We start from the raw sequence: 109,460 nt of genomic DNA on the forward strand, positions 1-109,460 counted from the left end.
TTTGCTGATACGCCGTCAGGTGTAACCGGGGTAAGTCTTCCTGAAATGATCATTCAGACCGCCACGACCGAAACTATCGAAGAAAACGGCTGGGCCACGGCCAAAACCCTGGCCGAAGCCCTGCCCTTTATCCAGATCTACGACCGCGAAATCGTCGTGGTTAAATACGGCGGCCACGCCATGGGTCAGGAAGAAACGGCGCGCATCTTCGCTTCGGACATAGTGCTGCTGAAACTGCTGGGCATCCATCCGATCGTCGTGCACGGCGGCGGGCCGCAGATTTCGGCCATGCTGGGGCGGGCGGGCGTCAAATCGACCTTTATCGACGGCCTGCGCGTCACCGACGAAGCGACCATGGAAATTGCCGAAATGGTGCTGTCTGGCGCCGTGAACAAGGAAATCGCCTCGTGGATCACGCGCGCGGGTCAGGAAGCCGATGTGCGCGGCGTCGGCCTGTCGGGCAAGGACGCCAGCCTGATCACCGTCGAAAAGGCGACGCGCCTGAAAAAAGACCCGGATTCGATGATCGAACAGGTGGTCGATCTCGGCTTTGTGGGCGAACCCAAGCGCGTGGACGATAAGCTGCTGCGCACCCTGATCAGTGATCTGGAGCACGACTACGTGCCGGTCATCGCCCCCATCGGCGTGGCCGAAGACGGCGCGACCTATAATATCAATGCCGACACCGTGGCTGGGGCCGTCGCGGGAAAGATGAACGCCAAGCGCATGTTGCTGCTAACCGATATTGCTGGCGTGCTGGATGGTGAGAAAAATCTGATCCGTCAAATGACGGTGTCGGAAGCGAAGAACCTAATTGAAACCGGCGTTGCTGTCGGCGGCATGATCCCGAAGCTCGAGACCGCCATTGCCGCCATCGACGCCGGCGTCGAGGCTGTCGTTATCCTTGATGGCCGCCGCCCGCACGCCATGCTGGTCGAACTGTTTACCGAACATGGCGCGGGCACGCTGATTACGCGGGATTAATAAACCCTCCTGCCTGTGCCGCAGGCGTGGGAAGGAGGAAAGAGCTTGAAACCCTGTCGAAAAACGCCGAAACAGACGGTATGAGCCCGCACGTCCAAAACCTCCCGCACGTTTCCACCTGGCTGTTCGATCTCGACAACACCCTCTATCCGCCCGAAGCCGAGGTGATGGCTCTGGTCGAAGGCCGCATGACGGATTTCGTCATGCGCCAGACAGGCCTGCCGCGCGAAGAGGCACGCACGCTTCAGAAAAAATACCTTTATGAGCACGGGACGACCCTCGCTGGCCTAATGGCCTATCACGACATCGACCCCTTTGCCTTCATGAACGAGGTGCACGATGTGTCGCTGGACGGCCTTGTGCCCGATGCAACCCTGAATGCCGCAATCACTGCCCTGCCCGGCCGCAAGCTGGTCTTCACCAATGGCGACGAGCAGCACGCCTATCGCATCCTTGACAAGCTGGAGATGACCCCCCTGTTCGAGGATGTGTTTCATCTGGGGCATGCCGACCTGATCCCCAAGCCGAACCTCATCACCTTTCACCGCATGATGCAAAAGCACGCGGTGACCGGTCCTGAAACCGCATTCTTCGAAGACAGCCCGAAGAACCTCAAACCGGCGCACGAGCTGGGGATGACCACCATTCTCGTCGGCCCGCACGCCGAAGCCAATGCCGATGCGTTCGTGCATATCCGGGCGGCGTCTCTTAAGGCTTTCCTTGAGGAATGAACGGCGTTCAGGATTTCGATTGACGCATTAACGCCCCTGAACTATGTTCAATTGAACGCCGTTCACAGGCGTGTCACGGAGATCATGGTCATGTTCAAACCGATTGCCCTCATCCTGTTCGCGTCTGCCTTCGCTCTGCCCGCCGCCGCGCAGGACAGCCTTGAAAACACCTCAAAAGCCGCAGCCAATTCCGTCGAAGCCACCGCTCAGCTATCGGGTGCGGGCGTGATGGTGGTTGCAGGCAGCGCCGCCTTGCCCTTTGTCGCTGTAGGGGCCTCCGCCGAAAGCACCGGCGCGGCCATCCGCGATTCAGGCGAAGCCGTCTGGGATCAAGCCAATAAGCCCTTGACGGTCAGCCCCGAAACCGTGGTGGCGCAGGACGCGCCGAACGCTTCCCACGAGGCGCAAAAGCCCCAAAAGAAGGCGCAGTAAAATGTGGCGGGCGGCCCTGCTAGCCGCATCCCTGCTCCTGCCAACCGGTGCATGGGCGGGCAATGAATCCGGCGACAGCGCGGCCAACGCCAAACCGCATTTCAGCGCACCCGAAGCCGCCGCCTTCGCTAAACAGATCGAGCAAAATCTGGCGGCCAAAGGCGCGCGGGTGGCCATTGTCTTTCGCACCAGCCGCCCGCATGACAAGCTACCGCCCGGCATCGCCTATACGCACGGGGCCTTCTGGGTTCATAGCGAGATCACCACCGCCGACGGACGTCATCTTCAGGGCTATGCGGTCTACAACCTCTATCACGGCGACGGAAAGACCCTGCCGGTCAGCCAGTCCTACCTGAAGCAGGACTTTCCGCTGAACTTCGCCAGCGTCTCGGCCGAAGACGATGTCGGGGTCATCCTCCCGACGCCTGAAATGCAGCGACGATTAAAGGTGCTGATCGGCACGCCAGCCTATACGCGCCTGCACATCACCGACTATTCGCTGGTGTCCAATCCGCTGAATGCGAGGTACCAGAACTGCGTGGAATTTATGCTGGATGTCGTTGCGGCAGCCGCATGGGAGACGGAGTCCTACCCGCAGATCAAGGCCAATTTGACGCGCTGGTTTGAACCGACCACGGTCAAGGCCGGCTTCCTGCAACGCACGCTGGGCCCCATGGCCGATACGCGTCTGCGCACCGACGACCATCCGGGCGCGATCCGCACCGCCACCTATGAGAGCCTGTCGGCGTTTATGCTCAAACACGAGCTGGCCACAGAGGCGTATGTGATCAAACGCTCTCAATAAACAGCGCCGGAGCGTGAGCGAAAAAGAAACCTTGATCCGAAGGATCATAGGTCTTAAGGCCCTGTCATTCCTTCTTTGACAGACCTTATGAGAGCCGCCATGTCCGACCTCGCCGCCTTCCACGACGATATCGAAGCCGCCTGGGAAATCCGCGACACCCTGTCGCCGTCCACCACCGGTCCGGTGCGCGATGCGGTGGAAAAGGCGCTGGGCTTGATCGACAATGGCCGCTTCCGCGTCTCTGAAAAGATCGACGGCGAATGGGTCACGCATCAGTGGCTAAAAAAGGCCGTGCTGCTCTCCTTCCGCCTCAATGGCAACCAGATCATGCAGGCCGGTCACACGGTCTTCGACAAGGCCGCGATCGGCCCCTTCTGGGACAAGGTGCCCAACAAGTTCGCCAAGTGGAAGGCCGAAGACTATCAGGACGCCGGCTTCCGCTCGGTGCCGGGCGCCATTGTGCGTCACGGCGCCTTTGTGGGCAAGAATGTCGTGCTGATGCCGTCGTTCGTGAATATCGGCGCCTATGTTGGCGAAGGCACCATGGTAGATACTTGGGCCACGGTCGGCTCCTGCGCCCAGATCGGCAAGCATGTGCACCTGTCGGGTGGTGTCGGTATCGGCGGCGTACTTGAACCGCTTCAGGCCAATCCGACGATTATAGAAGACAACTGCTTTATCGGCGCGCGCTCCGAAGTGGTCGAAGGCGTCATCGTGCGCGAAGGCTCCGTGCTGGGCATGGGCGTCTATCTGGGGCAATCGACGCGCATCGTTGATCGGGCCACTGGCGAAGTCTTCTACGGCGAAGTGCCGCCCTACTCGGTCGTCGTGGCCGGTTCCATGCCATCTTCGAATGATAAAAACCCCAATGCGCCGCACCTCTATTGCGCCGTCATCGTCAAGCGCGTCGATGCCCAGACGCGCTCAAAGACCGGGATCAACGAACTGCTACGGGATTAATTCGGTTGACGCTCCTCCCTTGGCCCACCACAGTGCCAGGCCAAGAATAAAGGGATGAGACGGATGAGACTGCGCGGATGGGCTGCGGCCCTGAGTCTGATGGCGTGGGCAAGCCCGCTGGCACAGGCCGCAGAGCCGGTCGCCAAAGCCACAACGGCCCCGGCAGAAAAGCCGCGCATCTTCGTCCTGACCGATATCGAGAACGAACCAGATGACGCTGAGTCTCTGGTGCGTTTTCTGACCTATGCCAATCAGTGGGATATCGAGGGCCTGGTCGCGACGACTTCCGTCCATATGCGCCACCACACAGCCCCGGAGCGCATCCGCCAAATCGTGCGCGCCTATGGGCAGGTGCAGCCCAACCTCAACCGCCACGAACCGGGCTATCCATCCGCCGAGCACCTTCTGTCTGTGGTCAGCGAAGGCCCGCAAGCCTATGGCATGACAGCGGTGGGCGACGGCCAAACCTCGCCGGGGGCTGAGCAACTCATCCGGGCGGTGGATCGCCAGGATAAGCGCCCTCTTTGGGTTTTGGTCTGGGGCGGACCCAATACGCTGGCTCAGGCCCTGCATAAGGTGCGCGCCACGCGGACCACGGCCGAACTGAAGCGTTTTATGTCAAAGCTGCGCGTCTACACCATCTCGGATCAGGACGATTCCGGCCCGTGGCTGCGTCAGACCTTTCCGGACCTTTTTTATATCGCCAGCCCCGGTATGCACGACGGCGGCGCCTATCACCACGCCACCTGGTCAGGCATCAGCGGAGACCGTTTCCACGGCCGTTTTGTCGGGGCAGATTTCAGTCTGGTCGATGTGCCGTGGTTGCAAACCCACATCATGAGCAAGGGGCCGTTAGGGGCCGAATACCCCAAACCTATCTACATGATGGAAGGTGATACCCCCAGCTTCCTGTACCTGATCAATAACGGTCTGGGCGCGCCCGAACACCCCAACTGGGGCAGTTGGGGCGGTCGCTATGAGTTCTACACCCCGCCACCCGCACGCTGGCACCTGATCCCGGAAACGCGGCCCTTGTGGACCAATGCCGACGACGAGGTACTTGGAGTCGATGGCAACTGGTACACGGACAATCACGCGACCATCTGGCGCTGGCGTCAGGCTTATCAGAACGATTTTGCCGCACGCATGGACTGGACGATCAAGTCCTATGCTGAGGCCAATCACCCGCCAGAGCCAAAGCTGTCGCATCCGGATCGTCTGTCAGCGCGCCTGGGAGACACGCTGGAACTCAGCGCCGAAGGCTCCACGGACCCCGATAAGGACGCGCTGAGCTTCGAGTGGTTTGTCTATGGTGAAGCCGGCGGCTTTACGACCTCAAATGGGCGAAATGGCCGCATGGTGACGATCGCCAATGCCGATCAACCCAAAATCAACCTGACCATCCCGAAAAACAGCGTCTTCCGCACTGGCACCCTTCACGTCATCGTGGCCGTAACGGACAAAGGCACCCCGGCCCTGACGCGCTATAAGCGGGTGATCCTCGACGTGAAGCCGTAGTGGCACATACCAAGCCATCTCTGAAACAATTTACCAACTCCGCCGAAGAATTGCGGCGAATTTTTAGATCGGATAATTAGAATAGACCCTCTTAAGATCTTGGTCGCGCGCGATGCTCACCGGCGTCACTAGCTCTCGTACCAGAACCTTAGACATGCAGGCTTTACGATCCAAACCACGACATTCGGGATCAACGATAGCACGCTTGGCAATCAGGTCCTTTGCGGGGCCCTCGAGTACACCCAAATCGCCAAGCCGCTGACGTTCCCCCAGTTCAATCCCCGCTGCATCAAAGGCTAGATAGGCCAGTTCGCTACAGTAGATGGCGCGATTTTCGAATGAAAAATAGACGTCATAAGGTCTTCCGTAGAGACGTTTGGCTTCTGAAAAAACTTGCGCCCTCTGGTGGCTCGTCAATACTTTTGGACGATAGACCGCAATGCGGGCAAATTTACCGCGCTCTTTCCACTCTCGTAAAGGCGTTTCCTTGACGGGCCCAACGGCTTCGACCACCATCCAGCCGGTTGGAGACTGTTTGACGATGCCCATGTGGGTATACAGGCTACGGCTGGCGATCAAAATGGCCTTGGACTGCTGGCTGCGCGAAGTCTGGAAAATCAGGTCGCCGTCACGCAGGTCCGGCAGGGGCCACAACCACCGGAACAGACCGACCATCAGAAGAATAAGCGCCGCCGAACCCGCCCATCCCCAGATTTTCATTTCTGCCCCCTGAACTTTGTTCAGAGTTTAGCAGAATCCGCCACCCCGTCCAGATAGCGCTTGGTCTGATCCAGCGCATTGTCTGCCAGCGCCGCGCGGCGGCGTTTGAGATCGACAGCGCCTGCGTCGTAATCCGCCATCAGGGCGCGGACAAAATCGCCCGACTGCACGTCCTTAAGCACAGCGTCCATCGCGGCTTTTGACGCTTCGCCGATAATGCGCGGGCCGGTCAGATAGGCTCCGTATTCGGCGGTATTAGAAATCTTCTCAAAACCGCCGGACATCCCGCGCTCCCAAAGCAAATCGACGACCAGCTTCAGCTCGTAGCAGGTTTCAAACCACGCCACTTCGCGCGGATAGCCCGCCGCCACCAGCGTCTCAAACGCCGTGGTGACCAGTTCGCGCGTACCGCCACACAGGACCACCTGCTCACCGAACAGGTCGCTTTCGCATTCGGCCTTCATGGTGGTCTCCAAAATCCCCTTGCGCCCGCAACCGAGCGCCGCCGCGAACGACAGGCCAATGGCCTTGGCGTATCCCGTCGCGTCCTGCTGCACCGCAAACAAGCAGAAAACCCCTTCGCCCGCCTCATAAATGTCGCGAATGCGCGGTCCGATCCCCTTGGGTGAGACCAGCAGCACATCAACATCCGCAGGGGGCGTGACCAGTCCGAAATTGACCGACAGCCCATGCGCAAAAATCAGCGCCTGACCCGCCCGCAGGTTTGGCCCTACCTGATCGCGGAGCAGAGCCTGATGCGCTTCATCAGACGTCAGGACGACGATCACCTCGGCCCAACGCACGCCGTCTTCGACCGTCACCACCTCAAACCCGTCGGCAGCGGCCTTGTTACGTGTGGCTGAGTCGGGCCTCAGCGCCACGCGGATGTCTCGCACCCCGGAATCACGGGCATTCAGCGCCTGCGTGCGGCCCTGCGAGCCATAACCGATGACCAGCAGGCGCTTGCCGCGGATCACAGCTAGGTCGCAGTCGCGATCATAATAGACGGGCAGAGTCATGACGGGCTATACTCCGGAATGAGAATCGTCCCCTCCCTATAGAGCAGCGTCCCATGTCCCGACACCCTGAATATCAGTATCTCGATCTGGTGCGTGACATCATGGCCAATGGCGTGACCCGCATGGACCGCACGGGCACGGGAACCAAGGGCGTGTTCGGCCGTCAGATCCGTTTCGACCTCGCGGAGGGTTTTCCGCTCCTAACCACCAAGAAGGTGCACTTCAAATCGGTAGCGGTCGAGCTTTTGTGGTTCCTGCGGGGCGATACCAATATCAAATATCTCAAGGATCACGGCGTCAGCATCTGGGACGAATGGGCCGACGAAAACGGCGACCTTGGCCCTGTCTATGGCAAGCAGTGGCGCTCATGGGCGGCACCGGACGGCCGGGTGATCGACCAGATGAGCCAACTAATCGAAAATCTGAAAACCAATCCCCACTCGCGTCGCCACGTCATTTCGGCGTGGAATCCCTCCGAAGTCGAGGACATGGCCCTGCCGCCGTGCCATTGCCTGTTTCAGTTCTTCGTCGCGGATGGCAAGCTGTCGTGTCAGCTTTATCAGCGGTCTGCCGATGTGTTTCTGGGCGTGCCCTTCAATATCGCTTCCTACGCGCTTCTGACTCACATGGTGGCGCAGGCCGTCGGTCTTGAGGTCGGTGACTTCGTGCACAGCTTCGGCGACGTGCACCTCTATCTCAACCATGTTGAGCAAGCGCAAACCCAGTTGTCGCGCGATCCGATGTCCTTCCCAACGCTGAAACTGGCCGCCAAGACCAACCTGTTCGCCTTTGACTATGCCGATATCGAACTGATCGGTTACCAATCGCACGGAGCGTTGAAAGCGCCGGTGGCGGTATAATCTCTTCATCTGCGTAGCGGGGGAGGTGGCGCGGCAATTGCGTAGCAAGGTCCGCGACGGAGGGGCATAACCCTCTCGTTTTGCCCCTCCGTCTCGACGCGCTTCGCTTGCTCGACACCTCCCCGTTCGCATCGCTCATAGGGGAGGAGGAAAAAATAATGCAGAAACCCAAACTCGCCCTTATCGTCGCCATGAGCGAGAACCGCGTCATCGGGCGCGACAACGCCCTTCCGTGGCATCTGAAATCCGACCTGAAGCTGTTCAAGGCCGCCACCCAGTTCAAACCCATTATCATGGGGTCGAACACCTGGGACTCCCTGCCGCGCAAACCGCTGCCGGGGCGGCTGAACCTTGTCTGCTCGCGTGATCTGAAGTTCGAGGCCGAGGGCGGCATCGTCTGTAATTCACTGTTTGAAGCGCTTGATATCGCCCGTGAACACGCCGCTGATGACGGAGCGGATGAGGTGGTCGTGATCGGCGGAGCCAACATCTATGAACAGACTCTGCCCAAAGCCGATCGCCTCTATGTGACCGAGGTGCACACAACGCTGGACGGCGATGCGCGTTTTCCGGAGATCGACCCGGCTCAATGGGTCGAGGTGAAGTCGGAATTTTGCCCCAAGGCGGAGGGCGACGATTACGACTTCACTGTGAAGGTCTATGAGCGCAAACGCATATAATTATACCTCCCCAGTTTACTGGAGAGGGGACCGCACGAGCGAACGTAGAGAGTGAGATGTGGTGGTGGGGACTTCAGGTCACTCGTCGGTTCAACTGAGCCGACGAGTGATGTAAGCTTTTGTGTTGTCGCTCACGTTACCCGAAAAGTGGCACCCACTTTGTCGGCTTGCGCTTTAGAAACGGCGCCTGCCCCCTCCGTCACGCCTTCGGCGCCCACTTCCCCCAGTAAACTGAGGGAGTAGAATGCCTTAAACCAGCGACGCCAGTGCTGAGCGGTCGAATGCCTTGACGTCCTCAAGCTGGCCGACGCGGACCTTGTTGAGCCACTGCGGATCGGCCAGCAGCGCACGACCAACGGCCACCAGATCGAACTCCCCGCGCTCCAGACGGCGCAGCAGTTCGTCGATCCCCTGCGGATTGGCTTGCGCCCCGCCGAAGAAGTTGATGAAGTCTTCGGCCAGACCGACACTGCCCACCGTGATCACCGGCGCCCCGGTCAGCTTCTTGATCCAGCCAGCAAAGTTGAGGTCAGACCCTTCGAATTCCGGCTCCCAGAAACGGCGTTGCGAGGCATGGATGATATCCACTCCGGCATCGAGCAGCGGCCGCACCCAGTCTTCCAGCTCCTGCGGCGTGTGGGTGACCTTCGCGTCATAGACCCCGCCCTTGAACTGCGAAATGCGGATAATCAGCGGATAGTCGGCCCCGACCTCAGCGCGCACGGCTTTGATGATCTCCGCCGCAAATCTGGTGCGCGCGCCGATCGTATCGCCGCCCCACTGATCGGTACGTTTGTTGGTGCGGTCCCAGAAAAATTCGTCGATCAGATAACCGTGCGCCCCGTGCAGTTCCACCGCATCGAAGCCCAGCTTTTTGGCATCGCCTGCCGCGCGCGCAAAGGCAGCGATGGTGTCAGCCACATCGGCGTCAGTCATCGGTTCCCACTTTTGCGACCCATCCAGCGCGATGCCCGACGGGCTCTGCTTCGGCTGAGGGTCATAATCGCCACGCGACGCGGCCGCGCCGGTATGCCAGATTTGCGGCGCAATCAGCCCGCCCCTGGCGTGCACCGCTTCGACCACCTTGCCCCAGGCCGGCAGCGCCTCACCGAAGAAGTTGGGGATGCCGGCCTCGTTCTTGGAGGCCGGACGCTCAATTACCGTGCCCTCGGTCAGGATCAGCCCGACCCCGCCTTCGGCGCGCCGCTGATAATAAGCGGCCACGTCAGCGGTCGGGACACCGCCTGGAGAAAACTCGCGCGTCATAGGGGCCATAACCACGCGGTTTTTCAGTTTCAGCGATTTCAGTTCATAGGGGGAGAACAGGGTATCGAGCGACATAGGGGGCTCCGCTTAAAAAAGTAACCGCACCGGATATGGTTACGTCTTCAACCGGTGCAAGCTCAGACCGTCTGAAAATAAACGTTTGCACACCGTAAAAGCTGGGTTAGCGTTACGTTAAATATGTCAACCTTACGGCGGGGGTAGGCCATGACAGAAACCGACGCATCCGTCGCTAGGCCGGTGAGCGCTTCCGGCCAGCGGCTGGCGACAATCGACATACTGCGCGGCCTGATCATCGTGATCATGGTATTGGACCATGTGCGCGATTACACCCACATCAGCGGTTTCAAGATCAATCCGCTCGATTTCCAGCAGACCAATGCCGTCCTGTATATGACGCGCTGGGTGACGCACCTTTGCGCCCCAACCTTTATCTTTCTAGCCGGCGTCTCGGCTTGGCTTCAGAATGTGCGCGGCAAGAGCGGCGCGGCCCTGTCGGTCTTTTTGCTGACGCGTGGCCTGTGGCTGATCGTTCTTGAAATCACGGTGGTCGGCTTCGGCTGGTCCTTCGCACTCCCCATGCCGCTATTTCTGGCCATCTTATGGGCGATTGGCTGGTCGATGATCGCGCTTTCGGCTCTGGTCTGGCTGCCCCGTCGGGCCGTGCTGGGGATCGGGATAGCGATTATTACGCTGCATAATCTGCTCGGAGGCATCAACGCTGATCAGCTGGGTCTGTTCGGCTGGCTGTGGCATTTCCTCTTTCAGGTCAATATTTTCAAATTCGCCGGTTTCGACATCCTACTGCTCTATCCGGTGCTGCCGTGGATAGGCGTGATCGCCTTCGGCTATGGCATGGGAGACGTCTTTCTTAAGCCCAACCGCAATCGCATCCTGATCCTGTGCGGGCTTGGACTGTTCATCGGTTTTGTCCTGCTGCGGCTCAGCAATCTGTATGGCGACCCGCGGCCCTGGGCCGTGCACACTGTGCCGGTGCACACTCTGATGGACTTTTTCAATGTGGCAAAATACCCGCCGTCCCTGCTCTACACAGCGGCAACAATGGGGATCGTCTTTCTGCTGACACCGGGGCTGGATCGCCTGCCCACAAGCCTTTCATCCATTCTGCGCACCTTTGGCTCGGTGCCGATGATGGCCTATCTGGGCCACCTCTATATCATGCACCTTGTGTCTATGGCCGCGCACCTGATCGCGGGGCAAAGCCTGGCGACGCAGTTCAACCCGCTGGCCATCGCCTTTTTCAACCCGGCCGCCGCTCACGACGACAGCTTTCTGCCCCTGTGGGTGACCTATCTGTGCTGGGTGATCACTCTGTGCCTCCTCTATCCGTTGTGCCGCTACTGGTCGGCGCTGAAACGACGTCGCAAGGACTGGTGGTTGTCCTACCTCTGAGGTGCGACCTGCAGGGCGGCTATTACGCCCACAGCCGTGAGGTATGCAGGACGCGCCAGATGGTGAGACTGTGGCCTTCAACGCTTTCAATCAGCAGATAAGGCAGCCCGTTCAGCACCCATTCGCGTGTACTCGGAGCACGTCCCGGTCTGCCACTGTCCGGAAAATCCGCCAGATGTTCCGCCGCGGCGTCTACCGCCTCATTCACCCTCGCGGCCGCGGTCACACTGTCATCGGCAATAAACTGAAACGTTTTAATACGGTCATCAAGCGCCGATGCCGACCACTGAATGATCATTGGCCCTTCGCATCGCGGCGCGCCAGAACCTGGGCCTTGATATCTGCCATGCGAGCGTGGGCGTCTGCATGGGAAACAGGCGGCCGCTGGTCCTCCATAGCTTCGCGGACCTTATCCCGAAGCCAGACGTCATAGGCTTGCGAATCGCCTGTCAGCCCAGCGGGCAAGGCCCCCTCATTGGTAAAGCGGGTCAACAGACTACGAACGACGTCGGACACCGTCAGCCCAATCTGGCTGAGCACAGCCCCGGCCCGCTCCTTGATCACGCCGTCAATGCGCGCCTGCACCACTTCACTTGCCCGCCATCGCACACCTGCCTTTCAAAAGCAGTGCACTTCATTTAAATGACAAAAGCCATATCAGACACGCGAAGTCAGATCGCTCCACAACGCCTTGGCCATCGCGGCAAACCGCTCTGCTATCGGACCATCGCGCAGCGGCGTGGCACGGTCGGCCGCCTGGCGTAAGGCCGGATCGAGCGGCACTTCGCCCAGAAACGGTCGCTCCAGCGTTTGCGCCATCTTTTGCGCACCCCCGCGGCCGAAAATCTCGATCGCCATACCGTCGGCGCCGACGAAATAGGCCATGTTCTCGATGATGCCCAGCACCGGTATCTGCGTCTTGTCGAACAACGTAACGGCCCGGCGCGCATCGATCAGCGCCATGTCCTGCGGCGTGGAGACCACCACCGCCCCGTCGATCAGCGTCTTTTGCGTCAGGGTCAGCTGCACATCACCCGTCCCTGGCGGCAGATCAACGATCAGCACATCAAGCGGCACTTCCGCCGTGCCCCATTGCGTCTGGGTCAGCAACTGCGTCAGAGCCTGGGACGCCATCGGCCCGCGCCAGATCATCGCCTGATCGGCATCGACTAAAAAGCCGACCGAATTGACCTTCAGACCAAAAGCGACCGGCGGCAGCATCTTCTTGTCAGCGCTGAACGACGGCGGCGTGTTGAGCCCCAGCATGACCGGACCCGACGGGCCGTAGATATCGGCATCCAGCCAACCGACATTCAGCCCCAGCGCCTTCAGCCCCAGCGCCAGATTGAGCGAGACGGTGGATTTGCCCACCCCACCCTTGCCGGAACCGACCACAACCACATGTCTGACATGGTCCGGACGCGCTGTGGCCACCGGGGCTTTGGGCTTGCCCTGATCGGCAGCCTGCGGCGACAGTTTAGCCTGCGGACCGGGACGCGGCGTGTGGGGCTCGGCCACTTCGGCGGTCAGGACGACCTGCGCCTTTTCGATGCCGGGCAGGGCCGCCAGCAAGGCTTCAGCGGCCTCGCGCACCGGCGCATAGCGTTCGACCTGCGCCGCCGGCACCTCCAGCATGAAGCCCGCGCGCGGCACCGACACCGTCAGACCACGTACTAGACCGGCCGTGACCAGCCCCTGCCCACTCACCGGGTCGATGACCGTATTGAGCGCGTCGAGTACCTGCTGTTTGTCAAGATCGGGCATATTTGTCTTTCCGTAGAATGTCCTGCGCCGTATAGGCGGAAATAGGAACGACACAACCCCTTTTGCAGACCCTGCCGATGCCAGACCCTCACATTCTGTTGCTGGGCGGCCCGACCGCTTCGGGCAAGACGGCGCGCGCGCTGGATTGGGCGTCCAAGACCGGCGGGGTGATCCTTAATGCCGATTCGATGCAGCTCTACGCCGATGTGCCGTTGCTGACGGCGCGGCCGGATGCGGCGGAAAGTGCGCAGGCCCGGCATGAACTCTATGGTTTTTTGCCCCCGGACCAACAGTGGTCCACCGGCGACTGGCTGCGCGCTGCCCTGCCCTTCATTACCGCTGCGCAAACCGGCGAGACGCCCCTGTGCATCGTCGGTGGCACAGGGCTCTATTTCCTCACTTTGGTCCGCGGACTGGCCGAAATCCCGGAGATAGAGCCTGAGGTGCGTGAGCGTGCTCGCGCCACCTACGACACGCACGGCGAGGTCTTTGTGCGAGACACCCTGCGCCAGCTCGACCCGGTAACGGAGGCTCGTCTGGCCCCCCATGATCGCCAGCGCCTGTGCCGCGCGCTGGAAGTGGTGTGGCAGACGGGACGCGCCTTGAGCGACTGGCAGACCGATACCCACCCCATCCTACCGCCGAATAGCTATCGCTTCGACATCCTCAGACCCGCCCGCGACGGTCTCTATGCCCGCTGTGACCAGCGGTTCGACCAGATGATCGCGCACGGCGCACTGGACGAGGTGCGCACCCTAATGGACGCCGGCCTGCAGGCCGGCTGGCCTATTCTGCGCGTTCTGGGCCTGCCGGAGTTGTGGGCGCATCTGAAGGGGGAAATGACGCTGGATGACGCCCGCAATCTGGCTAAACAAAAGACCCGCAACTACGCCAAGCGCCAGACGACCTTTTTCGGGAATCAGTTTGCTTAACGTCTTTACAAAGACGACACAGGCCACTGATATGTGGAACTGAAATATCCGGGGGATGAAACATGTCAGAAGTTAACCGCCGCACCGCCCTGCACACCGCCGTAGCGGCTTTAATCAGCACTATGGGCGTCACCACCGCCTGTGCGCAAGAGGCAGTGACCGACTCACCACGCCCTGAGCTTGAGGTTCTGGCCCGCGATCCCGCGATCATTTCGCTGGCCTTATCACCCGATGGCAAGAGAGTAGCGCTTTTGTCGCAACGTAATGGCGACAAAGTGTTGTTCGACTACGAACTGGCCACGAAGACATCCAAACAGACCAATCTCGGTCCTATCAAAGTGCGGGGTATCTTCTGGGCTTCGAACTCGCACATTACTGTCGTGCAAACCATGACCGGGTCATCGGACCAGTCGCGGGCACGTATGCGGGAATTTCTATTTGTACGCGTTCTTGATCTGCAAAGTGGCACTATGGTGACGCTTTTCGAGAACAAGAAAGCTTATTCCAGATGGTTTTACTCCATTCCCGAGCGGGTCAATATCAACGGTAAGCACCAGCTGGTAGGGGTTGGTTTGGCCAGCAATCTGGCACTCGTTATGATTGATCCTGCGACCGGCAGTATCACTCTTTTGGATCACTCCGCTCAGGCGCGCGACTGGGTTGTCAACGCGGAAGGCTATCCCTTGGCTCGCAGCGAGATAGACTATGGTGCCAAGACATGGTCCCTTCTGCTTAATCAGGCGGGCCAATGGAAGAAGGTCTTTACCGATACCTACCCCGCAGAGCGCTATCCTAATCTCATCTGCCCTTCAGCTGACGGTCAGGGAGTGGTTGTGCGCATTCCCTATCAGGAAGACGATGAGGAGGATGCCGGGTTTGTTCAATTTCGACCCGATGGCACACGATCTGAACCCATGCGCTTGCAAGGCCGTTCACCTTGGGTTTTGACTCATCCAGCAACTAAACGCTTCGCCGGATTCTCCTATCGGGACGATTGGATACGCTACGACTATACCGATGCCTTGCTGAAAAAGCTCAGCGAAAGTGCTGCAAAGGCCATGCCTGGCTACCGCATACGCTTAGTCGACATGGCCGAAGACCCGAAAAAAATGCTCCTTTACGTAGAGGGCGCAGACGATGCGGGAACCTATTTCTATATCGACTTTGGTAGTGGCAATTTTCAGGAGGTGGGCAAATGCTATCCAGGCCTGCCCGCAGACTGGATCAGCCAAAAGGAAAAGATCACTTACACAGCATCGGACGGTCTAAAAATAGAAGCTTTTCTGACCCTGCCACCCCATAAAGAGCCACGAAACTTGCCTTTGGTGGTCTTGCCGCACGGCGGCCCGCAGGCGCGCGATGATCTGAGCTTTGACTGGATGGCCGCCGCCTTGGCGACGCGCGGATATGCTGTGCTGCAACCCAACTTCCGTGGATCGGCCGGTTACGGTTACAGTTTCGTACAACGAGGCCACGGCGAATGGGGAAAGAAGATGCAAACTGACCTTTCAGACGGCATCCGATATCTTGCCGCTCAGGGTACGGTGAATGCTGGGCGCGCCGCTATTATGGGGGCTTCCTACGGGGGCTATGCGGCGCTGGCGGGGGTTACCTTCGAACCGGATATCTATCGCTGCGCCATATCGGTATCTGGCGTTTCCGATCTTAAGGGGATGCTGGTCACCACGGCCATCAAACAGGGCGGGCGCGACGCGGGGGCTTATCGCTACTGGAGCCAGTTCTTCGGTGCCGATGCCGATCTGAACGCCGTATCGCCTGCGTACAACGCGGCCAGGGTCAAAGCACCTGTGTTACTTATTCACGGCCTTGATGACACCGTGGTGCCCTTCTCGCAGTCGACGCGCATGGAAGACGCTCTGAAGGGGGCTGGAAAAAAAGTAGAACTGGTGCGGTTAAAAGGTGAGGATCACTGGATGTCGATCGAAACCGCACGCCTCGATATGATCAGAGCTGCCATCGGATTTCTGGAAGAGCATAATCCGGCCTGAGTTTGGTCTTTGACGCGTCATCTTTTGTTGCGCCTCCCTATTTTATCATATAATTAAAAAACCTCATTTACCTATTGTCTGACTAAAAGGCAGGGTTTAATCAGGCTGCTGTGGCATCCGGCGTGAACCGGCGCCAAATGACTATGGGAAACGCAAAACAGCTCCTTGATAGGAAAGGCCTGACGCCATGACTCTCCGCAATTCGTCTGCGCTCGCAGCGCTTGTTCTAACGCTGATGGGCGTTAATACCGCTCAAGCCGCCACCGCCACCAGCGAAACCTTCGGAAAGCTGTCCGACGGCACCGAGGTCAAGGCCGTGGTGCTGAAAAACGCCAAAGGTGTTTCGGCCAAGGTCATCACCTATGGCGCAACCCTGCAATCGCTGTGGGCTCCCGATCGTCAAGGCAAGGCCGCCGAAATCACCATCGGCTATGACGACCTGAAGGGCTATGTCGAAACCCCGCAATATCTGGGTGTGACCGTTGGTCGCTTCGCCAACCGCATCGCCAAGGGCAAGTTCACGCTGGATGGCAAGACCTATACACTGGCCACCAACAATAATGGCAACCACCTGCACGGTGGCCTGAAAGGCTTTGACAAGGTCAACTGGACCCTGGCTGCGGTCAAAAGCGGTGGCAAGACGGGCGAGGCTTCGGCCACCTTCACCTATACCTCACCGGATGGCGAGGAAGGCTATCCTGGCACCATGAAGATTGAGGTGACCTATAGCCTCACTGAAAACAACGACCTGACCATTCGCTATAAGGCGACGACGGACAAGCCGACCATCGTCAACCTGACCAACCACGCCCTGTTCAATTTGGCAGGCGTGGGGTCGGGCCGCTCGGCCCTCGAAGCCTCGCTGCAACTGGAATCCGACGGTTATCTGCCCACAAATGAAACCGCCATTCCATACGGCAATATCGCCCCGGTCAAGGGAACGCCGTTTGATTTCACCAAGCCGGCGGTGATCAATGAACGCGTGCGCGACGCCCGCGATCCGCAAATCCTGATTGGCCTCGGCATCGACCATAACTACGTCCTGCGCGGCGGCGTGACCAAGACGCCTAAACAGGCCGTCACCCTGATTGATGCTAAATCGGGCCGCGGCCTGAAGATCCTGACCACCGAGCCAGGCATTCAGATGTACACCGGCAACTTCCTCGACGGGAAGGTTCCGGGCCGCAACGGTCAGGTCACGCGCATGGGCGACGCCGTCGCCTTCGAAGCCCAGCACTTCCCCGATAGCCCTAACCAGCCGCAGTTTCCGACCACTCGTCTGAACCCCGGCGAAACCTATACCCAGACGACGGTTCACCACCTCTTCGTCGCTAAGTAATCCAAGAAGTAGAGAATCCCCACACCGATGTCCGACCGCAACCTCTCCCGTTCCAAGACCAAGCTCCGTTCGCGCGCCTGGTTCGACAATCCTGAAAACGCCGACATGACGGCGCTCTACCTTGAGCGTTACATGAATTTCGGCCTGTCGCTGGAGGAGTTGCAGTCGGACAAGCCGATCATCGGCATCGCCCAGACCGGTTCTGACCTCAGCCCGTGTAACCGCCATCACCTCGAGCTGGCTAAACGCATACGCGATGGCATTATCGAAGCGGGCGGTATTCCGCTCGAATTCCCAGTTCACCCGATTCAGGAAACCGGCAAGCGTCCGACGGCAGGGCTTGACCGCAACCTGGCATACATCGGCCTTGTCGAAGTTATCTATGGCTATCCTCTGGACGGCGTCGTGCTGACCATCGGCTGCGACAAGACGACCCCGGCCTGCCTGATGGCCGCCGCTACAGTCAACATCCCGGCCATCGCCTTGTCGGTCGGCCCCATGCTCAACGGCTGGTACAAGGGTGAGAGAACGGGTTCGGGCACCATAGTGTGGAAGGCCCGCGAACTGCTCGCCGCTGGCGAAATTGACTATCAAGGCTTCATTAAGCTCGTCGCCTCTTCGGCGCCTTCGACCGGCTACTGCAACACCATGGGCACTGCAACGACCATGAACAGCCTGGCCGAAGCGCTGGGGATGCAGCTCCCCTACTCGGCCGCTATCCCGGCCCCGCACCGCGACCGTCAGGAATGCGCCTACCGCACGGGCAAGCGAATTGTGGACATGGTACACGAGGACCTGAAGCCGTCGGATATCCTGACCAAGGAAGCCTTCATAAACGCCATCCGTGTCAATTCGGCCATCGGCGGTTCAACTAACGCGCCTATCCACCTCAATGCGCTGGCCCGCCATATAGGCGTGGACCTGAAGATCGAGGAATGGCAACAGTACGGTGAAGAGGTGCCGCTGCTGGTCAATCTGATGCCGGCCGGTGAATACTTGGGTGAAGACTATCACCATGCGGGTGGCGTACCCGCCGTAGTGGGTCAGCTGATCAAGCACGGCTTGATCCATGAAAACGCTCTCACGGCCAACGGCAAGACGATCGGCGAAAACTGCCGCGATGCGGTAATCGAAGACGAGCGTGTTATTCGCCCGTTCGAGCAACCCCTGAAGCTCGCAGCCGGGTTCCGTGTCCTGTCGGGCAATCTGTTCGATTCGGCAGTGATGAAAGTCTCGGTGATCAGCCCGGAATTCCGGGAGCGCTACCTGTCTGATCCGACTTCGCCTAACGCCTTTACCGGCCGCGCCATCGTCTTCGACGGCCCGGAAGACTATCACCACCGCATCGACGACGAATCCCTGAACATCGACGAGCACTGCATCCTGTTCATGCGCGGTGCCGGCCCCATCGGCTATCCGGGTGCCGCTGAAGTCGTCAATATGCGCGCCCCCAACTATTTGCTGAAGCGCGGCGTCACCTCCCTGGCCTGCATCGGCGATGGTCGTCAGTCGGGCACTTCGGGTTCGCCGTCGATTCTCAACGCCTCACCCGAAGCGGCGGCGGGCGGCAACCTTGCCATCCTGCAAACCGGCGATCAGGTACGCGTCGACCTGAACGATAACACGGTCAATGTCCTGATCTCCGACGCTGAAATCGAAAAGCGCCGCGCTGCGCTTGAGGCTGCCGGTGGCTTCCAGTACCCGGCGCACCAGACGCCGTGGCAGGAAATGCAGCGTGGCGTGGTCGGTCAGATGGGGTCGGGCATGGTACTTGAAAACGCAGTCAAGTATCAGCGCATCGCTCAGGTAGGTGCGGGCGTACCGCGCGACAACCACTGATCTTAATCAAAACGTCTGTAAATCATTTAAACCGCCAGACTAACCCACTGGCGGTTTTTCTGTAGTCAGTCCAGCATATGTCAATGTATTGCGGCACAGCAAATTGCCTCAAAACCTGCCACGTTCCCGCTTTATAACCAAATTTATTATCTTACCTCACCGAATTTTCATTTGGGATATCAAGCTGAAATATTTCCAGTAAACATGATTTTTACATTTCCGATGCTACAGATAGCGTAATCGCGTTATCAATTGTGAGTTTGGGAACCATGTCGATTCGGTTACGTTTGATGGCCCTGATTGCTTCGTTCGCCGTCATGTCGTTGCTCATTACGGGCCTCGCATTGATGTCTCTCGACCGCTACAAGGCGATGATGGGGGCATATGGTGCCGCCTATGACCACGCCTACGACATCGAACGCATCAACCACATGATCAGCAATGTTGTGATGGAATCGCGTGGCATTTACCTCTCCGAGGATGCCGCCGAAGCGAAGATTTTTGCGGGGAACCTTTCCCGCGGCCTCGATGAGGTTGAGCGAGTACTTCAAAGCTGGAAACAGTCAAACGATGCCGAAGAACGTGCCCGTTACACCGCAATTGAACCGACTGCACGTACATTCATAGCGGTCCGTCGTCAGGTGGCGGCTCTGGCGAACGAAGGGGCGATCGATAAAGCCACGGCGTTGGGCACATCCAGTCGGGAAGATCGTATCCAACTACAAAAAAGCCTAGACAAACTGGTGATTGAAGCGCGCAAGGACCTCACCAACACCCAGGCGGAAGCCGCCACTTTTTCAGCGCAGCGCAGTCAAACCTTTCTGCTGATGGCCCTCTTTTCGATAGCGGGAATCCTTTGTCTATCGGCTCTGGCGATCCTTCACTTCATTACACGCCCGCTGCGGCATGTGGCCGGAACAATCATCAGCCTGTCGGAAGGCAAGCTCGATACCCCGGTTCCAGACGACACCGACGACAAGGGCGAGGTGGCCGAACTCTGGCGCGCCATCGCTCGGCTCAAGGCCCACGCCATAGAAGCTGAAAAAATCGTCGCCGCTCAACGCGAAACCGAACGACTGCAAGCGCTGGAAGCCCGTCAGCTCATACTAGACTGACCCGATTTGCGGTAGATAGTCGAACGGTGGATACCCAGTGCCCGCGCGGCTGCGCTGACATTACCGCCATGCGCTTCTAGAGCGCGCCGGATGGCCGCCGTCTCGACATCGTCCAGCCGTGCCTCAGTAAGGTTCGTCACTGCCGGGGCCAACCCGTCCACTTCGCAGCGCGCGTGATAGAGCCGCCCTTCGTGGTCACGCAGGTGCAGCGAGCCGGGCCGTAAGACCCCGGCATCGAACAGGTCGTCAAAGCGCAGGCTGTCGAGATCGTCCCAGTTACGCCCAGTCAGCGACAGGCCGCGGCGGTTGGCGGCGACCACAACCCCGTCCCGGAAGACCAGTATACCTTCGCGTGCTGCCCCCAGCAGACTGGAATCGCTATGAAAACGCAAGGTCTGGCACGACTCGAAGCCTTCGCGGAATAGGCGGTGTTCAATCTGTTCCACCGCAAGCCGCATAAGGCCTAGCATGTGGCCACCCTGCATATTCGCCGGGGTGGAGAGGTCGAGCACTCCGAGCACCGCCCCGCGCGGGTCGATGATTGGCGTCGCGGCGCAGCTTAACACGCGATGCGCCTGAAAATAATGCTCGGCACCGTTGACAGCCACCGGGCGGCGCTCGGCGATGGCGGTGCCGATGGCATTCGTGCCGGTACCATCCTCGCTCCACAGGACGCCGGGGCGCAGCGCCACCTCCGCCGCCTTGCCCGCAAAGCCCGGATCACCGACGGCGTCGAGGATTTCACCGCGCGCATTGGTCAGAATGACAATACCCGAAAGTTCACGCGCCTCCGCGTGCAAGGCGTCCAGTTCCGGACGTGAAATGCGGCGCAGCGCCTCGTGCTTTTCGTGCAGCAAGCGCACATCGCTGGTCGACGGGGCTTCGGTGCGCGGATCAGCGGCAGCATTAAGCCCCATATCGGCGCAGCGTATCCACGACCGCAGTATGGCGTGCCCCACCTGATCGACGGGCAGGCTGTGCTTTTCGAAAAAGGCCTTACGCGCCGCCTCGACGCGGGCCGGATCGCTGATCATGGTTTCCTGCCGTTTTTTAGTTTGTTGCAGGCATTATGCGCCCGCTTTGGGTATCTGTCATCTGTCGCAAAATGCGACATGTTCGACAGCGGTGACGCAGCCTGCAACAGCCAGGATTAGCGGGGTTTCACAATGCGCGTGATGCTGCGGCGCGTCATGTCTGTCCGTGCTTGCAACGGGCTGTCGCGGGGGTGCAGGCTGGACACCTCAGGGGGCGTAGCCCAATCAATTCAGGACAACTCGCATGACCAAGCATGAACGCGATCTCACCGCCGCCACACCTTTCAAAACCCGCTACGGTAACTTTATCGGCGGTGACTGGGTCGAACCCGTCAATGGCCGCTATATGGACAATATCTCGCCAGTGAACGGTCAGAAGCTGTGCGAAGTGCCGCGCTCCGACGCACAGGACATCGAACGTGCGCTCGATGCCGCCCACAAGGTCAAATCGGCCTGGGGCCGCACCTCGGTGACCGAGCGCTCCAACATCCTTCTGAAGATCGCCGACCGGCTCGAAGCCAATCTCGGCCTCGTTGCCGAGGCCGAAACCTGGGACAATGGCAAGCCGTTGCGCGAAACCACCGCCGCCGACATCCCGCTGGCCATCGACCACTTCCGCTATTTCGCCGGCTGCATCCGCGCCCAAGAAGGCTCCATCGGCGAACTGGACCACGACACGGTCGCCTATCATTTCCACGAACCTCTGGGCGTTGTAGGTCAGATCATTCCGTGGAACTTCCCGATCCTGATGGCGGCGTGGAAGCTGGCCCCCGCGCTGGCCGCCGGTAACTGCGTCGTGCTGAAGCCCGCTGAACAAACCCCGGCCTCTATCCTTGTTGTCGCCGAACTGATCGCTGACCTGCTGCCACCGGGCGTTCTCAACATCGTCAACGGTACCGGCCTCGAGGCGGGAGCGCCGCTGGCCAAAAGCCCGCGCATCGCCAAGATCGCCTTCACCGGCTCAACCGGCGTCGGCAAGGAGATCATGCGCTCTGCCGCCGACAACCTGACCAACATCACGCTCGAGCTGGGCGGCAAGTCGCCCAACGTGTTCTTCGCCGATGTGATGGATGAAGACGACGCCTTTCTCGACAAGGCGCTGGAAGGCTTTGCCTTCTTCGCCCTCAATCAGGGCGAAGTTTGCACCTGTCCGTCGCGGGCTTTGGTCCACGAGTCGATCTATGACACATTTATGGAAAAGGCCATCAAACGCGTAGAAGCCATTACCCAGGGAGACCCGCTGAACATGGGCACGATGATCGGCGCTCAGGCCTCTCTGGAGCAGTACGAGAAGATCCAGAAATATCTCGATATCGGCAAAGCAGAAGGTGCCAAGGTGCTGACCGGTGGCGAAGCCAATCACCTGTCCGGTGATCTGAAGGACGGCTTCTATATCAAGCCGACCATCTTCGAAGGTCACAACAAGATGCGTGTCTTCCAGGAGGAAATCTTCGGTCCGGTCGTTTCAGTTACCACGTTTAAGACGGTGGAAGAGGCCATCGAAATCGCCAATGACACCATCTATGGCCTAGGCGCCGGTGTGTGGAGCCGCGACATGAACGCCGCCTATCGCGCCGGCCGCGGCATCGAAGCGGGTCGCGTGTGGACCAATTGCTACCACGCCTACCCGGCCCACGCCGCCTTCGGTGGTTACAAGCAGTCGGGTATCGGGCGCGAGACGCACAAGATGATGCTCGAGCACTACCAGCAGACGAAGAACATCCTCGTCTCCTACCAACCGGCCAAGCTCGGCTTCTTTTGATCAAAGATCGAACAGCGCGGAGGTTGTTGAAGCCCCGCGCTGTTTTACCCGCGCTCATCCGTCGCGTGGCGGCACGGCCTCCTTCGGCGCATTATGCCTCTCACATCCATCCGCAGGAGAAACGCAGAATGGCCAAAACCATGAAGGCGGCCGTCGTCCGTCAGTTCGGAAAACCCCTCACCATCGACGAGGTGCCGATGCCGGAACCGGGCGAAGGCTTGATTCAGGTGGCCATTCAGGCGTCTGGCGTCTGTCACACCGACCTTCACGCCGCCGAAGGCGACTGGCCGGTGAAGCCCAATCCCCCCTTCATCCCCGGTCACGAAGGCGTCGGTTACGTTTCGGCGGTGGGCAAGGGCGTGAAGCACGTCAAGGAAGGCGACCGCGTCGGCGTGCCATGGCTGTATACGGCCTGTGGCCATTGCCGTCACTGTCTGGGTGGATGGGAAACCCTATGCGAATCCCAGCTCAACACCGGCTACTCGGTCAATGGCGGCTTTGCCGAATATGTGGTGGCCGATCCGAACTTCGTCGGTCACCTGCCCAAAAACATCAGCTTTACGGAAATAGCACCGGTCCTGTGCGCAGGCGTGACCGTCTATAAGGGGCTGAAGGTCACCGACACCAAGCCCGGCGACTGGGTGGTCATTTCCGGCGTCGGTGGTCTGGGCCACATGGCCGTGCAATATGCCAAGGCCATGGGCCTGAACGTCGCCGCCGTCGATATTGACGACGCCAAGCTCGACCTCGCCCTCCGTCTGGGCGCGACCGTGACGGTCAATGCCAAAACGGAAGCCGACCCGGCGGCCTTTATTAAGAAGGCCACCGATGGCGGCGCTCAAGGCGTTCTCGTTACAGCGGTTTCGACCACCGCCTTCAAGCAGGCGCTCGGCATGGTGTCGCGCGGCGGCACGGTGTCCCTGAACGGTCTGCCACCGGGGGAATTCCCGCTCGACATCTTCGGTATGGTGCTCAATGGCGTGACTGTACGCGGCTCCATCGTCGGCACGCGCCTCGACCTTCAGGAATCGCTAGATTTTGCCAGCGACGGCAAGGTCAAGGCGACCATCGCCACCGAAAAGCTGGAAAACATCAATGACATCTTTGCGCGTATGCACAAGGGACAGATCGAAGGCCGCATCGTGCTCGACATGGCCGACTGATCTCCTGAGCGCCTGTGAGGCACAAGCCGACGCACTGCTCCCTCCCCGGCAGCGCGTTTTTGCGTGCCCGCGCCCCCCTCCATTGCCTTGAGATCGCTTTAGAAAGTAGCCCCACGTGCGATTAAATGGACGGGAGATGCCGTTCTATTCGGGGACAAAACCAGTCGCCGAGATGGGACTGAAGCTGGCGTGGTTCAAGCGTTTTATTCAGTAAATGGCTGTGCGACGGGGTCGCGGCGGCTGTTACAACCAGGAGCGCCGCAGCTGGAATCGGACCTTTTCGATCTGGCGCGATGGCATGCGCCTAAAGATCACTCCGTTCGAACGCCACACGGCCATCAGCGGCGAAATCAACGGCCCGCAGCCCCTGTAACTAAAAATCCCGCGCGCCCTCTTTCGCCGCGCGGCCGAAACGCCTATATTGAAATTGTTCCTCCGGGGACTATGGGGATAAACGCCCACGTAATAAGCGGACTGGACCCGGGTGCGATTCCCGGCGGCTCCACCATTTCCCTCCGTTTACGGAGTTTACATGGGGCCGATCAGCATCGACAGACGTGTAAAGGTGTAGCCTTCCCTCAGTTTGAGCCTCTGTGATCGGCTCAAAATTATAGTTGCGAACGATAACTTCGCTTCGGATCAAGCTCTTGCTGCGTAATGCGGCGGATCTAATCCACCTAAACTCCTAGGGTTTAAGCTCCCTAGGCGGGGCCCGCTGGACGCCTGGCAACAGAAGTCCAGCACTTCCCGAACATTTCCAGGGCCTGGCAACAGGACTTAGCCACCTACCCTCTCCAAAGCCATCACAAGTCGGGGAAATCTGGCTCCTGCGGGCATTTTGCTGTTTTGTTTCAGCCGCACCGTGTTAAGTCTGGAGCAGACTCATTCCCCCAATGCAGGTGCCCCGCCCGACATGACCGATACGCCGTCCGTCATTGACCACATGGATTATGCGACCCTGACCCAGAACGCGCTGCGCGGTGTGATCCGCGAAGCCCTGATCAAGGCGTCGCATCCGCACGGCCTGCCCGGAGACCACCATTTCTACGTCACCTTCCTGACGCGCGCCGAAGGCGTGACCATCCCTGACGACCTGCTGAAGCGCTATCCGCGTGACATTACAATTGTGCTGCAACACCAGTATCGCGAACTGAAGGTCGATGGTGACCGCATCAGCGTGACCCTCAGCTTTGGCGGCGTGCCCAAGGTGCTGCGCTTCCCACTGTCGGCCATCACCCGCTTCTATGACCCAAGCGTGCAGTTTATCCTCGAATTCGACGTCGAGGAGCCTCTGGAGGCAAATGACGATGAGGGCCTGATCGCGGAGCCCGCCGCGGCAACCGATGAGGGCAAACCGGCCGATCCCGACACGCCGCCCCCCGATACGGGCCCCAAGGTCGTCTCGCTCGATCAGTTTCGCAAAAAATAGCCTCCGCATTCGCAGGGTTTCGCCAAATGCGCCGACCGTCTGCCCGCTTGATAGCCCTGCTCAGCACCGGGTGCCTCGTTCTGGGGCTGAGCCTGCCGGCGATGGCGGCCACGCCGGTGCCGCCTGTTGAAGCCCCCCCCGTCGAAGCCGCGCCGCCGCAGGCAAGCTCTGCCCCGAACCCGATACCGCGACTTGCGCGGGCGGCCCCACGTCGTGCGGCGCCTGTAGCCGAAGTGACCGAACCCTCTCCCGTCAATCGTCCGGTCAGCCCGGAAGACATCGAATCATTTACCGACGCTACCGTCTCGGCCCTGATGCAGCGCGACCATGTGCTGGGGGTCACTGTCGCCGTAGTGCAGGGCGCCACGCCGCTGCTTATCAAGGGCTATGGCTATGACCGTCTGACTCCGCGTCGGCCAGTCGATGCCCGCACCAGCCTGTTCCGCATCGGCTCGATCACCAAGACCTTTACCTGGATCGCCGTACGGCAGGAGATTGAGGCCGGGCGTATCCAGCTCAATGGACCCGTCGCCGCCTATCTTCCCGAAGATATCTTTGCCAAGGACCGGCGGTTCAAGCCCATCCGCATGCGCGACCTGATGGCCCATACAGCGGGGTTTGAGGACACCTCTCTGGGCCACCTCTTCCGGCTAGAAGACGAGCGCATTGAATCGACCGACACCTATTTCCGCCGTCATGCGCCGCAGCGCCTGCGCGAACCGGGCAGCTTTGCGACCTATTCCAACTATGGGGCAGCGTTAGCCGCCCGCGCGGCCGCCCGCACAGCTGAGGCGAAGGATGTGCCCACCCTGATGGAGGCGCGGATTTTTCGGCCGCTGGGTCTCGCCTCGACCACCCTGCGCGAACCCTACGATCCGGCGCTGATCCACCCCAATGCCGCCGCCGAAGGCCTGCCTGCGCCTATGCCGGGGGGCCTTTCTGATCGCCTGTCGCAGGGCTTCATCTGGGATGGGGCCACCTTCCGGGCGCAGCCCTTCGACCACGCCCTGCCCATGGCCGGGGCGCTGGGGGCTTCGACTACGGCTGCGGACATGGCGCGTTATATGTCGCTGCTGCTGGGCAATGGCAGCTTCGACGGCGTGACCCTGTTCGGCCCAGCCTCGGCTCAGGCCTTCCGCTCGCCGCTCTTGACCATGCCCAAGGGCTATAATGGCTGGGCGTCCGGCATGCGTATCGGGGAGACGGCGCATGGGTTGAAGATCTATGGTCACACGGGCGCAACCTTGTGGTTCAACGCCAATATAATTTTGGTGCCCGAACGCAATTTGGGTATCTTCATCGCCGCCAACACCGAAACCGGCGACACGCTGACGCGCGCCTATCCCGAACTACTGATCCAGCACGTGGAAGGTAGCGTGACACCGGCCCCGCGTCAGCCGCCTCAGACTTATGCCGCCGATCGCGCCTATTTTGACTCCTTGCGCGGGGCATATGTTTCGACGCGGCGTGCCTATGGCGGGCTGGAAGGGGCGGTGACGCGACTGATAAACACAGTGGAAGTCGATGCCGATGCACAGGGCCGCCTGATCGTCTCCGCGCCCGACGGATCCTCGGCCTACGTCGCGGCGGCCGCGCGTGGCTTCTTCATCCCGCAGGAGGCGAACCCGCTGGGGCCACAGATTGGCAGTGACGGCCTGCATTTCCTGTTTAGACCGGAGGGCGGCCGCGCCACCGCCTTTGAAACCAGCGCCAATATGGCGCGTTATGAGCGCGTCGGCTGGGCACACCGACCTTCGACTTTATATAATCTGACGGCGCTCATGCTGGGTTCGTGTGTTCTCGTGCTGATGGGGCTCAGCCGCGTGGGTCAGCGCGATCACCCAACCGAGGCGCAGGTCGCCGCGACATGGATTTCCTACGCTACTGCGGCCGTGTGGATACTCGCCATCGCCCTGTTCAACACCTGGCGTCAAGGCCTGAGCGGCGATCCCAGCGCCTTGTTCACCCATTGGCCCAGCGGTCAGTTGCAGATGGCGTCGTGGCTGGCGGTTCTGGCCTCTTTGGCCACCCTGTTTCAGCTCGGCAGCCTCTACCGCGTCTATGAAGAGGCCCATTATCACGCCGACGGCTGGGCTATGTGGCAAAAAGCGGCGCATACGGCGCTCAATATCGGCTGGCTGTGCTATGCTATCCTGCTTATGAGTTGGGGAGCACTCACGCCGTGGGGCTAAACCCGCCCCCCTACGGCTTTAGTGCATAGACGCGGATATGGATTTGCTCGCGCTCGCCTTCGAAGCGTTCGACCAGCAGCCGCGCCACCTGACTGTCGTCGTGGAAGACAAACCCCTTGATGGCATCAAGCAGCGCCTTAGCGAGGTTATCAAGGTCCATCCACGGCGGATCACCAACGTGCTCCATGCGGATTTCCACCGCGTAGTCGCCCCAGGCCGGCCGCGCCCCCCGCCACTCCTTACGGAAAAACTCATAGACCAGCGGCTTGTAATATTTGGCCTGTGTGGTCAGCCCGTCAATGAAGAGTTCGATCCCCTCATCGGTTTCGCGCGCCCGCACCTTGCCGAAGGTGGTCCATGTCACGGCACAGTCCTCACCGGCACCGTAATATCGCAGACTGAAAAATCTGCACCTTTTTCAGCCCGTTTCGCCTTGACCAGCGCCGCAAAGGCCGCGCCGGTGATGTTCATGATCTCCAATTTCGGACGCTCAGCCGCGGGCATATCGGCCAGCAACCGCACATGATTCATCGCGTCGGGTTGAGCCGAGGGTTCGCCCACCTTCAGGGCCGCCAGAGCATCGAAGCCCGACACGACCCGGCCCACGACCGTATAGTCGCGGTCAAGTCGCGTGACCGTATCACGCATCAGATAAAGCTCGCTATTGGCCGAGTCAGTGGCTTCGCCTCGCCCCATGCCCAGCACGCCACGGCAGTGCGTCCCCCAGGCTCGCACAGCAAGGCTCCCATCGCTGGCGGGCGGTATATGCCGGTCGGTCATCGCCACATAGGGCACGGCACCCATAAAGCCGGTCGTTGCCCCGTCCGGTTGCGCCACCACTGTGTGCGGCACCGAGTCGCTCAGCCTGAACACTGCCTCCAACGGTAGGTCCGGCAGGGCGCTGCGACCACCGTCCTTGTTGTCAGGATTGCCGGTCTGAGCCACAAAATGATCGATCACGCGATGAAACAGCAGGCCGTTATAAAACCCCTGCCGCGTCAACTGTTTGATGCGCGCCACACCCTGCGGCGCCATTTGCGGGCTAAGGGCGATGATCACCCGCCCCTGCGTCGTCTCCAGGATCAGCGTATTGTCGGCATCAAGCGGCGTCCAGTCCTGCGCGACCGCTGTCGTCGCCAGCAACGCCAATACCGCAATGACTCCCGCCCCCCAAGCTTTCATCACGCCTTCTCCACGAAGCTGTCGATGACCTTCTTCTCACCCGAGATGTCGAAATTGACCACCAGCTTGTTGCCCTCGGTTTCGACCACATGGCCATAGCCGAACTTGCTGTGGAAGACGCGGGCGCCAACAGTAAGGCCCTTGGAGGGTTGCGGCTTGGCGACAGGTTGGCGGTGCGGTTGCGGTTTTTTCTCGAGCCGACTCATATCGACGCCGGACAGTCGCTCGCTGAAGCGGCCCTCGGCTTTCGCTTCGCTCTTCGTGTGGTTAGGCTGATAACCCGCACGGTCCCAGCGGCTTTCTTGCGACTGCCAGCCGGCCTGATTATAGCCGGTCTGCGATGTCGCCTCGACGTGGTCGATGGGCATTTCGTCGATAAAACGCGACGGAATCTGGCTGGTCCAGCGGCCAAAAACCTGGCGATTGGCGACAAAACTGACCCGAGCAATCTCACGCGCCCGCGTCAGCCCGACATAGGCCAGCCTCCGCTCCTCTTCCAGCCCTTTCAGGCCGTTTTCGTCCATCGAACGCTGCGACGGAAAAACGCCCTCTTCCCAACCCGGCAGGAAGACCACCGGGAACTCCAGCCCCTTGGCGGCGTGCAGGGTCGAGATACGCACGCTGTTTTCGCCATTGTCACGCTCCAGATCCATGACCAGCGACACATGCTCCAGATAGGCTTCGAGATTTTCGAAGTCCTGCATGGCGTTCATCATTTCCTTGAGGTTGTCGATGCGCGTCCCGCCCGACGTCTTGTCAGCGCGCTGCATGTCGTAATAACCGCTTTCAGTAAGTACCATATCCAGCAGGGCGTCGTGCGATGTGCTTTTCAGCGCCGCAACCCAGCGGTCGTAATCGCGCAGGAAGCCGATCAGCGGCGTTTTGGCCCGCGCAGGCAGTTCATCGGTCTGCACCAGATCGCGCACCGCGGCCATAACGCTTTGCCCGGCCAGCCGCGCCTGCATCAACAGCTTCTGCACCGTGGCGTCACCTATGCCGCGCTTGGGCACATTGACAATGCGCTCAAAGGCCAGATCATCGTCTTCCGACTGGATCAGGCGCAGATAGGCGATGGCGTCGCGGATTTCCGCCCGCTCAAAGAAGCGCGGGCCGCCCACCACGACATAGGGAATTTGCAGCATCAAAAAGCGTTCTTCAAAAGCTCGCATTTGGAACGAGGCGCGTACCAGAACAGCCATGTCCGAATAGGCACGGCCCTCCCTTTTTAGGCGCTCGATATCCTCAGCGACGCCCTGCGCCTCCGCGGCACCGTCCCACAGGCCCTGCACACGTACCTTTTCGCCCCCCTGCTGATCGGTGAACAGGGTCTTGCCCAGACGCGCGCTATTGGCGCGGATCAGGCCCGACGCAGCCGACAGGATATGCTGGGTCGAGCGGTAGTTGCGCTCCAGCCGGATCACCTTGGCGCCCGGATAGTCGCGTTCGAACTTGAGGATGTTATCGACCTCAGCCCCGCGCCAGCCGTATATAGACTGATCATCATCCCCCACGCAGCAGAGGTTACGATTGGCATTGGTGAGAATTCGCAGCCACAGATACTGCGCGATATTGGTGTCCTGATACTCGTCCACCAGCACGTACTTGAAGCGGCGGTGATAGTGTTCGAGGATGTCCGTATGCTCGCTGAAGATTTTCAGCGTGTGCAGCAAAAGGTCGCCAAAATCGCAGGCGTTCAATACCCGCAGGCGTTCCTGATATTCGGCGTAGAGTTCCGGCCCCTTGTTGAAGGCGAACTGTGCGCCTTCGTCGGCGGACATCTTCGCCACCTTGTCCGGCGTCAGCCCTTTGTTTTTCCATTGGTCAACAAAATGAGCCATCAGCTTGGGCGGGAACCGCTTTGTGTCGATGCGCCGCGCCTCCATGATCTGCTTGAGAAGGCGGGTCTGATCGTCGTCGTCAATGATGTTGAAGCTCGACTTCAGCCCCACCAGCTCGGCATGACGGCGCAGCATCTGCGCAGCAATCGAGTGGAAGGTGCCGAGATTAGACAAACCTTCCGCCGATGGCCCCACCAGCCGCGTCGTGCGCTCGCGCATCTCGCGTGCCGCCTTGTTAGTGAAGGTAACGCATAGGATTTCCCACGGCCTGGCCAGCCCCTGCGCCAGTATGTGAGCGATGCGCGTGGTCAAAACGCGCGTCTTGCCCGTACCTGCTCCGGCCAGAACGAGCACCGGCCCCTCGGTCGAACGCACGGCGTCGGCCTGTTCAGGATTGAGACCTTTGAAAAAATCGCTGCTGAAGGAGGCCCCGTTGACCGAGGCCCGCTGACTGATAGGGATGGAAACGTCTTCGTTCATGCCGCCCAGTCTAGCCCGTTCGCCGGACGGAACCAAACGGAAACATCACACTTCAAAGCTTATGCACAGCCCCGCCCCGCCCCTCAGACGCCCTCCGGCTTGCGTTTCTTGCTGCCGCCTGCCTTCTGCTGCACGAAGGCTAGGGCCGACAGACGGCAGAAGGAGGCGAGCAGGCTTTCGCCGCGCTTCGTATCCAGCTCGGCGATCAGCGCCGCCAGACTGATTCGGCGCTCTTTGGCCATCGTCTCCAGCACCACCCAGAACTCCGGCTCCAACGCAACAGAAGTCGCGTGTCCGGCAAGATTAACCGATCTCTTTCTTAAACCCGGCATAGTGTCCCTCCTGTCCAGGCAACGCTTTGCAGCATCAACACGCCCCCGGCGACGCTGCACTCTTTGTGAATTCAATGGACGACATCGGTATAAACCCAACAATTCTGGTTTATTATTGTGGTAATATTAAACCGCTACATCCTTGGTCGTGAAAATACCATGTAAACTCTTGTCATCTTACATAAAAACGTCAACTGTTTTCGGAATTATCCACATCCTTACGTTTCTGTCCGTCAAACAGCCGCAGGCGACGCGCCTCGTCCTCACGCGCCGCACGGCGCACATGACCGGGCAGCCCGAAAGTGACCCGGTTCTGAGCGGCCTGCGCCTTGTCGCGCTCGCGCTGCCGCGTCTTGCGTGCCTTGTTCAGATTGATCACGTCACTCATGAATTTAACTCAGGTCTTACTCTGGACCGCAAACTCCAGACCGATGCATTTTTTAAACGCAGCGTCAACAATCGTTCATTATACAACGCTGTCGTTGCAAATAAAAGAAAATTAAGCTGCGCTCGAAACTAAAGCCTTTATGATTTTCATCAAAACACCGTTACGCCAAAAGCGCAACCCGTCGTTTTATTCTCATTTTCCGGAAACAACGCATGACCCTCATTCTCAACATTCTGTGGTTCATCTTCGGTGGCTTTGCAGCCGGTCTAGCCTGGTGTCTGGGCGGCTGCGTGCTGGCAATCACCATTGTAGGCCTGCCATGGGCCGGGGCGGCCTTTCGCATCGCTGGTTTCAGCTTTTTTCCGTTTGGAAAGGCTATTGCCGACCGGGACCTCACGACCGGTCAGAGCGATCTGGGTACGGGGGGCATGGGCGCGCTTATGAACATTGTGTGGATTCTTCTGGGCGGCTGGTACATCGCGCTAGGTCATCTGGTTCTGGCGCTGGCTCAGGCGATAACCATCATCGGCATCCCGTTTGCCCTCAAAAATGTGCAACTGGCGTGGCTGGCGCTGGCCCCCGTCGGCAAGATCGTCATTGAAAAGCCCTGATCCCCTCCTTTAGATACTCCGATAACCTGTTCCGGAGAGTCAGATGGATTTGGATCGACGCACCCTGATGACCAGCGGGCTGGGCTTCGGAATGGCCGCCACCTCCGGTGCCCTTGCCCAAGCGCCCGGCGTCGGCACAGAACTTAAGGACCTGCGCGGCACAACCCTGCCGCCAGAAACGACCGAATATGTCGATCTGTGGCCGACGGGTCCGGCGGGTTTGCTCAAGAGCGAACTCAGCGAAGTCGTCAAAACCGCCCCCACGCCGCCCCCACGCCGGCTGGTCAACGGCGTTATCCGCCCGCGTCTGGCCGTCTATCGGCCACAAAAGCCGAACGGCGGCGCGCTGCTGGTCATTCCGGGCGGCGGCTACACCTATATCTCAGTCGATAACGAAGGCCACAATGTCGGGCGCGTATTTTCGGCGCAGGGCCTGACCGTCTTTGTCCTTTACTATCGCCTGCCAGCCGAAGGCTGGGCGCAAGCGTCGGATGTGCCCTTGATGGACGCCCAGCGTGCCATGCGCCTGATCAAGGCGCGCGCCAAAGACTTTCAGATCGATCCGGCTCGCGTCGGTGTGATGGGGTTCAGCGCCGGGGGGCACCTATGCGCTTCACTGGCTACCGGCTATGGCGCACCCGTCTACGGGGCTGTCGATGCGATAGACGCGCAGGATGCCCGCCCCTACCTGTGCGCGCCGATCTATGCGGTTATCTCGATGAAGCCCGGCCTGACCCACGCGGGGTCACGCAGCAACCTCGTTGGGGCAAATGCCAGCGAGGAGATCACCGCCCGCTATTCGACGGAAAACCACGTCACACCGCAGACACCCCCGGCCTTTCTGCTGCACGCCGAGGACGACGGAGCCGTGCCGGTAGAAAACACCCTGGCCTTTCGCGCGGCGCTTAAAGCGGCTGGGGTCAATGTCGAAACTCACCTTTACCCGAAGGGCGGGCATGGCTTCGGCATCCTGTCGCCCGCTGTGCCATGGAGCGATTTGTTCCTGCATTTTGCGCGGCAACAGGGCCTGTATAGCCAGACAAATGCCTTGTAAAACATTCGAAACTTACCCCCAGGTCAACTGTAACCTTGTTAAATACTTTTCATGACTCAGGTTTAATTTGACCCGGATCGCCCGTTGCGAGATGTGTGTTGAGGCAGGGTCCGGCTTATCGGACCTCTGCAGATGTTGGAAACCCTGTTGATGCGCGTACTGGCCTGCACATCCCTGACCCTGCTGCTGCCTCTGGCCTATCCTGAGATGGCGCTGGCCGCTGAAAACCGAATCGAGCTGCAAAATCTGGCCGCCCGCGTGGTAGTGGTGACGCAGGCGCGTCAGGACATCGATGTGCGCGTGAAGGCCGGCCCCCGCAACATGCCTCAGATTACGCTGCGCCGTCAGGGTGACCGCGTCATCGTCAACGGCAATGTCAGTGGTCGGGATCAGTCGTGCGGTAGTGGCGGCGCAAGCCTGTTCGCATTCAATATCGGCGACCGCGGCGTCACCACGGTGAAGGTGGCCGGAATGGGGCAACTTAACCTGTCTGACCTACCGACCGTCTATGTCTATGGTCCGCAGGATATGGAGATCGTCAGCAAGGGCGCGGTCTATGGCAATGTATCTGAGGCCGGCAGCCTGAAACTCAGCGTGCAAGGTTGCGGTGACTGGAACGTCGGTCCCGTCCGCGGCGCACTGACCCTGATCAATAGCGGCTCAGGCGACACCCATGCCGCCAGTGGCGGCGACAGCGAAGTCGTTAGTACTGGGTCCGGCGATGTGCATATCGGCGGCGTGCGTTCGCTCAAACTGTCGCAGTCCGGTTCCGGCGATGTCAGCGTCGGCTCGGTCAGCGGCACCTTGTCGGCGGCTAGCGCCGGGTCGGGCGATATCAGCATCGGTGCGGTTAGCGGCCCAGTCGAAATCAGTATGGCCGGGTCCGGTGACGTGGTAGTGGCCAAGGGCCGCAGCCCGACGCTTAAAATCGCCGTGATGGGGTCAGGCGACGTGCATTTTGGTGGCGAAGCGAAGATGGTTGAAGCCGCCGTGGTCGGCTCGGGCGACGTTTTTGTCGCGCGCGCCACCGGTACGGTTCAAAAGAAAGTGCTCGGGTCAGGCGACATCAATATCGGCGGTCAGTAATCAACCCGCTGCGAATCAGCTGAAATCGTCCGCATCGCGAAGACGCCGCCGCAGGACGGCACGCAAAACCGAGATGCCCACAATCAAAGGCGCCAATGCCAGAACATAGGCCTTGCGCCACAGGCTGTCGGCGCGCTTGCGGAAATAATAGACGAGCCCCAGCCCCTTGTTCATCTCGACAAATACCGGGTCCACGCGCGACGTATGGCCTTCGTGGATGACCTCGGCAGTCGGATGGAACAGCACCGCGCCGCCCTTTTTTCGGATGCGCCAGCACAGGTCCACGTCTTCGACGTGCAGGAAGAAGCGCGTGTCAAAGCCACCGACTGACAGGAAGTCGGCGCGCGAAATGCAGAAGCAGGCCCCTGACACCGCCGCCACCGGTGCCGGGCTTTCCGGCAGGGGCTCATGCTCACGGTGAATTTCGTAGGCGCAGAGGAAGGGTAAGTATTTCGACAGGCGCATCAATGAGACCAGAGTCGTCACAGGCGTGACTTCTCCGCGCCGTGACCCACGTTGTTCAGTGCCGTCTGGATTAAGGACACGGGCCCCGACCAAGCACGGGCGGGGTGTCTTGAGTGCCGTATCGACCAGCGCCTCGACCGCGCCATCGCACAGTATGGCATCGGGATTGAGAAAAACGACCCACGGCTGCGTGGCCAGTTGGGCCCCCATATTGGCCGCGCGGGCAAATCCAATATTGCCGTGCCCCTGCACTAGCAGGACCCGCTCATAGGCGTCGTCGATCTCACGCAGCAACTCAATGGTTCGCTCAGACGAGCCGTTGTCGATCAGGATCAGTTGCTTCACCGCCGTCTCGGCCAGAACCCGTTCGATCGAGTCGAACAGGATACGGCCGGAGTGATAGGCGATGATGACGACCGTTACACCGCGCGTGTCCCGAGTGGGCAGGACGATGTCTGTGCCAGGGACCAGACTTTCGGCCTCACCCGCCGCCAGCCTTTGGGCCTTGAGCAGATCTCGGATCGTGGGCGGGAGGGTACGTTTCATACGGCGGCTTTAAAAACTTATTTCAAATCAGGCGGCAGGCTTTCGGTACGCAACTGTTCAGCGGCACTATCGACCGACAAAACGGTCTGCCCTTCCTGACCCAAATAACGCAGGGCCACTTCACCGGTTTCGGCTTCTTTGCGGCCGACCACTGCGATCACCGGCACCTTGGCCAGCGAATGCTCGCGGATTTTATAGTTAATCTTCTCATTGCGAAGGTCCGTGTCAACCCTGAGTCCAACTGAACGCAATTTTGACGCAACCTGTTGCGCGTAATCATTAGCATCAGACGTAATCGGCGCAACTACCACTTGTATGGGAGCCAGCCATAGCGGGAACTTGCCCCCGTAATTTTCGATAATTATGCCGATAAAGCGCTCGAAAGATCCCAGAATCGCGCGGTGTAGCATCACCGGACGCTGACGCGACCCGTCTTCGGCGACGTATTCAGCCCCCAGACGCTCCGGCAGCACGTAGTCGAGCTGGATCGTGCCGCAGGTCCAGGTGCGGCCGATGGCGTCGCGCACAATAAAGTCGAGCTTCGGCGCATAAAAGGCCCCGTCGCCTTCGGCAATGACAGGCTCCACACCCGCGGCGCGAGCGGCCTCGGCCATCTGCGCCTCAGCCTTGTCCCAAAATTCGTCAGACCCGGCGCGCACCTCCGGACGGGTGGCCAGCGCGATATGTTCGGCCTGCATCCCTAGATCGGCGTGCACCTGACGGCAAAGGGTGATGAACTTTGTAGTTTCCTCGACGATCTGGTCTTCGCGGCAGAAGATATGCGCGTCGTCCTGCGTGAATCCGCGCACGCGCATCAGGCCGTGCAGCGAGCCCGACGGCTCATAACGGTGGCAGGCCCCGAATTCAGCCATGCGGATCGGTAGTTCCTTATAGGAACGTAGACCCACCTTGAAGATCTGCACGTGGCCGGGGCAGTTCATCGGTTTCAGGCTGAGGGTTTCACCTTCGACTGTCTCACAGACGAACATGTTGGGGCGGTACTTGTCCCAGTGCCCCGACTTTTCCCAGAAGGTGCGGTCGAGCACCTGCGGCGTCTTAACTTCAACATAGCCCGCGGCATCGAGACGCCGGCGCATGTAGGCCTCCAACGTCCGCCACAGCGTCCAGCCGTGCGGGTGCCAAAATACCATCCCGCGCCCCTCTTCCTGCATGTGGAAGAGGTTCATCTGACGGCCCAGCTTGCGGTGGTCGCGCTTTTCGGCCTCTTCGAGGCGCGTGATGTAGGCCTGAAGGTCCTCTTCGGACGTCCAGGCCGTACCATAGATTCGCTGTAGCTGCGCATTATTGTGGTCGCCGCGCCAATAGGCTCCGGCGAGCTTGGTAAGCTTGAAGGCCTTGCCGATAAATTTCGATGACGGGAAGTGCGGACCGCGGCACAGGTCCTTCCAGCTGTCGCCGTGGCGATAGACAGTGATAGTCTCCGTGCCGGGCAGGTCGCGGATGATTTCGGCCTTATAATGTTCGCCGATCTCTTCAAAATGCTGGATGGCCGCATCGCGCTCCCACACTTCGCGCACGATCTTATCGTCGCGGTCAACCAACTCCTTCATCTTCTTTTCGATCTTGGGGAGGTCGTCGAGGCTGAATGGCTCATCGCGCGCAAAGTCGTAGTAGAAGCCGTCTTCGATGGCCGGGCCGATGGTGACCTGCGTGCCGGGGAACAGCTCCTGTACCGCCTGCGCCAAAAGGTGAGCGGTATCGTGGCGGATAACCTCCAGCAGGGCCGGGTCTTCGCGTGTCAGGATTTCGATGGCGGCGCTGCTCTCGATGGGGCGGTCGAGATCGTAAAGGTCTCCGTTGAGGCGGAGCATCGCCGCCTTTTTGGCGAGAGACTTCGACAGACCCTCCGCTATGCTGCGTCCGGTTACGCCTGACTCATAGGAACGAACGGCGCCGTCGGGAAAGGTTAGGTCAATCATGTCTTCTCTCACTCTGTGTCCAGTCCATACGACAGACCAGGACGGTTAAGCCGCGCCCCTACGACAGGCGACGGCAGTCAGTTTTTATCGTCTTTTAGCGGCACCGGATCGTACCCGTGGCCCCCGCCAGGACGGCACCGGCAGATACGCTTAAATCCCAACCATGACCCTTTTATAGGGCCATGCACGATCAGGGCTTCGGCGGTAAATTCCGAACAGGTCGGCGCAAAGCGGCAGCCCTGCCCAATCAGGGGCGAAAGGCTGAGCTTGTAGGCCCTGAGCCCCATTCTCACGGCCTTGGCATAGAGACGCCCCATGCGGCAATACCTTTTTGGCGAAAAGTATCAACTGTTTCCGATATTTTGCTCTGAATAGCAATGGCGACTGCAACGCCATCACACAACAATCACTTGACGATCACGAATTCGTGATAAATCTTCGCTCCACTCTAAGAGGAGATGCGGGGATGAAAACACTACTGCCATTGCTGGCTGTAATCCTTGGGTTGGGACTGGGCGCGTGCACCAAACCTGGAGAGGAGGCGGCCGTGTCGATGGGCGACGCCGTAGTCGGTCCGGACATGGACAAAACAGGCCCTTTCGAAAATTTCGAACGCCTGACCCTTGCCGCAGTGCCAACTGAAGACACGCCTCCCGATTCCAAACTCATGCGTATAGAAGTGAAAAAGGGCTCAGGCGAGGACATTGCTACCCTTTACAACCTTCTATCCGATCATAAGCCTTATCTCGCAGGCGTGACCTACCATCCCTTCACGCCCGTTGTCGCCGAAACCAATGCAGATCGAAAAGACTACTGGATCGTTGGTCTGAACCTTTCGCGCACCCCCGACCGGTCGGTCTATTCAATCCTGCGTTTTCCGCATGGCTCGGCCTTTACGCGAGGGCAAACCGTGCAGGTCGAATACCTGAATTTGGGCTGTTTCGATTTGTCGATAGCGCGCACGCCCGTATCCGCTTACGATCCAGCAAACGCTGAACCGACCTTCGAACCGGAATTTGCGGCGGAAGCTGATCAATGCGAATTCAACAGCCTGACCGAGGCCTACGCGGTCACGCCCTTGGTGCTGCGCAAGTACGATCAAATAAAGCACTTTCCGGACGCGCCTAAGCCTAACTGGCTCCCGCTGACTGTGACGGTTGAGTGATCTCAGCCCGCCCTTCCCGCCGCCTCAACGGTGGCCTCTAGCGCCAGTAGGGTAGAGGCGTGGCGTGCCGGAAAGTCCTTCACCGATTGGAGGATGGCGAAATCGGCAAAGCGCTCAGGATAGTCAAACGCGCCGCCTTTGAGCATGGCCTTCATCGCATCGCGCGCGGCGATGACCTCGACGACCGGTGCCTCGATGACGCTTTGGCTCAATATGGCGGCGGCGGCCTGACCCAGGGCGCAGGCTTCGACCTCCTGCGCAAAGTCGGTGATCACGCCGTCCGCGAGTTTGACCTCTACATGGATGGTCGAACCGCACAGCTTGGCGGTGCGGTCAGCCGCTCCATCCGGGGCCTTCAGTCGCCCGACGTGGTCGAGCTGAGCTGTGCGGCGCAGAATTTCACGGGAATAAAGCTCGTCGATCATTTTGCCAACCTCCCTCTCCCCCACTGCACAGAGGAGAGATAAGACTTTATATCGTCCCTTCGGCTTTCGCCTTCAAGGCTTCGGCGAATTTGGCAAAGCCTTCGCGCAGATATGAGCGGTATTTCTTCCCCTCACGCTCTGACAGGAAACCCGAAAACTGCGCCCCAATGGCGAAGTCGCACGCCGTGTCAGACAAAATGTTCAGTTCATAGAAGCGGATCAACGAGCCTTCGTAAAACTTCTTCGGCACGCCAATATGGATGTGCGACAGCGGCGACCAGTCCGACACGAACCCATGGATTTCCCAGTCCCCCAGCCCTTCATAATGCTCCATGAAGCGCACAGGTGCGCCAAAACCAAGCTTACCTTTAGCTTCCTTATGGATGGGCGACCACTCCACCCAGCCTTCGATATCCTGAAGAATTTCATAGACCGTATCGACTGGGGTCTGGATGCCGATACGTTTTTCCACCTTTATCGCCATGTTTTAAGCCTTCAGTTTCCAGGTGGCCCCTTCCGGGCCGTCCATGACCTCTACGTTCAGCGCGGTCAGTTCGTTGCGGATACGATCAGCTTCGGCCCAGTTTTTTTCGGCCCGCGCGGTTTTGCGCGCTATTAAAAGGGTCTCGACCTTCGCCGACAGGTCGTCATCGGCCCCGCCCTTGAACCAGCTTTCGGCCTCCTGTTGCAGTATACCCATCAGCGCACCCGCCGCGAGTAGCTGCGCTTTGGCCAGCGGCTTCTCTGACTGGGAAGCCTTTTCCAACGCACTTGCCAGTGCCGACAGTTCAGCCAGCACGCGCGGCGTGGAAAGATCATCACATAGGGCATCGATCACTGCTTCCGGAACCGCCGTTTCGACCACGGGCACGTTAGCGGCCTTGCGCAGGGCCTCGTAAAGCCCGTCTAGACGCTTGCGCGTCTGCACCAGCAGATCACTATTCCAGTCCAGTGGCGCTCGGTAGTGGGCCGACAACAGAGCCAGGCGTATCACCTCGCCCGGGAATTCCTTGATCAGGTCGTGCACCAGCAACACATTGCCAAGCGACTTGGACATCTTTTCGGCATCCATGGTCAGGAAGCCGTTGTGCATCCAGTAGCGGGCGTAGCTCTCTTCTTGATGGCTATGGCCGTGTTGCGCGCAAACGCCCTGCGCAATCTCGTTTTCGTGGTGCGGGAAGATCAGGTCGTGCCCGCCGCCGTGAATGTCAATAGGCAGGCCCAGATTGGCCTCGATCATGGCCGAGCACTCGATATGCCAGCCCGGACGTCCCTCGCCCCACGGCGACGGCCATTTCGGCTCACCAGGCTTGGACGGCTTCCACAGCACAAAGTCCTGTGGGTTCTTCTTATAGGGCGCCACCTCGACGCGTGCCCCAGCGATCATGTCGTCCAGCGAGCGGTTGGAAAGCGCCCCGTAAGCCCTGTAACTTTCGACGTCGAACAGCACATGGCCTTCGGCCGCATAGGCGTGGCCGTTGCGGATTAGAGCGGCAATCTGCGCAACGATGGCGCTCATATTCTGCGTTACGCGCGGCTGGATCGTCGGCTCCAGGGCGTTGAGCGCCCGCATGTCGGCATTATAAATGTCGGCAAATTTCGAAGTGATGACATCAATATCAACCCCTTCGGCCATGGCCTTCTGGTTGATCTTGTCATCGACATCAGTGATGTTACGGGCGTAGATGACCGCCTCTTCGCCGTAGATATAACGCAGCAGACGGAAGAGAACGTCGAAAACAACGACTGGGCGCGCATTGCCGATATGGGCGTAGTTATAAACCGTCGGTCCACAAACATACATCGTCACGCGCTGTGGGTTTTTCGGCACAAAGTCCACCTTGTGGCGTTTGAGCGTGTCGCTGAGTCGCAGTTTCATGACGATTTCTGTTGAACTCCGTGAAGTTTGCCCCATATAGACGCGGCAAGGGTTGGCTTCCAAGCGATTATATCGCTGGCAATCCAATTCCTGCGCAGGATCGTAAACCGCCTGCAAACTTTCAAGGGGTCTTATGTTAGTGACCCCGGCAGAGGGATGCCACGCGTCATTCCGGGACCGTCGTCCCGGCGCCACTCGGCCCTCCGGAGATATAAAAGTATGGACAGCCTCGACCCGAATTCCCGCCCGCACAGCGAAGACCCGCTGACTCAAGCACTCGCTCAAACGCGTAGCAAGGGCTTTAGCGAAATCCTCAATGTCGAGCGTCCGTCGAAGGAAGAGGCTATGGCCGCCGTGCGCACGCTTCTGGCTTGGGCCGGCGACGATCCCACGCGCGAAGGCCTGATCGACACGCCCAAGCGCGTCGTCGAAGCCTATGACGAGTGGTTCTCCGGCTATCAGGCCGATCCAGCCAAGGAACTGTCGCGCACCTTTGAAGACGTGCAGGGCTATGATGACATGGTCATGTTGCGCCATATCGACGTCGAATCGCACTGCGAACACCACATGGCGTCCTTCCTCGGGAAGGCCTACGTAGCCTACATGCCGACCGCCAAGGTGGTAGGTATCTCCAAGATCGCGCGAGTTGTCGAAATTTTCTCCAAGCGCCTGCAAACGCAGGAAACCCTGACCAAGCAGATCGCCGACGCCATAGAGCAGTCGCTTGCCCCGCTTGGCGTCGCCGTACTGATCGACGCCGAGCATCAATGCATGACGACTCGCGGCGTCCACCACAAGAACGTCACCACGGTCACCACCCGCTTTACCGGCGTGTTCAAGGCCGACCTGGCGCTTCAAGACCGTTTTATGCGCTTCTGTCAGGCCTGATCCGGCGCACACTTCACGCTTTTAACGCCCGGCGGTCATGAGAGCGCCGGGCGTTCGTGTCTCAGGGGAGATGGTCGCAAAAGCGTCATGAAGAAATTGTAATCCCGCGTGAACGAACCCCTTTACATTTGCGCGAGCTTTGTCCTAAATCGGTTTGTGAAATTCGCGCCTGCATTCCGGCGGGCGGTTGTTTAATGCCTCATGCCTCCCGACAGGTGGCTCAGAGGGTCTTACGGGAGTTACATCATGGGCGCTAAGCTCGGTGGCGGCGGCGGTTCTCGCTATAACGTCGAACAGAATTCCGACATCAACGTCACGCCGTTCGTTGACATCATGCTCGTGCTGCTGATCATCTTCATGGTGTCCGCGCCTATGGCCACCGTGTCGATCAAGCTCGACATGCCGCCCCCGATTCCGAGTGATAAGCCCCTCGATAAGCCGAAAGATCCGGTCTTTATTTCGATTCAAGGCACGGATGACATCTATATCGGTGCCAAGAAGACCTCGCTGGCCACCCTGCCGGCTGATTTGGCTGTGGCTCTGGAATCGCCGAACCCCACCGAAGAGCGCGTTCTGGTGCGCGGCGATGCCGACATCGAATATAATGACTTCATGTCGGTGCTGAACACACTTCAGGACAACGGCTACTTCAAGGTCGCTCTGATCAACGAAGACCTGTCGTAAGCGACAACGCCGAAACGATGCCATGACACGCCGGAAGTCCGCTTCCGGCGTGTTTTGCGTTTCCCTCCTCACCCGGCCTCTCCTCCTAAACGAGGAGAGAAGGTTTTCATGACCCCTGACGACGACATAGATGACGATCTGCCGCTGGCCAGCAATGGCGAGACGCACGACCTTGTGCTGACCTCGGACATGGCCGGAGACAGGCTAGACCGCGCGCTGTTGCCGCTGCTGCCCGACCTGTCGCGCGCCCGTCTTCAGGCCCTGATCAGCGACGGGCATCTGAGCCACGACGGACAGACAATCGCCGATGGCAAGCATAAGGCCAGGGCCGGGCTCTACCGCCTGTTCGTCCCTGCCCCCGTCTCGGCGATTCCCGAAGCACAGAACTTGCCGCTGGAGGTGCTGTATGAGGACGCCCACCTGATAGTGGTCAACAAGCCAGCCGGCATGGCCGCCCACCCGGCCCCCGGCACGGCGGATGGGACTCTGGTCAATGCCCTACTGTTTCACTGCGGCGAATCGCTGTCGGGTATCGGCGGCGTCCTGCGCCCCGGCATTGTCCATCGTCTCGACAAGGACACCTCCGGCGTCATGGTGGCGGCCAAGTCCGACGCCGCCCATCGCGGCTTAAGCGAGTTGTTTTCTCGCCACGATATCGACCGCGCCTATGAGGCATTGGTGCGCGGCGCACCGAAAACCGCCTCAGGCACGGTCACCACGCGTATCGGCCGCTCACCCCACGACCGCAAAAAGATGGCCGTTCTTAAAAGCGGCGGGCGCGAAGCCATCTCCCACTACCGCACATTGAACAGCTTCGGCGGTGAGAAACCCGTCGCGGCCCGCGTGCGCTGCACGCTGGAAACCGGACGCACCCATCAAATTCGCGTGCACATGGCCTATCTAGGCTGTCCGTGTCTGGGAGATCCGGTCTATGGTTCCGGTGCGCCGCACAGGGCGGTCGCCGAAGCGCTGAAAACCCTGTCCTTCGCGCGTCAAGCCCTGCACGCCGCGCATCTGGGCTTCGTCCATCCTGTCACGGGCGAGCGTCTCGCCTTTGAAGCCCCCCTGCCGGCGGATATGGCAGACCTTCTGAGCGCTTTGAAATTGCTTTAATTTTAATTTTTGAACCAGTCCGCATAAAATAATTTTTACACCGGGCCTTTTTTTCCCCGCCGGAGCACCTACATGGAAAAGGAAGACAAAAGCCTGTCCTACACGCGCAGCCACCGGCTGTCGTCTCAGGGGGATGCGCCGATGCCGGACACAAATTCAGGATCAAATTCTGGACCCTTCGATGGGTCCGAAGGGGACGCTACCATGAGCACCAGCTCGCTGACCTCGAATGCCCTAAGCATGCCCAATCCGTCTGTGCTGTCGCCGGACGGCGGCCTGAACCGTTATCTGTCGGAAATCCGTAAATTCCCCATGCTGGCCAAGGATGAGGAATTCATGTTGGCCAAGCGCTGGGCCGAACATGCCGACCCCAAAGCGGCGCATAAGCTCGTCACCTCGCACCTGCGGCTGGTGGCCAAGATCGCCATGGGCTATCGCGGCTATGGCCTACCGATCGGTGAAGTGATCTCTGAAGGCAATGTGGGCCTAATGCAGGCGGTCAAGAAGTTCGACCCGGACAAGGGCTTCCGTCTGGCCACCTACGCGATGTGGTGGATCAAGGCCGCCATTCAGGAATACGTCCTGCGCTCGTGGTCGCTGGTCAAAATGGGCACCACCGCCGCGCAGAAAAAGCTATTCTTCAACCTACGTAAGGTGAAGTCGGAAATCAGCGCCCTCGAAGAAGGCGACATGCGCCACGAACAGGTCGCGCAGATCGCTACAAAGTTGGGCGTTTCCGAAGACGACGTGATCAGCATGAACCGCCGCATGTCCTCGCCTGATTCTTCGCTCAATGCGCCGCTGCGCGTCTCTGAGGGCGATTCGGAATGGCAGGACTGGCTGGCCGACGACTCGACCCCGTCTCAGGAAACCGTCCTGGCGGACTCCGAGGAGTACAAGCTGCGTATGAGCCTGCTCGAAGAGGCGATGGGGGAACTGAACGAACGCGAACGCGCCATCCTGACGGCCCGCCGCCTTCAGGAAAACCCGACCACGCTCGAAGACCTGGCCGACCGCTTTGGCGTGTCGCGTGAGCGCGTGCGTCAGATCGAAGTCCGCGCCTTCGAAAAGCTGCAAAAGGCGATGATGGCCTCGGCTCAGGGGTAAAAAAGGTGCGCGTCACGGTGAGCGATCCACGCCCCACAGACGTAATCTAATATGACACGGCGGCCGTCTTACCTGCGGTCGCCGTATTTTTTTATTACGGAGACGCCGATGAAACGACTGATTGCCCTCGTGACCATCTCTACGTTGCTAGCCGGAAGCGCGCTGGCCCAGACGGCCGGCCAAGTCCCGGCTGACGCCACGCCGTACACGCTCGGCGATATTCAGCTCTATAGCCTTCGTGACATGCAGTTCGTCATCCCTAATGACGGCAAGGTGTTCGGCATTGATGCCGGGCCGCAGGCTGTGGCTGAAGTCCTGAAGGCCAACAATGCGCCTACCGACAAGATTACCCTCAGCGTCGATGCCCTGCTGGTGAAAGATGAAGCGCGTCTGATCCTGATCGACACCGGCGTCGGTGGTGTTTTGGGCGACAGTCTGAAAAAAGCCGGCTACGGCCCCGCCGACATCACCGACGTCCTCATCTCTCACCCGCACGGCGACCATATCGGCGGTCTGGTCAAGGAGGGCAAGCCGGCCTTCCCCAATGCCAAAATCCGCATCGCCGAAGCCGACTGGGCGTTTTTGAAAGGACAGGCCAATCAGGCCGCCCTGGTCGCCGCCATCACGCCGCAGGTCGAAACTTTCGCACCGGGGGCCGTCATTACCCCCCACGTCAAGGCGGTGGCCATCGAGGGTCACACGCCCGGCCACAGCGGTTATGAGATCGCGTCGGGCAAGGACAGACTGCTGGCCATCGGTGATGCGGCCCATAGTTCGATCATCTCGCTGGCCAAGCCTGATTGGTCGATCCAGTTCGACACCGACAAGACCGAGGCCAAACAAAGCCGCCGCGCACTTTTGACCGAGCTGGCGAAATCCAACACCCTGATTTTTGCCCCACACTTCCCCTATCCGGGCCTCGGCCATGTGGCGGCCAGTAAAGACGGCTTCGTCTTTGTGCCCGTCAAATAAAAAAAAGTGTTTAGTTCGCAAGCCGATAATTCAACTCCCTTTATCGGCTTGCGCTTTAACGTACCGAGCGGCGCACCAGAAGGCTGCGCCGCGCCGTAAAGGCCAGCACGAACCCACTCAGGAAGGGCGCGCCAACAATACCCTCAGCACGGTCGCCCTCTTCTCCGAAAGCCGCACGGTCGTGCGGGTCCCCCAGCGCGACAAGCAGGCGCGGAACGTCTATGCCGCCGATCTGCAAATCCCTGACCTCGACGTGGCGTACCTTCACCTGCTGGCCATTGACCCCGGTCAGGGCGCTTTCGTTCAGCAGCGGATACTTATCCCATAAGCCGTGTTTGCGCACAAAATCGCCGCGGATATAAAGCGGGCGGCTGGCCCCGGTATCCAGCAAACAATCCAGCTCATGCCCGGCAAAGCGCAGACGAATATGCACCTTGTCCGCACCGCCGGTGATATCGCGCTTGTAAATACTGTCGAGCGGGGCAAAGCCGTTTAGCGGCATATCACCCCCCAGATAGTAGCGAATCTCGCCCCCCGTCTGATCCAGCTGGCAAGGCAGGCGCGTCAGCAGGTCCGCCGACAACAGCCCATCATATTCAGCGGCTTCAAACCCCTTCGAGGCAAACACTTCCCAGTCGTGCAACCCCAGCTGCCCGCCGACGGTGACGTCCGAGACTATGTAGCGCGTCGTATATTCGGTGCCCTTTAGACTGCGGTTGCGCCCCTGCCCGGCGACGGCCAGCCCCAGCTCCGAGGCCAAACTGGCGCGGATGACGGTGTGGCTGGCCCCGGTATCGAGAATGAAGCGATAGGGCCCCTTACCGTTCAGTGTCACCTCTACAATCGGCTTTTTGGAAGCCGACAGGGTGAGCGGTACGCGGATGATCTTGGCCTGCGCGGCAGCACCGCCGGCCCAAAATCCCAGGCCCGCCGCCCCTAAACCCGCGCAAAGATGGCGACGTGTAAGCATGGTCATCCCCCCTTATGGTTTTGGGGAAAGCTAGGCCATACCATGCGCAAAAGCAATCAGGATTGATCAGGCCGCGGTCGACGGGTGACGGTCCTCGATCTTCATAAAGGCCGCCAGGCTGAGGATAGCGGGGCGAATCTGTTTCAGGTCCGGCCATTCTTCGCGCAGCTGGGTCAGGATGGTGCGCACATCGTTGTGGAAGCTTTGGCTGGCGATCGTCTTGCACGCCGGGACCAGCACCTCAAGCTGCGCATACATGGCGCGGCGTGCCTGAAGGGGATCGCTATTATATTGCTCAAAGGCCGCCTTGAGGATGCGCACCGCCTGTTCGACCTGGGCGGTCTTCTGGTCCTTGTTGTCGGCGGCACGTTTGCGCGGGCCGTTATAGTCACCGGAGTTAAACCGACGACGGTCCGGACCGACATAGCCCACAGCCTCGATCCACGGACGCGCCTTGAGTGACACGTGTTCCACGCGCTTTTGCAGGTCGCCCCAGGTAAAAGGCTTGCGCATGAACTCATCGGCCCCCGAATCGCGGATGTCGTTGAGCAGGCTCATAGTGATTTCAGGCGCGATGGTGATGATCGGCGATTTGCGGCACGAGGCGTTGGAGCGGCGCAGCCCTTTGGTAAAGGCGAGCGCATCGCATTCGGGCGCCTGATGCGAACAGACGATCAGCGTGTAGAGAAGCCCGGGGGCCTTATCGAGCGCCTCTTCGTGATCTCGATAGTGGCTGATCTGCTCCGCGCCCAGCATTCGCAGCATGTCCGAGAGCATCCGCGCATAGTTCGGATTCGCCTCAACCAGCAGAACCAGTTTGAGCGTCGCTCTCAGCTTTTGTGCCGTGGCTGGATTTTGACCGTACACGCCTTGCCTCTTGGTGTTTGGACGACACTTTAAGGTAGAGGAGTAAATACCGGATTTACGGCAGCGCAAAAAATGATGCCATCAAAACCTTGGGTTTTCTCATGCAACGGACCGCACGCACTCAACCCTCAGTCCGCAAACGGATCACGCATGAGAATGGTGTCCTTTCGCGACTCTTTTGGTTTCCGGAGGCCACCACTCGCCCGTCAGTCCGCAAACGGATCACGCATGAGAATGGTGTCCTCTCGCGACTCTTTTTGGTTTCCGGAGGCCACCACTCGCCCGTCAGTCCGCAAACGGATCACGCATGAGAATGGTGTCCTCTCGCTCTGGGCTGGTGGACAGAAGTGCCACCGGCGCGCCGATCAGTTCTTCAATGCGGCGGACATATTTCACCGCATTGCCGGGCAGGTCCTTCCATGAACGCGCGCCTTGGGTCGATTCGGTCCAACCTTCCAGTTCTTCATAGACCGGCTCTATACCGGCCTGCGCCTTGAAACCCGCCGGTAGGTAGTCCAGCACCTTGTCGCCGACCTTGTAACCGACGCAGATTTTCAGCGTCTCGATGCCATCAAGCACGTCGAGCTTGGTCAGGGCCACGCCATCGATACCGTTGATGGCGATGGACTGACGCGCCAGCACCGCGTCCAGCCAGCCGCAGCGGCGCGCACGGCCCGTAACTGTGCCGAACTCATGACCAACGCGCGAGATGCGCTCACCGATGTCATCGAACAGCTCGGTCGGAAACGGGCCCGATCCCACTCGGGTCGTATAGGCCTTTAGGATGCCCAGCACATAGCCGACGCTGCGTGGCCCCATGCCCGAACCGGCGGCGGCCTGACCGGCGACCGTGTTGGACGAGGTGACGAACGGATAGGTGCCGTGGTCGATGTCGAGTAGTGCGCCCTGCGCGCCTTCGAACAGGATGCGCTTGCCTTCCGACTTCGCCTTGTCAAGCACGTACCAGACGGGCTTGGCAAAGGCCAGCAGACGCGGTGCGATTGCCTTCAGCTCGGCGATCAGGGACGCCGTATTCACCTCGGCCAGACCCAGGCCCTTGCGCAGGGCATTGTGGTGGGTCAACAGGCGCTCGATCTTCGCATCCAGACCATCAAAGTCTTCGAGGTCAGCGACACGGATGGCGCGGCGGCCCACCTTATCCTCATAGGCCGGGCCGATACCGCGGCCCGTGGTGCCGATCTTGCCCGCCCCGGCGGCGGCTTCGCGCGCCGTATCGAGTTCGCGGTGGATCGGCAGGATCAGGCAGGCATTGTCAGCCAGCACCAGCAGGTCGGGCGTGATGCTCAACCCTTGTGCCTCGACACGGCCGATTTCATCGAACAGCGCCCACGGATCGACGACCACGCCGTTACCGATGACCGACAGCTTGCCTTGTACCACGCCGGACGGCAGCAGCGACAGCTTATAGACCTTTCCATCGACCACGAGGGTGTGACCGGCATTGTGACCGCCCTGAAAGCGCACCACCACATCGGCGCGATTGGACAGCCAGTCCACCAGCTTGCCCTTGCCTTCGTCGCCCCACTGGGCGCCCACAACGGTCACATTGGCCAAGTTCTTACTCCGCAGCAAAACGCCGCCGGAGAGGATTTCGTCCGGGTGCGTTACATTCAAAATTCAGGCGGTTGCAGCCTATAAACTTAAACACCGGGCTTGGTAACCCGTAAAATGAGGCGAACGCAGGTTATTCCCGACTCCCCGCCGACACACGACGATATGTTAAGGTCGCTTGACTAATTAGGCCGCTTATGTCAAGCTTCCTTGACACAAGGAGATACCGACATGTGGACATTGCTGACGATATTGGCCGGGTTATTCGTGCTGGTGGGCTTAGGAGGGATGATTTGGGGCGCGACCGGGCGCACGCAGGCGCGCCGCAAGCAGGGCCTCTGGGCGTTGGAGACCGGCATGGTGCTAGGCAGTATCTGCTTGTCGCTCAAAGCGTTTTCAGGGGATACGAGCAACATCATCTACGGGATGATGCTGCTCGTCTTCGGGACGGCAGTAACCGATCTTGGTCCAAAGGCCGACAAGAGCGGCAAGCCCGAAGCATAAGCCGTCAGGCGGCCACCAATCCCAGTTCGCTCACAGCCACCGCATAGGCCCATTCCAGCCACGGCAGCAGGGCTTCGACGTCCTCGGCCTCGACCGTGCAGCCGCACCACACGCGCAGACCCGGAGGGGCCGCGCGATAGCCGGTGATGTCAAATGCCACGCCTTCCAGCTCTAACAGACTACCTACGCGTGTCGCCAGTTTGGCCTGCGCCTCGGCAGAAAGCGCCCGAATAGCCGGATCAACGAATTTGAGGCACACAGAGGTGGTCGAGCGCGTCGCCTTGTCCACCGCCACGAAGTCGATCCATGGCGTCTTTTCCACCCAGTTGAACAGGGCTCCGGCCGCTTCGTCGCAGCGCTGGATCAGGCCTTCTAGCCCGCCTTCGCGTTGCGCCCAGCGTAAAGCGTCGAGATAGTCTTCGATGACCAGAAACGAGAAGGTGTTTATGGCGTCACCGCCCAGAATGGCCGCGTCGGCTGCATTGCCTTTTTTAAGGCGTAGCACCTTAGGGATGGCGCGTGCCGAATCGAAGCTGTTGAGGCGCTCGACCGCCTTCGGTGACAGGATCAGCACGCCGATCCCGGCTTCACCGCCCAGCGCCTTCTGGAAGGAGAAGGTGGCGACGTCGAGCTTGTCCCACGGCAAGTCCATGCAGAAGGCGGCCGATGTGGCGTCACACAGTACCAGCCCGCTGTCAGCAACCGCATGACCATTCAGAAAGTCGCTATTGGGCACCCGCACGCCGGAGGTCGTGCCGTTCCACGGAAAGATCAGATCGGCCTGCGGGTCGATCTGCGTCAGGTCTGGCAGCTCACCATAGGGGGCCGACAGCACTTCGGCATCGAGTTTGAGGTGTTTAGTGGCGTCATCGGCCCACAACTGACCAAAGTTTTCAAAAGCCAGGAGCTGCACCCTGCGCGCACCCAGCAGGTTCCACATGGCGGCTTCAAACGCCCCGGTGTCGGAGCCCGGGACCATGAACACCTGATAGTCGACGGGGATGCGGAGAATCTCGCGCGTCATGTCGAGCGCCTGACAAATACGGCCCACCGTCACCTTTGAGCGGTTGGAACGGCCTACCGGCGCACCTGACAGGGCTTCAGGCGTCCAGCCGGGACGCTTGGCCGTCGGGCCCGACGAAAACCACGGACGTTCGGGAATGGTGGCGGGTTTGGCGCTCATGGTCAGGCCTTCTTCTTCGGTAATCGTCTCTCCGGTCGGCGCGCCGGGCGATCTACGCAAACACGCGGCTTTTGCGGCCAAATCCGCCCAAGTGCAAGCGGAAATCGATGGGGCCAACCCTGAACCGAAAATGAACCGCACCGTTCAGGTTCGGTTCGAGTGGCCGCTCTTATAAAGGTCTCAACGCTGATCCACAGCGTCACACCTGACCAAAGGAGAAAGCCAGATGACCAAGCTCAAGACCATTGCCACCGCCGTCGTTGCCATTGCCGGCCTGGCGGCTATCACCCCCGCCTTTGCGGCCGGCCAGCACGACCGATATGACCGTTACGATCGCCGCGAAGATGTCCGCGACTATCGCGACAACCGCGTCGATGCACGTATCGAGCGCCTCGAAGATCGGCTCGACATGGGCCGCCGTTCGGGCCGCCTCACGCGTAGCGAATTCGGCCGGCTCAGCAGCGAACTGAACGGTATCGAGCGTCTATCTAATCAGTATGAGCGTTCGGGCCGCGGCATCGACCGTCAGGAAATGGCCAACCTCAGCTACCGTCTGGATCGCTTTGAACAAAAGCTCCACTGGGAGCGTAACGACCGCGACACCGCCTGGCGTCGCTAAATACTTTGGGCGGAGTGTTTAAGAGCTCCGCCTGAAGGTCGGGGGCAGCAGTGAACACTGCCCCCTCAAGGATGCGTCCCCTTCTGTCCCCCCATACCCTAAGGGGACGCATCTGACCCGCTCAAAGCACCCAGTTATGTCTGAGCGGCCCATGCCCGCCGCCCAAATTCGGCGCGGTGACAAGCGCACCCATTACGTAGTCACGTGCCATTTCAACGCTATCTGCCAGACATCGATCCGGCCCCGCCAACACGGCGCAGGCGCTGGCCAGGGTGCAGCCCGTGCCGTGCGTATGCCGCGTCTCGATCCGTTCGGACACATAGCGCCGTGCATCCTCTTCCCACAGCAGCCAGTCGACCACATTTGCGCTGTCAATATGCCCACCCTTCATTAGCACGGCCTTCGCCCCCATGTTCAACAGCGCCTCACCAGCGCGTTGCTGAGAGGCTTCGTCCACCACCTCAATACCGGTCAGTACGGCGGCTTCCGGCGCATTGGGAGTGAGCAGCCCAGCGCGCGGGATGAGCAGCGTGCGGATGGCGTCAATCGCCTCATCGACCAATAGCGGATGCCCGCCCTTGGCCACCATCACCGGATCGACCACCGCAAATACCCCTGCCTTATCGAGCAAGGCCGCCACGGTTTCGACCACTGCGGTTGTACCTAGCATCCCTGTCTTGACCGCATCGGCCCCAATATCGCTCAGACAGGCTTCGGCCTGCGCCGTGATCAGGGCTTCGGGTACCGGCATGACGTCGGTGACGCCCAGCGTGTTCTGCACGGTCAGCGCGGTAATTGCCGTCATGGCATAACCACCCAGGCAGGTGACGGTCTTCAGATCTGCCTGTATCCCCGCCCCGCCCGACGGGTCCGAACCGGCAATGATCAGTACGCGACGCATGGATACCTCCTTGAGATGGATACCCTTTCCTTAATCTGCGCGCCCGGCTAAGGAAAGCACGCAACGCAAGGATCTGACATGACCCGCCCGATCGCCGACTATCCCAGCGCCCTCGCCACCGGCCTGTACCGCCACTACAAAGGCAAGGATTACGTGGTCTTTGGCTGCGTAACGCACTCCGAAACCGAAGAGGTGCTGGTGCTCTATGCCCCGGTCATTCAGGCCGATCCGGCACGCCTGTGGGTGCGGCCTTTGGCCATGTTCAGCGAATCGGTCGATAGTGACGGTGAGATCTTGCCGCGATTTCGTAAGCTGTGACCATGACCGCAAACACCGACGACTCCCGCTGGAACGAACTGGTCCCCGAAGCCTTCGCCGAGGCCTCGGACCCGATGGTGCGCGTTCTGCTGGGCAAGATCTTGGTCGTGCGTCTCAATCAGATCGGCACCAATGACGACCTGCTGAGCTTTGAGCTGATCGGCGGACGCGTTATCCGCGCCAATCGCAAGGAAGGGCTGGTGCTGTCGCTGGTGGGAACGCCTCAGGGCGAAGAGTTTTTCCTGCCTCTGGTGCCCGAAGCCTATCTGATGGTGGATCCCGGCGATTATGCGCTGACGTGCGGCACGGTGATCCGCAACCCGGACTTCAGCGCCGCCTTTGATATTTACGCGCAGATCAACTGATTTACTTCAGTCGTGAAGCAATAAAGTCCGCGTCATAGCCCCCGGCCTGCGCCAGAGCCACCACGGACAGGGCGATGACGCCAAGGGCGGCCACCGGCAGAACAATGGCGACGATCCATTGGAACAGGTTGCGGCTTTGCTGCGCAATGACGGCGGGCGGCGTGGGTTCTTCGGCAGAGGCCCACTCATAGGCGGGCACCTCCATCTCAACCGGACCGCTGAGAATCTGCGGCACGGTATCGACGCCGACCTCAACCTCCTGCGGCGCGTGACTGAACTTCAGATTACGCTTTTGCCTGTCCGGCAACACGGTCTTGCTGAACTGAGGCTTTTTCGTCAGGACCCGCTTCATCATAATTCTACCGATTTTCCCCTGCGCGCATCTATACCGCAGCGCACGCTGAGAGGTTAACACCGGACCCGGCGGGGCTGTAAAGCCGTTTCGCGCCAATTTGGCCGCCTTTTTTGCACGAAAGGGGCTGAGTGTTACATTTCAAAGACATAGGACCGTTTCAGGTGTAACCGGACTTCGCGTGTCAGGCGAGGGCCGCCCACAAACGCAAGGCCTGACGCATCTCGGCCACATCGTGCACCCGAACCATGCGCGCGCCGTTTTGCGCCGCATAGAGATGGATGGCCAGTGTGCCCCCGATACGTTGCGTTGCATCGGACGGGGGCGCGCCTTCGCGTTCTTCGAGCGCTGCGATGAAGCGTTTGCGCGAGGCCGCCATCAGTAAGGGAAAGCCATGCGAAGCCAGACGCGGCGTTGCACGGATCAGGCTGAGATTATGATCCAGGGTCTTGCCAAAGCCGATACCCGGATCGAGCCAGATGTTTTCGCGCGGCACGCCCGCCTGAATCGCCGCCGCGGCACGTGCGAGCAGGTAGGTTTCGACCTCCGCGACCACATCGTCATATTGTGGTGCGACCTGCATGGTGCGCGGCTCCCCCTGCATGTGCATCAGGATGACCCGCCCTTGCAATTCGGCGGCGGTAGCAAGACTGTCGGGACTGTGGCTGAGCGCAGTCACGTCGTTCCAGAGGGTCGCCCCGGCAGCAAAGGCAGCGCGCGCCACGTCGGGTTTCAGCGTGTCGATACTCAGGGGGCCGGACCACCTAGCGCGAAGGGCTTCGATTACCGGCACGACGCGGGCAATCTCTTCGGCAACCGATACGGGTTCGGCGCCGGGGCGCGTGGACTCACCGCCGATGTCGAGCACATCGGCCCCTTCGGCGATTAGGCGCAGGCCCTGCGCCACCGGGTCATAGGAACCGCCGTCTGAAAACGAATCCGGAGTGGCATTGATTACCCCCATGATGAGAGCAAGATCGGTCATTATAGCCTTTCTCCTCCCTATCGCGCAGCGACGGAGAGCTGGCACTTTGAGCCTACGCGAAAAATGGCGGAGGGGGTAGCGCCATAGATTTTGAAGCAACGCCCCTTGTTTTGATGTCGCCCTCCCCCTCCGGAACGCCTTCGGGGCACCACCTCCCCATGCCTGCGGCAAGGGGAGGCGAACCTCATTTACGCCCGATGCGCTTGATTTCCCAGTGCAGGTCGATTCCGAACTTGTCTTTGACCTCAGCGCGCACCGTGTCACCCAAGCCTTCGAGGTCGGCAGCGGTGGCGTTGTCGGCATTGATCATGAAGTTGGAATGCAGCTCTGAAAACTTGGCACCGCCAAAGAACTTACCGCGCCAACCCGCCTCATCGACCAGCTTCCACGCTGAATGGCCTTCCGGATTTTTGAAGGTCGAACCGCCAGTCTTTTCACGGATCGGCTGGGAAGTTTCGCGTTTGGCGGTGATTTCTTCAATGCGAGCAATTACCTCAGAAGGGTCGTTGCCCTCCTGAAGTTCATAGGCCGCACCGAGCACAATCCAGTTTTTTTCCTGAAGGATTGAATGACGGTAGGCGAACTGAAGTTCCGCATTAGAAAGTGTTACCACGTTTCCTGATCGATCCATAATTCGAGCAGACAGCAAAGCATCTTTGGTTTCCCGACCATAACACCCGGCGTTCATGGTGACAGCTCCACCCACCGTACCTGGTATTCCCGCATAAAACTCCAAACCTGCCAGCCCGGCCCTAGCGGCAACCTTAGCCACCTGAGCATCCAAAGCGGCTGCGCCAGCCGTCAATCCCCAGTCATCCGTTACGATCTGGGCGAAGTTGCGCCCCAGACGCACGACGACGCCTTCCAGCCCGCCATCGCGCACCAGTAGGTTCGAGCCCACTCCGATAGGCGTCACCGGCACGGCGGGGTCAAGCCCTTTGAGGAATGTGGCCAGATCGGCCTCATCCTCGGGCAAGAACAGCACATCCGCCGGACCGCCTACGCGGAACCACGTAAACGGGGCCAGTTCCGCCTGCTTTACGATCTTGCCGCGCACGGCAGGAAGAGCGTCGGCCCAATCACTCACGCGGCAACTCCTTCCAGTTGCGCCGGAAGCGCATAGGCCCACTGCGTGATGTCGCCCGCCCCCAGGCAGACGACTAGATCACCGGCCTTGGCCTCAGCCGCCACAAGGCCCGCCAGCGCCGCCGGGCCGTCGAGGCCAACGGCATTGCGGTGGCCGTGGCGGTGCAGGGCTTCAACCAGCGCATCCTTGCTGACACCCTCAATCGGTACTTCGCCCGCTGAATAGACATCGGCGACGATCACCTTATCGGCGTCGTGGAAACAGGTCGAAAACTCGGTCATAAGGTCGCGCAGGCGGGTATAGCGGTGCGGCTGCACCACGGCGATGACCTTTCCTTGAGTCACCTGACGCGCAGCCTTGAGCACGGCGGCGATTTCGACCGGGTGGTGGCCATAATCGTCGATGATGCGCACGCCGTTGACGATACCTGTGGTGGTGAAGCGGCGCTTGACGCCACCAAAAGCCCCTAGCCCCTTGCGCACATCATCCTCAGAGACGCCCAGTTCGCGGGCGATGGCGATGGCGGCCGTAGCGTTCGACACATTGTGGTTGCCAGTCATGGGCAGTTTCAGACCCGCCCAGACAAACGGTTCAACGCCCACCGGCGAAAAGACCACATCAAAGGTCGCGCCTTCCGGGCCGAAGTCGATATTGGTGCAACGCACCTCGGCCTGCGGTGAGACACCATAGGGGATCAGGCGGCGGTTTTCGACCTTGGCCGTCAGGGCCAGCACTTCCGGATGATCGACGCAGACCGCCGCAAACCCATAGAAGGGGATGTTTTCGACAAAATCGACAAAGCCCTTCTTCACGGCTTCGAAATCGCCCCAGTGGTCCAGGTGTTCGGCGTCAATATTAGTGACGATGGCCAGAGTCGATTTCAGGCGCAGGAAGGAGCCGTCGGACTCATCGGCTTCAACTACGATCCAGTCGCCGTCGCCGACCTTGGCATTGGTGCCATAGGCGTTGATGATGCCTCCATTGACCACGGTGGGGTCCAGCCCGCCGGCGTCGAGCAGCGCCGCCACCATCGAGGTCGTCGTCGTCTTGCCGTGCGTGCCGCCAACCGCGATGGAAAATTGCAGACGCATCAGCTCGGCCAGCATCTCAGCGCGCCGCACCAGCGGGATACGGCGGGACCGCGCAGCGACCATTTCGGGATTGTCGTGTTTAACCGCCGTAGAATAGACCAGCGCCGACACGTCGTCGCTGACATGCGAAGCTTCGTGGCCGATAAAGATTTTCGCCCCCAGCTTTTGCAGGCGCTCGGTGTTGGCCGAGGCCTTGGCGTCCGACCCCTGCACCTTATAGCCGATCTTGATCATGATTTCGGCAATGCCGCTCATGCCGATGCCGCCGATGCCGACAAAGTGCACGGGACCGAGGTCGAAGGGCGTGGGGCGGAGCTTGGCAGGTGCAATCATGGAGGCGTGGACTCGCGGGGCAAAATGAAAGGTGTTCTGCTTTAGAACACAGCGACAAAGGTGTCACGGAGGATTTTTTGAGCGCTACACCGTCGGATCAGATAGGAACAGATCGGATTTGATGCTACGTTCCGGGGAAAGACAGGAGCATCCCATGGCCAAGTTTTCCATCTCTATGACCGACCGCATGGCGCTAACCGTTCAGCGCCGCGTCGAACAGGGCGACTATAACAATGTCAGCGAATATTTCCGCGATCTGGTGCGACGCGATGAGGAAAAACAGGCCGCCGAAGACCGCCTACGCGACATGCTCGATAAGGCCGAAGCGAGCGGCGTCAGCGATGTGAGCTTTGATAACATCTGGAATGATGCCGAAGAGCGCTACCTGAAACGTCAGGCCGCCAAACATGGCTAACTTTACCCTCAGCGACGAAGCCGGTCAGGATTTGAAATCCATTGCGCATTACACGCTCGACCGGTTCGGCTATGAGCAAGCGCGTAAATATCGCTACGAACTCCATGAAACCCTTATGCTGCTGACGAAACGGCCGGGCATAGGTGCCGGCTGCGAACAGATACGCACGCAGACCCGGCGCTTTTCGCACCTGTCGCACATCATTTACTATCGACCTCTAAAGCAGGGTATACTGGTGCTGCGCATCCTGCATCACTCTCAGGACCCGCTGGGTCGCCTCTAATCCTTAACTTCCCCAGACACCTCCGCCTCGGCGCCGTGATCGCCCAGCACTTCACCGACATAGAACTTCATCACCAGCGTGTGCGCCACCACGGTCAGCGGCGTGGCAAACAACACTCCCAGCGGCCCCAGCAGCGAGCCAAAGCCCAGCACGGCAAATAGCGTTATGACGGTCGGCACGGCCGCGACGTGCTTTTGTACCATCGGCGTGATGATGTTCGATTCAAGCTGCGACACTCCGACATAGATGACCAGCGCGGCGATAAAGGTCGTCATATTTTCTGACGCCGCCAGCAGCAGGCCCGGCCCCGCCGAGACCACCGGACCGACGATCGGCACAAACTGCGCCAGACCGGACATCAAACCCAGCGCTCCCGCCGAGGGCACACCGGCAATGCTGAGCCCGATGGCCGTTAGCGACCCTACCAGCACCATGGAAAACAACTGCCCCAAAAGCCACAGACGCAGCGCCTTGCCACTGAGGTTCAGGCCATCGCGCACGCGGTCCTTCTGCGATTTGGGGAACAGGCGCACTACCCCGTCGCGATAACTGCGAGGGTGCATGGCCATGAAGATACCCGCGACCACCACTACCACCAGATTGGCAATTGAGGAGGCAATTTCCCCGGCGATCTTGGGCACCAGAGACAGCACACCCGACGCCTGCTGACCGAGGTTATTGATCTGATCCAGCACCGTGGCCCCGGCCTCAGAGGCGCGCAGGCGTTCCTGAAGCTGCGCCCAGGCTTCGGGCAGTTCACGCGACAGGTTGTTGGTTTGGCGCACGATCTCGCTGCCGAACAGCCAGCCCGACGCCGACAGAAACGACACAAGGAACAGCAGTGCCAGCAGCACCGCCCAGTTGTCCCTGAGCTTCAGATACTTGACCAGCGGTTCCGCCGTGGCCCGCAGCACGGTCGCCACCACCACCGCCCCAAACACCAGAAGCCAGATGCCGATCAGCTTGAACGCCAGAAGGCTTAAACCCACCACCATCAGCAGGAACAGAGTCTTCTGGACAAAGCCCGCATCGAGCCTGTTACGCGCAAAAAACATGGGACGCCCCCTCACACTCAAAACCATCCTGATCTAGCGGCTACGCAGATAAGGAAACAATTATTCGGCTCTCTTGCGCTTCACTGTGCGCTCGACCAGATCGGCCAGAAGCTGGGCAGCGTCGGGCCGCGCCACCGATTTGGCGGCGGCAGCGCGTGTTTCAAGCCCCGCCGCCCCTTCTTCGATCAGGGCGCGAATGGCTTCGCTCAGGCTTTCTACCGTCACATCGTCTTCACGCAGCACCACAGCGGCACCGGCCTCTTTGAGCACGGCGGCGTTGTGCGTCTGGTGATCATCCGCGGCGATTTTCAGCGGGATGAGGATAGACGGCTTGCCCGCCACGGCCAGTTCGCAGCAGGTCGAAGCGCCCGACCGACCAATAACGATATGGGCGCGGCCCAGCCGCTCCGCCATATTGTCAAAGAAGGGCGCGACCTCGGCCTCGATCTCGGCCTCGGCATAGGTTTTACGCGCAAAGTCGATCTGCTCAGCGCGCGTCTGTTGTTCGACGCGCAGATTGATGCGCAGCGACACCGGCAAAAGTGCCAGCGCCTGCGGCACCGTCTCCGACAAAATCTTTGCCCCTTGGGACCCACCGGTGATCAGCAGGCGAATCTCCTTGTCGATGGGCGGATAGGGCTGCTCATAAAGCGCGCGGATGTCCGGGCGCACCGGATTGCCGACCACCTGCACCTGCCCTTCCAGCACAGCCGGGGCCATTTTCAGCACCGGAAAGGCGCAGGCCACCGCATCGACCCTGGCGCACAATTGACGGTTGGAACGCCCCAGCACCGAATTCTGTTCGTGCAGCAAGGTCACGTCCTTGCGCGACAAAGCCGCCATCAGGGCCGGATAGGAGGGATAGCCGCCAAAGCCGATCACCGCCCAGGGCTTAAGGCGCTTGAACGCCTTGCGCGCCTGCTGCGTGCCGGTAAAGATTTTCAGCGCCGCTTTGGCCATGCCGATGACATCGCCGCGTTTGAAGGTCGCGGCCTCCAGCGACAGGCGCTCTATCGCCGGGAACTTTTCGGCATAGGCCGCGCCGCGCGCATCGGAGGCCAGCACCACCTGCCAGCCGCGCGCGATCAACTCACGCGCCAGCGCTTCGGCGGGGAACATGTGCCCGCCCGTCCCCCCGGCAGCCACCACGGCCAACGGTATCTCGGAAAGGGGTTTGGGCTTTTTCTTACGGGCCATAGATATTTGCTCATTTAATCCTTCCCTGTTTATGGGAAGGGGGACCGCGAAGCGGTGGGAGGGGGACAGAGGTTCAGCGCACACAATCCGTACGCTGGGATCTGACGGTGCCCCTTCCGTCAGCCCAGGCTGTCGACTGTTCTGCCACCTTCCCCGTATCCGGGGAAGGCGTTTTCACATTTTTGGTCCAGTAAACGGGGCAGGATTTTTCGCATTCCCGCCCTCTTAAAGAAGGCAAGGGTCTTTGTTACCACTGCGTATGATCATCCGGTTCGACTTCGGCCGGGCGTTTGCGCGTCAGGGCCAGAATCAACCCCATGGTCAACCCCATTGCCATCAGCGACGACCCGCCATAAGAGATAAACGGCAGGGTCATGCCCTTGGGCGGAATGACCTGCAAGTTGACGCTGATATTGATCAGCACCTGCATCCCCAACAGGATATACAGGCCCGATGTGGCAATCTGGCGAAAGGCGTCGGGCATGGCCATGGCCTTCCAAAGGCCACGTAGCACCACAAAAGCAAAAATGGTGATCAGCAGCAGCGACATCCACAGGCCGTATTCTTCCGCCGCCACCGAATAGATAAAGTCGGTGTGCATGTCGGGGATGAGGCGCTTCATGGTGCCTTCGCCGACGCCCGTGCCGGTCAGGCCGCCATTGGCGATGGCCGCCGCGGCGCGCTCGACCTGAAAACGGTCGCCGTCCGGGTCAATAAAGTCTTTAATGCGGTCGCGAAAGTGCGGCAGAATGAAGTAGAGGCTGGCAAACCCAGTCACACCGGCCGCTGACAAACCGACGATCCAGCGCATCGGCACACCCGAGATATAGAAGCAGGCCCCAAAGGCGACGGTGATCAGGATAGACTGCCCCACGTCGGGCTGGATCAGCAGCAAGGCGATACACAGCGCATAGAGACAAAAGGCAATGGTGACGCCGGGCACACCCTTACCCTTCTGGCCTTCGGCAAACATCCACGAGACCAGCACGATCAGGGCGGGTTTCAGAAACTCCGACGGCTGAAGGCTGAAGAAACCGAGATCGAGCCAGCGCCGCCCCCCCTTGGACGTGTGGCCGATCAGCGGCAGCATGGCCATGACGAAGATGGCCCCGCCATAGATGGCGACGCTGGCGCGCTTTACCCCTTTCAGCGAAAACATCGAAATGCCGAGCATCAGCCCCACCGACGCGAAGGCAAACAGCACGTGGCGCTGGGTGAAGTAAAACTCGTTGGCAATGCCAACCTTGGGCGCGGCCACCGGCGACGACGAAAACGAAAAAACCAGGCCGGCAAAAATGAGCAGCAGCACGAAGCCGAGCGTCAATTTATCCACGGTCCACCACCACATAGCCAGCGGCGAGCGATCAGTGCGCGTAAACGGGTGTGCGAAGCCGGTGTTCATGGATGGGTAGGGTTCTGCAAGGGAAAAACAGGCCCCGCGCGGTAGCGACACCTCTAATTGGGCAGAGTCTGGAAACGCGGTTAACAGCCGGTTAAAAATAGCAGACCTTCCCCAAAAACACGCAAATAAAGAACATCGTTATTGTTGTTTTGGGTTGGAAAACTATTCTCTCTGGGGACGAACGATACAAACCAACCCCTTTCATGCTTTAGACGGTTCATACGCAACTCAAAAGGGGGCTCATAGCCGGCATCAATCGCAAACAGTTCTTCAAACCCTCCGCGCTGAGCTGTTGGCGGGGAAAGATTACACCTTCGCAAATAGAGGGCTTCACCGCCATTCTCGACAAATAGCAAGCAGAAGCCTCTCATCTGGATGATCGCTGGCTGGCCAATATGCTGGTCACAGCCTTCCATGAAACGGCCCACCTCATGCCGCCCGTGCGCAAAACACGCGCCACAAGCGACGCCACCCCCATCATCATTCTTAAGAGGGCCCTTAAGGCGGGCAAGTTGCCGTGGGTAAAAAACCTTATTGGCGCAAAAATGCCGAAGGCAAGTCGTGGCTGAGGCGAGGGCTGATGCGAATCACGCAAAAGGCCAATTACCTGAAACTCGGCAATGCCACTGACGAAGACCTGACAACCGATCCCAACCGCCCACTGAATACGGACATCGCGCTAAAAATTATGTTCACCGGCATGACGATGGGCCTGTTTACCGGTAAGAAGCTGGAAGACTTTTTCCAAGGCGATCTCACCGAATGGAAAATGCGCGAAAGATCATCAATGGTTTGGAAAGCACCGATCTAGTGGCAGGCCACGCGGTTAAATTCTATGTGGCTCTAAGCTATACAGTCTGATTTCAAGACTCCGCTTGCGTGCTGCGGTCTTTTCCTGTAATGACCCGCGCTTCCTGACCTGCCGGGCCCCTGACATGCCTTGGCGGGTGCTAACTCTATAAAGAGGACGGCGTTACCCGCGCCGCAAATGAAATGTCAAAACTGAAGACCAAATCGGGCGCCAAGAAGCGTTTCCGCTTCACTGCGTCGGGCAAGGTGAAGGCTGGCGTGGCCGGCAAGCGCCACCGTCTGATCTCGCACAACGGCAAGTATATCCGTCAGAACCGCGGCACGCAGGTAATGTCGGACGCCGATACCGCGAAGATCAAATCCTACATGCCCTACGCCTAAGGAGACGTGAAACATGGCACGTGTTAAAAGAGGCGTTGTTTCTCACGCCCGTCACAAAAAAGTTCTGAAGCAGGCCAAGGGTTTCTACGGCCGCCGCAAGAATACCATCCGCACCGCCAAGGCCGCTGTCGATAAGGCCGGTCAATACGCTTACCGCGACCGCCGCGTGAACAAGCGTAACTTCCGCGCCCTGTGGATCCAGCGCATCAACGCGGCTGCCCGCGTCGAAGGCTTCACCTACTCGCAGTTCATCCACGGCCTGAACCTGGCAGGGATCGAGCTGGACCGTAAGGCTCTGGCCGCTCTGGCTGCCAACGACGCCCCGGCCTTCGCTGCCGTGGCCGAGAAGGTCCGCGCCGCTCTGGCGGCGTAATCTCCTTAAAGAGATACCCGAACACACGGAAACCCCGCACCGGCGACGGCGCGGGGTTTTTCGTGTTTCTCCTGCCTATCGCGCTGTGAGGGGCGAGAGGACATAATGCGCTTGTATCAGGCGTTACGCAGATACCAATCGTAGTCCAGTTCGGTGATTTCCTCGAAGAAACGCGCCTGTTCGGTCTTTTTGACCTTCACGTACATGTCGATGAAACGCTCGCCCAGATAGTCGCGCAGCACCTGAGACCTGTCGAGATAATCGACCGCGGCAAACCAGTTGGTAGGCAGAGTCGCGCCGGTTTCGGCGGCCACCGCATAGCCATTGCCGACGACGGCGGGACCGGGGTCGATCTTGCGCGTCAGGCCGTGGTGAGCGCAGGCTAGAATGGCCGCCAGCACCAGATAGGGGTTGCCATCGGCCCCGGCGACGCGGTGTTCGACATGGCGCGTAAGGGCAGGACCGGCGGTGACGCGCAAGCTGACCGTGCGGTTATTAACGCCCCAGGTCAGGCCCACCGGCGCGTAGGAATTGGCCTTGAAACGCTTATAGCTGTTGGCGCCCGGCGCGAGGATACCCATGCAGTCGGCCAGATGATCCTTCATGCCGCCGATCATGTGCTTGAGAAGTGGCGAACCTTCCGGATGGGCGTCGGCACAGAGGTTTTTGCCGTCCTTATCGGCCACCGAGACGTGGACGTGGAAGCCCGAACCGGCGCGATCGGCCCACGGCTTGGCCATAAAGGTCGCTTCGATGCCGAGGCTGAGCGCCACACCCTTGGCCATGCGCTTATAGAGCACGGCATCGTCGGCAGCGCGCAGCGCATCCGGCTTGTGCTTCAGGGTCAGTTCGACCTGACCGGGGGCAAATTCAGAAATCGCCCCTTCCAACGGAATGTTCATCACATCCGCCGTCTCCCACAGGGTGCGAAAGAACTCACCGTGCGCTTCGACTTCCGGCAGGCCATAGACCTGAATGCCCTTGGGCGTCTGCCCCGTGTTGAACCCGGCGGCGGGCACCAGCTCACCTTTGTGTCCCCGCTCAATATCGACGAGGTAATATTCCAGCTCACAGGCCACCACCGGCGTCAGGCCATCGGCGGCGTAGCGGTCGAGCACGCGTTGCAGCACATGGCGCGGATCGAGGTCGTTGGGCGTGCCGTCCAGTTCATAAAGCGAGAGCATTACCTGCCCTACATCATCCCCCAGCCACGGCGCGGGCGTTAGCGTCCCCGGCACCGGCCGCGCCACACGATCGGCGTCCCCGTCTTCCCAGACAAGGCCCGTCTCTTCGCAATCGGCCCCCAACGTATCGACCACCAGAATCGAACCCGGCAGGAAGCGGCCATACTCGTAAATGGGCAGCAACTCGTGACGGCGCAGACGCTTGCCCCGCGGCACGCCGGTCATCGAGGTGAACAGGATCTCGAAGTAGTTGATGTGAGGATGGGCCTCCAGAAAGGCCTTGGCCTCATCAACGGTGGCGACCATGGGGTGTGCAGGCAGGGTCATTTCGTTATCCTCCTCCCCTGTTTACGAGGGAGGTGTCTTCGAGTGAAACGAGAAGACGGTAGGGGCAATTGGACGAACAAACGCCCCCTCCGTCAGCGGCTTGGCGCTACACCCTCCCGACAACGGCGTTGCCTTTATGCAGCGGAGGACGTGAAACGCGTGTACTCAGTGATAAAACCTTCCACCGCCGCCACGAGACGGTCAATGGCCTCCGGTGGGGTTTTGGGCGAAATCAGCATCATATTGTGGAAGGGCGCGATCAGCACCCCGCGATTGATCAGATAGAGATGCAGGGCCTCCAGCAGGTGCGGGTCCAGCGCGTGGCGCATTTCGGCGGCGGTTTGCGGGGCCGGATCGGCAAAGACCAGCTCGGCCCGCGCGCCGACATGCACCACCGACCAAGGCACCTGATGCTGCGCGATGACGGCCCTCAGTTTGGCCACAAGGGTTTCGGCGCTGGCTTGCATGTAGGCATAGGCGTCCGGGGTCATGACCTCGCTGAGCATGGCCTTCATGCCGGCAATGGCCAGCGCATTGCCGGACAAGGTGGTGCCAATGCCGGACGAGCCCGGTCCGATGGCGGCCTGAGCGGCGTCCATGCGCGCGGCGACTTCGGCGCTGACGCCCCAGACGGCGGCGGGCACCCCTCCGGCAATGGCCTTACCCACGGTCAGGACGTCGGCGCGCAGACCATGCTCACTCACATAGCCGCCAAACCCCGACGACAGGGTGTGCGTCTCATCGTAAACCAGCAGCGTGCCCGTCTCGTCACACAGGGCGCGCAGGCGCTCGTGATAGCCCTCAATCGGTAGGATCATGCCACAATTGGTCATGACGGGTTCCAGCATGACGGCGGCGATCTCACCCGTGCGCAGCACCGACTCCAGCGCCGTCAGGTCGTTGAACGGCACGACGACGCTATGCTGCGTCAGGTCGGCGACCTGCCCGATCAGGCCGGTTTTGTGGACGATCTGCCCGTCCTTCAGCACCACAAAAGCGTCATCGACCATGCCATGATAGGCCCCGTCGATAAACAGGATCTTCTGCCGCTGCGTAATGGCCCGCGCCCAGCGGATGACGGCGCGATTGGCGTCAGACGCCGTCGTCGCGCACTGCCATACCGGCAGGCCGAACCGGTCTTTCAGCAGCCGCCCCACCTCAAGGCTGGAGCGGGTCGGCAGCATGAAGCCCACCCCCTGCCCCGCCTGTGCGGCAATGGCGCGTTGCAGCTCCTCGCGCCCATGGCCGAACATTGAGGGGGTATCGCCCAGACAGAAGTCGTCATAGGCGTGGCCATCGACGTCCCACAGGGTCGCATCCTTTGCCCGCTCGGCATAGAGCGGCACGGGCGAGGCCCAGTCGTGCATCCAGTGCATCGGCACCCCGCCTCGCCACACACTTTTAGCCTGTTCGGCCAGAGCAACGGTTTTGGGGTGAGTGGCGGTGAACAGGCGCTTTTGTTCTGTGAAAAAATCAGACAGAGCCGTCACGGCAAGCCCCCTTCGTCAGCGAAGAGGACGAAGGGGGCGATATCCCAGGTCATCCCAACCCCCCGAAACTGATGAACTTCGTCTCCAGAAACTCCTCGAGGCCTTCGACCGCGCCTTCGCGGCCCAGACCCGATTCCTTGACCCCGCCAAAGGGCGCGACCTCGGTGGACATGACCCCGTCATTGAGACCAACCATGCCCGCCTCAATGGCCTGAGACACGCGCCAGCCGCGCTTAATGTCCGTCGTAAAGGCATAGGCCGCCAGACCGAACGGCGTGTCATTGGCCAGAGCGATGCCTTCCGCTTCGGTGTCAAACGGATAGAGCGCCGCCACGGGGCCGAAGATTTCCTCATCGAACATGCGGGCCTCACGCGGCACATGCGTCAGAATGGTCGCAGGGAAGTACAGCGGTCCCTGAGCCTCGTCGACTTTGCCACCCAGCACCACCCGCGCGCCCTTCGACACCGCCTCTTCGACCAGTTGCGTCACCTTGGTGGCGGCCTTCTGATTGATCAGCGGCCCAAGGCCTGTGCCCTCTTCCCAGCCCGGCCCTAGCAGCAAGCGCTGAGCCTCAGCTGTCAGACGTTCGACAAAGGCATCATAGATGCCGCGCTGCACGAAGATGCGGTTGGCGCAGACGCAGGTTTGCCCCGAATTGCGGAACTTCGACAGGGCCGTCGCCGGGACCGCGATATCGAGGTCGGCGTCGTCAAACACCACCACCGGCGCATTGCCGCCCAGTTCCAGCGAGATCTTCTTGATGGTCGATGCGCACTGCGCATAGAGCGTTTTGCCGACCGCAGTGGAGCCGGTGAAAGAGAACTTTTTGATGCGCGGATCGGTGGTCAGGACCTTACCCACCTCGGCCCCGCTGGCGGCCGTCACAATGTGGATCAGACCTTCGGGCACCCCGGCCCTGTTGGCCAGTTGCTTCAGTGCCAGCGCGCTCAACGGCGTGTCTTCGGCGGGTTTCAGCACCGCGGCACACCCGGCGGCGAGCGCCGGCCCCAGCTTGCGCGTAATCATCGACAGAGGGAAGTTCCACGGGGTCACCGCACCCACCACACCCACCGGCTGCTGAACAGTCAGGAGTTGTTTGCCCGCCACCGGAGCCGGGATGGTACGGCCATAGGCGCGCTTACCCTCTTCGGCGAACCATTCGATGAAGCCCGCCGCATAGGCGACTTCGCCGCGTGCTTCCTTGATCGCACGGCCCTGCTCCAGCGACACCAGAAGGCCCAGCGCCTCCTGATTTTGCATCAGCAGATCGTGCCATTTTTCCAGAATTTTAGCGCGCTCCTTGGCGGTTTTCGCCGCCCATTCGGGCATTGCGGCCTGAGCGGAGGTAATGGCGGCCTCGGTCTCTTCGGCCCCCATATCGCGCACATAGGCCAGCACCTCGCCGGTAGAGGGGTTAAACGAAGCAAAGGCCTTGTAGGCGGGGGGCGTCTGGCTGATGGCGTCGCCGAGGATGTCGAGAATAGCGGGGGTGAGTTTCATGACATTATACCGTATAGCTGATCGAGACGGACTTCAGATCGGCATACTTATATAGTGCGTGCAGGCTGCGATCGCGACCAAAGCCCGACTGTTTAAAGCCCCCGAACGGCAGCGTAATGTCGCAGGCGTCCCAGCCATTTACCCAGACCAGCCCGGCCTTAAGCTGTTTCGCGGCCCGCATGGCACGCCCGACATCCGCCGTCCACACCCCGGCGGCCAGCCCGTAGACGGTATCATTGGCCAGACGCAACGCCTCCGCCTCGCCCTCAAAGGTCAGGACCGACAGGACCGGCCCGAACACCTCTTCGCGCGCCAGCACATTGTCCGGCGTGATACCGTCAATAAGCGTCGGCTCGACATAGAAACCACCCGTGTCGCGCATAACCCGACCACCGCCAAGTCTGAGCGTGCCACCGCCTGCCTGCCCCTTGGCGATATAGTCGAGCGCCGTGTTCATCTGACGTTCGGAGATCATCGCCCCGAAGGCCGTTTGCGGATCGAAGGGGTCGCCGACCGTGATGGTCTTGGCCACAGCGATAACCTTTTCAAGGAAGGCGTCCTTGATAGAGGCTTCGACGAACAGGCGCGAGGCCGCCGTGCACACCTGACCCTGATTGTAGAAGACGCCCCAGGCAGCGTTCTGGGCGGCGGCCTCAAGGTCCGGACAATCGGCAAAGACGATCTGCGGTGACTTACCGCCCAACTCCAGTGAAACGCGCTTGAGATTGGATTCGGCCGACGCCTTCATAAGTTGCCGCCCCACCGGGCCCGACCCGGTAAAGGCGATCATATCGACTTCCATATGGCGGGCCAGCGCGTCCCCGGCCTCATGGCCAAAGCCGGTCACCACATTGAACACGCCGGCAGGCAGACCGGCCTCGATGGCCAGCGCCGCCACATAGAGCGCCGTCAGGGACGACAGCTCAGCGGGTTTGAGGACCACCGAATTGCCCATGGCGAGCGCCGGGGCGACCTTCCACATGGCCATGTGCAGCGGGAAGTTCCACGGCACGATGGCGCCGATAACGCCCAACGGCTCGTGCTCGGCATAGGAGAAACGGCCCTGCGGCGCGGGCGCGACCTCGCCATAGATCTTGTCCAGCGCCTCGGCATAATAACGCACGCTATTGATGGCCAGCGGAATATCAACGGCGCGGGCATCACGGATCGGCTTACCCGTATCGAGACATTCCAGCAGGGCCAGGGTTTCCGCGTGCGCCGTCATCCGGTCGGCCAGGGCGTGCAACACCTTTTTCTTGGCCTTTGGGGCAAGGTGTTGCCAGCGGCCGTCTTCGAAGGCATGACGCGCCGAACGCACGGCCGCATCGACATCAGCGGCGTCACAGGCGGGCAGCCGGTTGATCAGGCTATGGTCGCGCGGCGTGTGATTATCGAAGGTGCGCCTGGAAGCCGCTGCGGTCCACTGCCCGTCGAGAAAGGCCTTATCAGGTATGAAGACCGCTTTCAGGGCCTCAAGCACCCCGGACAGGTCGGCAGCAGGCGTGGCAATCGGCGCGGGCAGCATGGCAAAACCTCCGGCAATTTGTGATCACAAATGGAGCATGGCGGGACGCAACAAGTCAAGCTAGATTGGAAAGGATATAAAGACACAAGAGGAGCGCATGTCATCAAGGCTGGACATTACAGACGACACGATAACCGCCCTCAAAGAGTTTTGGTCCCTCCCCAAATTTGGCCCGGATGACACGCGATATCCGGCTTATGTCGGATTTCTCCCCGCCAGCCTCAGACCCGCCGCTGAAACTGAGCTTAACGCGTTTGTCGATCAGTTAATCGCAACACTGCCTGAGACTCCGAACAAGGCTTCGGTCCTGAAGCTGTTCGCACAGTGCCTGTTGTGGTTCGCAGGACATGACACAGAAGACCGCAATCGCATCTGCGATTATCTGGTCGAGATTATGGACATCATAGGACTGGAGTCCTCTGACGGCCTTTTGAACAATTTCATGTACGCTTGATGGCATCTACCCCTGATCAAGCTTAACCAGACTTCGCTTCGGGGGGAGGCATTATTAGTACGCCCGCAAAGCCTCAAGCATCAGTTCCATGCCTTCGTGCACATCGTCCGACATATGCTGACGCACGGCCCCTGCATCGCCGGTTTCAAAGGCGCGGATCAGTTCCTGATGGTGGTCCTGCGGCAATTGCACCGTGCCCAGCCGCCCGAAGACCACGCGCATGAACGGCCCCGATTGCAGCCAAAGCGTCTTGGCCATATCGAGAAACAGGTCCGCCTGCGCCAGCCGGTAAATCCGAAAATGAAAGGCGTGGTTGGCCTGCATGTAGCCATCGACATCGCCCTTACCCAAAGCCGCCATCAGACGCTGATCGTCGGCCTTCAGCTCGGCAATAACGTCTTTCGTCATTGCCGCCACGGCGCGGAAGGCCAGTTCCGGCTCGACCCACTGACGCGCCATCATCAACTGCCGCAGGCGATCCTCGGACAGAGACGGCACACGCAGGCGCTTGTTCGAAGGCTGAAGCTCAAGGGCCTTCTGCGCGATCAGGCGACGGACCGCCTCACGCACCGGCATAGGGCTGACGCCCAGCCCGCTGGCCAGCGTGCGCAGCGAAACCGACTTGCCCGGCGGCAACTGCCCCTGAATCAATAGGTTGGCCAGCGCCTCATAGACCTGATCATGGACCGAAGACTCTTCATCGCGCACCTCAGTTCCCCCAGGCACGGAGGTTTGCGCAAGACGGGTCAGCGCCGGAAAGGTCATAGAGACGGCCTCGAAAATGTGATCACAAAATGAGCCAGCGGCGCACAAAAGGACTGGTACGGCTGTGTATAGCCTGTAAGCTGTGGACGGACAATTGAAATGCCTGTTGTTTAAGGGAGGCCCGGCCATGGACGCGTCTGATCATTTCCCCTCACCCGACGCCCTCTGTTCGTTCTGGATGCCCTTCACGCCCAACCGGGCGTTCAAATCCGGGCGGCATAAGCTGCTGGTGGAAGCCGACGGCATGTATTACCGCAGCCACGACGGGCGTGAAATTCTGGACTCCACGGCGGGCCTGTGGTGCTCCAATGCCGGGCACAATCGCCCCAAGATCACGGCAGCCATTCAGAAACAGGCTGCGGTGCTCGACTTTGCCCCGACCTTCAATATAGCCCACCCGCTGGCGTTTGAATTTACCCACAAACTCAGCCACATCCTGCCCTACGACCTGAAAAAAGTCTTCCTCACCAATTCCGGCTCAGAGGCGGCGGATACGGCGCTCAAGATCGCCGTGGCCTATCACCGGATGCGCGGCAATGGCGCCAAGACGCGCCTGATCGGGCGTGAGCGCGCCTATCACGGCACCGGCTTTGGCGGCATCAGCGTTGGCGGCATCGTCAAGAACCGGATGCACTTCGGCACGCTGCTGACCGGGGTCGATCACCTGCCGCACACCCACCTGCCACAGAACGTCTTTTCCAAAGGCGAGCCCGAGCATGGGGCCGATCTGGCCGACGCGTTGGAACGGCTGGTGACGCTGCACGACGCTTCGACCATCGCCGCCGTCATCGTGGAGCCGGTGGCCGGTTCGACCGGCGTGCTGATCCCGCCGAAGGGGTATCTGAAGCGCTTGCGCGATATCTGCGACAAGCACGATATTCTACTGATCTTCGACGAAGTGATCACTGGTTTCGGACGGCTGGGGACGCCCTTTGCGGCCGACTATTTCAGCGTGCGCCCGGACCTGGTCTGCATGGCGAAGGGCATCACCAATGCCACCGTGCCGATGGGCGCGGTGGGCGTGTCGAACCGCATCTACGACACCTTTATGCAGGCGTCGGAAACTCCGATCGAGCTGTTCCACGGCTATACCTATTCCGGCCACCCGCTGGCCTGCGCCGCGGGGATCGCCACGCTGGAGACCTATGAAGAGGAAGGCCTGTTCGCCCGCGCCGCCGAAATTTCCCCTTACTGGCAGGAGGCCGTCCATTCTCTACGCGACGCGAAGCACGTCATCGACATCCGCAATCTGGGCCTGATCGCCGGGATCGAGCTGACGCCGCGCGACGGGGCCCCTACGGCCCGCGCGCTGGAGGTGTTTGACCGCTGTTTTGAGGCCGGTCTGCTGATCCGCGTCACCGGCGACATCATCGCCATGTCGCCGCCCCTGATCATCGAAAAAGCGCACATCGACCGCATCGTCGAAACCCTGCGCCGCGTACTGGATCAGACGGGTTAGAGCCGAGTGGAAATGTTCTTTTTACCTGAAATAATCCCGCTCTAAATCACCGAAACCCCTAGCGCGAACAGACCAAAAACCGCACAGCCCAGCACATTGACCCACCGCCCGCCCAGCTTGCGCACCGGCGGGGCAAAGCGCGCGACCAGCAGGATCAGCACCAGCCAGATGGCCCACATCCCCTCCGGCTTACCCTCGCCATTGAGGATCATCCCGCCCCACAAAAACAGGACCGACAGCAACCAGTAGAGCGGTGCGCAGAGGACACCTGTCATGTGCCACAGGGCGGCGATCAGCGTTTTCATCAATGAGCCTCGGCTTTTACGGAATTCTTACGGAATCGCGCGGATATCCTTGCCCTAAAGCCTGCCAAACGGCCATAGTGTGCCGCACAATCGGTCTGTTCATTTTCAAGGGGCGCGTCATGTTTAATCTGTCGGAACAGCTGTCTGAGCTGCGGACCACCCTGATCGTTGTCGTCCTAATGGTCGCCGCGGCCATTATCGGTCTGGCCTGGGCCAGTATCGGCCTGTTCAACGCCCTGCAAATCTGGCTGGGGCCGATCTGGGGGCCGGTGGCGCTGGGCGGGACGATGATCCTGCCGCTGATCCTCTATGTGCTGGTCAAGCAAGCGGGCAAACGCCGCCGCGAGGAACAGCAGGCGCTATTGAAGGCCCAGACTCAGGCCGCCCACGCCCAATCAGCGATCGTGCATATCCAGCGCATCCTCGATGCCCTCAAAGGCCGCTCTCCCGTGCTGGCCAGCGCCGCCGCCGTGGTCGCCGGGCTTCTGGCCTCGCGCTTCCCGTCGCTTCTGGCCATCGTTTCTGAGCTGATCTCGGCCTGGGGCGAAGACATGCGCCGACGCGACGCCGAACGCGACGACTGAGGCTTCTACCGCCCTCTTCTCGAACATTGACGCCGCGCCCCATATACTATAGGGGGGTATAGTATGGGACACCTGCACGCCAACACAGACAGCCTCACCGCCCGCGTGCGCCGCATCGCCGGGCAACTGGCGGCCATCGAAAAAGCCATAGAGGCCGACGCGCCGTGCGCCACGGTGCTGCAACAGGCAGCCGCCGTGCGCGGGGCCGTCAACGGCCTGATGGACCAACTGATCGAAGAGCATCTGCGCGAACACGTCGCGCGCCCGGACCTGAGCCCCGAAGCCCGCGCCAGCGGCACCGAAGAACTGCTGGCCGTCATCCGCAGGTACGCCAAATGACGCATACACCACACGATCACGTCTATCTGAGCGCCACCCACGACGCCAATACCCGCCGCACCCTGTGGGTCCTCGGCCTGACCGCCGTGACCATGGTGGGCGAAATCGTTGCCGGTTACCTGACCGGGTCCATGGCCCTGCTGGCCGACGGCTTTCACATGGCCACCCACGCCGGGGCGCTGACCGTCGCGGCACTGGCCTATCTCTATGCGCGCAAACACGCCCATGACCGCCGCTACAGTTTCGGGACGGGCAAGGTGGGCGACCTTGCCGGGTTTGCCTCGGCGCTGGTGCTGGGCATGGTGTCTCTGGGTATCGCTTTTGAATCGATCCTGCGCCTGTTTCAGCCGCAGGCCGTGGCCTTTACCGAGGCCACCATCGTGGCGGTGATCGGCCTGATCATCAACCTGCTCAGCGCCCTTCTGCTGGGGCACGGGCATAATCACGGGCACGGGCACGGGCATGGCCATAGCCATAGCCATATCCATCACCACGGGCATGATCATGGTCATCACCATCATCATGAGCACGCGCACGCCTCTGCCGATAACAATCTGCGCGCCGCCTATGTGCACGTGCTGGCCGATGCCCTGACCTCCATTCTGGCCATCGTCGCTCTGCTGGCCGGGCGCTTTGCCGGGTGGTGGTGGCTCGATCCGCTGATCGGGGTGGTCGGCGCGGTTGTCATCGCGCGCTGGGCGTGGAGCCTCGTCAAAGGCACGTCGGGCGTCCTGCTCGACCGCAGCGACGCGCAGATTGAGGCCGAAATCCGTGAGTGTGTTGAAACCGACGGCACGACCCTTAGCGACCTGCACGTCTGGCGCATTGGTCCGGCGGCGTGGGCGGCCATCGTTAGCACCCAAGGCCCCGCCGACAGCGCCACCATCCGCTCCCGCCTCACCCCTGTGCGCGAGATACAGCACCTGACGGTGGAAACGCAGGCCTGAGGGGCTTGCCAGTCCCGTTAAAAGCCGATAACAACGCGTCCCTCACCCGCCGCGATCCTTCGCAAAGCGTGCCCCTGTGGTGAAATGGTAGACGCGCCGGATTCAAAATCCGGTACCGAGAGGTGTGTCAGTTCGAGTCTGACCAGGGGCACCATTTTATGTTTTCGCAGAAAATATAAAATGGATATCAGTTTGCGGACAGGCGCAAAGCGCTTGGCGCCGCGCTGGCTGCGCTCCCGCTTGGTCACTAGTCACTTCGCTCCGGTTTTTAAGTTTGCGCTCAGGCGCAAAGCGCACGTTATTGGAGACGGTCTTTGTCCTTTGGGTAGAGACTATTGATCCCCACGGTGCCCCCATTAACCCCGTTTCTAAGCCCCTCCTTAAGCCATACGGTTTATTATCCACAGGGCGGGTGCCGAACGCACCGGTGACAGGTGGCGCAAGATGATCGCTTTTAATACCGCAGCGGCCGGGGCTCTGAATGCGACGCGGATGTTTGACCGTGCCGCGACGAAGGTGGCTCAGTCCGCCGGGAGTGACATGAGCACCCTATTAGGGGCCGTGGTGGTTCAGTCTGAGGCGCGCACCGCCTTTGCCGCCAATCTGGCCGTGATGAAAACTGCCGAAGAGATGACCGGTCGTCTGCTGGATCTGAAAATCTAACGGTCTAAAACGTCTGCGCAGGGGATTGGCGCGGGGGCTCGTATAAGGGATATCTTTCCTCGAATGGACGGTTACCCCAATGAAAAAAACCCCGCTTCTGATCGCTTCCGCCCTGTTCCTGCTGCCGGCCGCCGCTATGGCGCAGACCGATGGTCAAACCCCGTCGCCAGGCGGCTGGGGCAATAGCGGCCCCGGCCCGCGCATGACCCCCGATGAGCGTTTTGCCCGCATGGATACCAATAAGGACGGCTTTATCACGCGCGATGAGTTCAAGGGCCGCCGCCCCGAGGCCTTCGACATGATGGACGCCAACAAGGATGGCAAGCTTACCAAGGACGAAATGGTCGCCTTCATGAAAGAGCGCATGGGACCGGGTGGTCCGCGTGGGGGTGGCGCATCGTCGTCGTCATCGAGCGGAGGGAACTAAGGCCCATGCGACCCATCGTCTTCACCCTGATGGCCGCTGGTCTGATGATGGCCGCCTCCCCCGTCTTCGCTCAGGCGACCCTGTGGCAGGAGCGGATGCAGGAACACCGCAAACGCGCCGATGAGATGCGTGACAAGTTCGAGGAGCGCCTGTTCAAACGCACCGACGCCAATCAGGACAACTTCATCTCACGCGATGAGTTCCTGAAACAGGCCAATGAGCGTTTCGACCGTCTGGACGTCAATAAGGACGGCAAGCTATCGCGCGAAGAGGTGCGGGCTGAGCTGAAGGGCCCCAAACGCCCGGCGGAGCCTAAGGACAAGTGATGCGTGATACGGTGGGTGACGCGCAGCTTATGCGGCTGACGGCGGAGGGCGATGCCGCCGCCTTCCGTCAGCTCTTGGCGCGTCACCTGCCACGCGCGCACGCCGTGGCGTACCGCGTCCTGCTCAATCGGGAGGACGCCGAAGACGCCGTGCAGGCGGCCTTCACCAAGGTGTGGGCCAATGCCGGGCGTTATGAGCCGGACCGCTCGGCTTTTTCGACCTGGCTATATACGATTGTGACCCGCGCCTGCCTTGATCGGGCGCGGCGTTTCAAGCCCAAAACCCAGTCGATCGACGACTGGGCCGAGGCGCTGAGCGACGGCGCCCCGGATGCCGAAACGCAACTGTCGCAACAGCAGGCCGCCGGGGCCGTGCGCGCCGCCGTGGCGCAACTGCCGCTCAATCAACGCATGGCCGTGGCCTTGTGCTATTTCGAAGGCTTCAGCAATGCCGAGGCCGCCCAAAGCCTCAATATGAGCGTAAAAGCGGTGGAATCGCTGCTCGTGCGGGCGAGACGGCAGTTGAAGACTGTGTTAGGAGTAAAGGATGACTGAGTTCGAACGCACATTGCAGCAGTGGAAGCCCCCGCAACCGGCGACGGGATTGTCTGACCGCATTGCGCGTGAGGCTATGCGTCGGCCGCAGGGCCTTGCCTGGCGCGAAGTGGCGCAACGCAGCCTGACCGAATGGCGCTACGGTCTGGTCTACAAGGCCGCCGCACTGGCCGCCTGTGTCGTCATCGGCGTGGGCGTGTCGGTCAGCCTGAATCCGCCCGCCGCGCAGGAGGCCGATCTCGACGAACTGGCCTTTATCGTTGGAATCTGAGGCGTCGCTATAATTCTGCCGCTTACTGGCATTAGGATGTCGCCTTGAACCGGAGGTGACCCATGCACAAGACCCTGATCTGGCTGATCCCCGCCCTGAGCCTGTCGGCACTGCCCTCTGTGGCCGAAACCGTCGCGCCGCCCAAAACCGCTGCTGAAAAGCAGGCCCTGCGCAGCCGCCTCGATGCGGAGGTCGATAAGCAGTTCCGCAGGACCGACAGCAATAGGGACGGCAAGATTTCGCGCGCTGAGCTGACCAAGGTCAGCCCCAAAAACGCGGCCTATTTCGATCTGGTCGATATGAACCGCGACGGGACGCTCAGCCGCGCCGAACTGAGCGCTGTGGCCAGTCTGATGTTTGAAAATTGGGTGGCAGAAAACGGGTAACCGGCCACACTATGTAAAGATCTGGCCACGAAAAACACGAAAAATTTAGTGGCCGAAGTCTGCCGAAACCTCAGACCGCCTTCACCGTGCGAATTGAAAACTGCGACACCAGCTTGGACACGCCCGGCATGGTCGAAAGTACGTCGCGGTGAACGTCCTCATAAGACAGGCTTTCGCGCAGCACGATTTTCAGCAGATAGTCCGCTTCACCCGACATAAGGTGGCATTCTTCCACGGCGGCGATCTGCACCACCGCCTTTTCGAACTTTTCGAAGGTTTCGCGGCGCTGATCCTGAAGCGTAACGTGCACAAAGACCATGCCCTGCTTGCCGTGCACGCTTTCGGCAATCACCGCGCGATAGCCCGTTATGATGCCTCGCTGCTCCAGAAGCTTGACGCGACGGTGCGCCGCCGAGGGGCTAAGCCCCACCTTTTCCCCCAGCTCCGCCGCCGTGGCCCGCGCGTCATTGCGCAAAACCTTGATCAGTTCGCGGTCGAAAGAATCGAGATCGGAAAATTTATCAGCGTTCGCCATGGAATTGAGAATATATCCCGCAAATCGGCAGCACAAGCCACATAATTGCAAGAAAATCCACCGAATTTCGTATCATTATCTACCATTAAACGTGATCACAATTTCACGGGAGGAGTAGGTAATGAAAATTAGCGTGCCAAAGGAAATCAAGAACCACGAATACCGTGTCGGGCTGACGCCGGGCAGCGTGGCCGAACTCACCCACTACGGTCATCAGGTGTTTGTCGAAACACAGGCCGGGGCCGGCATCGGCTTCAGCGACGCCGACTATCAGGCCGCCGGGGCCACGATCGTCGCTAACGCAGAAGCCACCTTCGAGGCAGGCGACCTGATCGTCAAGGTCAAGGAGCCCCAACTGCACGAATGCGCCTGGCTGAAGCCGCATCAGACCCTGTTCACCTATCTGCACCTCGCCGCCGACAAGCCGCAGGCCGAAGCGCTGATGGCGTCGGGCGCCACCTGTATCGCCTATGAGACCGTGACCGAGCCGCAAGGTGGACTGCCGCTGCTGCGCCCCATGTCGGAAGTGGCCGGGCGCATTTCGGTGCATGTCGGGGCCAGCTATCTGCATAAGGCCTATGGTGGGCGTGGCGTGCTGATGGGCGGCGTGCCGGGTGTCGAACCGGCGAAGGTCGTCATCATAGGCGCGGGCGTTGCGGGTATTAACGCGGCTCAGATGGCCGCCGGGCTACAGGCTGACGTGACCGTGTTCGACGTCTCGGCCCACAAACTGATAGAGATCGACCGCCTGTTCCACGGCCGCGTCAAGACCGCCTATTCGGCCCGTGCCGCTCTGGCCGCTGCCGTGGCTGAGGCCGATCTGGTCATCGGGGCCGTGCTGATCCCCGGCGCGGCGGCCCCGAAGCTGGTCACGAGCGACATGCTGAAGACAATGAAACGCGGCGCGGTGATGGTCGATATCGCCATTGATCAGGGCGGCTGTTTTGAAACCTCGCACCCGACCACGCATCAGGACCCGATCTTCCTTGTGGACGGCATTGTGCACTATTGCGTCGCCAACATGCCGGGCGCGGTGGCGCGCACCTCGACCCTGGCGCTCAATAACGCCACCCTGCCCTTCGTGGTGAAGATGGCGAGGCTGGGCGTCGCCGAAGCGCTGAAGACCGATGCGCATCTTAAGGCCGGGCTGAATGTGGCTGGCGGGCATATCCGCCACGCCGCCGTGGCCGAGGCGCTCAGCCTGCCGTTTGTGGCCTGATAACAAGCGGTCACAGGGTGCGGCGTCCTGCCGCACCTCCAGGCTGTTTTTTTCGAGCTGGAGGTCTGGAAATCCCTCTGGATGACCCTATCTACAGCCTACCAGCCGGTCAGACGTCCCCCCCCCCTGAACTGTCCGGCTGAAGATGGCGCTTGAGACTTCCCCCCTGGTCTCAAGCGCCTTTTCTTTTTTGGCGCCTTTTCTTTTTGACTCCTAAGCCGGCCATTTCGGCAGGACGTGGGTCATCAGGGGCCACAGGTTGTTGCGCGCGGCCTGCGCCGGGCGCGCATTATTGCGGTCGGTCGGCGCGGGCAGGGTCACGACGGGTGAAGTTCGCATCGTCTGCCCCGGATAGTAATCCATATGGTCGAAATTGCGGTCCACAGCCGGGTCGAGCCATAGGAAGGTTGAGGGGATCTGGTAGTTTGAGACATTGGCAGGGCGCGGTTTGGCCCCCGTCCGCCCCAGAGCGGCGGTCAAAGGCGCGTCGATTTCGCCGGTAAAGGTCGCGGCAAAATTGCCCGGCGGATAGGCCAACATCAGAATTTTGTCGGCCCTTGAGGCCAGTATAGAAATGCGTTCGGCCTTTGACTCCACGCCCTTATAGCGCTTGGCAAAGGCGTCGGCATTGACCGCCGGGGCCGTCAGGCACACCTCACGGAAGCGGCGCTTGGCCGTCTTCAGGCACTCCAGACCGACCCGCCCTCCCAGACTGTGCGAGATGAAATTCACCTCCGCAGCCGCGCCGCAATGGGTATCGACAAATTCCGCCAGCCGTTTACCCGCGGCGATCGCGTCGTGGTGCTCGGTGATATAGTTGAGCGGCGTGCCCCCCTCGCCCGGCCACAGCACGCCAATAACCAGATAGCTTTCATCGAGGCTGAGGAACTGCCGCACACCAGACAGGGCGTTCAAACCATCGCGCATCGTGACATTGTAGCCGTGCGTCACAAAGACCAGCCGCCGGTTGGCCACATAGTTGGCCAACAGCGCCACATCGGCATAGGTCTGCACGCCGCTCGCATAGGGTTTGATCACCTCGCCGTCGCGTTTGGTGACGTAATGCAGCCGCGCCTGGTTGAGGTCAGCGACCGTCGTAGTCCCCGGATTGGGGCCGCCGCGCACATCGAAAAACCACACGGCCTACCCCTTGTTCGTCACGGTTTTCAGGGCATCACTGGCCGCGCGCAGGGCCGAGGTCAGGTCCTTGGCGATCGGGGCTAAAGGCACGGCCAGCAGGCCCAGAATGGCCGCGCCGGCAAACACCGCCGTGTCGTCTACACTACCGTCGGCATAGGCAAACGCCGCCCCGCAGGCCAGCGCCAGCCCCAGCGACACCACCGCTGCCGACAGACGGGCCTTGGCGCGATAATCGTGGTCAGCCAGCTCAAACGCCGCGTCCAGCCGCGCCCGCACCAGCGCATCAAACCGCCCTAGCGCGTCAAAGGCCTGCTGCGTGCGAAGGGCTTCGGCGCGCGACACTTCCGGCTCTGTCGCCGCCAGCGCCATCGGGTCATCGGCCTCCGGAGGCGGCGGCACGGGCGGGTTTTTGATCAGGCGCACGGCGTCTTTCAGACTGGCCACCTCTACGGGTGTCCCCCCCGTTTCCGACCCCGCCGCCAGCTTGACGCCCGGCGCGTTGGTGTTGAGCAGACGGTCGAGAAGTGCCTGCGGATTGTCGTCATTGAGCCCCAGCCTCACCATGGCGATGACCGTATTGATCTGCTGCTCATGCGGCGTGCCGTTCAGCCAGTAGCCGCGCAGCACCGGCTCCCAAGAGCGCCCAAGCGCCACGCTGAGCGCCGGTTCCAGGGCCTCATAAACCGCCTTGATATGCTTGTAACCATAAGAGGAGACCCCATACCCGGGGAAGATACCCCGCGACGCATCAACCAAGGCAGACGCCGCCGTGCCGACCGCGCCTGTGGCCAGTATCACCACCCCGGCATGTTCGATAAGTTGTGTAGCCACCGTTGCATCGGTCATGTCATCCCCCTATGGATTAATACAACCTTAAGACGATAACCATGTTACGGATCATCTGTAAAGCGCGCAAAGCCCCTTGCTTTGAGGCTCCATGCTTGTCACAGGGTCAGACAGGGAGGACAGAGAATGACCGATATTTCTGAAGCCACACTCGACGACCTGCCGCGCATCCAGGTGCTGGCGCGCGACATCTGGCCGGAATGTTTCGCGGGCATCCTGCCGCCGGAGCGCATTGAACCGATGGTCGAAGCCATCTACGCGCTGGACACCCTGCGCGACGACGTGCAGATGCGCGGCCATCGCTACTGGCTGGCGCAGGCCGATGGGCGCGACGCCGGCTACGTGTCCGCCTATCAGGAAGGCGCGCGCCTGTGGCTAAAGAAGCTCTATCTGCACCGCGCCTGCCGCGGCAGGGGCACGGGCAAGGCGCTGATCGACACCATCCTGAACGCCTTTCCTGACGCGCGCGAACTGGCCCTGTATGTCAATGATGGCAATGCGCCGGCTATAGCCTTTTACCACGCACAGGGCTTTGAGATCGAAGCCACCGTCCCCGTGCGCATGGGCCCGTTTGACTTTACTGACCACATAATGCGCAAAGCGCTCTGATCTGATCCGCACACGACTTGAAATAATATTTCACAGGACGTGAATTTCATGGCACCTTGCCCACAGGCGTAACTGCCATTCGGAGGAATTGACACAGGGAAGACCCAAAGGCGCCCTGATGTCTTGGTAAAGGCACCCCCGCTGCCAGGAACACGGAGGTCACACATGGCGAACCCGCCCAAAATCCGCCGCATCCGCACGGACGAACTGTTTATCGTGCGCGATCTCGCCATGCTGATCTGGCCGCGCCTTTACCGCAACGTCGTCTCCCCCGTGCAGATGGACGCCATCATCAGCGCCCTGTTCGATCTCGACACCCTCGAAGCCGATATGGACGAACGTGGCCACGTGTACTGGGTCGCCGAAATCAACAGTATCCCGGTGGGCTTCCTGTCCGCTGCTGCCGAAAACGGGCACGTCAGCGTGCACAAGATCTACGTCCTCGAAGACCATCGTGGCACCGGCGTCGGCAAGGCCCTAATGCAGGCCGCCCTCGGCCACTTCCCTGACACCCGCACCCTGTCGCTGATTGTGCCCAAGGACCACGACCACGGTATCGGCTTCTCGCTGAAATCCGGCTTCACCTTCGACCACGAAGAACCCACCCGCGTCGGCGGCTATGACCTCACCAACTACGTCATGCGCAAAAGCCTCGATACCGCCGGGGTGTCGTAGGGCTGAGAGTCTGGGTTTAGGATTCTGGATTTAAGATTCTGGGGCCACTTAGCCCCAGACCCCGTTAAGAGCGCTTAGCTTATACCTCCCCAGCTTTCTGGGGAGGCGGACCGCACGAACCGCCATGGGCGGTGGGATTCGGTGGTGGGGTCTATTCGTAACCGCCTCGCCTCACCTCGCCCGCATCAGCACCTCAAGCGACGGCCCACCCAGCCACGCCTTCCAAACAAAGACCAGCGTCCCGTGCAGCAGCACCGCCGGCCATAACGACCCCGTGCGCCAGCGCATCAGCGCGCACCCCAGCCCGATCAGCCCGGCATTGAGCAGAAAGGCCGGATGCAGAAACAGGGTCGCGCCTGGCAACAGCACCAACGCCTCAAACACATGCCACAGCAAGAAGATCAGGGTCCCACCCCCAATCCACAAAACGGGCCGCGTGGTCTCCGCCTTCGCCGGGATCATCAGCCCGCGAAAGACGATTTCCTCGCTGAACGCCGGGACAAGCATCACACTCAGCCACACCCCGAGCAAACCGTGCAACGGCGGCGCGACGTGCAAGATACCGCCGCCAAAGCCAATCACCGCCACGACCAGCGTCACCGGCGCCGACACCCCGGCACACCAAGCCCAACCCTTAAGCGACGGCCAGACGATCAGGCTGCGCCCCGCGCCCGTAACCCGCTCGCGGATCAGGCGCCACAGACTCATTTGTTCGCCTCGGCCTCCAAAGCCGCCTTGCGCTCGGCCAGAAGCGTCTTGCCCTTGCTCTTATCCGCCCCGTTCATCTGCCCCTCCAGCGCCTTGAGCTTTTCTTTAGCCTCTTCATTCTTTTTCTCGGCCGACAGGCTGTACCACGCAAAGGCGCTGCCGCGGTCCTGCGCCATACCCATGGCGTTCTCCGCCATGATCCCCAGTTGCAGCATGGCCGACCCGTGCCCCTGCATCGCTGCGCGTTCAAACCAGCTTTTGGCATCCGCATAAGAGGTCTTTACCGACAGCCCTTTGAGGAACATGTAGCCGACAAAATACTGCGCATCGCCATCGTCCTGATCCGCCGCCTTGCGGAACCACTTATAGGCCTGATCGTTATCGGCTTCGAGGAACTCGCCGGCAAAATACATGTATCCGAGGCTGTATTGCGCCTCTGCATTGTCCTGCATGGCCGACAGGCCGAACCATTTGAAGGCTTCGGCCAGATCCGGCTCGACGTCCTTGCCATAATAATAGACGTCGCCCAGTTCAAACTGCGCGTCGTCATCGCCCAGTTTCGCTGCCTTGATCAGCCATTCCCGGCTTTTGACCGCGTCCTTACTCAAGCCACCGCGGCCCCCATCGTAAAAGACAAACAATTTATAGGCCGCGCTGGCCTGATCCCTGGCGGCCGCCTGCTGATACCATTTCAGCGCCTCGGCATCGCTCTTGTCGCGGCCTTCGCCATATTCGTACATGACCCCCAGATCGTACATGGCATCCGCATCGCCCTTTTCCGCCGCCGCACGATAATGCTCATACGCGGCCGCGAAATCGACCTTCTCGCCATAAAGGCCCAGTACCGCGATATTTCCCAGTTGCGCATGCGCCCCCGCATGACCCTGCGCGGCGGCCTTTCGGTACCATTCGACAGCCTTAGCATTGTCTTCGGCGACGCCATAGCCGCCGTCGTAGTAAAACGCGGTGCGGAACTGCGCTTCGGCCATCCCGGCCTCGGCGGCTTTCTGCGCCCATTTAAAAGCTTCCGACCAGTTGCGCTCCACCCCTTTGCCCGTGAAGTAGAGCAAGCCCAGCGCGTGCATGGCCACCGGGTCACCCTTTTCGGCGGCAGCCTTTACGGTGTCAAAAGGCTTATCGGTAAAGGCGGTCGGCGCGGGCTTGTCAAAGGCCTGAGCGGCCAGCGCCGCATCGCCCATGAAAAGGCCACCCGCGACCAGCAGTGCGGAACAGAAGGTTTTCAGAGACATAGGAGGCTCCCCCCGGAACAATTATACCGCTCCCTTGTGCCAAACCTGCGCCGGAAAATCCAGTCTGATCCGATCAGGGCCTCGGCTTAACAAAAGGTAACCTTGTCCCCCTTTTGCAAGCGCCCGATTTCGCCTATGTGTAGAGGCCACACACCGGGCTTTTTAAGGGAGCTACCCTCGTGATCAAGCTGAAGCGTATTCTGGGTCTGTTTGCCGTCGCGGCCGCCGCCGTGAGCCTGACGGCCTGCGACGTCAACCGCATCCCGACTCAGGAAGAAAACGCCAAGCGCGCCTTTTCTGACGTGCAGGACGCCTATCAGCGCCGCAACGATCTGGTACCAAATCTGGTCGCCACGGTGCAGGGCGCAGCCATCGCCGAACGCGGCACGCTGACCGAAGTGGTCGAAGCGCGCGCCAAGGCCACCAGCGTCACGGTCGATGCCTCGACCATCACCGACCCGGCCAAGTTCCAGCAGTTCCAGCAGGCTCAGGACGGCATGTCCTCGGCTCTGGGGCGCCTGATGGTCGTGGTCGAACGCTATCCAGACCTCAAGAGCCAGCAGAACTTCACCACCCTGATGTCGCAGCTTGAGGGCGCGGAAAACCGCATCTCAATCGCGCGTCGCGACTTCAATGCCGCCGCTCAGACTTACAACACCACCCTGCGTTCCTTCCCGCAGAATATTCTGGCCGGGACCATCCATTCGGGTTCCAAGCCGATGGAGTATTTCAAGGCCGCGCCCGGCGCCGACAAGGCCCCGAACGTGGACTTTTCGGGCCTGAACAACGCCGAAGCCTCGAAATAATCCCCTAAACGGAAGGCCGTCCCATGTCTCTCCCCGCCTCCGCCCTGCGGATCAGGACCGCATGGACGGCCTTTCTCCTTGTTTGCCTGGCTGTGTGGACGTCCGCGGCCTTCGCGGCTCCCGACTTCCCCAAGCTGACCGGGCGCGTCGTCGATCAGGCCGAACTTCTGGCGCCCGAAGTCGAAGCGGACCTGACGGCCAAGCTGCAAGGCCTCGAAAACGCCACTACGGATCAGGTCGTCGTCGTCACGGTCAACAGCCTTCAGGGCTATGATATTGCCGATTACGGCTATCAGTTGGGCCGCACCTGGGGCATCGGTCAGAAGGAAGCGAAAGCCACCACGGGCGTCGAGTCCGAAGCGGGCGGTCAGTTCAAGAACAATGGCGTCCTGCTGATCGTTGCACCCAATGAGCGCAAGGTGCGTATTGAGGTTGGCTATGGCCTCGAACCGGTCATTACCGACGCCTATTCATCCGTGATCATCCAGAACGCCATCCTGCCGGCCTTCCGCGAAGGCGATTATCAGACCGGAATCGTCAAGGGCACGGATGAGATCATCGCTCAGTTGTCAGCCGATCGCGGCACAGCCATCGAAAAGGCGCGTCAGGTCGCTCAGCAGCCGGTGCACAAGGCGGAGCGTTTCCCCGTCTGGATCATCATCGTCGTAGTGCTGTTCCTGATCATCTTTGGGCGCGGCTGGCTGCCCTTCTTCATCCTGGAGGCCCTGCTGCGCGGCGGCGGCGGTGGCGGCTGGAGCGGCGGCGGCGGTGGCGGTTTCAGTGGCGGCGGCGGCAGCTTCGGCGGCGGCGGGTCGTCGGGTAGTTGGTAGAGGGAAGACGGACATGCCTTTGAACATCGACCACGCCCGTATCAATGCCGCCATCGCCCGCGCCGAAACGCAGACGGCGGGTGAAATCACCTGCGTCATCAAGAAAACGGCGCTCGACTATCCGGAAACGCCGCTGATGTGGGCCGCGGCTTCGGCCTTCATCCTGCCGTTGATCTTTCTGGGACTGGGCGTGTGGCCGCACGACTGGCTGGGGCCGGTCTTAAGCGCCATTGCCGGGTGGAATGCCCCCAATGTCACAGGGGAATTACTGGCCGCCGAAGCGATCATCTTTTACGCCCTGACGCAGCTTATTCTATTTGCCGCCGTCTATGTGCTGGTCAGCGTGCCGAAGGTGACCCTGTGGCTGACGCCGCGCTTTATCACGCGCCGCCGCGCCCACAAAAAGGCACTGGAGCAATTCATGGCGCGCGGTCTGCACCTGACCGAGGAACGCACCGGCGTGATGATCTTCTGCGCCCTTGAAGAACGCTTCGTCGATGTGATTGCGGATGAGGGTATCTATTCGCGTGTGGACAAGAGCGAATGGAACGCCACGGTCGCCGCTCTGGTCAGCCATATCAAAAAGGGCGACCTGACCACCGGGTTTGAGGCGGCCGTCGAACGCTGTGGCATGGTGCTGAGCAGCCACTTCCCGCCGGGGGCCACCAATGCCAACGAATCGCCCGACGTACTGATCGAGATTTAAGGCTGCCCTCTCGCATGTCTGCCGAGGTCCTTCCTTTTCGGCTAGAGAGCAACGGGAAGCCTCATGTTTCTCCGAAAAGTGGCTTTCCCTTTTCGGCTTGAGGCTCTAAACACTCGGCGATCCGTTTTCCCCCGTGAGACCATGAGCACCTATTCCGATCTGGCCGCCGAAATCGAAGCCGAAATCCTGACCGCGCAAGACCTTGCTGCGCTCGACGCCGTCCGCGTGTCGGCGCTGGGTAAGACCGGGCGTGTTTCCGGCCTGCTGAAAACCCTGGGCGCCCTGCCCCCCGAGGAGCGCAAGGCAACCGGCGCTGCCATCAATGCCGTGCGCGATCAGATTCAGGCGGCGCTCGACGCGCGCAAGGACGTGCTGGAGGCCGAACACCTCAGCCGCCGCCTGCAGTCGGAGCGCATCGACCTGTCGCTGCCCGCAGCCCCCCGCGCCAAAGGGGGCGTTCATCCGACCATGCAGGTCATGGATGAGATGGTGGCGATTTTCGCCGAGATGGGCTTTGAAGTCGCCGAAGGGCCGGACATCGAAGACGATTTCCATAACTTCACCGCGCTGAACTTCCCGGAAAAGCACCCGGCGCGTGAAATGCACGATACGTTTTTCTTTAACCCCGACGAAAATGGGGTGCGCAAGCTTCTGCGCACCCATACCTCGCCGGTTCAGATCCGCTCGATGATTGCGGGTAAGCCGCCCTTCCGCCTGATCGTGCCGGGGCGCGTCTTCCGCTGCGACTCCGATCAGACGCACACGCCGATGTTCCACCAGATCGAAGGCCTCGTCATCGATAAGACGGCGCATATGGGCCACCTGAAATGGGTGTTCGATACCTTCCTGTCGCGCTTTTTCGAGACAGACACGGTCATCACGCAGTTCCGCCCGCACCACTTCCCCTTCACCGAGCCATCGGCGGAGATGGACGTGCGTTATTCACGCAATGGGGCGGAAATCCGCATTGGGGATGGCGACCGCTGGATGGAAATTCTGGGCTCCGGCATGGTGCATCCCAATGTGCTAAAGGCTTGCGGCGTCGATCCGGACGAATATCAGGGCTTTGCCTTCGGCATGGGCGTCGATCGTCTTGCCATGCTCAAATACGGCGTGCCGGACCTGCGCGACATGTTCGCCGCCGACACGCGCTGGCTGAGCCACTATGGCTTTAGCGGGTTCGCTGCGCCGAACCCGGCAAGCGGCCTTTCGTAAGTGATTAAGGCAAGGGGGCACGGCCCCCTTGACCCCAAGATAAAGACAAGAACATGAAATTCTCCCTCAGCTGGCTTAAAGATCACCTCGACACCGACGCCGATATTCAGGCCGTCGCCGCCGCCATGACCGCGGCCGGCCTTGAGGTCGAAGACGTCGCCGACCCGGCGGCGAAGCTGACGCCTTTTACGGTGGCCAAGGTCGTTGAAGCCGCGCGTCACCCCAATGCCGACAAGCTTCAGGTGCTTCAGGTCGATACGGTCGATGGCCGCAAGGAAATCGTCTGCGGGGCGCCCAATGCTCGCGCAGGTCTAACGACCGTTTATGCCCCCATCGGAGCCTATGTTCCGGGCCTTGATGTCACGCTGGTCGAAAAGCCAGTTCGCGGCGTCGTGTCCAACGGCATGATGTGTTCGGCCGCCGAGCTTGAGCTCGACGGCGATCCCGACGGCATTATGGAGCTTTCCGACGACCTCGCCGTCGGCACACCGGTCAGCGCCGTCTTTGCACTCGAGCCCGTTATCGATTTTGAGGTGACGCCCAACCGTCCCGACTGGCTTGGCGTGCACGGCATTGCCCGCGACCTCGCCGCCACGGGTCTTGGGGCCTTCAAGGAAGCGCCCATTTCCCCAGTCAAGGGCACTTTCCCCTGCCCCATCACCGTGAAGGTCGATGGCGACGCCTGCCCGCTGTTTTCTGGTCGGGTCATCCGCGGCGTCAAGAACGGCCCGTCGCCCAAATGGCTTGCCGACAAGCTGACCTCGATTGGCCTGAAACCCATTTCGGCGCTGGTGGATATCACCAACTACCTGTCGTTTGACCGCGCCCGCCCGCTGCACGTGTATGATGTGAAGAAGCTGTCGGGCGATGTGATTGAAGCCGGTCTGCCCGCCGACACGTGTGAATTCGTGGCGCTGGACGGCAAGACCTACGTCGTCACGCCGGACATGACGACGATCAGCGACGCGTCGGGCGTCATCGGCCTTGGCGGTGTCATGGGCGGGGCCTCGACTGGCGTTGATTTGGAGACGGTCGATGTTTTCCTTGAATCGGCCTGGTTCGACCCGATCCGTATCGCCCAGACGGGCCGCACCACCACTATTACCTCGGATGCGCAGTACCGCTTTGCGCGCGGCGTCGATCCAGAATTTGTCGTCCCCGGTCTGGAACTGGCTACGCAATTGATCCTCGACCTGTGCGGCGGCGAGCCGTCGGACATCGTCGTGGCGGGAGAGGCCCCGGCGCGTAAGCCCGACGTGGCTTTCGATCCAGCCTATGTGGCGCAACTTACCGGCCTCGACGTGCCGCATGACAAGGTCGAGACGATCCTGACCGCGCTCGGTTTTGGCATCACCAAGACCACGCCGTGGACCGTCAGCGTCCCCTCCTTCCGCCGCGACGTCGACGGCAAGGCCGATCTGGTCGAAGAGGTGGCGCGCGTCTATGGTTTCAACCACATCCCTGCGACGCCCCTGCCCGCTGTTGCGCCAAAAAGCGGCGGCGTCCTGACACCGTCGCAGGCACGTGCCCGCACGGCGCGCAGAGCGCTGGCGGCCTTTGGCTACAGTGAGGCCGTCACCTGGTCCTTCATGCCGCAAGGCTATGCGAAGCTGTTCGGCGGCGGCAGCGATGCAATGGTTCTGGCCAATCCGATTGCCTCGGAACTGAACTGTATGCGCCCGTCTATCCTGCCGAACCTTTTGGAAGCCGCCGGGCGCAATGCATCCAAGGGCTATCCCGGCGCGCAACTGTTTGAAATCGGGCCGGTCTATTTCGGCCTTGAGCCCAATGATCAAAAGACGGTCATTGCCGCGCTGAAGGCCCCGGACAAGGCGCGTCATTGGAGCGCCACCGGTCAGGACGCGCTGTTTGCGCTGAAATCCGACTTGCTGGCCCTGCTTGAAGAACTCAATATGCCGGTCGCCTCGCTGCAACTGGTGCAGGGGGCAAACAGCGACTGGTGGCATCCGGGCCGTTCGGCGCGCCTGCAACTGGGCCCGAAGACGGTGATGGCCGAATTTGGCGAACTGCATCCGTCCGTGCTGAAGGCGCTGGACCTCGACGGGGCCTATGTCGGCTTTGAAATCCGCCTCGACCTGCTGCCGCAGCCGAAGGCCAAATCGGGTAAGTCGAAAGGCGCGCTGAGCCTGTCCAACCTGATGCCGCTGACGCGCGACTTCGCCTTCCTTGTGGCGGCGGGTACGGCGTCTGGCGATCTGGTGCGCGCCATCAGGGGCGCGGACAAGTTGCTGATCAGCGAGGCCCGCGTCTTTGACGTCTATCAGGGTCAGGGCGTACCCGAAGGTCAGGTGTCACTGGCGGTCGAGGTGACGCTGCAACCGGCAGACAAGACCCTGACCGAGCCGGAGATCGACGCCGTGTCGCAAAAGATCGTCGCCGCTGCCCAAAAGGCCGGAGCCGTGTTGCGGGGGTAAACTCACGACTGATGGGGTGTCAACTTGTTTTCCGCCCCATCAGTCTGTTGATCTCATCAATTGATTTTCGAGGAATTTCAGCTACCCGTTTCGGAACATCCATGCGTTGATGTAAAACAGCGGCGATGGCAACCCTATGCTGATCCAACTTAGCGTAAACAATGTAATGCTGCTCAACACGAAACATTAAAAACTGCAAAGTGGACTGAGGCACTTCAATAGGGCGTCCCCGGTCCGGTCTCTGAGCAAGCTGCTCGAAGCCTGACCGCAGCCGATTCAGATATTTTGCCGCCTGTTCGCGCCCCCATAATATCTGCGTATCGCTACCGATTTGCCTGAATGCGCTTTCGGCATAACGCGTAAGGACATAAGGCAAATCCGTCAGTCCTCATATGAGGCAATAATGTCGTCAACCACGCTCGATGGTACGAATTCACCGCGCTCAGCTTCCCCAAGCCCCCGCAGCAAGCCGGACATCACCTCGGCCTGCATCATGTCCTCTTCGATCAGACGCCGGATATAGTCGGCCGGGCTGCCCTCGGCCGATTGGGCATCGACAAAGGCGCTGATGTCATCAGGCAGGTCTATGTTGAGACGAACGGTCATATCCACAGTGTCCGCCCAAGCTCGAAAATTGTCAACGTTATGGCCGCATCACCTGACGGCGGTAGAGATAGGCGGCGATCAGCAGCCCCACGCCCGACATCCCGGCCATCACCCAGTAGCCGCGTCCGCCCAGCGCGTCATAGACCGGCCCTGACGCGAGTGTGGACAGGCCCATCATCACCCCCGTCACCCAGGCGGCATTGAGCGTCTGAGCCAGACTTTCCGAGCCCTTCGGCGCCATACGGTTGACCAGATCGAGCCCGGCCAGATAGCAGGCGGCAAACGAAAAGGCGTGCAGCGTTTGAAGCGGCCACAGCCCCCACACCGGCGGGGCAAACCCCATGATCAGCCAGCGCACCACGCTGAGGCCCGCCGCCGCCAGCAGCAGCGTCCACGATCCGAAGCGATGTCTCAGACGAAACCCGAACATCAGGAACAGGATTTCCGCCGCCACCCCCGCCCCCCACAGATAGCCGCACGTGGCCCCATCGAGCCCCTGCCCCTTCCATAGGATGGTCGAAAAGCCGTAATAGAAGGCGTGCGCCCCCTGCACGCAGCCCATGGCCGCCAGCAGCAGGACATAGACCGGATTGCCGAGCAGGGTCCTGACGCGCTGCGCCCCCGTTTCCTGCGGCAGGTAGGCCGGGGCGCGGCCCCCACCTTCTTCGACGTGGCGCGGCGCGCGCGGCAGAATGCGCCATGCCGCCAGCGCGGCCGCAAAGCACAGCACCACCACCCACACGATAATCAGATCGACACCCAGCAGGTTCAGACCGTAGCCGACCGCGATATTGGCGCCGATAAAGGCCGCCGACCCCACGGCGCGCGGGCCGGTGTAGGTGAAACCTTCGCGCTTCGACATCTGGATGGTCATGACATCCAGCAAGGGGCTGATCGAGGTGATGCAGCTATAGCCTATCGCCCACAGGGCGACGAACAGCCAGAAGCGCGCCTCACCGGCCAGCGGCCACAGCATCAGCCCGCCATAGGCCAGCCCGCCCGCTATGGCCAGCCGGATCATGGGGGACCGGAACAGCGGAAATTTTTCAGCCCACACCCCCAAGACCGGCCCGGTCACGGCGCGCAGCAGCAGGGGCAGGGCCAGAATCAACCCGATCTGCGCCCCGCTCATACCCTTTGAGGCGAACCACAGCGGCATATAGGGCAGGCTGGCCCCCGACCCGATAAAGATCAGGGCGTAGAAAAGGCTTTGCCGCTTTACGGTCGTCAGGGCAAAAAGGCTTGAATCGCTGCGCATAATGGGTCTTTGATCGGCGGCAACCGCCACAGCCCGCTGCACAAGTTTCCTTATGACCGATCAAGCCGTCGTCACATTGCCAAAAGGTCTCTATCCGGAGATCGAACCCTACGACACCGGCTATATGCCGACGGAGGGGAAACATCAAATCTATTATGAGCAAAGCGGTAACCCACAAGGGATTCCGGTGGTGGTGGTGCACGGCGGACCGGGTGGCGGGACCAGCCCCAACCTGCGCTGCTACTTCAATCCGAAGGCCTATCGCATCATCCTGTTCGATCAGCGCGGCTGTGGCAAATCGCGACCGCACGCCTCACAGGACCTATCGCTGGAAGATAATACCACCTGGCATCTGGTTGCCGATATGGAATCCCTGCGGGAACGACTGGGGATCGACAAATGGGTCGTGTTCGGCGGCTCGTGGGGGTCAACCCTGTCTCTGGCCTACGCCCTGACGCATACGCAGCGGGTGTCGGCTCTGATCCTGCGCGGCATCTTTCTGGTAAGGCAGTCGGAACTCGACTGGTTCTATCAGGGTGGAGCGGCCAACCTCTATCCCGACCTGTGGGAGCGTTTTGTGGCTCCGATCCCGCCAGACGAACGCGGAAATCTGCTGGCGGCCTATATCAAACGCCTCAACGGCGACGACATGGCCGAGCGTGTGCGCTGCGCGCTGGCGTGGTCGGGCTGGGAGGGCGATACCCTGTCGATCGAAGGCCCGCCAGAGGCGCCGACCAAGTTCACCGATCCCGACTTTGCCGTAGCCTTTGCCCGCATCGAGTCGTGGTATTTCCAGAACCGTGGTTTCTTTGAAAGCGACAACTGGATTCTGGAAAACGTCCATAAAATCCGTCACATCCCTGCATGGATCGTGCAGGGCCGCTACGATGTGGTGACACCAATGACCTCGGCTTGGGACCTGCACCGCGCGTGGCCGGAGGCGAAGTTCCATCTGGTAAAAAAAGCCGGGCACTCCTCGTCCGATCCCGGCGTGCTCGATGGCCTCGTCGCCGCAGCGGACGAAGCCGTGCGGGTGGTGGGCTAAAAAGTCTAAACCACGGATGCACACGGATGGCGGCTTTGCCGCCGACACGGATATACGTGAAGACGAACCTCGTTCGTCATCCGTGTCTATCCGTCGTTTAAAACCCTTTGGGTAGCCTTTAACAGGGGCCCGACATCAGGTCCTCACCCCTTCTGCGGGATGCGGACCTCAAACGACGTGCCCGACGGCCCGGTGTCGATCAACCGAACATCGCCGCCGTGCGTCTGGGCCAGTTCGCGCGCAATGGCCAGCCCCAGCCCCGACCCGCCGGGCGTCAGCGAGGCCGAAAACGGCTGAAACAGCTTGTCGCGCACACGCTCAGGGATACCTGGTCCGTTGTCGGAAAGGACCAGAATCACCTCTTCCGCCGTCTTGACCGCGCTCAGCGTCACGCGCCCGACCGTCTTGCGGTTCGGCTGGTTCTCAATCGCCTGGCGCGCATTGCGCATCAGATTGACTAGCAGGCGGTGGACGTGGTCGGGATCGGCCTCAAAGAAAAAGCCCTGCTCGGCCTTCAGCGAGAAACGCACACGGTCTGGCGTGCGCGCATTGAGTGCCAGACCCGCGTCTTCGGCGGCGGCCTCAGACAGGTCTTTCAGGCGCAGAATCTGGATGCGCGGGGGAATTTCGTCCGTCTTGCCGTAGTTGAGCACGTTTTGCGCCAAGGTCAGGGCGCGGTCCAGCGCCCGCTCGAGGCGCGGCAAGGCCTTGGTGACATTTGGATCGCCGGAATAGGCCAGACGCTCCGACGCCATCTGCGCGGCGGTTAGCATGTTTCTGAGGTCGTGGCTGATCTTCGACACCGCCTGTCCCAACGCCGCCAGTCGCGCGCGTGTACGCAGCGCGTGGCCGACCTCCTGCTGCATCTTGAACAGTTCTTCCTCAATCTGTCCGATCTCATCGTGACGACCGGACAGCTGTGGCACGGCGGCACTGTCTTCCGGGTTTTCCTTGAACCGCGCGATCGAGCGCGTCAGTTGCCGCACTGGGCGCACCACGAAAAAGGACAGGGCGGCAAAGATCAGGGCACCGGCGACCAACGAAATCAGAAGCGACAGGCGCAGGATCGACCCCAGTTGCTCGCGCAGTTCCTGTTTCAGTGGCTCCGCCGGCACGACGATTTCGATAATGTCGGTGCCCTTGCGCACCTTGGGCACGGCCTCGGTCCGGATCAGTCGGTCTTCGCGCCCAGACAAGGTCTTCCATGGCCCCCACAAATAGGTCAGGTCGTCGCTGATTCCGCGCGTCTGGTGACGGATGTCGATGACATCGGGTTCGACCGTACTGCGCGGATCCCGCAGCACAAACTGCACCCCGCCGCTTTGCAGGGCGAGATACGAGGCCCCGACGCTGTTGAGCAACTGGCTCGACAATTCGCGCGACACTGCCCCTTCGGCAGAGGCATCAAGCGCCAGAGAGGCGATTTCGGCCTGACGCACGCGGTCAATCAGCCAGCGTTCCTGATAGGCGGCCAAGGTTGGCACCATGATGATCACCACCATCACCGCCACGAACACCGCCGTCAAGGCCAGCAAATGCCCGGACAGGCCGCTAAAAAAAGAACGGAAATCTTTCCAGCTACGTTTCAGGTGCGGCTTGAGCGCCTTCCAGCGTTTGGCCAGAAACGCTTGCAGGCTCTGGTCACGCCATTTGCGCGGACGCGGGCTGGCCGCCGCCCCATCCTCGGCCTCACGCGCCACTGCCCTGGCGACGCGGAACCGTCGCCCCGGCGTCACGTCGCGGTGCGGGCCGGTTTCGGCTAAGGTTTCGCTCAAATCGCTCGACATTGCGCTCGGATAAGGTGGCGTAGAGACACATATTAACACAAATCCGTGAAGGGTCAGTGTAAAATCACCCCGTGCGCGCTCGCAGTTTCATAAAGTTTCTGCGGTCGGGGTGCGAATCCCGGCGCAAAGCCATTGACAAGCCCGTGCGCACGGTTTAGTGACGCCGCCTCTTCTTTCAACGATGGCTCGCACACACTGGGTTATCGTGTCCAAACCCCGGAGCTACAACCGTGAAACGCACTTACCAGCCGAGCCGTCTCGTCCGCAAGCGCCGCCACGGCTTCCGCGCGCGCATGGCCACCAAGAATGGCCAAAAAGTCGTCGCCCGTCGCCGTGCCAAGGGCCGCAAGCGCCTGACTGCCTAACCCGCAGTCGGACCACCGACACAGGAAGAGGCCCTTGAAGCGATTCGAGGGCCTTTTCCTTTGTGTGCTCCCCTTCCTTTGGCGGGGAGTATTAAGATGAGTGAATGACCTTTCCCGTTCTGAAAAACCGCAGCGATTTTCTGGCCGCCAACAAGGCGGCGTATCAGGCGCGCCCGACTGTGGTCATTCAGGCCCGCTTTCGCAATGACGGGGACGAAACCATCCGCATAGGCTTTACCGCCACCAAAAAGACCGGCGGTTCGGTCGAGCGCAACCGCGCCAAGCGCCGGATGCGCGAAGCGGCCCGCACCCTTTTGCCCGACCACGGCCGCCCCGGCCACGACTATGTCTTCATCGCCCGCGACGCGACCAAGTCCTGCACGTGGCAAGGTTTGCTTGACGATGTCAAACGCGCCCTGATAAGGCTGTCGCCCAAAGTTTAACCCCTCTTCAGAGTCTCTCATGAAGCGCGACGACAATCGCAATATGTTCATCTTCCTCGCCCTCTCCATGGCGATCCTGTTCGGCTATCAGTTCTTTGTGGCCGGGCCCCAGATGGAGAAGGAACGCGCCGCGGCTATGGCGCAGAAGAAGATCGAGGCCGCAAAGTCCCCCGTCGCCACGCCAGAGTCGCTGTTTGTCGAAGGCAAACTGCCGCGCGACCAGGCCGTAGCCGCCACGCCGCGGGTCGCCATCGACTCGCCGGCATTAAAGGGCTCTCTGTCACTGGCCGGAGCGCGCATCGACGACCTGTTCCTTAAGCAGTATAAAGAGACGCTGAAGGCTGACTCCCCCAATGTCGAGCTGTTCCGCCCGCAAGGGGCCGAGCATGCCTACTATGCCGAATCCGGCTGGGTCGGGGCCAATGTTCCCGGTCTGCCGTCGGGCAACAGCGTGTGGACTGTAGTTTCGGGCAGCGTACTGTCGCCGGGCAAGGATGTGGTGCTGGGCTATGATGCGGGTACGGGCCTGCGCTTTGAACGCCGCCTGAGCCTTGATGACAAGTACATGATTACCGTCACCGATACCGTGGTCAACACCACAGGTGCGGCGGTGACGCTGGCCCCCTATGCCAATGTGGTGCGTCAGGGCGCGCCAGAGACGCTCGGTAAGAACATGATCCTGCATGAAGGCGGCATTGGCGCCTTTTCTAAGGACGCCACGGGCAAGGGCTACACAACGCCGGAATTCAAGTTCCACAACTGGGAAAAGGACGAGAAGAAAGCCAATTTCAAGGCCGACTCGACCGGCGGCTGGATGGGCCTGACCGACAAATACTGGCTGGCCGCCGTCATTCCGGATCAAAAGGCGAAGATTCACGCCTCGATGAAGGCGACAGACCAGACGACCGCTAATGAAAAAGACTTCAACTTCCTCTATCAGGCAGGCTATGTCGCAGACGCCGTGACGGTGCAGCCGGGCAAGCCGGTGAGCGTCACCTATCACATATTTGCCGGTGCCAAGCAGGCCTCTCTTCTGGCCGCCTATCAGGACAAGCTGAAGCTGCCCGCCTTCGACAAGGCCATCGACTGGGGCATGTTCTGGTTTTTCACCCGCCCAATGTTCTTCGTACTGGACTTCCTGTTCAAATATGTTGGCAATTTCGGCCTGGCCATTCTGGGCCTCACCGTCCTCGTCAAGCTCATCTTCTTCCCGCTGGCGCATAAGTCCTATGAGTCGATGACCAAGATGAAGATGCTTCAGCCCCAGGTCGAGGAACTGAAGAAAAAGCACGAAGGCAATCCGCAGCAGATGCAGATTGAAATGATGGGCCTTTACCAGAAGGAAAAGGTCAATCCGATGTCGGGCTGTCTGCCGATCTTCGTGCAGATGCCGGTCTTCTACGCCCTGTACAAGGTGCTGTTCGTCACCATCGAAATGCGCCACGCGCCCTTCTTCGGCTGGATACAGGACCTGTCGGACAAGGACCCGACGACGATGTTCAACCTGTTCGGGCTGCTCCCCTACGATCCGGCCGCCCTGCCGGTCATCGGCGGGCTGATGGCCACCTCGCTGCACATTGGCATCCTTCCGCTGCTCTATGGCGCGTCAATGTGGCTATCGCAAAGCATGAACCCGCCGATGCCGGACCCCATGCAGCGCAAGATCTTCGCCTTCATGCCGGTGATGTTCACGTTCATCATGGCGCCGTTTGCGTCGGGTCTGCTGATTTACTGGATCTGGAACAACGTTCTGACCGTGGCGCAGCAATACATGCTGATGCGTCAGATGGGCGTCGAGAACCCGATCGACACCCTGTTGGGCAAGGTCGCCAAAACCAAGCCGAAATCCGAAGCGGCGCATGTTATCGAGGTGGCCGAGGAAGCCATCCACGAAGGCGAAGTGACTCAAGGCACCCCCGCCCGCAAGCGCAAGCCGACAACCACAGGCAGCTCAGCGGGCGGAACCAAGCGCACCCGCGGGACGAAAAAGGACTAAGGCGATCCGACTTACCTCGCTGCCCTTGGCGGAGAGAACCAGTCCCCTTTTATACCTCCCCAGTTTACTGGGGAGGTATAATATTTTAAGGCACCTACATGACCGATGAAACGCAAAATAACGCTGAGACACACGCCGCTGACACTCCTGTCGAGGCGGACTATTCCGCCGAAACGCTTGAAGCCGCCCGCGTGCTGTTTGCGCGCCCAGCGACCTTCATGATGGGCGCTGCCAAGATCGAGCAACTGCCCGCCGCCGACCTGCCCGAAGTGACCTTCGCCGGGCGCTCCAATGTCGGCAAATCGAGCCTGATCAATGCGCTGGTCGGGCAAAACCACCTGGCGCGCGCCTCCAACGAGCCGGGCCGCACGCGCGAGGTCAATTTCTTCGTGCTGGATGAGAAGCTGCGGTTGGTCGACCTGCCCGGCTATGGCTGGGCCAAAGCCTCGAAGGCCGAGGTGAAGAAGTTCCAGAATCTGGGACGCGACTATCTGCGCGGCCGCCCGAACCTCAAACGCGCCTATCTGCTGATCGACGCGCGCCACGGGCTTAAGGCCGTCGATAATGAGCCTATGGACGCGCTGGACGTCGCCGCCGTTTCCTATCAGATCGTCCTGACCAAAGCAGACAAGATCAAGCCACACGAGTTGAAAGCCGTCATCGAGAAGACGCAGGCCCAGATCAGGAAACGCCCGGCGGCGCACCCGGTGGTGCTGGCGACCTCATCGGAAAAGGGGCACGGCATCCCAGAACTGCGCGCTGAGATCATGACAACTTGCGCAGTCGCGCCGTAGCGACATTTATACCTCCACCGGCCAAGTTGGGAGGTGTAAGATAGTGACATGCACACGCCCTTTGATGGTTCACAGCCTCTGTTTCGTATCGGTCTGGCCCCGCTGAGAGACTCAGAGTGGCTGGAGCGCGATGAGCGTCTGCCCCTCTATCTGGCGGAAAAAGAACGCCTTTTGACCCAAGGCCGCGATGCCGTCTTCGGTGCGCAACCGGGCTCTGAGGCCGCGCAAGCCGAAGCCCTGCGTCTGATCGAAACCACGATGAACACCCCCGCCCCGCCGTCTGACGCGCCGCTGATCGCCGCGGCGCGGCTGGTGGCCGAAGACCTCGCAATCTTGCAAAAATCGCCCGAAGGCTTTCGTCTTACCGCAGGCTGCATTTGCTTCCCCTCCTCTTGGTCGCTGGCGGAAAAGCTGGGTAAGCCGCTGCACGAGGTGCATGGCCCCGTGCCCGATTTTCAGACGGGGACGCGCAACGCCACGATTATCGAGCGCATCTTTGACAATCTGCGAGCCGACGAGCCGGTGATCCGTTGGAACTGGTCGCTGTATGGTAGTGACACTTTGCATCATCCCCACCTGTCCCCGCCTCAGCGCTTCGGCAGCGGCGACCGCGCCGAAGCCGTCTACGTACGCGTTGAACGTCAGACCCTACGTAAGCTGCCGCAGACGGGCGCGGTCCTGTTTACCATCGGCATCCACCTGACGCCGCTGGAGACGATTGAGGCCCACCCGGAACGCGAACGCCTCACCGGAGGCCTGATCCGTCAGATCGAAGCCCTCGATGAGGCGCAACGCGAGTATAAAGGATTGAGCACCGAGCGTGAGCGGTTGCTGAGCCGCCTCAGGGGCCCCTTCACCCACTAAAGGAAATTACAGGTCTTCCTTGAGTATGGCCATTTCGAACATATACGAGCCTTCTTCGTCCTCGTCGACATAGACGACGCCGACAAAGTCTTCGCCGATATAGACTTCGGCGGAGTCCTTCTGCTTGCGTGCGCGGACCTCAAGGCCCTTGGTGCCGAAGGTCTGGGTCAGGTAGGCTTGCACCTTGGTGATTTCTGCAGGCGTCATGTTTTTTCTCTTGAATGGCTGGTCCCTGAACGATGCGATCAAAGCACGATTTCATCGGGGCCGGGATAAATTGTGTGTGTCTGTGTACCCGCGAACGCCGCCAGAGGCAAACACCAAGGCGCAAGCGTCAACATCGAAATGGCTAGGCGCGCAACCCTAGACGCTGACCCGCTGCGCTCAAAAGGGCTTTGGAATAGATTTTGTGGAAACCCAAAAGCGCATGGAACCCGAAACCCAACCATACCTTTCCATTAGGATATATGCGCTCAGGAACAATAACGCTGCCGAACCAGAGCCGTGTACCGCCGGGTAGGGCCTGGCAACTCAGCCACGAACGCGTTTTGGACAGAAAATCACACATCAGTATCTGATCGGGCTCGCGGGCCTCAACCGTCCACGCGGCAAACCGCAGGCTCTCCCGACACGCCAAAGCCCTCGCCTGCGAGTCAGTCGACGGTTTAGCCACCAGCAAGGCCAGCACCAGGCGTTCGCATTTGAACAGCGGCGTTGTGTAAAACGCCTCAATGTAATCGTTCAAAGTGACGCCAATAGGAAGATCGAGATAATAGGCATCCGTGTAAGCCCCACGCTGACGATATGCCTGCACTTGCGATCGTTCAGGGGGTTCCGCCGTAAAGACCCGACCTCTCATATTTCTGCTATCAAATTACGTAGTCGTAGATCACATCTGACAACGTCTGGTCCATGGACCTGGCCGGATCAGGGCAGGTCTGGCAATTGACCAGTCGCGCCGGAACGCCTGCCGCCGTGCAATGCGCCGGCACGGGCTTTAAGACCACCGAACCGGCAGCGATTTTGGCAAATTCACCGATCTCGATATTGCCGAGGACCTTAGCCCCGGCCCCCAGCAACACGCCGCGGCCGATCTTGGGGTGGCGATCGCCCTGTTCAGAGCCCGTGCCGCCCAACGTCACGCCGTGCAGCATCGACACCTCATCGCCCACCACCGCCGTTTCACCGATAACGATGCCGGTGCCGTGGTCCATCAGTACGCCCTTGCCGACCTTGGCCGCCGGGTGAATGTCGATTTGGAACAGCTCTGACACGCGGCTTTGTAGCAGGTGTGCCATGGTAAAGCGCCCGTCCTGCCACAGACGGTGCGCGATGCGATAGACTTGCAGGCTCAGGAAACCTTTGAAGAACATGAAGGTCTGCAGATAGCCCTTGGCCGCCGGGTCGCGCTCATAGACGGCCTGAAGATCGGCCTCTGCCGCCTCGACCAGGCCACTGTCGGCCTTAAGATAACGCTGCACCATCTCGCGCACGGTCATGCCGCGCAGGGTGTCGTCGGCCAGCTTGCGCGCCATGTGATAGGACAAGGCCGAGGCCAGATCGTCGTGCGACAGGATGGTCGAATGCAGAAGCGAGGCCAGCCCCGGCTCGGACGCCACAACGTCAGAGGCTTCCTGACGCAGAGTCAGCCAGATCGGCTTGTCCTGCGGTGTAATCACCTCAAACGGTTGCGCCATCTGCTTCACCCTTTGCCTCACAAAATCTTAGCCGACAGCGACGCATCCAGCGCCCCTGTGACAGCCATATGGTACACCCTAAGTACCGCCGCAACGGTTAAGGAGTCGCGTATCTGCCCTTTTATAACAGCTTCGAGTACGTCTTTGAAGGGAACCCGCACGATCTCAAGGTTTTCCGTCTCGTCCCATTCGGTTTCGCCCGGCGTCAGACCGGTGGCCAGGTAGATGATCCCTACCTCGTCGGACACTGAATTGCTGAGGTCAAGGCGCAGGATTTCAACAAGGGAGGCCGCCTCCAAGCCGGTTTCTTCGCGCAGTTCGCGCCGGGCGCCCTCCATAGGGTCTTCGTGATGCGGGACGCCACCTTCGGGGATTTCCCAGCTCCAGGCATCAAAGGCGTAGCGCATCTGACCCACCAGCGTGACGGTGCCGTCCTCGTGCAGTGGTACCATGCCCATTGCCCGGTTGCGGAAGCGCACCATACCATATTGCGCGACGCAGCCAGTCGGGGCGATCGGTTCGGACAACTCGACCTCGATCCACGGCGACGAATGGATGACTCGGGCATTGCGCTGCTGCCAGCGGGCGCGCTTCGCATTGCGATCTTCGGAATCCCAGGGCGGCAGGCTGGCTGTGGTCATGTCTATTCATCCGGTTGCGTCTGTCCAAGCGCCATAGCATGTCCTATATGCGTTGAATCTGATTTTTTGCGCCGGACACCGCCATGACCGAAAAAGCCGATATCCGCCACCTGGACCTCGCTCCCATCCCTTTTGGCACGCCGCTGCCCGCGAAAGTGTCGGCGCAAACACTGGAATTGTTGCTGACGCGCCGCTCTGCCCCGGCCCCTACGCTCGGACTGCCTGCCCCCTCCGAAGACGAGATGGAGGTGTTGCTGAAAATCGGCTTCCGCGTCCCCGACCACGGCAAGATCGGCCCTTGGCGCATCGTGCGCTTTACGACGGAGTCAAAGGCGCGGCTGGTCGATAATCTGCGGGCTCTGGCCGAGGCGCGCGATGACAAGGCGCAGGCAGGCGCTCTCCTAAAACTCTCGACACCTCCCGAAGCCCTGCTGGTTGTCTATTCGCCAGTCCAGCCACACAAGATCCCTCTGTGGGAGCAGATGGGCTCGGCCTTCGCCATCTGTCAGAACCTGCTGATCGCGGCGGGGGCTATGGGCTATGGCGCGAACTGGATTACCGACTGGTACGCCTATGACGCTGAGGCCAAGTCGCTTTTGGGCCTCAAGGACGGCGAAGAGGTGGCCGGCTTCATCTATCTCGGCACACCGTCCGAAGCACCGCTGGAACGCGACCGCCCGGACTATGCCGAACGGGTTAGCTTCTGGGAGGGGTGATGACACCGCCATGGGACAAACACCCGGAACTAGGCCGCGGCCGCATGGGCTGGCGCATGGGATATGGCGAAGAGTACCTGAACAGCTTTTGGCAGTGGTTTAGCCGACTGTCGAATGACGAAAAGGGTGCTTACGAGGTGCGCTTTCCCGAAGCCGAGGGCTGGAGGGGGTTTTATGAGCGAATTCGCGCCCATCCGTGGCTCAAATAGCAATTGGCGGACAGGGTCGCAGACCCTGCATCCGTTTCTGATCCGTGATGAGAGACGGGACCAGACGAACCTGACCATCGACGATGATATCAAAACGTCTCGATGTGTGATGTGCCTAGTGCCTGACGACGAGATCGGAGATACGGCTCTAGGGCCACTCGCCCCGCAATAACGGCAAGGCCTATAGCGATCAAAGGCCAGACATCTGCCATTGCGAGGAGATGTTCCGGCGCGTAGGCCATCAACGCCATCATCGTGAAGGTCAGGACGGCCGAGAAAACCGTGAAGAACAAAATATATGCCGTCGTCCACATACGCCGCTTGCGACTAAGCCCATAAAACTCGGCAAAGATCAGCGTCGGGACGACGAAATAAAGCGTTTCCATCCCCCCTACATGCACAAATGCTGATCCGGCAAAATCCAGTTCGCCCGCCTCACCAAGCAGGGGCACAACGACAGTCAGCACAACATTTAGCCAGCTGCCTGCAACCAGCGCTATCACTCCGAATACCAAGGCTACCGGTATTCTCACCCACCAGCGATTCCACATCAGCCCTTCCCCCTTGGACTTATCTACATGGGTGAAGGCAGAAGCATAGCCCGCTCTCCGCGTTGGCGCGAGAGGAGGAACAAAATCTATCCCCGCTTTTTGACGGCTGTCTATTCTCGGACGCAGGACACAACGACAAACATCCCCCGGGCTCTGACACCGGAAACCCGGCGCGGGCATCTGCGCGCCATAGCCGACCGGAAGTTGCTCGCGCTCAGCCGCGAGGAAGACCCCAAACCCGGTGAAGAGATCAAAGAGGGCATCCGTCGAGGTCTCTTGATCAGGCGTCTTTATGCCCGCTACGACGCCACCGAAGCCAAAGCAATCAAAAACGCAGGGGCCGGTATGGAGCAAGAGGGGGCGGCAACGAAAGACGCTCCCGCCCCTGCGACCCCGAAAGCCTCAGACAGGACATGGCCCGGCAATTTGAGACGCCTAATGCGAAAAACCGCAAAGACACGTCGTGACTGTCGTACACTTCCCCGCCCGCAGGGATGTGAAAAAGCGCGTCACCCTCGGCCGCGATAGGTCGCCACGCCAAAGTCAGGGATCAGTACGCCCTTGGGCGGTTCAGTCGTTTGCCAGAAGACGTCGATGGGGATGCCGCCGCGCGGATACCAGAAGCCACCGATGCGCAACCAGCGCGGGGCCAGGAGGTCACGCAGGCGCTTGGCGATATAGATGGTGCAGTCTTCGTGGAACGCCCCGTGATTGCGGAAGGCCGTAAGAAACAGTTTCAGCGATTTTGACTCGACCAGCCACTCCCCCGGTACGTAGTCGATGACCAGGTGTGCGAAATCGGGCTGTCCCGTCACGGGACACAGAGACGTGAATTCCGGAGCGGTAAAGCGCGCCACATAGTCAATATCTGCGTGCGGATTGGGCACGCGCTCCAAAACGGCGCTATCCGGGTCGGTCGGCGCGCCCAACTGCTGGCCCAGTTGCGTCAGATTATCAGTATAGTGCGCCATGAACGACCTTTCCTTTTTATCCGATTAGGATAATAATTAAGCGAATACAATAGTTTACTTAAGGGCAAGAAACGACCATGGCCATTCCGGACACCCTGAAAGCGGGCCTCAGCTTCCCCGCCATTGCCGCGCCGATGTTCCTGGTCTCGGGGCCGGAACTGGTCATTGCCACGTGCCAAAGCGGCATGATCGGCACCTTCCCCGCGCTCAATCAGCGGACCACCGAAGGCTATGCGCAATGGATCGATGAAATTCAAGGGGCGCTGACGCCTGAGGACGCCCGCTTCGGCGTCAATATGATCGTCCACCCGACCAATTCAAGACTGATGGCCGATATGATGGTCACGGTCGAAAAGAAAGTGCCGCTGGTCATCACCTCGCTAGGGGCGGTGCGCGATGTGGTCGATGCTGTGCATTCCTATGGCGGCGTGGTGTTTCACGACATCACAACTGTGCGCCACGCGCAAAAGGCGGCCGAAGCCGGGGTGGATGGGCTGATCCTTGTCTGCAATGGGGCGGGAGGTCACGCGGGCACCTACAACCCCTTCGCACTTCTGGGCGAAATCCGTCAATGGTACACAGGCACCCTCATCCTGTCGGGATGTTTGTCGCGCGGCTCGGACGTGGCTGCCGCGTTGATGATGGGGGCCGACCTCGGCTATATGGGCACACGCTTTATCGCCACGCGCGAAGCCATGGCCAGTGATGGCTACAAGACCATGCTGACGCAGTCCTCGGCCAAGGACATCGTGTACACGCCGGCCATTTCGGGGGTCCCCGCCTCCTTCCTGCTGCCGTCGCTAGAAAGCCACGGCATCACCAAGGACATGCTGAAGGACATGACCACCAAGATGGACATGGACCATGAGATGAGCGATGAGGCCAAGGCGTGGAAGACGCTGTGGTCGGCGGGGCAAGGCACGGGCAATGTGCGCGATATCCTTCCCACCTCTGAATTGGTTGCGCGGTTGAAAGCGGAATTTTCAGAGGCCACCCAAAGGTTTGCGCAGACAAACCTAGTATAGGACCGACGGTTTCCTTACGCCGGGCATACTCAAAGGCGCACGGCGACGGTCGGGTGTTGACTTTGCAGAGGGTTTTGACCCCAAGCGCTTCCCCCGATCTCAGAGGAAGGCGCTGTCTAGGCTGAGGCCAGGCTGCGCTGGATGTCAGCCACGGCCTCTTTGAACGCATCGCCGCGGGCTTCGAAGTCGGTGAACTGGTCCTGAGAGGCGCAGGCCGGTGACAACAGCACCACCTCTTCCTTGCCCGACTTTTCGGCCGCCGCAAAGGCCTGCGCCACTGCGGTGAACAGCAGACGCGACTGCGTGCAAGTGGCCGCAGTGCCGATAGTCTTTTCGAACAGCTCGGCCGCCTCCCCGATCAGATAGGCGTGCTTAACGCGAGGGAACAGGTCTTTCAGCTCCTCAATGCCGCCAGCCTTAGCGCGGCCGCCCGCGATCCAGTAAAAGCTGTCATAACTCGACATGGCCTGACGCGCCGCATCAGCATTTGTGGCCTTGGAGTCGTTGATGAAGCGTACATTTTTAATGCGCCCGATCTCTTGCATCCGGTGGTCGAGGCCAGGGAAGGACCGAATCCCCGCCACGATCACTTCAACCGTCAGGCCCAGCGCCCGGCACGCCGAATAGGCGGCACAGGCGTTTTGCCAGTTGTGGCGCCCCGTCAGGGTGCGGACGGTTTTGAGGTCGATGATCTGACGCGCGCGGTCGGTCGTGGCATCATATATGACACCGTTCAGCGCGTAGACGCCGCGCCCAAGGGTGCGCCGCGACGAAATGGGGATGAGATTGACCGAATGGTGCGCGGTCATCTCGGTCACCACGGCCTGCGACCACTCATCGTCCGTGCCGATCACCGCCGTCTCATGCGCGGTTTGGTTCAGGAAGATGCGCTTCTTGGCCTTGATATAGCCGTCCATATCGCCATGTCGGTCGAGGTGGTCAGGCGAGAAGTTCATCAGCACCGCCACGTCCGGACGGAAGGTCTGGGTCAGGTCGAGCTGATAGGAGGAGGTTTCGATGACGTAGATCGTCCCGGCATGCATTTCCGGCAGATCGAGCACGCCGATGCCGATGTTGCCGCCGATATGGGCGTCGCGCCCAGCAGCCTTGAGGATATGGCCGATCAGGGCTGTCGTCGTCGATTTACCATTGGTTCCGGTGATGGCCACGGTCTTCGGGCGCTGCTTTTCCGGCAGGGCGTTCAAGGTGCGGGCAAAGAGTTCAATATCACCGATGACCGGGACATTGGCTTCCTGCGCCGCCTTCACGGTCCAGTGCGGCTCCGGATGCGTCAGCGGCACGCCAGGCGACAGCATCAGCGCGTCGATTTCCGACCAGTCGGCGACCTTGAGGTTTTCGATTGTGAAGCCTTCCTTTGAGGCGCTCAGCATCGACTGCGGCTTGTCGTCCCACAGAAGTGGCTCGGCCCCGCCAGCCTTCAGCGCACGCGCCGCCGAGAGGCCGGACCGGCCCAGACCGAAGATGGCGACACGCTTGCCAGCGAAGCTTTTTACCGGGATCAAAGGGGTCTCTCCATAACTCTTGAAACGCACCCCACCACCACATCTCAGGGCTTCGCCCATCGTGCGGTCCCCCTCCGCGCACCTTTTGCAGGCAGGTATCGGTATAGTTTACACCTCCCCGCTGCCGAGGAAGGGGACCATTGGCAAAGTCAATGGGGGTGGGGTGGCTCCACTTTATCTCAGCTTCAATGTGGCCAGACCGACCATGGCCAAAATACCGGCCACGATCCAGAAACGGATGACGACCGTCGATTCCGCCCAGCCCTTCTTTTCGAAATGGTGGTGGATCGGCGCCATCAGGAAAACCCGCTTGCCGGTCAGCTTGAAATAGCCGATCTGGATCATCACCGAAAGGGCTTCGACCACAAACAGGCCGCCGACAATGGCCAGGACGATCTCGTGCTTGATAGCCACCGCCGTCATACCCAGGCCGCCCCCCAGAGCCAGCGAACCGGTGTCGCCCATGAATATCTTGGCGGGCGGGGCGTTGTACCAGAGGAAGCCCATGCCGCCCCCGATGACCGCCGCTAGGAACACCGCCACCTCACCCGATCCCGGTACGAAGTGGACATTGAGATAGTTGGCAAAGACGTAGTTGCCAACGGCGTAGGAAATGATGCCGAACGTCCCTGCCGCAATCATCACAGGCACGATGGCCAGTCCATCCAGCCCGTCGGTCAGGTTAACGGCGTTCGATGCCCCTACGATGACCACCGCGGCAAAGACAATGTAGAAAAAGCCGAGATTGAACAGCACGTTCTTGAAGATCGGCACCGCCAGAGAGGTCGAAAGCCCGGACGAAGTCGGCGACTGGGGCCCGAAATAGACCAGAAGTGCCGCCGCAATCCCCGCTACGATGAATTGCGCAATCAGCTTCTGCGACCCCGACAGACCTGCCGAGGTCTGCTTGGTCACCTTGGCGTAGTCGTCCATAAAGCCCAGCAGACCATAGATCATGGTCACGCCAAGCACGACCCACACGGTGACGCTGCGCAGATCGGCCCATAAAAGCGTCGCCACCAGAATCCCGGCCAGAATCATCAGGCCGCCCATGGTCGGCGTGCCCTTCTTGGTCAGAAGGTGCGATTGCGGGCCGTCTTCGCGGATCGGCTGCCCCTTGCCCTGCTTGGCGCGCATCCAGCGGATAAAGCGCGAGCCCAGACCTACCGCCACCAGATATGAGGTGATGATGGCCAGACCAACGCGCACGGTCTGATATTTCAGTAGGTTGAGCAGCGGCCAGTGGTCGAGCGCCGCGAAATGCTCGTACAGAAAATAAAACATACAGTGTCCCTAAATCAGAAGGCTCTTGGCAATAAGGCCCGCCTTCGATCCGTTGGAGCCCTTTATCATAACAATGTCGTTCGGACGCAAGGCTGTTTTCAGTGGTTCCAGCAGTTCCGCAGCCGTGGCCGCGTAGGCCCCGCGGAGCGCCTCAGGCAAGACGTCCCAGAGGGCACGCATCAGGGGCCCGGCGACAAAGACTTGATCGACACCCGCCGCCGTCAGGGCCGGGGCAAGAGCCGCGTGACGTTTTAACTCATCGGGGCCCAGTTCCAGCATGTCGGTCATCACCGCGATACGCCGCCCGCCGGTCACCAACCGACGCGCGGCCAGGGCGTTAAGCGTCGCGACCATCGAGATCGGGTTGGCGTTATAGCTTTCGTCGATGAGCGTCACATGACCGCCCGCCACCGCGATCTGGTGCTCGGCCCCACGGCCATCCAGCGCCTCAAAGGCCGACAGGGCAGCGAGCGTCGTCGCCGTATCGACCTTCAGCGCCTCGCACATCAGCAGCACCGAGAGGGCGTTGAGCGCCTGATGCTTGCCCGTGTGGGCCAGCGTAAAGGCGATATCGCGCCCGTGCAGAGTGGCGCAGACCTGAGCGCGGCCATCGACCACCTCATGGCTGATAAGGCACGCATCTGCGCCCTCCGCCTCGCCAAAGCACTGCACTTTGGCGCCCATTTCGCTGGCCCGTTCGTTCAGTTCAGCAAACCAGTGGTTGTCCGCATTCAGAATCGCCAGCCCGCCGTATTTGAGGCCGTCGAAAATCTCGGCCTTGGCCTTCATCACCCCTTCTTCGCCATCGGGGAAGTTTTCGGTATGCACGGCACCCACTGTGGTGATGATCACTGCGTCGGGTTCGACCAGCTCGGACAGGGGCGTGATCTCATTGGCATGGTTCATGCCAATTTCGAACACGGCGCGTTCGGTATCCGCCGGCATGCGCGCCAGGGTCAGCGGCACGCCGATGTGGTTATTGAAGCTTTTGACCGCGGAATGGGCGCGTCCGGCGCGGCTCAGCGCCGCCATTACCATCTGCGTCACCGAGGTCTTACCGACGCTTCCGGTCACAGCACCTCTCATGGCCGGAGCGCGGTCGCGGGCGTAGGCCCCAAGCTTCTCCAGCGCCTTAAGCACGTCCGGCACCATCAGACAGGGCCCGCCGTCGACTGGCTTGCGCGTGAGGGCGCACACCGCACCCTGCGCAAAGGCCTGCCCCACGAAGTCGTGCCCATCGCGCACGCCGGACAAGGCCAGAAAGATATCGCCCGGCTGCACCTGACGGCTGTCAAAGGTAATGCCGGTGGCGTGAAGAGCGCTGGCATCGCCGCTCAGACCCGCGAAGGTGCCGCCTGTGGCCTTGAGCAGTTCGGTTCCGGTCCAGAGAGGTGTCATTTTTACTCCTCCCCCTCCCTTGAGGGAGAGGGGGTTTATGCGTTCAAGGCTTCGAGCACTACACCGGCGTCGTCGAAAGGCAAGACCTTTCCGGCAACGATTTGTCCCTGTTCGTGCCCCTTTCCTGCCACGACCAGCACATCGCCGGTTTTCAGGCTGGCCACGGCTTCGAAAATGGCCTGACGACGGTCCCCGATCTCAAGCACATTGGAGGACTGGGTTCCGGCCAGGCCAGCCATGATCTCGGCGCGGATGGACGCCGGTTCCTCGGAGCGCGGATTGTCGTCGGTGACGATGACGCGGTCGGCGAGACGCTCGGCAATCGCACCCATCTGGGGACGCTTGCCGCGATCGCGGTCTCCGCCGCAACCGAAGACGCAGACCAGACGGCCCTGTGTATGCGGGCGCAGAGCCTTCAGCACCGTCTCCAAACCGTCCGGAGTATGGGCGTAATCGACATAGATTTCCGCGCCATTACCGGTCGAACCGACACGCTCGAGGCGCCCGCGCGCCCCGGTCAGGTGCGTCAGGGCCTCCAGTACTGGCTCGGCCTTCTGACCAGCGGCAAGACACAGGCCAGCCGCCACTAGCGCGTTCGACGCCT

The 109,460-nt window shown here is 60.5% G+C and carries 120 protein-coding genes, 1 tRNA gene and 1 other RNA gene (1 of these 122 cut by a window edge); 66 read left to right on the forward strand and 56 right to left on the reverse strand.

Translation table 11 applies throughout. From position 1 onward, the window contains the following. Positions 1–45 precede the first annotated feature (45 nt). The 6 genes from argB (at position 46) to ASTEX_RS08590 (ending at position 5,430) form a co-directional block, all read left to right on the forward strand. Positions 46–984, forward strand: a complete 939-nt coding sequence (argB, locus tag ASTEX_RS08565) for an acetylglutamate kinase (protein ID WP_041658607.1) — start codon at positions 46–48, stop codon at positions 982–984. A gap of 80 nt (positions 985–1,064) precedes the next feature. Continuing rightward, positions 1,065–1,715: a pyrimidine 5'-nucleotidase gene (locus ASTEX_RS08570; protein ID WP_013479221.1), complete on the forward strand. Its 651-nt coding sequence runs from the start codon at positions 1,065–1,067 to the stop codon at positions 1,713–1,715. 90 nt (positions 1,716–1,805) lie between these two features. Then, positions 1,806–2,147: a hypothetical protein gene (locus ASTEX_RS08575; RefSeq protein WP_013479222.1), complete on the forward strand. Its 342-nt coding sequence runs from the start codon at positions 1,806–1,808 to the stop codon at positions 2,145–2,147. Between the two features lies 1 nt (position 2,148). Beyond that, the gene (locus tag ASTEX_RS08580) at positions 2,149–2,952 is read left to right on the forward strand and encodes a DUF2145 domain-containing protein (protein ID WP_013479223.1); all 804 of its coding nucleotides are present in this window, start codon (positions 2,149–2,151) and stop codon (positions 2,950–2,952) included. A 99-nt stretch (positions 2,953–3,051) separates the two neighbouring features. Then, on the forward strand, positions 3,052–3,912 hold the full coding sequence (dapD, locus tag ASTEX_RS08585) for a 2,3,4,5-tetrahydropyridine-2,6-dicarboxylate N-succinyltransferase (RefSeq protein WP_013479224.1): 861 nt from the start codon (positions 3,052–3,054) through the stop codon (positions 3,910–3,912). Between the two features lie 63 nt (positions 3,913–3,975). Further along, entirely contained in the window at positions 3,976–5,430 is a 1,455-nt protein-coding gene (locus ASTEX_RS08590; protein WP_013479225.1) for a DUF1593 domain-containing protein, read from the forward strand. 63 nt (positions 5,431–5,493) lie between these two features. On the opposite strand, the gene ASTEX_RS08595 is transcribed toward ASTEX_RS08590, so the two are convergent. After that, positions 5,494–6,150: a YiiX/YebB-like N1pC/P60 family cysteine hydrolase gene (locus tag ASTEX_RS08595; RefSeq protein WP_013479226.1), complete on the reverse strand. Its 657-nt coding sequence runs from the start codon at positions 6,148–6,150 to the stop codon at positions 5,494–5,496. A 20-nt stretch (positions 6,151–6,170) separates the two neighbouring features. After that, the gene (gene ilvC / locus ASTEX_RS08600) at positions 6,171–7,169 is read right to left on the reverse strand and encodes a ketol-acid reductoisomerase (RefSeq protein ID WP_013479227.1); all 999 of its coding nucleotides are present in this window, start codon (positions 7,167–7,169) and stop codon (positions 6,171–6,173) included. 53 nt (positions 7,170–7,222) lie between these two features. Here ilvC and ASTEX_RS08605 point away from each other — a divergent pair, with 53 nt between their 5' ends. Together ASTEX_RS08605 and ASTEX_RS08610 are read left to right on the forward strand one after the other, a co-directional pair. Next, the gene (locus ASTEX_RS08605) at positions 7,223–8,029 is read left to right on the forward strand and encodes a thymidylate synthase (protein ID WP_013479228.1); all 807 of its coding nucleotides are present in this window, start codon (positions 7,223–7,225) and stop codon (positions 8,027–8,029) included. Positions 8,030–8,187: 158 nt separating this feature from the next. After that, positions 8,188–8,709 carry a dihydrofolate reductase gene (locus ASTEX_RS08610; protein ID WP_013479229.1) on the forward strand — a complete coding sequence of 174 codons (522 nt, stop codon included), beginning with the start codon at positions 8,188–8,190 and terminating at the stop codon, positions 8,707–8,709. Between the two features lie 249 nt (positions 8,710–8,958). On the opposite strand, the gene ASTEX_RS08615 is transcribed toward ASTEX_RS08610, so the two are convergent. After that, positions 8,959–10,050 (reverse strand): NADH:flavin oxidoreductase, encoded by a 1,092-nt coding sequence (locus tag ASTEX_RS08615; RefSeq protein ID WP_013479230.1) that lies wholly within the window; start codon positions 10,048–10,050, stop codon positions 8,959–8,961. A gap of 150 nt (positions 10,051–10,200) precedes the next feature. Here ASTEX_RS08615 and ASTEX_RS08620 point away from each other — a divergent pair, with 150 nt between their 5' ends. Beyond that, positions 10,201–11,406 carry an acetyltransferase domain-containing protein gene (locus ASTEX_RS08620; protein WP_013479231.1) on the forward strand — a complete coding sequence of 402 codons (1,206 nt, stop codon included), beginning with the start codon at positions 10,201–10,203 and terminating at the stop codon, positions 11,404–11,406. Between the two features lie 22 nt (positions 11,407–11,428). Here the strand turns inward: ASTEX_RS08620 and ASTEX_RS08625 are convergent, their stop codons facing one another. From ASTEX_RS08625 to ASTEX_RS08635, 3 genes are read right to left on the reverse strand one after another with little or no spacing between them, the layout of a single operon-like run. Then, positions 11,429–11,704, reverse strand: coding sequence for a type II toxin-antitoxin system RelE/ParE family toxin (locus ASTEX_RS08625; RefSeq protein WP_013479232.1), 276 nt, complete (start codon positions 11,702–11,704; stop codon positions 11,429–11,431). Further along, entirely contained in the window at positions 11,701–12,015 is a 315-nt protein-coding gene (locus ASTEX_RS08630) for a type II toxin-antitoxin system RelB/DinJ family antitoxin (protein WP_013479233.1), read from the reverse strand. Before ASTEX_RS08630 ends, ASTEX_RS08625 begins: the two co-directional genes overlap by 4 nt. A 48-nt stretch (positions 12,016–12,063) precedes the next feature. Further along, on the reverse strand, positions 12,064–13,170 hold the full coding sequence (locus ASTEX_RS08635; protein WP_013479234.1) for an Mrp/NBP35 family ATP-binding protein: 1,107 nt from the start codon (positions 13,168–13,170) through the stop codon (positions 12,064–12,066). Positions 13,171–13,247: 77 nt separating this feature from the next. On the opposite strand from ASTEX_RS08635, the gene miaA reads away from it, so the two are divergent. From miaA to ASTEX_RS08660, 5 genes are all read left to right on the forward strand, one after another. Next, entirely contained in the window at positions 13,248–14,102 is an 855-nt protein-coding gene (gene miaA, locus ASTEX_RS08640; RefSeq protein WP_013479235.1) for a tRNA (adenosine(37)-N6)-dimethylallyltransferase MiaA, read from the forward strand. A 62-nt stretch (positions 14,103–14,164) separates the two neighbouring features. After that, entirely contained in the window at positions 14,165–16,111 is a 1,947-nt protein-coding gene (locus tag ASTEX_RS08645; RefSeq protein WP_013479236.1) for a S9 family peptidase, read from the forward strand. A 187-nt stretch (positions 16,112–16,298) separates the two neighbouring features. Next, entirely contained in the window at positions 16,299–17,450 is a 1,152-nt protein-coding gene (locus tag ASTEX_RS08650; protein WP_013479237.1) for an aldose epimerase family protein, read from the forward strand. 27 nt (positions 17,451–17,477) lie between these two features. Continuing rightward, positions 17,478–19,289 carry an IlvD/Edd family dehydratase gene (locus tag ASTEX_RS08655; RefSeq protein WP_013479238.1) on the forward strand — a complete coding sequence of 604 codons (1,812 nt, stop codon included), beginning with the start codon at positions 17,478–17,480 and terminating at the stop codon, positions 19,287–19,289. Between the two features lie 269 nt (positions 19,290–19,558). Further along, positions 19,559–20,404, forward strand: coding sequence for an MCP four helix bundle domain-containing protein (locus ASTEX_RS08660; protein WP_013479239.1), 846 nt, complete (start codon positions 19,559–19,561; stop codon positions 20,402–20,404). Here ASTEX_RS08660 and ASTEX_RS08665 read toward each other — a convergent pair. Then, positions 20,386–21,438: a sigma-54-dependent Fis family transcriptional regulator gene (locus tag ASTEX_RS08665; RefSeq protein ID WP_013479240.1), complete on the reverse strand. Its 1,053-nt coding sequence runs from the start codon at positions 21,436–21,438 to the stop codon at positions 20,386–20,388. The two genes, ASTEX_RS08660 and ASTEX_RS08665, sit on opposite strands and share 19 nt — an antisense overlap. 244 nt (positions 21,439–21,682) lie before the next feature. Here ASTEX_RS08665 and adh point away from each other — a divergent pair, with 244 nt between their 5' ends. The 5 genes from adh to ASTEX_RS08685 all read left to right on the forward strand — a co-directional run bounded on the left by adh (position 21,683) and on the right by ASTEX_RS08685 (position 27,984). Then, positions 21,683–23,200, forward strand: coding sequence for an aldehyde dehydrogenase (gene adh, locus ASTEX_RS08670; RefSeq protein WP_013479241.1), 1,518 nt, complete (start codon positions 21,683–21,685; stop codon positions 23,198–23,200). Positions 23,201–23,328: 128 nt separating this feature from the next. Continuing rightward, the gene (adhP, locus tag ASTEX_RS08675; RefSeq protein ID WP_013479242.1) at positions 23,329–24,363 is read left to right on the forward strand and encodes an alcohol dehydrogenase AdhP; all 1,035 of its coding nucleotides are present in this window, start codon (positions 23,329–23,331) and stop codon (positions 24,361–24,363) included. Between the two features lie 390 nt (positions 24,364–24,753). Next, positions 24,754–25,108, forward strand: a transfer-messenger RNA (tmRNA) gene (gene ssrA / locus ASTEX_RS19675). A gap of 168 nt (positions 25,109–25,276) precedes the next feature. Further along, positions 25,277–25,792: an SspB family protein gene (locus ASTEX_RS08680; protein ID WP_013479243.1), complete on the forward strand. Its 516-nt coding sequence runs from the start codon at positions 25,277–25,279 to the stop codon at positions 25,790–25,792. A gap of 26 nt (positions 25,793–25,818) precedes the next feature. Then, positions 25,819–27,984: a serine hydrolase domain-containing protein gene (locus tag ASTEX_RS08685; RefSeq protein WP_013479244.1), complete on the forward strand. Its 2,166-nt coding sequence runs from the start codon at positions 25,819–25,821 to the stop codon at positions 27,982–27,984. A gap of 10 nt (positions 27,985–27,994) precedes the next feature. Here the strand turns inward: ASTEX_RS08685 and ASTEX_RS08690 are convergent, their stop codons facing one another. From ASTEX_RS08690 to ASTEX_RS08710, 5 genes are all read right to left on the reverse strand, one after another. Further along, positions 27,995–28,348, reverse strand: a complete 354-nt coding sequence (locus ASTEX_RS08690; protein ID WP_013479245.1) for a RusA family crossover junction endodeoxyribonuclease — start codon at positions 28,346–28,348, stop codon at positions 27,995–27,997. Then, on the reverse strand, positions 28,345–29,166 hold the full coding sequence (locus tag ASTEX_RS08695) for a peptidylprolyl isomerase (protein ID WP_013479246.1): 822 nt from the start codon (positions 29,164–29,166) through the stop codon (positions 28,345–28,347). The genes ASTEX_RS08690 and ASTEX_RS08695 overlap by 4 nt, the downstream gene beginning before the upstream one ends. Further along, a complete protein-coding gene (locus tag ASTEX_RS08700; RefSeq protein WP_013479247.1) occupies positions 29,166–31,484 on the reverse strand; it encodes an ATP-dependent helicase in 2,319 nt (772 codons plus the stop codon). Before ASTEX_RS08700 ends, ASTEX_RS08695 begins: the two co-directional genes overlap by 1 nt. A gap of 83 nt (positions 31,485–31,567) precedes the next feature. Then, entirely contained in the window at positions 31,568–31,816 is a 249-nt protein-coding gene (locus tag ASTEX_RS08705; RefSeq protein ID WP_013479248.1) for a ribbon-helix-helix domain-containing protein, read from the reverse strand. 190 nt (positions 31,817–32,006) lie between these two features. Next, on the reverse strand, positions 32,007–32,204 hold the full coding sequence (locus ASTEX_RS08710) for a DUF4169 family protein (protein WP_013479249.1): 198 nt from the start codon (positions 32,202–32,204) through the stop codon (positions 32,007–32,009). Positions 32,205–32,416: 212 nt separating this feature from the next. On the opposite strand from ASTEX_RS08710, the gene ASTEX_RS08715 reads away from it, so the two are divergent. The 3 genes from ASTEX_RS08715 to ASTEX_RS19310 all read left to right on the forward strand — a co-directional run bounded on the left by ASTEX_RS08715 (position 32,417) and on the right by ASTEX_RS19310 (position 34,955). Then, entirely contained in the window at positions 32,417–32,815 is a 399-nt protein-coding gene (locus tag ASTEX_RS08715; RefSeq protein ID WP_013479250.1) for a YccF domain-containing protein, read from the forward strand. Positions 32,816–32,858: 43 nt separating this feature from the next. Continuing rightward, on the forward strand, positions 32,859–33,869 hold the full coding sequence (locus ASTEX_RS08720) for an alpha/beta hydrolase (RefSeq protein WP_013479251.1): 1,011 nt from the start codon (positions 32,859–32,861) through the stop codon (positions 33,867–33,869). 132 nt (positions 33,870–34,001) lie between these two features. Then, on the forward strand, positions 34,002–34,955 hold the full coding sequence (locus ASTEX_RS19310; protein WP_013479252.1) for a GIN domain-containing protein: 954 nt from the start codon (positions 34,002–34,004) through the stop codon (positions 34,953–34,955). A gap of 15 nt (positions 34,956–34,970) precedes the next feature. On the opposite strand, the gene ASTEX_RS08730 is transcribed toward ASTEX_RS19310, so the two are convergent. The 3 genes from ASTEX_RS08730 to yidD form a co-directional block, all read right to left on the reverse strand. Further along, positions 34,971–35,966 (reverse strand): glycosyltransferase family 2 protein, encoded by a 996-nt coding sequence (locus ASTEX_RS08730; RefSeq protein ID WP_013479253.1) that lies wholly within the window; start codon positions 35,964–35,966, stop codon positions 34,971–34,973. 17 nt (positions 35,967–35,983) lie between these two features. Beyond that, positions 35,984–37,906 carry a threonine--tRNA ligase gene (thrS, locus tag ASTEX_RS08735; RefSeq protein WP_013479254.1) on the reverse strand — a complete coding sequence of 641 codons (1,923 nt, stop codon included), beginning with the start codon at positions 37,904–37,906 and terminating at the stop codon, positions 35,984–35,986. Between the two features lie 77 nt (positions 37,907–37,983). Continuing rightward, positions 37,984–38,223: a membrane protein insertion efficiency factor YidD gene (yidD, locus tag ASTEX_RS08740; protein WP_013479255.1), complete on the reverse strand. Its 240-nt coding sequence runs from the start codon at positions 38,221–38,223 to the stop codon at positions 37,984–37,986. A 149-nt stretch (positions 38,224–38,372) separates the two neighbouring features. Between yidD and ASTEX_RS08745 the strand changes: the two genes are divergently transcribed. Beyond that, entirely contained in the window at positions 38,373–39,071 is a 699-nt protein-coding gene (locus ASTEX_RS08745) for a hypothetical protein (RefSeq protein ID WP_013479256.1), read from the forward strand. Between the two features lie 2 nt (positions 39,072–39,073). Here ASTEX_RS08745 and ASTEX_RS08750 read toward each other — a convergent pair whose 3' ends face one another. The 3 genes from ASTEX_RS08750 to cysS are packed head-to-tail and all read right to left on the reverse strand — an operon-like array spanning position 39,074 to position 41,375. Beyond that, entirely contained in the window at positions 39,074–39,496 is a 423-nt protein-coding gene (locus ASTEX_RS08750; protein WP_013479257.1) for an iron-sulfur cluster assembly scaffold protein, read from the reverse strand. Positions 39,497–39,542: 46 nt separating this feature from the next. Continuing rightward, positions 39,543–39,980: an SRPBCC domain-containing protein gene (locus ASTEX_RS08755; protein WP_013479258.1), complete on the reverse strand. Its 438-nt coding sequence runs from the start codon at positions 39,978–39,980 to the stop codon at positions 39,543–39,545. 3 nt (positions 39,981–39,983) lie between these two features. Then, entirely contained in the window at positions 39,984–41,375 is a 1,392-nt protein-coding gene (gene cysS / locus ASTEX_RS08760) for a cysteine--tRNA ligase (RefSeq protein WP_013479259.1), read from the reverse strand. Between the two features lie 219 nt (positions 41,376–41,594). On the opposite strand from cysS, the gene folE reads away from it, so the two are divergent. The 5 genes from folE to ASTEX_RS08785 all read left to right on the forward strand — a co-directional run bounded on the left by folE (position 41,595) and on the right by ASTEX_RS08785 (position 46,139). Beyond that, on the forward strand, positions 41,595–42,263 hold the full coding sequence (folE, locus tag ASTEX_RS08765; RefSeq protein ID WP_013479260.1) for a GTP cyclohydrolase I FolE: 669 nt from the start codon (positions 41,595–41,597) through the stop codon (positions 42,261–42,263). Positions 42,264–42,509: 246 nt separating this feature from the next. After that, positions 42,510–42,947 (forward strand): biopolymer transporter ExbD, encoded by a 438-nt coding sequence (locus tag ASTEX_RS08770; RefSeq protein WP_013479261.1) that lies wholly within the window; start codon positions 42,510–42,512, stop codon positions 42,945–42,947. A 108-nt stretch (positions 42,948–43,055) separates the two neighbouring features. Next, positions 43,056–44,060: an RluA family pseudouridine synthase gene (locus ASTEX_RS08775; RefSeq protein WP_013479262.1), complete on the forward strand. Its 1,005-nt coding sequence runs from the start codon at positions 43,056–43,058 to the stop codon at positions 44,058–44,060. A 240-nt stretch (positions 44,061–44,300) separates the two neighbouring features. Then, positions 44,301–45,167 carry an RNA polymerase sigma factor RpoH gene (gene rpoH / locus ASTEX_RS08780; RefSeq protein WP_041659131.1) on the forward strand — a complete coding sequence of 289 codons (867 nt, stop codon included), beginning with the start codon at positions 44,301–44,303 and terminating at the stop codon, positions 45,165–45,167. A 108-nt stretch (positions 45,168–45,275) separates the two neighbouring features. Further along, positions 45,276–46,139 (forward strand): MBL fold metallo-hydrolase, encoded by an 864-nt coding sequence (locus tag ASTEX_RS08785; RefSeq protein ID WP_013479264.1) that lies wholly within the window; start codon positions 45,276–45,278, stop codon positions 46,137–46,139. 55 nt (positions 46,140–46,194) lie between these two features. Here the strand turns inward: ASTEX_RS08785 and ASTEX_RS08790 are convergent, their stop codons facing one another. The 3 genes from ASTEX_RS08790 to ASTEX_RS08800 form a co-directional block, all read right to left on the reverse strand. Continuing rightward, positions 46,195–47,109, reverse strand: coding sequence for a retroviral-like aspartic protease family protein (locus ASTEX_RS08790; RefSeq protein WP_013479265.1), 915 nt, complete (start codon positions 47,107–47,109; stop codon positions 46,195–46,197). A gap of 66 nt (positions 47,110–47,175) precedes the next feature. Beyond that, on the reverse strand, positions 47,176–47,976 hold the full coding sequence (locus ASTEX_RS08795; protein WP_013479266.1) for a response regulator: 801 nt from the start codon (positions 47,974–47,976) through the stop codon (positions 47,176–47,178). 285 nt (positions 47,977–48,261) lie between these two features. Further along, a complete protein-coding gene (locus ASTEX_RS08800; RefSeq protein WP_041658609.1) occupies positions 48,262–49,551 on the reverse strand; it encodes an adenylosuccinate synthase in 1,290 nt (429 codons plus the stop codon). Between the two features lie 228 nt (positions 49,552–49,779). On the opposite strand from ASTEX_RS08800, the gene ASTEX_RS08805 reads away from it, so the two are divergent. Continuing rightward, the gene (locus ASTEX_RS08805; protein ID WP_013479268.1) at positions 49,780–50,052 is read left to right on the forward strand and encodes a hypothetical protein; all 273 of its coding nucleotides are present in this window, start codon (positions 49,780–49,782) and stop codon (positions 50,050–50,052) included. A 4-nt stretch (positions 50,053–50,056) separates the two neighbouring features. Here ASTEX_RS08805 and ASTEX_RS08810 read toward each other — a convergent pair whose 3' ends face one another. Then, positions 50,057–51,235, reverse strand: coding sequence for a phosphoserine transaminase (locus ASTEX_RS08810; RefSeq protein ID WP_013479269.1), 1,179 nt, complete (start codon positions 51,233–51,235; stop codon positions 50,057–50,059). A gap of 226 nt (positions 51,236–51,461) precedes the next feature. Here ASTEX_RS08810 and ASTEX_RS08815 point away from each other — a divergent pair, with 226 nt between their 5' ends. After that, positions 51,462–51,854, forward strand: coding sequence for a hypothetical protein (locus tag ASTEX_RS08815; protein WP_013479270.1), 393 nt, complete (start codon positions 51,462–51,464; stop codon positions 51,852–51,854). 121 nt (positions 51,855–51,975) lie between these two features. Here ASTEX_RS08815 and thiD read toward each other — a convergent pair whose 3' ends face one another. Then, positions 51,976–52,755 (reverse strand): bifunctional hydroxymethylpyrimidine kinase/phosphomethylpyrimidine kinase, encoded by a 780-nt coding sequence (gene thiD, locus ASTEX_RS08820; RefSeq protein ID WP_013479271.1) that lies wholly within the window; start codon positions 52,753–52,755, stop codon positions 51,976–51,978. 78 nt (positions 52,756–52,833) lie between these two features. On the opposite strand from thiD, the gene ASTEX_RS08825 reads away from it, so the two are divergent. Both ASTEX_RS08825 and ASTEX_RS08830 read left to right on the forward strand, forming a co-directional pair. Continuing rightward, positions 52,834–53,073 carry a DUF1653 domain-containing protein gene (locus tag ASTEX_RS08825; protein ID WP_013479272.1) on the forward strand — a complete coding sequence of 80 codons (240 nt, stop codon included), beginning with the start codon at positions 52,834–52,836 and terminating at the stop codon, positions 53,071–53,073. A 2-nt stretch (positions 53,074–53,075) separates the two neighbouring features. Further along, positions 53,076–53,438, forward strand: coding sequence for a hypothetical protein (locus tag ASTEX_RS08830; RefSeq protein ID WP_013479273.1), 363 nt, complete (start codon positions 53,076–53,078; stop codon positions 53,436–53,438). 1 nt (position 53,439) lies between these two features. Here ASTEX_RS08830 and ASTEX_RS08835 read toward each other — a convergent pair whose 3' ends face one another. The 4 genes from ASTEX_RS08835 to murC form a co-directional block, all read right to left on the reverse strand. Further along, the gene (locus ASTEX_RS08835; RefSeq protein ID WP_013479274.1) at positions 53,440–53,793 is read right to left on the reverse strand and encodes a hypothetical protein; all 354 of its coding nucleotides are present in this window, start codon (positions 53,791–53,793) and stop codon (positions 53,440–53,442) included. A 181-nt stretch (positions 53,794–53,974) separates the two neighbouring features. Further along, positions 53,975–54,775, reverse strand: a complete 801-nt coding sequence (folP, locus tag ASTEX_RS08840; RefSeq protein WP_013479275.1) for a dihydropteroate synthase — start codon at positions 54,773–54,775, stop codon at positions 53,975–53,977. Between the two features lie 184 nt (positions 54,776–54,959). After that, positions 54,960–55,862, reverse strand: coding sequence for a UDP-N-acetylmuramate dehydrogenase (gene murB, locus ASTEX_RS08845; RefSeq protein ID WP_013479276.1), 903 nt, complete (start codon positions 55,860–55,862; stop codon positions 54,960–54,962). Then, positions 55,859–57,286 (reverse strand): UDP-N-acetylmuramate--L-alanine ligase, encoded by a 1,428-nt coding sequence (murC, locus tag ASTEX_RS08850; RefSeq protein WP_013479277.1) that lies wholly within the window; start codon positions 57,284–57,286, stop codon positions 55,859–55,861. The genes murB and murC overlap by 4 nt, the downstream gene beginning before the upstream one ends. A 154-nt stretch (positions 57,287–57,440) precedes the next feature. On the opposite strand from murC, the gene ASTEX_RS08855 reads away from it, so the two are divergent. Then, positions 57,441–57,701 (forward strand): type II toxin-antitoxin system ParD family antitoxin, encoded by a 261-nt coding sequence (locus ASTEX_RS08855; protein ID WP_013479278.1) that lies wholly within the window; start codon positions 57,441–57,443, stop codon positions 57,699–57,701. Next, complete coding sequence (locus tag ASTEX_RS08860) at positions 57,694–57,984, forward strand: type II toxin-antitoxin system RelE/ParE family toxin (protein WP_013479279.1); 291 nt, start codon at positions 57,694–57,696, stop codon at positions 57,982–57,984. The genes ASTEX_RS08855 and ASTEX_RS08860 overlap by 8 nt, the downstream gene beginning before the upstream one ends. On the opposite strand, the gene ASTEX_RS08865 is transcribed toward ASTEX_RS08860, so the two are convergent. The 4 genes from ASTEX_RS08865 to ASTEX_RS20690 all read right to left on the reverse strand — a co-directional run bounded on the left by ASTEX_RS08865 (position 57,981) and on the right by ASTEX_RS20690 (position 62,054). Beyond that, positions 57,981–59,039 (reverse strand): AI-2E family transporter, encoded by a 1,059-nt coding sequence (locus ASTEX_RS08865; RefSeq protein WP_013479280.1) that lies wholly within the window; start codon positions 59,037–59,039, stop codon positions 57,981–57,983. The two genes, ASTEX_RS08860 and ASTEX_RS08865, sit on opposite strands and share 4 nt — an antisense overlap. A 60-nt stretch (positions 59,040–59,099) precedes the next feature. Then, complete coding sequence (gene murG / locus ASTEX_RS08870; RefSeq protein ID WP_013479281.1) at positions 59,100–60,236, reverse strand: undecaprenyldiphospho-muramoylpentapeptide beta-N-acetylglucosaminyltransferase; 1,137 nt, start codon at positions 60,234–60,236, stop codon at positions 59,100–59,102. A 247-nt stretch (positions 60,237–60,483) separates the two neighbouring features. Continuing rightward, on the reverse strand, positions 60,484–61,638 hold the full coding sequence (locus ASTEX_RS08875) for an FtsW/RodA/SpoVE family cell cycle protein (protein WP_013479282.1): 1,155 nt from the start codon (positions 61,636–61,638) through the stop codon (positions 60,484–60,486). An 80-nt stretch (positions 61,639–61,718) separates the two neighbouring features. Beyond that, a complete protein-coding gene (locus ASTEX_RS20690; RefSeq protein WP_218918599.1) occupies positions 61,719–62,054 on the reverse strand; it encodes a hypothetical protein in 336 nt (111 codons plus the stop codon). Positions 62,055–62,155: 101 nt separating this feature from the next. On the opposite strand from ASTEX_RS20690, the gene ASTEX_RS20695 reads away from it, so the two are divergent. From ASTEX_RS20695 to rplT, 3 genes are all read left to right on the forward strand, one after another. Next, on the forward strand, positions 62,156–62,449 hold the full coding sequence (locus tag ASTEX_RS20695) for a hypothetical protein (RefSeq protein ID WP_218918600.1): 294 nt from the start codon (positions 62,156–62,158) through the stop codon (positions 62,447–62,449). Between the two features lie 182 nt (positions 62,450–62,631). Then, on the forward strand, positions 62,632–62,829 hold the full coding sequence (gene rpmI, locus ASTEX_RS08885) for a 50S ribosomal protein L35 (protein ID WP_013479283.1): 198 nt from the start codon (positions 62,632–62,634) through the stop codon (positions 62,827–62,829). 13 nt (positions 62,830–62,842) lie between these two features. After that, positions 62,843–63,202, forward strand: coding sequence for a 50S ribosomal protein L20 (gene rplT, locus ASTEX_RS08890; protein ID WP_013479284.1), 360 nt, complete (start codon positions 62,843–62,845; stop codon positions 63,200–63,202). A gap of 116 nt (positions 63,203–63,318) precedes the next feature. Here rplT and ASTEX_RS08895 read toward each other — a convergent pair whose 3' ends face one another. The 4 genes from ASTEX_RS08895 to ASTEX_RS08910 all read right to left on the reverse strand — a co-directional run bounded on the left by ASTEX_RS08895 (position 63,319) and on the right by ASTEX_RS08910 (position 69,229). Continuing rightward, positions 63,319–64,692 (reverse strand): glutamine synthetase family protein, encoded by a 1,374-nt coding sequence (locus ASTEX_RS08895; RefSeq protein WP_041659135.1) that lies wholly within the window; start codon positions 64,690–64,692, stop codon positions 63,319–63,321. Between the two features lie 155 nt (positions 64,693–64,847). Beyond that, the gene (locus tag ASTEX_RS08900) at positions 64,848–66,203 is read right to left on the reverse strand and encodes an aspartate aminotransferase family protein (protein ID WP_013479286.1); all 1,356 of its coding nucleotides are present in this window, start codon (positions 66,201–66,203) and stop codon (positions 64,848–64,850) included. Positions 66,204–66,252: 49 nt separating this feature from the next. Continuing rightward, positions 66,253–67,704, reverse strand: coding sequence for an NAD-dependent succinate-semialdehyde dehydrogenase (locus ASTEX_RS08905; protein WP_013479287.1), 1,452 nt, complete (start codon positions 67,702–67,704; stop codon positions 66,253–66,255). Between the two features lie 4 nt (positions 67,705–67,708). Continuing rightward, entirely contained in the window at positions 67,709–69,229 is a 1,521-nt protein-coding gene (locus ASTEX_RS08910) for an aldehyde dehydrogenase (protein ID WP_013479288.1), read from the reverse strand. A 97-nt stretch (positions 69,230–69,326) separates the two neighbouring features. Between ASTEX_RS08910 and ASTEX_RS08915 the strand changes: the two genes are divergently transcribed. Continuing rightward, positions 69,327–69,683 carry a DUF4844 domain-containing protein gene (locus tag ASTEX_RS08915; protein ID WP_013479289.1) on the forward strand — a complete coding sequence of 119 codons (357 nt, stop codon included), beginning with the start codon at positions 69,327–69,329 and terminating at the stop codon, positions 69,681–69,683. A 54-nt stretch (positions 69,684–69,737) separates the two neighbouring features. Here ASTEX_RS08915 and ASTEX_RS08920 read toward each other — a convergent pair whose 3' ends face one another. Then, a complete protein-coding gene (locus tag ASTEX_RS08920) occupies positions 69,738–70,448 on the reverse strand; it encodes a GntR family transcriptional regulator (RefSeq protein ID WP_013479290.1) in 711 nt (236 codons plus the stop codon). 127 nt (positions 70,449–70,575) lie between these two features. Here ASTEX_RS08920 and aptA point away from each other — a divergent pair, with 127 nt between their 5' ends. Next, positions 70,576–71,907 (forward strand): omega-aminotransferase AptA, encoded by a 1,332-nt coding sequence (gene aptA, locus ASTEX_RS08925; RefSeq protein WP_013479291.1) that lies wholly within the window; start codon positions 70,576–70,578, stop codon positions 71,905–71,907. 41 nt (positions 71,908–71,948) lie between these two features. Here aptA and ASTEX_RS08930 read toward each other — a convergent pair whose 3' ends face one another. Continuing rightward, positions 71,949–72,212, reverse strand: coding sequence for a hypothetical protein (locus ASTEX_RS08930; RefSeq protein ID WP_013479292.1), 264 nt, complete (start codon positions 72,210–72,212; stop codon positions 71,949–71,951). A gap of 119 nt (positions 72,213–72,331) precedes the next feature. On the opposite strand from ASTEX_RS08930, the gene ASTEX_RS08935 reads away from it, so the two are divergent. The 10 genes from ASTEX_RS08935 (at position 72,332) to ASTEX_RS08980 (ending at position 76,709) form a co-directional block, all read left to right on the forward strand. Then, entirely contained in the window at positions 72,332–72,796 is a 465-nt protein-coding gene (locus ASTEX_RS08935) for a hypothetical protein (RefSeq protein ID WP_013479293.1), read from the forward strand. A 63-nt stretch (positions 72,797–72,859) separates the two neighbouring features. Then, entirely contained in the window at positions 72,860–73,135 is a 276-nt protein-coding gene (locus ASTEX_RS08940) for a metal/formaldehyde-sensitive transcriptional repressor (RefSeq protein ID WP_013479294.1), read from the forward strand. Next, complete coding sequence (gene dmeF / locus ASTEX_RS08945) at positions 73,132–74,082, forward strand: CDF family Co(II)/Ni(II) efflux transporter DmeF (protein WP_013479295.1); 951 nt, start codon at positions 73,132–73,134, stop codon at positions 74,080–74,082. Before ASTEX_RS08940 ends, dmeF begins: the two co-directional genes overlap by 4 nt. Positions 74,083–74,152: 70 nt before the next feature. Continuing rightward, a tRNA-Leu gene (locus ASTEX_RS08950) sits at positions 74,153–74,236 on the forward strand. A gap of 290 nt (positions 74,237–74,526) precedes the next feature. Then, positions 74,527–74,745 carry a hypothetical protein gene (locus ASTEX_RS08955; RefSeq protein WP_013479296.1) on the forward strand — a complete coding sequence of 73 codons (219 nt, stop codon included), beginning with the start codon at positions 74,527–74,529 and terminating at the stop codon, positions 74,743–74,745. A gap of 79 nt (positions 74,746–74,824) precedes the next feature. Beyond that, positions 74,825–75,172, forward strand: a complete 348-nt coding sequence (locus ASTEX_RS19315) for an EF-hand domain-containing protein (RefSeq protein ID WP_013479297.1) — start codon at positions 74,825–74,827, stop codon at positions 75,170–75,172. 5 nt (positions 75,173–75,177) lie between these two features. Then, entirely contained in the window at positions 75,178–75,498 is a 321-nt protein-coding gene (locus ASTEX_RS08965; RefSeq protein ID WP_013479298.1) for an EF-hand domain-containing protein, read from the forward strand. Further along, the gene (locus ASTEX_RS08970) at positions 75,498–76,052 is read left to right on the forward strand and encodes a sigma-70 family RNA polymerase sigma factor (protein WP_013479299.1); all 555 of its coding nucleotides are present in this window, start codon (positions 75,498–75,500) and stop codon (positions 76,050–76,052) included. The genes ASTEX_RS08965 and ASTEX_RS08970 overlap by 1 nt, the downstream gene beginning before the upstream one ends. Then, entirely contained in the window at positions 76,045–76,323 is a 279-nt protein-coding gene (locus ASTEX_RS08975) for a hypothetical protein (protein WP_013479300.1), read from the forward strand. The genes ASTEX_RS08970 and ASTEX_RS08975 overlap by 8 nt, the downstream gene beginning before the upstream one ends. A gap of 62 nt (positions 76,324–76,385) precedes the next feature. Continuing rightward, complete coding sequence (locus ASTEX_RS08980) at positions 76,386–76,709, forward strand: EF-hand domain-containing protein (protein WP_013479301.1); 324 nt, start codon at positions 76,386–76,388, stop codon at positions 76,707–76,709. Positions 76,710–76,779: 70 nt separating this feature from the next. On the opposite strand, the gene ASTEX_RS08985 is transcribed toward ASTEX_RS08980, so the two are convergent. After that, positions 76,780–77,244 carry an Lrp/AsnC family transcriptional regulator gene (locus tag ASTEX_RS08985; RefSeq protein WP_013479302.1) on the reverse strand — a complete coding sequence of 155 codons (465 nt, stop codon included), beginning with the start codon at positions 77,242–77,244 and terminating at the stop codon, positions 76,780–76,782. Between the two features lie 121 nt (positions 77,245–77,365). Between ASTEX_RS08985 and ald the strand changes: the two genes are divergently transcribed. Then, the gene (gene ald / locus ASTEX_RS08990) at positions 77,366–78,463 is read left to right on the forward strand and encodes an alanine dehydrogenase (RefSeq protein ID WP_013479303.1); all 1,098 of its coding nucleotides are present in this window, start codon (positions 77,366–77,368) and stop codon (positions 78,461–78,463) included. A gap of 213 nt (positions 78,464–78,676) precedes the next feature. On the opposite strand, the gene ASTEX_RS08995 is transcribed toward ald, so the two are convergent. Continuing rightward, entirely contained in the window at positions 78,677–79,603 is a 927-nt protein-coding gene (locus tag ASTEX_RS08995; RefSeq protein WP_013479304.1) for an alpha/beta hydrolase, read from the reverse strand. A 3-nt stretch (positions 79,604–79,606) separates the two neighbouring features. Further along, positions 79,607–80,449, reverse strand: a complete 843-nt coding sequence (locus ASTEX_RS09000; RefSeq protein WP_013479305.1) for a hypothetical protein — start codon at positions 80,447–80,449, stop codon at positions 79,607–79,609. A gap of 126 nt (positions 80,450–80,575) precedes the next feature. Here ASTEX_RS09000 and ASTEX_RS09005 point away from each other — a divergent pair, with 126 nt between their 5' ends. Both ASTEX_RS09005 and ASTEX_RS09010 read left to right on the forward strand, forming a co-directional pair. Further along, on the forward strand, positions 80,576–81,058 hold the full coding sequence (locus ASTEX_RS09005) for a GNAT family N-acetyltransferase (RefSeq protein WP_013479306.1): 483 nt from the start codon (positions 80,576–80,578) through the stop codon (positions 81,056–81,058). 165 nt (positions 81,059–81,223) lie between these two features. Beyond that, positions 81,224–81,733: a GNAT family N-acetyltransferase gene (locus ASTEX_RS09010; protein ID WP_013479307.1), complete on the forward strand. Its 510-nt coding sequence runs from the start codon at positions 81,224–81,226 to the stop codon at positions 81,731–81,733. A 171-nt stretch (positions 81,734–81,904) separates the two neighbouring features. Here the strand turns inward: ASTEX_RS09010 and ASTEX_RS09015 are convergent, their stop codons facing one another. Both ASTEX_RS09015 and ASTEX_RS09020 read right to left on the reverse strand, forming a co-directional pair. Beyond that, positions 81,905–82,441: a CPBP family glutamic-type intramembrane protease gene (locus tag ASTEX_RS09015; protein WP_013479308.1), complete on the reverse strand. Its 537-nt coding sequence runs from the start codon at positions 82,439–82,441 to the stop codon at positions 81,905–81,907. Then, positions 82,438–83,691 carry an SEL1-like repeat protein gene (locus ASTEX_RS09020; RefSeq protein ID WP_013479309.1) on the reverse strand — a complete coding sequence of 418 codons (1,254 nt, stop codon included), beginning with the start codon at positions 83,689–83,691 and terminating at the stop codon, positions 82,438–82,440. The genes ASTEX_RS09015 and ASTEX_RS09020 overlap by 4 nt, the downstream gene beginning before the upstream one ends. A 179-nt stretch (positions 83,692–83,870) precedes the next feature. On the opposite strand from ASTEX_RS09020, the gene ASTEX_RS09025 reads away from it, so the two are divergent. From ASTEX_RS09025 to pheT, 5 genes are all read left to right on the forward strand, one after another. Then, positions 83,871–84,497 (forward strand): LemA family protein, encoded by a 627-nt coding sequence (locus ASTEX_RS09025; RefSeq protein WP_013479310.1) that lies wholly within the window; start codon positions 83,871–83,873, stop codon positions 84,495–84,497. A gap of 23 nt (positions 84,498–84,520) precedes the next feature. Further along, the gene (locus ASTEX_RS09030; protein ID WP_013479311.1) at positions 84,521–85,327 is read left to right on the forward strand and encodes a TPM domain-containing protein; all 807 of its coding nucleotides are present in this window, start codon (positions 84,521–84,523) and stop codon (positions 85,325–85,327) included. Between the two features lie 13 nt (positions 85,328–85,340). Beyond that, positions 85,341–86,033 carry a TPM domain-containing protein gene (locus tag ASTEX_RS09035; protein ID WP_013479312.1) on the forward strand — a complete coding sequence of 231 codons (693 nt, stop codon included), beginning with the start codon at positions 85,341–85,343 and terminating at the stop codon, positions 86,031–86,033. A gap of 141 nt (positions 86,034–86,174) precedes the next feature. Beyond that, positions 86,175–87,248: a phenylalanine--tRNA ligase subunit alpha gene (gene pheS / locus ASTEX_RS09040; RefSeq protein ID WP_041658610.1), complete on the forward strand. Its 1,074-nt coding sequence runs from the start codon at positions 86,175–86,177 to the stop codon at positions 87,246–87,248. Between the two features lie 53 nt (positions 87,249–87,301). After that, positions 87,302–89,683, forward strand: a complete 2,382-nt coding sequence (pheT, locus tag ASTEX_RS09045) for a phenylalanine--tRNA ligase subunit beta (RefSeq protein ID WP_013479314.1) — start codon at positions 87,302–87,304, stop codon at positions 89,681–89,683. A 19-nt stretch (positions 89,684–89,702) separates the two neighbouring features. On the opposite strand, the gene ASTEX_RS09050 is transcribed toward pheT, so the two are convergent. From ASTEX_RS09050 to ASTEX_RS09060, 3 genes are read right to left on the reverse strand one after another with little or no spacing between them, the layout of a single operon-like run. After that, the gene (locus ASTEX_RS09050) at positions 89,703–90,059 is read right to left on the reverse strand and encodes a type II toxin-antitoxin system RelE/ParE family toxin (protein ID WP_013479315.1); all 357 of its coding nucleotides are present in this window, start codon (positions 90,057–90,059) and stop codon (positions 89,703–89,705) included. Between the two features lie 5 nt (positions 90,060–90,064). Continuing rightward, positions 90,065–90,289, reverse strand: coding sequence for an addiction module antidote protein, copg/arc/metj family (locus tag ASTEX_RS09055; RefSeq protein WP_013479316.1), 225 nt, complete (start codon positions 90,287–90,289; stop codon positions 90,065–90,067). A gap of 37 nt (positions 90,290–90,326) precedes the next feature. Continuing rightward, positions 90,327–91,547 carry an MFS transporter gene (locus ASTEX_RS09060; RefSeq protein WP_041659140.1) on the reverse strand — a complete coding sequence of 407 codons (1,221 nt, stop codon included), beginning with the start codon at positions 91,545–91,547 and terminating at the stop codon, positions 90,327–90,329. A 52-nt stretch (positions 91,548–91,599) separates the two neighbouring features. Here ASTEX_RS09060 and pip point away from each other — a divergent pair, with 52 nt between their 5' ends. Beyond that, positions 91,600–92,592, forward strand: a complete 993-nt coding sequence (gene pip / locus ASTEX_RS09065; protein ID WP_013479318.1) for a prolyl aminopeptidase — start codon at positions 91,600–91,602, stop codon at positions 92,590–92,592. Positions 92,593–92,735: 143 nt separating this feature from the next. On the opposite strand, the gene ASTEX_RS09070 is transcribed toward pip, so the two are convergent. Then, positions 92,736–94,367, reverse strand: coding sequence for a sensor histidine kinase (locus ASTEX_RS09070; RefSeq protein WP_245532490.1), 1,632 nt, complete (start codon positions 94,365–94,367; stop codon positions 92,736–92,738). Positions 94,368–94,609: 242 nt separating this feature from the next. Between ASTEX_RS09070 and rpmH the strand changes: the two genes are divergently transcribed. The 5 genes from rpmH to ASTEX_RS09095 all read left to right on the forward strand — a co-directional run bounded on the left by rpmH (position 94,610) and on the right by ASTEX_RS09095 (position 98,841). Further along, a complete protein-coding gene (gene rpmH, locus ASTEX_RS09075; protein ID WP_013479320.1) occupies positions 94,610–94,744 on the forward strand; it encodes a 50S ribosomal protein L34 in 135 nt (44 codons plus the stop codon). Positions 94,745–94,848: 104 nt separating this feature from the next. Continuing rightward, positions 94,849–95,187 carry a ribonuclease P protein component gene (gene rnpA / locus ASTEX_RS09080; protein WP_013479321.1) on the forward strand — a complete coding sequence of 113 codons (339 nt, stop codon included), beginning with the start codon at positions 94,849–94,851 and terminating at the stop codon, positions 95,185–95,187. Positions 95,188–95,206: 19 nt separating this feature from the next. Then, positions 95,207–97,183 (forward strand): membrane protein insertase YidC, encoded by a 1,977-nt coding sequence (gene yidC, locus ASTEX_RS09085; RefSeq protein ID WP_013479322.1) that lies wholly within the window; start codon positions 95,207–95,209, stop codon positions 97,181–97,183. 98 nt (positions 97,184–97,281) lie between these two features. Further along, entirely contained in the window at positions 97,282–97,977 is a 696-nt protein-coding gene (gene yihA / locus ASTEX_RS09090) for a ribosome biogenesis GTP-binding protein YihA/YsxC (RefSeq protein WP_013479323.1), read from the forward strand. A gap of 48 nt (positions 97,978–98,025) precedes the next feature. Further along, entirely contained in the window at positions 98,026–98,841 is an 816-nt protein-coding gene (locus tag ASTEX_RS09095) for a heme-dependent oxidative N-demethylase family protein (RefSeq protein WP_013479324.1), read from the forward strand. Between the two features lie 6 nt (positions 98,842–98,847). Here ASTEX_RS09095 and ASTEX_RS09100 read toward each other — a convergent pair whose 3' ends face one another. The 4 genes from ASTEX_RS09100 to ASTEX_RS09115 all read right to left on the reverse strand — a co-directional run bounded on the left by ASTEX_RS09100 (position 98,848) and on the right by ASTEX_RS09115 (position 101,179). Continuing rightward, positions 98,848–99,048: a DUF3126 family protein gene (locus ASTEX_RS09100; RefSeq protein WP_013479325.1), complete on the reverse strand. Its 201-nt coding sequence runs from the start codon at positions 99,046–99,048 to the stop codon at positions 98,848–98,850. Between the two features lie 142 nt (positions 99,049–99,190). Continuing rightward, on the reverse strand, positions 99,191–99,655 hold the full coding sequence (locus ASTEX_RS09105) for a hypothetical protein (RefSeq protein WP_245532491.1): 465 nt from the start codon (positions 99,653–99,655) through the stop codon (positions 99,191–99,193). A 55-nt stretch (positions 99,656–99,710) separates the two neighbouring features. Continuing rightward, the gene (cysE, locus tag ASTEX_RS09110; RefSeq protein WP_013479327.1) at positions 99,711–100,538 is read right to left on the reverse strand and encodes a serine O-acetyltransferase; all 828 of its coding nucleotides are present in this window, start codon (positions 100,536–100,538) and stop codon (positions 99,711–99,713) included. Positions 100,539–100,555: 17 nt separating this feature from the next. Then, positions 100,556–101,179, reverse strand: coding sequence for an NUDIX domain-containing protein (locus ASTEX_RS09115; protein ID WP_013479328.1), 624 nt, complete (start codon positions 101,177–101,179; stop codon positions 100,556–100,558). Positions 101,180–101,262: 83 nt separating this feature from the next. Between ASTEX_RS09115 and ASTEX_RS09120 the strand changes: the two genes are divergently transcribed. Both ASTEX_RS09120 and ASTEX_RS09125 read left to right on the forward strand, forming a co-directional pair. Continuing rightward, positions 101,263–101,895, forward strand: coding sequence for a nitroreductase family protein (locus tag ASTEX_RS09120; RefSeq protein WP_013479329.1), 633 nt, complete (start codon positions 101,263–101,265; stop codon positions 101,893–101,895). Next, entirely contained in the window at positions 101,895–102,104 is a 210-nt protein-coding gene (locus tag ASTEX_RS09125; RefSeq protein ID WP_013479330.1) for a hypothetical protein, read from the forward strand. Before ASTEX_RS09120 ends, ASTEX_RS09125 begins: the two co-directional genes overlap by 1 nt. Positions 102,105–102,193: 89 nt before the next feature. Here ASTEX_RS09125 and ASTEX_RS20505 read toward each other — a convergent pair whose 3' ends face one another. Further along, positions 102,194–103,009, reverse strand: a complete 816-nt coding sequence (locus tag ASTEX_RS20505; protein WP_041658611.1) for a hypothetical protein — start codon at positions 103,007–103,009, stop codon at positions 102,194–102,196. 155 nt (positions 103,010–103,164) lie between these two features. Continuing rightward, on the reverse strand, positions 103,165–103,626 hold the full coding sequence (queF, locus tag ASTEX_RS09135) for a preQ(1) synthase (protein ID WP_013479332.1): 462 nt from the start codon (positions 103,624–103,626) through the stop codon (positions 103,165–103,167). A 77-nt stretch (positions 103,627–103,703) separates the two neighbouring features. On the opposite strand from queF, the gene ASTEX_RS09140 reads away from it, so the two are divergent. Continuing rightward, positions 103,704–104,651, forward strand: a complete 948-nt coding sequence (locus tag ASTEX_RS09140; RefSeq protein WP_013479333.1) for an NAD(P)H-dependent flavin oxidoreductase — start codon at positions 103,704–103,706, stop codon at positions 104,649–104,651. Positions 104,652–104,767: 116 nt separating this feature from the next. Here ASTEX_RS09140 and murD read toward each other — a convergent pair whose 3' ends face one another. The 4 genes from murD to ASTEX_RS09160 all read right to left on the reverse strand — a co-directional run. Beyond that, entirely contained in the window at positions 104,768–106,174 is a 1,407-nt protein-coding gene (gene murD, locus ASTEX_RS09145; RefSeq protein ID WP_041659144.1) for a UDP-N-acetylmuramoyl-L-alanine--D-glutamate ligase, read from the reverse strand. A 174-nt stretch (positions 106,175–106,348) separates the two neighbouring features. Beyond that, positions 106,349–107,458: a phospho-N-acetylmuramoyl-pentapeptide-transferase gene (gene mraY, locus ASTEX_RS09150; RefSeq protein WP_013479335.1), complete on the reverse strand. Its 1,110-nt coding sequence runs from the start codon at positions 107,456–107,458 to the stop codon at positions 106,349–106,351. A gap of 9 nt (positions 107,459–107,467) precedes the next feature. Beyond that, on the reverse strand, positions 107,468–108,856 hold the full coding sequence (locus ASTEX_RS09155) for a UDP-N-acetylmuramoyl-tripeptide--D-alanyl-D-alanine ligase (RefSeq protein ID WP_013479336.1): 1,389 nt from the start codon (positions 108,854–108,856) through the stop codon (positions 107,468–107,470). A 35-nt stretch (positions 108,857–108,891) separates the two neighbouring features. Then, positions 108,892–109,460 carry the 3' portion of a UDP-N-acetylmuramoyl-L-alanyl-D-glutamate--2,6-diaminopimelate ligase gene (locus ASTEX_RS09160; RefSeq protein WP_013479337.1) on the reverse strand. The gene runs 895 nt beyond the window's last position, so the window shows 569 of its 1,464 coding nt (coding positions 896–1,464); its start codon lies beyond the right edge, outside the window — the gene reads right to left on this strand; it ends in the stop codon at positions 108,892–108,894.

Origin of the sequence: Asticcacaulis excentricus CB 48, assembly GCF_000175215.2 — a bacterium.
GTDB lineage: Bacteria > Pseudomonadota > Alphaproteobacteria > Caulobacterales > Caulobacteraceae > Asticcacaulis > Asticcacaulis excentricus.

What these genes read in the sequence shown, in the direction of transcription:
- ASTEX_RS08710 (WP_013479249.1), bottom strand. Translation starts at nt 32,204, where the DNA reads ATGAGTGACGTGATCAATCTGAACAAGGCACGCAAGACGCGGCAGCGC.
- ASTEX_RS08595 (WP_013479226.1), bottom strand. Translation starts at nt 6,150, where the DNA reads ATGAAAATCTGGGGATGGGCGGGTTCGGCGGCGCTTATTCTTCTGATG.
- ASTEX_RS08610 (WP_013479229.1), top strand. Translation starts at nt 8,188, where the DNA reads ATGCAGAAACCCAAACTCGCCCTTATCGTCGCCATGAGCGAGAACCGC.
- ASTEX_RS09030 (WP_013479311.1), top strand. Translation starts at nt 84,521, where the DNA reads ATGTCTCTCCCCGCCTCCGCCCTGCGGATCAGGACCGCATGGACGGCC.
- ASTEX_RS08965 (WP_013479298.1), top strand. Translation starts at nt 75,178, where the DNA reads ATGCGACCCATCGTCTTCACCCTGATGGCCGCTGGTCTGATGATGGCC.
- ASTEX_RS09010 (WP_013479307.1), top strand. Translation starts at nt 81,224, where the DNA reads ATGGCGAACCCGCCCAAAATCCGCCGCATCCGCACGGACGAACTGTTT.
- ASTEX_RS08665 (WP_013479240.1), bottom strand. Translation starts at nt 21,438, where the DNA reads ATGATCAGCGATCCGGCCCGCGTCGAGGCGGCGCGTAAGGCCTTTTTC.
- argB (WP_041658607.1), top strand. Translation starts at nt 46, where the DNA reads ATGATCATTCAGACCGCCACGACCGAAACTATCGAAGAAAACGGCTGG.
- ASTEX_RS08750 (WP_013479257.1), bottom strand. Translation starts at nt 39,496, where the DNA reads ATGATCGACGAGCTTTATTCCCGTGAAATTCTGCGCCGCACAGCTCAG.
- dmeF (WP_013479295.1), top strand. Translation starts at nt 73,132, where the DNA reads ATGACGCATACACCACACGATCACGTCTATCTGAGCGCCACCCACGAC.
- ASTEX_RS09100 (WP_013479325.1), bottom strand. Translation starts at nt 99,048, where the DNA reads ATGACGCCTGCAGAAATCACCAAGGTGCAAGCCTACCTGACCCAGACC.
- ASTEX_RS08805 (WP_013479268.1), top strand. Translation starts at nt 49,780, where the DNA reads ATGTGGACATTGCTGACGATATTGGCCGGGTTATTCGTGCTGGTGGGC.
- ASTEX_RS09055 (WP_013479316.1), bottom strand. Translation starts at nt 90,289, where the DNA reads ATGACCGTTCGTCTCAACATAGACCTGCCTGATGACATCAGCGCCTTT.
- mraY (WP_013479335.1), bottom strand. Translation starts at nt 107,458, where the DNA reads ATGTTTTATTTTCTGTACGAGCATTTCGCGGCGCTCGACCACTGGCCG.
- ASTEX_RS08955 (WP_013479296.1), top strand. Translation starts at nt 74,527, where the DNA reads ATGATCGCTTTTAATACCGCAGCGGCCGGGGCTCTGAATGCGACGCGG.
- ASTEX_RS19310 (WP_013479252.1), top strand. Translation starts at nt 34,002, where the DNA reads ATGTTGGAAACCCTGTTGATGCGCGTACTGGCCTGCACATCCCTGACC.
- ASTEX_RS08680 (WP_013479243.1), top strand. Translation starts at nt 25,277, where the DNA reads ATGACCGATACGCCGTCCGTCATTGACCACATGGATTATGCGACCCTG.
- ASTEX_RS08705 (WP_013479248.1), bottom strand. Translation starts at nt 31,816, where the DNA reads ATGCCGGGTTTAAGAAAGAGATCGGTTAATCTTGCCGGACACGCGACT.
- ASTEX_RS08975 (WP_013479300.1), top strand. Translation starts at nt 76,045, where the DNA reads ATGACTGAGTTCGAACGCACATTGCAGCAGTGGAAGCCCCCGCAACCG.
- ASTEX_RS08790 (WP_013479265.1), bottom strand. Translation starts at nt 47,109, where the DNA reads ATGCTTACACGTCGCCATCTTTGCGCGGGTTTAGGGGCGGCGGGCCTG.
- rplT (WP_013479284.1), top strand. Translation starts at nt 62,843, where the DNA reads ATGGCACGTGTTAAAAGAGGCGTTGTTTCTCACGCCCGTCACAAAAAA.
- ASTEX_RS09125 (WP_013479330.1), top strand. Translation starts at nt 101,895, where the DNA reads ATGACACCGCCATGGGACAAACACCCGGAACTAGGCCGCGGCCGCATG.
- ASTEX_RS08615 (WP_013479230.1), bottom strand. Translation starts at nt 10,050, where the DNA reads ATGTCGCTCGATACCCTGTTCTCCCCCTATGAACTGAAATCGCTGAAA.
- ASTEX_RS08655 (WP_013479238.1), top strand. Translation starts at nt 17,478, where the DNA reads ATGTCCGACCGCAACCTCTCCCGTTCCAAGACCAAGCTCCGTTCGCGC.
- ASTEX_RS08895 (WP_041659135.1), bottom strand. Translation starts at nt 64,692, where the DNA reads ATGGTCGCCACCGTTGATGAGGCCAAGGCCTTTCTGGAGGCCCATCCT.
- cysS (WP_013479259.1), bottom strand. Translation starts at nt 41,375, where the DNA reads ATGAAACTGCGACTCAGCGACACGCTCAAACGCCACAAGGTGGACTTT.
- dapD (WP_013479224.1), top strand. Translation starts at nt 3,052, where the DNA reads ATGTCCGACCTCGCCGCCTTCCACGACGATATCGAAGCCGCCTGGGAA.
- ASTEX_RS08715 (WP_013479250.1), top strand. Translation starts at nt 32,417, where the DNA reads ATGACCCTCATTCTCAACATTCTGTGGTTCATCTTCGGTGGCTTTGCA.
- ASTEX_RS08920 (WP_013479290.1), bottom strand. Translation starts at nt 70,448, where the DNA reads ATGACCTTTCCGGCGCTGACCCGTCTTGCGCAAACCTCCGTGCCTGGG.
- ald (WP_013479303.1), top strand. Translation starts at nt 77,366, where the DNA reads ATGAAAATTAGCGTGCCAAAGGAAATCAAGAACCACGAATACCGTGTC.
- rnpA (WP_013479321.1), top strand. Translation starts at nt 94,849, where the DNA reads ATGACCTTTCCCGTTCTGAAAAACCGCAGCGATTTTCTGGCCGCCAAC.
- ASTEX_RS08700 (WP_013479247.1), bottom strand. Translation starts at nt 31,484, where the DNA reads ATGAACGAAGACGTTTCCATCCCTATCAGTCAGCGGGCCTCGGTCAAC.
- queF (WP_013479332.1), bottom strand. Translation starts at nt 103,626, where the DNA reads ATGGCGCACTATACTGATAATCTGACGCAACTGGGCCAGCAGTTGGGC.
- ASTEX_RS08830 (WP_013479273.1), top strand. Translation starts at nt 53,076, where the DNA reads ATGACCGCAAACACCGACGACTCCCGCTGGAACGAACTGGTCCCCGAA.
- ASTEX_RS08620 (WP_013479231.1), top strand. Translation starts at nt 10,201, where the DNA reads ATGACAGAAACCGACGCATCCGTCGCTAGGCCGGTGAGCGCTTCCGGC.
- ASTEX_RS09035 (WP_013479312.1), top strand. Translation starts at nt 85,341, where the DNA reads ATGCCTTTGAACATCGACCACGCCCGTATCAATGCCGCCATCGCCCGC.
- pheT (WP_013479314.1), top strand. Translation starts at nt 87,302, where the DNA reads ATGAAATTCTCCCTCAGCTGGCTTAAAGATCACCTCGACACCGACGCC.
- ASTEX_RS08930 (WP_013479292.1), bottom strand. Translation starts at nt 72,212, where the DNA reads ATGAAAACGCTGATCGCCGCCCTGTGGCACATGACAGGTGTCCTCTGC.
- yihA (WP_013479323.1), top strand. Translation starts at nt 97,282, where the DNA reads ATGACCGATGAAACGCAAAATAACGCTGAGACACACGCCGCTGACACT.
- ASTEX_RS08915 (WP_013479289.1), top strand. Translation starts at nt 69,327, where the DNA reads ATGTCATCAAGGCTGGACATTACAGACGACACGATAACCGCCCTCAAA.
- ASTEX_RS08570 (WP_013479221.1), top strand. Translation starts at nt 1,065, where the DNA reads ATGAGCCCGCACGTCCAAAACCTCCCGCACGTTTCCACCTGGCTGTTC.
- murC (WP_013479277.1), bottom strand. Translation starts at nt 57,286, where the DNA reads ATGATTGCACCTGCCAAGCTCCGCCCCACGCCCTTCGACCTCGGTCCC.
- folP (WP_013479275.1), bottom strand. Translation starts at nt 54,775, where the DNA reads ATGACCGATCTTGCTCTCATCATGGGGGTAATCAATGCCACTCCGGAT.
- ASTEX_RS08720 (WP_013479251.1), top strand. Translation starts at nt 32,859, where the DNA reads ATGGATTTGGATCGACGCACCCTGATGACCAGCGGGCTGGGCTTCGGA.
- ASTEX_RS09140 (WP_013479333.1), top strand. Translation starts at nt 103,704, where the DNA reads ATGGCCATTCCGGACACCCTGAAAGCGGGCCTCAGCTTCCCCGCCATT.
- thrS (WP_013479254.1), bottom strand. Translation starts at nt 37,906, where the DNA reads ATGATTGACCTAACCTTTCCCGACGGCGCCGTTCGTTCCTATGAGTCA.
- ASTEX_RS08985 (WP_013479302.1), bottom strand. Translation starts at nt 77,244, where the DNA reads ATGGCGAACGCTGATAAATTTTCCGATCTCGATTCTTTCGACCGCGAA.
- ASTEX_RS09015 (WP_013479308.1), bottom strand. Translation starts at nt 82,441, where the DNA reads ATGAGTCTGTGGCGCCTGATCCGCGAGCGGGTTACGGGCGCGGGGCGC.
- ASTEX_RS08635 (WP_013479234.1), bottom strand. Translation starts at nt 13,170, where the DNA reads ATGCCCGATCTTGACAAACAGCAGGTACTCGACGCGCTCAATACGGTC.
- ASTEX_RS09120 (WP_013479329.1), top strand. Translation starts at nt 101,263, where the DNA reads ATGACCGAAAAAGCCGATATCCGCCACCTGGACCTCGCTCCCATCCCT.
- ASTEX_RS08660 (WP_013479239.1), top strand. Translation starts at nt 19,559, where the DNA reads ATGTCGATTCGGTTACGTTTGATGGCCCTGATTGCTTCGTTCGCCGTC.
- ASTEX_RS08905 (WP_013479287.1), bottom strand. Translation starts at nt 67,704, where the DNA reads ATGAAACTCACCCCCGCTATTCTCGACATCCTCGGCGACGCCATCAGC.
- ASTEX_RS09060 (WP_041659140.1), bottom strand. Translation starts at nt 91,547, where the DNA reads ATGCGCAGCGATTCAAGCCTTTTTGCCCTGACGACCGTAAAGCGGCAA.
- ASTEX_RS08730 (WP_013479253.1), bottom strand. Translation starts at nt 35,966, where the DNA reads ATGAAACGTACCCTCCCGCCCACGATCCGAGATCTGCTCAAGGCCCAA.
- ASTEX_RS09005 (WP_013479306.1), top strand. Translation starts at nt 80,576, where the DNA reads ATGACCGATATTTCTGAAGCCACACTCGACGACCTGCCGCGCATCCAG.
- ASTEX_RS08590 (WP_013479225.1), top strand. Translation starts at nt 3,976, where the DNA reads ATGAGACTGCGCGGATGGGCTGCGGCCCTGAGTCTGATGGCGTGGGCA.
- ASTEX_RS09020 (WP_013479309.1), bottom strand. Translation starts at nt 83,691, where the DNA reads ATGTCTCTGAAAACCTTCTGTTCCGCACTGCTGGTCGCGGGTGGCCTT.
- adhP (WP_013479242.1), top strand. Translation starts at nt 23,329, where the DNA reads ATGGCCAAAACCATGAAGGCGGCCGTCGTCCGTCAGTTCGGAAAACCC.
- ASTEX_RS08970 (WP_013479299.1), top strand. Translation starts at nt 75,498, where the DNA reads ATGCGTGATACGGTGGGTGACGCGCAGCTTATGCGGCTGACGGCGGAG.
- ASTEX_RS08910 (WP_013479288.1), bottom strand. Translation starts at nt 69,229, where the DNA reads ATGCTGCCCGCGCCGATTGCCACGCCTGCTGCCGACCTGTCCGGGGTG.
- ASTEX_RS08605 (WP_013479228.1), top strand. Translation starts at nt 7,223, where the DNA reads ATGTCCCGACACCCTGAATATCAGTATCTCGATCTGGTGCGTGACATC.
- ASTEX_RS09095 (WP_013479324.1), top strand. Translation starts at nt 98,026, where the DNA reads ATGCACACGCCCTTTGATGGTTCACAGCCTCTGTTTCGTATCGGTCTG.
- ASTEX_RS08785 (WP_013479264.1), top strand. Translation starts at nt 45,276, where the DNA reads ATGAAACGACTGATTGCCCTCGTGACCATCTCTACGTTGCTAGCCGGA.
- ASTEX_RS08650 (WP_013479237.1), top strand. Translation starts at nt 16,299, where the DNA reads ATGACTCTCCGCAATTCGTCTGCGCTCGCAGCGCTTGTTCTAACGCTG.
- pip (WP_013479318.1), top strand. Translation starts at nt 91,600, where the DNA reads ATGACCGATCAAGCCGTCGTCACATTGCCAAAAGGTCTCTATCCGGAG.
- adh (WP_013479241.1), top strand. Translation starts at nt 21,683, where the DNA reads ATGACCAAGCATGAACGCGATCTCACCGCCGCCACACCTTTCAAAACC.
- ASTEX_RS08815 (WP_013479270.1), top strand. Translation starts at nt 51,462, where the DNA reads ATGACCAAGCTCAAGACCATTGCCACCGCCGTCGTTGCCATTGCCGGC.
- cysE (WP_013479327.1), bottom strand. Translation starts at nt 100,538, where the DNA reads ATGGCGCAACCGTTTGAGGTGATTACACCGCAGGACAAGCCGATCTGG.
- ASTEX_RS08835 (WP_013479274.1), bottom strand. Translation starts at nt 53,793, where the DNA reads ATGATGAAGCGGGTCCTGACGAAAAAGCCTCAGTTCAGCAAGACCGTG.
- ASTEX_RS08755 (WP_013479258.1), bottom strand. Translation starts at nt 39,980, where the DNA reads ATGGCGATAAAGGTGGAAAAACGTATCGGCATCCAGACCCCAGTCGAT.
- ASTEX_RS08685 (WP_013479244.1), top strand. Translation starts at nt 25,819, where the DNA reads ATGCGCCGACCGTCTGCCCGCTTGATAGCCCTGCTCAGCACCGGGTGC.
- ASTEX_RS08855 (WP_013479278.1), top strand. Translation starts at nt 57,441, where the DNA reads ATGGCCAAGTTTTCCATCTCTATGACCGACCGCATGGCGCTAACCGTT.
- ASTEX_RS08645 (WP_013479236.1), top strand. Translation starts at nt 14,165, where the DNA reads ATGTCAGAAGTTAACCGCCGCACCGCCCTGCACACCGCCGTAGCGGCT.
- thiD (WP_013479271.1), bottom strand. Translation starts at nt 52,755, where the DNA reads ATGCGTCGCGTACTGATCATTGCCGGTTCGGACCCGTCGGGCGGGGCG.
- ASTEX_RS08695 (WP_013479246.1), bottom strand. Translation starts at nt 29,166, where the DNA reads ATGAAAGCTTGGGGGGCGGGAGTCATTGCGGTATTGGCGTTGCTGGCG.
- rpmI (WP_013479283.1), top strand. Translation starts at nt 62,632, where the DNA reads ATGTCAAAACTGAAGACCAAATCGGGCGCCAAGAAGCGTTTCCGCTTC.
- ASTEX_RS19315 (WP_013479297.1), top strand. Translation starts at nt 74,825, where the DNA reads ATGAAAAAAACCCCGCTTCTGATCGCTTCCGCCCTGTTCCTGCTGCCG.
- ASTEX_RS08825 (WP_013479272.1), top strand. Translation starts at nt 52,834, where the DNA reads ATGACCCGCCCGATCGCCGACTATCCCAGCGCCCTCGCCACCGGCCTG.
- ASTEX_RS08775 (WP_013479262.1), top strand. Translation starts at nt 43,056, where the DNA reads ATGACCCCTGACGACGACATAGATGACGATCTGCCGCTGGCCAGCAAT.
- ASTEX_RS08865 (WP_013479280.1), bottom strand. Translation starts at nt 59,039, where the DNA reads ATGTTTTTTGCGCGTAACAGGCTCGATGCGGGCTTTGTCCAGAAGACT.
- ASTEX_RS08935 (WP_013479293.1), top strand. Translation starts at nt 72,332, where the DNA reads ATGTTTAATCTGTCGGAACAGCTGTCTGAGCTGCGGACCACCCTGATC.
- ASTEX_RS08980 (WP_013479301.1), top strand. Translation starts at nt 76,386, where the DNA reads ATGCACAAGACCCTGATCTGGCTGATCCCCGCCCTGAGCCTGTCGGCA.
- yidD (WP_013479255.1), bottom strand. Translation starts at nt 38,223, where the DNA reads ATGGGGCGTCTCTATGCCAAGGCCGTGAGAATGGGGCTCAGGGCCTAC.
- ASTEX_RS09000 (WP_013479305.1), bottom strand. Translation starts at nt 80,449, where the DNA reads ATGACCGATGCAACGGTGGCTACACAACTTATCGAACATGCCGGGGTG.
- aptA (WP_013479291.1), top strand. Translation starts at nt 70,576, where the DNA reads ATGGACGCGTCTGATCATTTCCCCTCACCCGACGCCCTCTGTTCGTTC.
- ASTEX_RS08810 (WP_013479269.1), bottom strand. Translation starts at nt 51,235, where the DNA reads ATGAGCGCCAAACCCGCCACCATTCCCGAACGTCCGTGGTTTTCGTCG.
- ASTEX_RS08770 (WP_013479261.1), top strand. Translation starts at nt 42,510, where the DNA reads ATGGGCGCTAAGCTCGGTGGCGGCGGCGGTTCTCGCTATAACGTCGAA.
- miaA (WP_013479235.1), top strand. Translation starts at nt 13,248, where the DNA reads ATGCCAGACCCTCACATTCTGTTGCTGGGCGGCCCGACCGCTTCGGGC.
- ASTEX_RS08575 (WP_013479222.1), top strand. Translation starts at nt 1,806, where the DNA reads ATGTTCAAACCGATTGCCCTCATCCTGTTCGCGTCTGCCTTCGCTCTG.
- ASTEX_RS09115 (WP_013479328.1), bottom strand. Translation starts at nt 101,179, where the DNA reads ATGACCACAGCCAGCCTGCCGCCCTGGGATTCCGAAGATCGCAATGCG.
- ASTEX_RS08875 (WP_013479282.1), bottom strand. Translation starts at nt 61,638, where the DNA reads ATGAACACCGGCTTCGCACACCCGTTTACGCGCACTGATCGCTCGCCG.
- murG (WP_013479281.1), bottom strand. Translation starts at nt 60,236, where the DNA reads ATGGCCCGTAAGAAAAAGCCCAAACCCCTTTCCGAGATACCGTTGGCC.
- ASTEX_RS08745 (WP_013479256.1), top strand. Translation starts at nt 38,373, where the DNA reads ATGAAAACACTACTGCCATTGCTGGCTGTAATCCTTGGGTTGGGACTG.
- ASTEX_RS09155 (WP_013479336.1), bottom strand. Translation starts at nt 108,856, where the DNA reads ATGACACCTCTCTGGACCGGAACCGAACTGCTCAAGGCCACAGGCGGC.
- ASTEX_RS08625 (WP_013479232.1), bottom strand. Translation starts at nt 11,704, where the DNA reads ATGATCATTCAGTGGTCGGCATCGGCGCTTGATGACCGTATTAAAACG.
- ASTEX_RS08580 (WP_013479223.1), top strand. Translation starts at nt 2,149, where the DNA reads ATGTGGCGGGCGGCCCTGCTAGCCGCATCCCTGCTCCTGCCAACCGGT.
- folE (WP_013479260.1), top strand. Translation starts at nt 41,595, where the DNA reads ATGGACAGCCTCGACCCGAATTCCCGCCCGCACAGCGAAGACCCGCTG.
- ASTEX_RS20690 (WP_218918599.1), bottom strand. Translation starts at nt 62,054, where the DNA reads ATGGAAGGCTGTGACCAGCATATTGGCCAGCCAGCGATCATCCAGATG.
- ASTEX_RS08940 (WP_013479294.1), top strand. Translation starts at nt 72,860, where the DNA reads ATGGGACACCTGCACGCCAACACAGACAGCCTCACCGCCCGCGTGCGC.
- rpoH (WP_041659131.1), top strand. Translation starts at nt 44,301, where the DNA reads ATGCCCAATCCGTCTGTGCTGTCGCCGGACGGCGGCCTGAACCGTTAT.
- yidC (WP_013479322.1), top strand. Translation starts at nt 95,207, where the DNA reads ATGAAGCGCGACGACAATCGCAATATGTTCATCTTCCTCGCCCTCTCC.
- ilvC (WP_013479227.1), bottom strand. Translation starts at nt 7,169, where the DNA reads ATGACTCTGCCCGTCTATTATGATCGCGACTGCGACCTAGCTGTGATC.
- ASTEX_RS08860 (WP_013479279.1), top strand. Translation starts at nt 57,694, where the DNA reads ATGGCTAACTTTACCCTCAGCGACGAAGCCGGTCAGGATTTGAAATCC.
- pheS (WP_041658610.1), top strand. Translation starts at nt 86,175, where the DNA reads ATGAGCACCTATTCCGATCTGGCCGCCGAAATCGAAGCCGAAATCCTG.